Raw genomic sequence first — 115,343 nt, 5'->3', positions numbered from 1 at the left:
TTCATTATCATCATAAAATTCTAAAATTTGCTTTTTATCTTCATCATCAAGACTGGCAATAAACTTTGCCTGGTCATGAGGGTGTAATAAAATAAGCTTCAAATATGCTTCTTGGTATTTTTTATCACTAATTAATTGTTCTAACATAATATCACATCCTTCAATCTATTATAGCAAAATATATTTTAATTGCCTAAAAGAAAAAAAGATGAATCAAATTCATCTTATTCTCCAGCGATTGTTAATTCTTTAATTTTCACAGAACCAGTTCCAATTCCTGATAAACCAAACTTAAAGTCATTTGCAACATACTCTAAGTTATTTAATAATTCAAAGAAATTACCTGAAACAACAATTGAATCAACTGGTCTTTCTATTTTTCCATCTTTAATAACAAATCCAGATGCTTCTAAACTAAAGTTTCCAGAAACAGTTTCTGATATTGCATGTAGACCAACTAAATCTGTAATATAAATACCTTCATTAATTGTCTTAAATACTTCATCAAGACTTATATCTTCACTTTCAAGCACTAAATTTGCTGCAGATATTCCACCAAAACCATTACCGGTTGGTGCTGTACTAAAGATTGCTGCAGTTTTTAAGTTATGAACAAAACCTTTAAACACTCCATTTTCAATCCAATATCTCTTACTACATGCAACTCCTTCATCATCAAATGAAACTTTAAACAATGCCTTATCATGGAATGGGTTATCTACTAAGTTTACTTTACTTGATCCAATTTTTGTGTTTTCTTTACCAATTAACTTAGTAAGATTTCTAAATGCTGCTTCTCCGGTGAAAATACCTTCAAAAACACTTAAAATGTTACCAAATTCTTCATTTGAAAAGACAACTGGATATTTACCTGACTTAATTGATTTAGCACCTAATTGGCCTGTTCCTAGTTTAATGTTTTCATCAATTAAATCTTTTATATTTAAATCATTATTATCATTTAAAATCTTGTATGAAAGACCAGTTTTAACTTGACCGTCTTTTTCATAAACTGCACTTGCATAAATTTGTAAAAATTTACTTGATCTAAAAAGATTTAAGCCTTTTGAGTTAACAATTGTTGTTTCACTAGTATTTTCACCATAGTAAACAGTATCTACTTTTGTACAAAACTCATTAGCTTTTATTCCTTTTTCAATTTCTAATAACATTGAAACTTTTTCTTCTGGTTTAATTAATGAGAAGTCAAATTCTTTATTAACTACTTCTTCATATTTTTCTGAACCTTCAAAAATTAATGCTGGCTCATTTGCAGTAATATTTTTTGCATTATCAATTAATCTATCAATTACATGAGAAAAATTTTCCAAACTTAAATCTTCTAATTTTGCATTAACTGCCTTACCATTATAAATACCTTTAACTAAAGCGATAGTTTGATAACTAATTTCATTTTTTTCAACTTCACCTTCATATACTGATAAATTTAGGCTATTTGACTTAACTAATTTAATTTGTATATCAGACAAACCTTTATCAAGTCCAACTTTAATCCAATTTTTAAGATTGTTATTCATGGCTTAATCCTCCTACAGTAATTTTTTTAACTCTAATTGTTGGTTGACCAACGTCAACAGGAATTGATCCACTATCAGCTCCACACATTCCCTGACCAAACTCTAGGTTGTTTGCTACACGGTCAATTTCAAATAAAATGTCTTTACCATTTCCAATTAACATTGCACCTTTAACTGCATCTGTTAACTTACCATCTTCAATCATATAACCTTCTTGTACAACAAAGTTAAATTCACCTGTTGCTGGATTTACAGTACCACCACCAAGTTTTTTAGCAAATAGACCGTATTTTGTTTCTTTAATAATATCTTCATATTCCATTGTTCCGTTATCTATAAATGTTGAGTTCATTCTTGATGTTGGAGCATATTTATATGATTGTCTACGACTAGAACCTGTTGATTTTTCATTCATTGTTCTACCGTTTCGCTTATCAATTAAATAACCTCTTAAAATACCATTTTCAATTAATAAGTTATTTTGAGTTGGATTACCTTCATCATCAAAGTTTAATCTACCCCACGCATTTTCAATATTTCCATTATCATATGCAGTTACTACATCTGATGCAACTTTTTCCCCAATTTTGTTTGCAAATGGTGATAATCCTTTAGCAATTGAACTTGCTTCAAGTGGGTGACCACATGCCTCGTGGAAAATTACACCACCAAATCCATTGTGAATAACAACAGGCATTACTCCTGCTTTAATATCTTTTGCATCTAATTGTTTAATTGCAGCTTTTGCAACATCACTTGCATATGCTTTTAAATCTAACTTATCGAAAAGTTCAAAGCCCATAAATCTTCCTGGACCTTCAAAAGTTTGTTCCATCTTTTCACCATCTTTAGCAACTGATGCTAAGATAACTCTTGTATAAACTCTTTCATCATCTTGGTAAGTTCCATCTGTATTAGCAATTAGCACATCTTGTTTCTTTTCAATTAAATTAGTGATTGACTGAATAATTAATGGACTTTCGTCTTTCATTATTTTATTTAATTCAAGTAATCTTGAAACTTTTTCACTTGTTTCAACTAACTCAAATGGTCTTGTAATATTATTATTAAACGGTAATTTTTCACCAAGTTTTGTTACTTTATTTGGTTTATCATTAAAGCTTGCTTTTAAGTTTTCTAGTAATTCAAGTATTACATCTTCTTTTACTTCATTTGTATAACCATATACTTCTTTACTACCTTTTAATAATCTAACACCAACTCCATAAACTTCACCAGTTGAAATGTTTACAACTTCACCATTCATAATGTTAATTGAATTATTAATTGATTTTTCGAAAAATAGTTCACCAAAATCTGCACCAGTTTCTAATGACTTATTTAAAATATTTTGAATTTGATTTTTATTCATTATTTTTTCCCTCTTTATCTTCCTTAAACTGAATCATATATAAATTATAATACCATCCTTTTTTATTTAAGAGTTCATGATGATTCCCCATCTCCATAATTTCACCCTTATTTAAAACAACAATCTTATCACTATGTTGAATAGTTGATAGTCTATGAGCAACAATCAACATTGTTTGACTACTCATTATTTTGTTTAAAGATGCTTGAATAATTTCTTCACTTTCACTATCAATGTTTGCTGTTGCCTCATCTAAAATAAGCAGGCTTGGTTTATAGACGATTGCTCTAGCAAATGATATTAATTGTCTTTGTCCACTTGAGAAGTTATTACCCCGCTCTAATACTAAGTGATCATATCTATCGGGAAGTCTATCTATAAATGTATTAGCACCAGTATAATTTGCTGCCTCAATTACTTCATTTCTTGTTATTTCTTCATTTCCTAAACTAATGTTATAAAGAATTGACTCATTAAATAAAAATACATCTTGTAACATCTGACCGATATGTCTTCTCAAGGAATCTCTAGTTATTTTATTAATATTTATTCCATCAATTAAGATTTCACCTTTTTGAATCTCATAATTTCTTACAATTAAAGATAAAATAGTAGTTTTACCACTTCCTGTAGATCCAACAAAAGCAAATGTCTCACCTGGTTTAACTTCAAATGATACATCTTTTAATACCCATTCATCTTCTAAGTAATAAAACCATACATTTTTAAATTCAACATGACCGGAGAATTCTTTTAACTCAATTGCATCATCTAATTCTTTAATGGTTGGTTCTAAATCTAAGATGCCAAAGATTTTATCTGCACTTGAATAGGCATTTTGAAGATTATTAAATTCCTCAGCAATTTGTTGAATTGGATTAAAGAATCTATCAACTAAGTCATTAAATGCATAAAGAATTGCATAGCTTAAAATCATATCAATAACTTGTAAGCCTCCAAAATATAAAATAGCAATATTACCAGCCATGGTAATTAAATAAATAAGTGGTCTAAAAATTGCATATATTAAGATTTCTTTTTGAAAACCACGTTCAAGCTCATAACTTCTAATTCTAAATTCTTCTCTTTTAACATCTTCTTGATTAAAGATTTGTGTGATTTTCATTCCTGATAAATTCTCAGATAAAAATGCGTTTAGCGCTGAAATTTCGTTTCTAATTTTTTGATATGACTTTCTAGATATTTTTCTAAACACATATGAAACAATTAAAATAATTGGCATTATTATTAATGTAATCAATGTTAATTTAATACTAATAAAGAATAAAATGATTAATATAATTATCATCATAATAATACTTCTAATTAAATTTATAACAATAGAAGTAAACATCTCACTAATACTATCTGGATCATTCATTACTCTTGTTACAAGTTTACCAACAGGCTCTTTATTTAACTGATCTATAGATAGTTTTTCAATATGTTCAAAAACTTCAAGTCTTATTCTAAAGACTATTTTTTGACCAATCTCTTGGAGTAAAATTGTTTGTTTATAATGAATTATAATTGATACTACTAATGATAAAATAAATACGCCTAAATATAATAATATTTTATTCATTGTTCCAACAGCGTTAGAATTTTTAAGTAATTCTAAAACTTTAGCCATAAATAGTGGTGGAACTAACTCAACAATAACTACAAACGTCATTAAAATAATTGAAACAATAAATTCACTACGGTGAGGTTTTAAATAACCAAGTAATCTTTTAAATGATTTTATATCTTCTTGTTTTCTTTCTTTTCTTCTCATATTATTTAACCTCTTCTGCTAATTTTTCAAGCGTTTGACGTTTCACAATATCACGGTAAAACTCACTAGTTTCTAACAATTCATCATGTGAACCAATTGCAACAACCTTACCCTCATCAATAACAATTATCTTATCTAGATTTTGTACTGTTGAAATTCTATGAGCAATAAAAATTGTTGTTTTACCTTTTCTTAAATCATATAAGTTTTTAATAATTGTTTCTTCCGTTTTTGTATCAACAGCAGATACTGCATCATCTAGAATTAAGATTTCTGGATTTTTAGCAATTGCTCTTGCTATTGAAATTCTCTGTTTTTGTCCGCCAGAAACTGTAACTCCTCTTTCACCTAAAATAGTTTCAAATCCTAACTGGAATTCAGTAACGTTATCATAAATATCCGCTAACTTAGATGCATCAATTACTTCTTCCATAGTTAGACTTGAATTGGAAAAGGCTATATTATTTTTTATTGTATCTGAGAATAAAAAGTTATCTTGTGGTACATAACCAATTTTATCTCTAACTACTTTAAGAGGTAATTTCATAATATCAGTTTTACTAATTAATATTTTATCATGTTTAACATTATATACTCTAAGCATTAAATCAACTAGTGTTGTTTTACCACTTCCGGTTTTACCTAAAATACCAACCATTTCTCCTTGATTAATTTTAAAACTCATATTATCAATAGCATTAAAATTACTGTCTGGGTATCTAAAAGTTAAATTTTTAACTTCAATTTCAGGTATAAATAAATCTGGTTCAATTAAATTATCTTTATCATAAACTGATGGTTTTGTTTCTAGAAAATCTGTAATTCTTTGTGCACTTGCTCCTGCTTGTGAATAAATACTTAAAACACGAGTAAGAGCTCTTGTTGGCCAGCTTAACATAAAGAATAAAGCAATATACGCTGTAAAGTTACCTACATCAAATTTTTCAGCATCAGGTAGGTTTGCAGTTTTAACAACTGCATATGCACCAAAGCCTATAATAGTTATTACAATTAAGTTAATAATAATAGATGTTACAACTTCAACTAAAACTGATTTTTTATAAAACTTCATATTTGTATCATAAAGTTCTTTAGATTTTCTCTTAAATGTCATTATCTCAAATGCTTCTCGCACATATGCTTTAACAATTGAAATACCTGATAAGTTTTCTTGGGTATAATCACTTAAATCTCTAAACTTTTCTTGTCTTATTTTAAATTGTTTTCTCATTGATTTATTAATAATGACCATTGCTACTAAAAGTAATACAATTGGTACAATTAAAATTAAAGTTAATTCTTTATTTAACTTAAACATCTTATAAAAAACAAATCCACCTAAAAATGTACTATCAATTAGCATCATAATTCCAGGACCATAAGCCATTCTTACTGCAGCAAGATCATTAATAAAGTAAGTCATTAATCCGCCTACTTTTTGTTCATTGTAATAATCTTGTGATAAAGTAGTTGCATGAATGAACATTTCATTTCTTAAACCATACTCTATTTTTCTTGATGTCCCAAAAATAGCAAGTCGCCAAAATACCCTACCTATACCCGTAATAGCCACTACTGTTATAAGTGATACTGTTAAATTTAACAACTCATCCTTAGCGAATATTTCTGTTACTTCAGACTTATCAAATTTGTCTAAAATATTAATAATGTCACCAATAATGATTGGCACATTTGTTTGAACATAATCAATAAATACTAAAACCGCTATTCCAATTAATAGTGGTATTGAGTATTTAAAGATATATTTTCTAAAATGTTTATTAAACAATTATATCACCCTGCCTTTTGTTCTCTATAGTAGTTAATTATACTACAAAAACACTATAAATTACACTTTTATTATTAATAATGGTATAATAATTCACATAATTAAAGAAAAGAGGTTAAACATGACAAGTTTAATAGAAAGATTTTTAAGATACGTAAAGATTGATACCCAATCAGATCCAAACTCACTAACTATCCCTTCAACTATGAAGCAAAAAAACTTAAGCAATTTATTAGTAAATGAATTAATAGAAATGGGTTTAAATGCTTTTATTGATGAATTTGGCTATGTATATGTGAAGATTGAATCAAACTCTGGAAAAGACATAAGACCGATTGGTTTTGTAGCCCACGTTGATACATCACCAGATGCACCTGGAGCAAATGTTTCTCCTAGAATAATTAAAAATTATGATGGAAGTGGCATTAAATTAAACGATTATATTACAATGAATAAAGAAAATAGTGCTGCGCTTAAGAAAGTTATTGGTGATGATTTAATTGTTACTGATGGAAATACCTTACTTGGTGCTGATGATAAAGCTGGTGTTGCAATTATCATGGAATTAGCAAACACATTAACTAAAAATAAAGAAATCAAACACGGTGATATTTATATTTGTTTTACCCCAGATGAGGAAATTGGTCGTGGTGCTGATAAGTTTAATTATAAATGGTTTAATGCAGACTTTGCATATACATTAGATGGTAGCCAAGTTGGTGAAATTGAATTTGAAAACTTTAACGCTGCTTCTGCAGTAATCAATTTTGTTGGTAAGAGTATTCATCCTGGAAGTGCAAAACTAGAAATGATTAATGCAAGTCACTTAGCATTTGAATTTCATCAAATGTTACCTGTATTTTTAAATCCTGCTTATACTGAAAAATATGAAGGTTTTAATCACTTATCTGAAATAACCGGTTCAGTTGAAGATGCAAAAATGCATTATATAATTAGAAATCATGATAAAGAATTATTTAATAAACAAAAAGAAACATTTACTAATATTAAAGATTATCTAAATAATAAATACGGTTATGAAGCAGTTAAATTAGTCTTGAAAGATAGTTATTATAATATGTATGATATTTTGAAAGACAAAATGCATATTATTGAATTAGCTGAAAAAGCTATTACCAATTTAGGTTTAACCCCCATTAAAACACCAATTAGAGGTGGAACAGATGGAGCAAGACTTACATTTGAAGGTCTTCCATGTCCAAACTTAGGAACTGGATCATATAACTTCCACGGAAGAATGGAATTTGCTTCAATCAATCAAATGCATAAAGCATTAGAGATTGTATTAGAAATTATTAAACTAAATAGTAAGTAGGTAAAATAATAAAGGAGAGCTAGCTCTCCTTTTATTTTCGTTCATCTTTACTTAATAAACCTAAATCAATATGACAATATCCTTCTGGATTTTTCTTTAAATATTCTTGATGATATTCTTCTGCATTATAAAAGTTAGTTAACATTTCAACTTCCACGACTGTTTTTTTATTTTGATTTATCTTCTCATAATTAATAATAAATAACCTTGCATATTGTCTTTGTTCTAAAGTAAAACAATATATTCCAGTTCTATATTGTAATCCAACATCGTTTCCTTGTTTGTTTAAAAGATATGGATTAATTATTCTAAAATAATGTTCTAATAACTTATCAGCAGTTAAAACTTTATTATCATATTCTAAGTATATTGCTTCTGCAAAGCCATATAATCCACTACAAACTTCTTTATAAGTGGGATTTTCTTTTGTGCCATTGGCATATCCAACAATAGTTTTAGTAACACCTTTTAAATTGCTAAAATACGCTTCAACGCCCCAAAAACATCCACCTGCTAAGACTATCTTACTCATATTATCGGTTCTTAGCAATAAAGAACAATGCTAATACTCCCTGACCTGTATGGGCACCAACAACTGGACCAATTGTATTTATTGTAACTTTTGCCTCAGGGAATTTTGATAAGACTAAAGTCTTTAATTCATTAGCTGCTTCTAAGTCTGCCCCATGACCAATATAAACCATTTCTTGGTTTCCGTCATGTGTTTCAACCATCTTATCAAATAAAGCTTTAATTGCTCTATTTCTTGAAATTGCTTTATTTCTTGAAACTAATTCACCATCTACGCTACAATGAAGAATTGGTTTAATATTTAATGCTTTAGCAACAACGCTAGCAACACCACTAATTCTACCACCACGTCTTAAGTGACTAATATCATCAACTGTAAACCAGTGAGCAACTCTTGGAATAGTTTCATTAACAAAACTTACTAACTCATCAATAGTTTTACCTTTCTTCTTTTCATTTGCAGCAAGTGTGACTAAGAATCCTTCACCTAGTGATGCTGATTTACTATCAATAACTATAATTTTATTGTTAGGATATTTATCTTGTAATTCTATTGATGCAAGTCTTGCGCTATTAAATGTTCCACTTAGTTTACTTGAAAATGAAATAATTAAAACATCATTTCCTTGTTCTAAATATGGTGTTAGCGTACTAATATAATCTTCTGGAACTAACTGACTTGTTGTTGCTTGTTTGCCACCCTTTATTTCATTATAAAACTCGTTTATATCTTGCATTCTATAATCAAGATAGTTTGTATAATCTTTATTATCAATATGGTACTTTAGGGGTAAGACAACTAAATCAAGTTCTTTTGCTAAACTGTCTGGTAAGTCAGTAACTGAGTCTGTAACTAATATGTATTTTTTCATATTTTTCTCCTTTATTTTATTTGTAATTCTTTAACTTCTAAAGCTATTTTCTTACTAAAAACTTCATAACCAAGTTTAGTTAGATGTAATCCATCAGTTGTATAAGCTAATTTTAGATTATTATTTTCATCTTTCAACACTTCATTTACATCAATTAAAGTTGTGTTTTTTACTAATTCTTGGTTTATACTATCTATTATATCATTTGTTCGGTGCTTCATATATAAATTATTAGTTATTTCATGTTCTCTAAGTACTGGGCTAAGACTTAAAAGATATATTTTTGATGTTTCAAGACTACTTTCAAGTTCTTCTTTTATCTTAAGAATTCTTGAAACTATAACACTAAGACTATCTTTTGTTCTTACAATATCATTTGATCCTACTGATATTAAAACAACACTAGGCTTAATTTTTTTTATTTGTTCTAATCTATCTAAGACACCTTCTGATGTATCTCCGGCAATACCTCTATTTACAATATTTAAATTGTTAAAATATTCATTTGTCTTATAAAAGGCAATTATAGAATCACCTAAAAAGACAATACTTTGATCTTTTACTACTTCACTATCAAATAAGTCTACCTTATTTTTATAATCCGATTTCATTATTGCTTCTAACAAATCATTCACTCCTTAATTCCATTATGATATCTCTAATCTCTGCTGCTTTTTCGAAGTCTAGATTCTTAGCTGCTTCATTCATTTCTTTTTCTAATTCTTTAATTGTTTTTAGCTTAGCTTTCTTAGTTAATTTAACTTCACTATTACTATCTAATTCAATACCTTTAATCGATATATTATCTCTAATATCTTTTTTAATTGTTATTGGTTCTAAATTATTTACTCTATTATATTCAATTTGAATTTCTCTTCTTCTATTTGTTTCATTAATTGCATAAAGCATTGCTGGTGAGACTTTATCTGCATACATAATAACATGGCCATTTTGATTTCTCGCAGCACGACCAATTGTTTGAATTAAACTTCGTTCACTTCTTAAGAAACCTTGTTTATCAGCATCTAAAATAGCAACAAGCGAAACCTCAGGTAAATCAAGTCCTTCTCTAAGGAGATTAATTCCAATAATACAATCGTATTTACCAATTCTTAAATCTCTTAAAATAGCAATTCTTTCTAAGGATTTAATTTCACTATGAAGATAAGCAACTTTCAACCCTAATTGTTTAAAATAACTAGTTAATTCTTCACTCATTCTAATTGTAAGGGTAGTGACTAACACACGTTCATTATTTTCAATACGTTTTTTGATTTCAAAATATAAATCATCCATCTGATTAAGTGATGGTCTAATCTCAATTTCTGGGTCAAGTAAATAAGTAGGTCTAATAATTTGTTCAATTATTGGATAACCCTTTTCCATCTCATAGTTACCAGGTGTTGCTGATAAATAAATTACATCTTTTTTCTTAGCTTCAAACTCACTAAAATTAAGTGGGCGGTTATCAAGTGCTGAAGGAAGTCTAAAGCCATAGTTAACTAATGTTGTTTTTCTAGATCTATCTCCGGCATACATTCCACCAACTTGGGGAATTGTAACGTGAGATTCATCAATGATTAATAAAAAATCATCACCAAAGAAGTCAATTAGTGTTGCTGGAGTCTCTCCCTCCGCTCTAAGTGATAAATGTCTTGAGTAGTTTTCAACTCCACTACATGTTCCAATCTCTTCTAACATTTCAAGATCATATTTTGTTCGCATTTCAATACGTTGTGCTTCTAAGAGTTTTCCTTCTTTTTGAAAATAATCAATTCTCTCTTCTAATTCATCTTTAATTCGCTTTATTGTTTCATCAAGACGATCTTTATCAGTCAAGAAGTGACTTGCTGGATAAATTGAAATGAAATTAATCTTTTCGATTGTTTTACCTGTTAAAACATCAAATCTTGAAAGGGACTCAATTTCATCACCAAAGAAATCAATTCTAATTCCTTCACTTCTTTCATAGACAGGAATAATCTCAATAATATCCCCTCTGACTCTAAAAGTTCCCCTTTCAAAGTCAAAATCATTTCTCTTATAAATTAACTCAACAAGTTTATTAATTACATTAGCACGTCCTGGATTATCACCAGTTCTTAAAAAAAGCATTGAGTTTTTATAAATATCCGGATCCCCAATCCCATAAATACATGAAACTGAAGCAACTACAATCACATCTTCACGTTCTAAAAGTGATGAGGTTGCGCTATGTCTTAGTTCATCTATTTCATCATTAATTGAGGCATCTTTTTCAATAAAAGTATCACTTGATACTACATATGCTTCTGGTTGATAATAATCATAGTATGAAATAAAATACTCCACTCGGTTGTCCGGGAACAAGGCTTTAAGCTCTCCGTACAGTTGACCTGCAAGTGTTTTGTTAGGTGCAAGTACTAATGTTTTCTTACCCAAATTCTCTATAATATTAGCAATAGTAAAAGTCTTACCTGTTCCAGTAGCTCCTAACAATATCTGCTCAGTAAAGCCTTTATTAAAATTTTTAATTAGATTTTCTATAGCCTTTGGCTGATCGCCACTAGGCGTAAAATCTGTTACTAATTTAAACATTGAAACACTCCTAATCAATAGGTTTTTTATACTGTAATCTTTAAAATAAAGATGGATTTCCCTAACTGTTTTTGATTGAATTTAGTAGTTTTTTTGCTGTGAGACGAATTTTGGTCACATATATTTTGTAATAAAACTCTTAAACACTAGCTAAAACAGATTAAAAAACAAAGGAAAATTAAAGATAAAACGATACTATTTAACATTGTTTTATTATCAATTATTTTATCACTTTTACTCGTCAATCACAAGTGAATGACATAAGGTTTTAATAAATGAAAACAGGATATAAAATCCTGCTATCATTTCAAAAGATTTAATTCCATATTAACAATTGCATTTATTACATTTTTATCAACATGTATTTCTTCTATTTCTTTTTCATTATTATTCAATGTATATTTATCTACTATGAAATTAATATCTTTACCTACAGCTTTAATTAACTCTTTAGAATCTGTGTAATGATCAATGGATATTATTTCTGTTGCATGACCCAACATTTTAGATACTGCTTTGGGACTAAATTTGTTTTTTATTAATATCGTTGTATAACTTGCTCTCAAATCATGAAATCTAATATTAGGTAAATTACTAAGAACTAATAAATCTTTAAAATACTTATAGTGAAATGTTGAACTTCTAGGATTACCATATGTCGATGAACAAATAAAATCTCCATCATAAAAAGGATTGTGTTTATCATTAATTCTTCTGCTTCTATTTTTTTCATACTTTCTTCTTTCCTTAAGAATTTCTTCGAATAGAATGTCCGGAATTATTAATTCACGTTGACTTGAAAAAGTTTTTAATGGTATTTCTTGTTTAGTCACTTTCCCTACATTAATATTCTCGTCGTTCTTAATATCTCTACCTAATTGTCTTTGAATTTTTATTGTTCTGTTTTGATAATTTATATCTGAATATTTAAGGCCTCTTATTTCACTAATCCTTAAACCCATCAAACCAGAAAACATTATATAAAATTTAATTGGTGTTTCCATGCTGTTTTTAATCAATAATTTGATTTGATCTAATGTTAATGTTTTCGTTATATCTATATTTCTAGTTTTTACTTTTCCTTTGTTTTTATTTCCATTAGTTATAATTACATTTCTGGATATATTTATAGTTAATAGTTGATTAGAAACTGCATAATCTAAAGAAATATCTAATACTGTTTTTACCATTTTTGACATTGATTTATATTTGCCAGATGCATAATTAACAACCTTCACAATATGATTTCTTTCTATTTCTTGTAGCCTTATATTTCCAATTGTTGGACCTATATATTTTTGTACAATGTTTTTAAAGGTTATATATGTGTTGCTTGCAGTTCTTAATTTAATATCTTTTTCTAACCAATCATTTAAAAAGCTAATATATGTTAATGAATTATCTTCCAAAAAAAACCCATTATTTAAATCTGTTATAACTTTGTTTCTTGTTGCTTCAGCTTCTTTTATTGTTTTAAATCCAGACTTTTGCTTTGTTGATTGTTCGCCATTAGAATATATTAAAACAAATCTAAAACCATATTTGTTTTTAATTTTCATTATATTAAATACTTTAAAATCTATATATCTATCTTTATTGTATTCCATATAAACATTCCCCCTATATTTCGTGTAATTCATTGATAAAATCAGATATTTTTTCTTGTTCGTTAATCATATCGGTATAAATCATGAATGTTGTTCTAATTGACTCATGGCCAAGCATTGCTGAAATTGTTGAAAGATCAATTCCATTTTCTAATAGTAATGTTGCAAACATATGCCTAAGTCCATGGGGTGTTACTCTCCTAATACCATTTCTCCTGCAAGTTCTATTTAAATAACTATTAAAAGCTGAAGGAGTGCGAGGTTTACCATTTTCTTGAACTGATACATAATTATGATCAGTGAAGCTAGAACTCCTTTTAAACTCTTCTATTTCTTTCTTCCTATTTAACAATTCAGTAATAATTACATCAGGAACAAAAAGTTTCCTAATACCTTTATTAGATTTAGGGCTTCTTTCAATGTTTTTAATTTGTTTAGTTGCAAACTCACCAACAGCTAATACATGTTCATCTACTAGTTGCCTCTGGATATGTACTGTTTTTTCTTGAAAATTGAAATCTGAAAATTTCAAACCTCTAATTTCACCTTTTCTTAAACCTAAAAATAAAGCTAATAAAACTTCTAAGTACCAGTTATCTGTACTTGAAATTTTTAATAATCTTTTAGTCTCATCGTCAGTTAGTATTGTGATTGTATTTTTATCATAATGATATTTTTTAGAATTTTTAACTGGATTGTTTAATATAAACCCATCAACTTTAGCATCTTTAAAAACTTGAAATAAAATTTTTCTTGCTTCTGATGATGCTGATTTTGTTATTGGATTGATTTTATCTAATAAATTATTTATATAATTTTCTGATACTAATTTAATTTTTATGTCTGGTTGTATTGAAGGTATAATAATGTCATATATCAAATATGAAGCGACCATTGCTGTTGAAGATTTAACTCTAATTTTATAAATACTTTCAAACCAATATTTTAAATAAGATATTAAATATATTTCCGAATTAGTAGTGTGTAATATATAAGCTTTTTTATCTAATTCAAATTTTTCATTATTTTCTTCATAAGCTTTTAATGCATCTTCAAAAGACTCAAACCCACCAATTTTACCATATTTAGTTTTACCGTTAATTTGAAGTTCCTTTGTTCTGTGATACCAGGAACCTCTATATTGGAATACTCCTGTTTGTGTTTTTCTTTTATTCATTTTGACCTACTCCTTTAAATTATAGAGTGCTGATCCATTTATCAAATGATTCTTTAAATACTCTATATTGATTACCAATTTTTATAACCATGAAAGGTTTCTTATTCTTATAAACTTCTTCTAAGAATTCATAAGTTTTATTTTTTCCTAAACCAAGCATCTTCTGTATATCTTTGGCTTCATATATCTTCTTTTGTATCATTTTGTCCACCTCCGTACTTAAATAGTAACAAGTGGTCGCGACACTATTTGGCGTTCATGATTTAAAATTATAAACTAATGCTATATATTTTCTGTTTGATCCATAACTTATTGGAATAGGTGATAAGCCAATAGCGATATCATGACCATAGAAATTAAGTTTAAAGTTTTTACTTTTTATTTCATGTTCATTTCTTGTTCCAATAACAACTTCTTCGAAACCAAAAGCTATTAATTGTTTCTTAATATTTGCTGTTATAATTTTCTTTGTATCAATTAGTGTTTGCAGATACATAACAATTAATTCCTTCTTTTTAAAATTTTCAATTCTTTTCATTTCTTTTCCTCTTTTCCAGCAATATTTATATTGCTTTTTTTGTTCTCTACTTTATATTAGTAAGAAAAAGTCGATTTTACTTTTTTTATTTTTATTTTCTTTATAAAAAAAACAGGAACATGAGATTCCTGTTAAAAGCTAAGTTTGTTTCAAAGTACTTTTACTAATGCATAATTGTCGGTTTCTTTGCAATATTTCACATAGCTATTAGATTCAGTTATATATAAAGCACTTCTTATTGTAGCTATGACTCTATTAAATGTTCGCCTAGATGATTCAAAATAATCATAAAAAATATCATAATTAACTTTTTGTCCAGATTGTAACATTAAAAACACTGTCAAAGTTTTTTCATCTTTTAAAATTATTTCATCATAATGACGGCAATTTAAATCATCCATAATCAATCCCCGTTATTATATTTTTCAAAGATATCTTCAAAAGTATAATAAAATTCTTCATTTGAAAAATTTAAATTATTTGATATCTCTTTTAAGTTAATCTTTGTCTTGTGACCTTCTTCCATTTTGATATAATCTTCTATCGAGCATTTTATAAGTCTAGATGCAGATTCAAAAGACAACCTCTTTAATCTTCTGTTAGCAGCGATTACTAAGTTGGTTTTAGGTAGATCCGGATAACTTATTTGCAAAAAATACAAAAAAGATTTTTTTAATGTTGATTTATAAATAATAAAATTTCTTTCATCAAAACTAGTTAGATTATATTCGTCTATTTCAATATATCGAATTTGTTTATATCTTTTCTCAACAACGATGAAGACAGGATGTTGTTCATCTCGTTCAATCATTAAGCCAGCTAAAATACATCGTAAGTATTTTAATCGTTCATAATACTTTTTTCTTCTTATCATCTATACAAATCCCCTTAATTTTTATTTTAAAAAATTTGTACATCGAAATACATTAAATCTAAATCAATATCACTTAGGAATGATGAAGGTTTGTATCTTCGTCTTTTACCATACAACGTCCTTTGCTTAGAACTTAGCAAATAGAGTCTCTCTTTTGCTCTAGTTATAGCCACATAAAATATTCGTCTTTCTTCTTCTAAATCAATTCTGGAAGCTTTATACGATGGTAATACACCTTCATTACATCCAGCAATAATAACTACTTTAAACTCTAATCCTTTTGCTTGATGAATTGTCATCATTTTTACCGCGTCTTCTTTTTCTTCCTCCTTTTCATATAGATAAATTTGGTTTAAAAATTCAATAGTAGCATCTCTATAATCTATATTTGAATTGATGTTAGAAAACATGTTTTTAAATTCATAGACTCTTTGTAATTTCTCTTTAGCTTTCTCTTGTTTAGAAATAAAAGTTTCATATTCAATTATTTCTAATAATAAATCTACAAATTCACTTGGATCGTTTTGTGTAAATTTTAAATCTAATGATTCAATCAGATTTACAAATTTTTTCAAATCCTCATTTGAACTTTCTTCCATAACTTTATAAATCGACTTTTTTTGTTTCTCTGCCTCTAATGCAAGCCTGCTAAAAGTTATTTCTCCTATGTTTCTAGTAGGCTTATTAAATATTTCTGATAAAGATATGTCATCTTTATTTTTTAAAAAGAAATAATAATTAATTAAAGTTTTTATTTCACTATGATCAAAAAATTTATTCCTTCCTAATAAGTGATAAGGTATTTTGGCCTTTAAAAATTCTGTTTCAATTTTAGAAGATATATTATGCGATCTGAACAAGATGCAAATATCATTTTCTTTATAATCTTTTTCAAGTAACTTTAATATTAAAGTTGAAATATATTTGGCTTCATCGTAATCGCTAGCTAATTCAGAATATATAACTTGGTAGTCTCTAGCGTATTTAGTTGGATATAAATTCTTCTCAATTCTACCTACATTACTTTTAATTAAATCGTTAGCTAAATTTAGGATATGTTTGTTTGATCTGTAATTAGTTTCTAACGTAATGATTTTAGGATCTTTATTTTCAGTAAAATTATCAATATTACTTAGGTTACTTCCTCTAAATGTATAAATGCACTGATCTTGATCACCAACAAGAAATAAATTATTGTGTTTTTTTGATAAAATATCTAATATTTCATATTGAATAACATTAGTATCCTGGAACTCATCAACTAAAATATATTCTGATGTGTTTTGAATTGCTTCTGCTAATCCATCGTTTGTTTTTAATAATTTGAGAAAATAATATTGTAAATCATCTAAATCCATTTTTTGATTATTTATTAAAGTTTTTTGATATTCATAAAATATAAAATTAGTTATCATAGCTTCATTAATGTTTTCATAATTAATCTCAGTATGGTTTTTTATGTTAGAGATATATTTCATTGCCTCTCGATCTAAAATCTTAAGTTCATTATCTACTATAATTTTTTTTACTATTTTTAATTTTTCATTATCATCTATGATATTAAATCCTTTTTCATATCCAATGTATTCTGGTAATTCAACCAAATATGAGAAACAATAACTGTGAAAAGTTGAAATGGTTATTCCCTCAAAATTTTTGCCAGAATTTGATATACGATATTTCATTTCATTTGTTGCTTTATTTGTAAAGGTAAAAGCTAAAATATTATTAGGATTAACTCCCTGATTTAATAAGTGAATTATTCTATTTATTAGTACTCTTGTTTTTCCTGTTCCTGCACCAGCCAGAACTAAAGTATTTTTAGAATTGTCTGTGACTGCTACATATTGCTTATTGTTTAATTTATCCATCAAAAGCACCTCTTTTATCTGTATTATTTATTAAATCTAATATCAGATCTAAAACAGCTTTTTCAGTATATTCTATTGACCCATTAAATGAATTATACAAATGTTCTAGTATAAAGTCTATATTGTTTATATATTTCTTTATGCTTTCAACATATTCAGGGTTGTCTACTACATAACTCGTAATAATTTTGTGCAACTGAGGCACTTGATAGTTTTTTAAACTATCAAAACCTAACCTCGTATTTAAATGTTTTATCATTAAAATGGCAACTCCTTTATTTCTATAAATTTTTCTAATTCTTTTATTTTGTTGTTTAACTCAACTAAATTTGTTTTCTTCAGTGAAGATTCACTCAAAAATTGATTTATTTTTTTAAGCCTATTATTGTTCAAATCTTCCATTAATGATATGCCGTTTTCTACAATTTCAATTAATGTTGAATTTAGATCAAAATTGCTATGAGTATATATACTTAGGAAGAAAAAGGCGGCATGTGGACTAGCCCATTTATAATATGATTCATATGAGCTTTTTCTTATTTTATATTTAACTATTTTCGCCTTTTTCACTTCACCTAAAAACGATAACCATCGCTCATCTGTATCAGCTTTGTAAATATTAGATTTACTGAAATTGTTGTCTTCTTTTATATCTAACATTTCATACAGTAAACCTAATACATATTCTTTATATTTAGATGAACCACCTTTTAAAATATTCATACATACGTTATAAGACTTTTCTTTGTAATATCTCATCTCAAATCTTGTCCAATACGTTTCCGGAACAGCTATTCCTTGTGATAGTTGTTCTCTTTTTTTATCATAAATAACCAACATTTGAGTTGATATTCTACTTCCGAATTGCAGAGTCATTCCTTTTTTGGAATTGTAAAGAGTATAATCTTTATCTCTAAAATTAGTAGTATAGAACCCCTTATCTAATTTGGCCTTTATTTCATCAATAGTTAAATGACTTCCATCATAATCATCAATAGCTATATCAAATCTTGAGGGTGATGCATTTAATCTAACTAAAAAGAATTCAAAGAAATCAATCCATGTTTTATCGGGATTGTTATTTTCAAACTCTCTACATCCAGATCCTTTAAGTTCTATAGAGCAGGACTTATATCCAGATTTCAATCTTGGACCATTCATTCTTAATACAATATCTGATCCAATTAAGTATTGATACTCAAATCTATTTTGTGCATATTCTTCTTTTGTTATGTTAGATTTGTCGTATCCTAAAAATTTACTAATTATTTCTATTACATCCTCAATAACTTTAAGTTCATAATCATTTTCGTGTACTATTAGAGGAAATGTAGCTGAGAAATAATCAATCACAATATGTACACCTGTTTTAATATCTAAATTAGTCATTATACCTTCTACTTTCATTTTCAATTAAGTACTTAGATAATGATTAAACATTACGTTTGACGTCAGTTTAGTATGCGATAACGTGGCTATTAGTATAGCCACGTTCCGCAACGGATACTAAACTTTGGAAATCAAACTGGATATGTTTATAATTCATATTGTAATAAAGTCATCATCATCATTAGTACCTCTGTTATTTTTCTTTTCAGTTTCTTCATTCTTTATTCCATTAATTTTGTTATAAAATCTGGAATTACATTTTGTTAATTCTTCGATTGATGGGGTTATGCTAGTAAACTTATCTAAATCTTTAAACTTAGTATTTTTCTTTTGTTCATAAGCATGAGATAAAAATGTTGAATCATATAGCTGCTGATCATCTAACTTTAAATCACATAAGTTAATATTGATTGCAACACTTTTTCCTTTGCCGCCATCTTCCTCTGATAAAATACTGGTTATTCTAAAGTACCAGTATTTATCAAAGAAATTTTTAATCTTATTTAATTGAAACTGTAACGATCGTAGAATCCCATAGACTAATGTATAATCATTTCTTTTATATTTTGATAAGGATTTTCTTTTTGTGTTTTTATTAATCGTTTTTCTCTTTGTTTCATATTTGAATATTAATCTTGATACTAATTTATCCATCAAAATAAATGGATAATAATATAAATATAATAGAACTGGATATTTCTTTTTTCGTGATTTAACAGTTAAAAAGTATTCGGAGTTTCCTCTAATACGTAATGGTACCTGGTCTTTTAACTGATAATCACAAAAGATTTTGGCAGTTCTTTTTAAATCGTGTGATACCGTTGAGAAAAATGTTGCTGCACCATCTGCACCAACAATTTTCATATCATCATGAGAATTGTATTCTTTATCTAGTTCTGAAATCGAAATTATTGTATATTCTTCTAAAGCATAAATATCTGACTTTATATTTTTACGCATAAAATTAAAATCAAAAATTTTTGAGTACTCATCAAAGTAAGGACTATAGATTGCAAAGTTAGAAATTAAATAACTCGATCTGTTCAGTAAAAAATTGTAAATATCAATATATTCTTGATGCTCTTGATCAATATCTTTAGTTCTAATATTAGCAAAATTTAAATATGGATGTTTAGCTTGATATTCATGCATCATTAATTCCAATTCATCAATAAAATTCTCTTCACTAGCTAAGGATAAAGATACGTTAAGTAATGTTTTCCCCACACCAGGAGCACCATTTATAAATGTTGTTTGAGTAAGTCTATCTTTAGCAAATATTTTTAATCTTTCATGATTCTTTTTTAGTTTGTAATTAGCTCTGTTAAATGCTCTAATGAATATTATAAAAATTAGTATAACAATAATTGTTCCTTTAGACAGTGATTCGATATAAGGTAATAAGAATATTAAGATTGCCTTAGCTATATCCATTATTGCTATATATGTTTCAAATCTAAACACAGCAGAAATATATGTAACTAAAAATATTATTATTTCTACTAAAACTTGATATACGACACCTTTAGAAAACAGAACGATTAAAAAAATTAATAAAATCTTTCTTTTACGTTCATTAAGCCATTTAACTATTTTCTTATAAATGTTTTTTAAGATTGATTTTACTTTAGATAAAAACTTTTGAAACTTTATCCATAACAAAGAACTCTTAGAATACTTAATATTTAAATTAGTAGCATTAAAAGTTTCGTTAAAGAAGATCATTAATAAAAACAGAATATTAACACCTATATTTAAGAAGTAATTTAAAAAATTAAAGAATAGAGTAATGAAGTTTAATAGTAGCGTTAAAAGTGCTTCTTTTATCTGTTCTTTATCACTTAACACTTCTTGGATATTATCGATGCTATCTGAAATACTATCTGAAAAATCTTCGAATATTTTAGTGTTTTTATCCACATATAATTGGAAGAAATTTTTCAATTCTTTGAAATCAAAAATTTCTAAGAATCTATCGGTGGCTTCTTTAAATACATTGAGATTGAATATTAAAAGCATAGTACATAGCACTACGAATAGTGCTATGCCTAGCCTTTTAAATATTATTTTCTTATCCACTTAATAAATTTTCTAATGAATAAGTATACTAAATAAATTAATCCAATTCCTAATAATGATGATACTACTATTGATGACCATTTTAATGCATCATTTTCTGCAAATTTATCTTTTATTTGGTCTAATATACTACTTGATCCAAACTCATCTTTTTTTGTTTTAAAAGGATCTTCAAATCCTTCTGGATTTAAATCTTTATTTGTTACTACAACTTTAACTGTGAATTCTTCTTCTGTTTCTTCTAATTCGATTGTTTTTGTTAATTCACCTTTTCTTGTTAATGTAATTGGTAACTTGTACTGATCAATATAATCTTCAAGTTGTTTATTCTCGAAATAAGAATCTAATATTGATTGTGCATTTACATCTTCTTTTATCGTTCCGGCTTCTACATATAAAATAAATGTATTAGAGTTATTGTGTTTTGCTATTAGATACTCACCTATTTCAGATTCAATAACTGTATAAGGGATATCTAAATCAAATTCTTTCTCATTTGGAAATTCACCCTTTAGATTAATAACTGCTGATTTAACTGTGATTTCTAATATGTAAGCTTCATTTGATAGTAAATCATCTTTAAATAACATTTCTTTATGAAGTACTGTTATTGCTTTTTCAATATCAATGTTTTCAGTAAATACAAATGAGTCTGGTAATTCATAGTAGACTTGTTTTTCTCCAATGTTGTCATTGGTAACAAATAATCTTATAACATTAGAATCCCAATCATTTTCATAACTGCTTAATACTTTCTTTTCAATTTTAAGATCATGATTTTTATTGACTACTGCTTCTCCTCGTGGATCTTCAACATGTTCATTATAAATGTCAATCAAGTCTTCTAGTGTTTTAGTATCAGAAATATTCGTTAAAACAAACATTGATTCATAAAATTTAATAAATGATACAACTTCTTTGAAATCATAATATAAAATATCTACTCTTGAAATTTGAGATAATCTCTCATTTATTGTTACCTTTATTACTAAATCACCATCTTTATCTAGTTCAAAGTCTTCATCTTCAAATGTTATTTCTACTGTTTCATATTCTCCTGCAACCATATCTTCTACTATAGTTTCTAAAACAGTTCTTGGATCCATACCAATATTTAAATGTATTGTAGAAGGAATTATTGGATATGCTTCTACTGATCTTCCGCTGTTCTCAGCATAAATCGGAAAGTTATATAACTCTAATATTTGATTGACATAAAACTTTTCTAAATCTACACCTGTTAATGTTTCAAATTCTTCGATACTATTTAAAATAGTGTCTATGTCAATATAATCATCAGAACTCTTATATAATTTATCTCCTTCATCATTAGTAAATTCAAAGATATTATATGTTGGAATAAGGTTAGTATAATATTTGATTTTTGATGAAAAATCATCACTATCAATTATTGTTTGAAAAAGTTCTTTGTTATCATTAGGGATATGAACATTTTTAATATTAGGATAAGAGCCAAAAACATTACCAACTGGTGTCGCTAATTCATCTGCAACAAAATATAAGTCATCTACATATATTGTTTGATTGTTATTAAAAGTATCACCTTTATTAGACAAATATAAAGTTTCTGCTTTAATATTTTGAAGTTGAGTTAGACCTTCTAATCCTCTTAAATCCAATGTTTTAAATTCAATGTTTCTTAATGGTTCTATACCTCTAATAAGCTTAGCACCATGAAATGATTTAACTCTTTGATCAATTTTTATAATATTAGCTTTCATATCAAGATAACTTTTGTATAGCTTATGTTTTTCCATGTATGTGTCTACTTCATAATCAACACCGGCTTTTGAATATCTTAATTGAAAATCTTTACTTGGTAAAAAACTTTCTATTGTATACTTCAGTGTCGAGTTGCTTTTTAATATAAAATTATGTTTCTTATTTGATCTTGTGTTGTAATCAGCAAGACCTTTTTCAAAAACATCTTTGGTAAAATCATAATAATATCCATTAGAAAAATTCATTTCATCAATCTTTGCTTTACCATTTGATTTATCAAATTCTGTATAATAGTTAAAATACGGTGTTACAAAATGATAATTTGTAATATTTAAATTCTCAAACGATTCATCTAGATGATTACCATGACCTAAATATAAATTTTGTATTGTTCCCTCAAAATTATATAAACCTCCAAAATGACGTGGTTGCTCAAATATAATTACATCCTTTAAATTAGTATAACTACTTAAGTCAGTGATACTTGTGTACATAACAGGAAAATCCATAATATTGTTGTATACCACTATATATTCAATTTCTTCAGGATTTTCAGTAATTAAAGATGCCATTAAGGTATCACCACTAGTAGATAAAGTATATTGAAAACCATTATGATCATATTTTGCCAATTGTTGTGGAACATTAGGTAAATTGTGGTTTATATTAATTTGGTTGTTTGTATTAGCATATGTTGTTTGTGTTCCCAATAAAACAAACGCTAATAAAGTTAAAAATGAAAATATAGTTATTTTTTTCATATTTATTTCCTTTCTTTTGTTGAAAATATTATGTTTATAAATCTAATAATTTTATAAACAATATAGAAAAGTATTAATCCAACAATAACTGAAGCTATAATAATCAGGGTTTTTTTTGATGCCTCAAACTTTTCTTTAACCTGGTCAAAGAAATCATAAATTGTTTCTTTGGCCTTCCATCCTGTTGATTCAGTGTCTAATATTAGATCTCTATCTAAAATATGTAATGTTTCACTATCTACTGTATCCATTTTTACTGGTACATCATAGACAACATCATCGACTACATAATTCAACCTTAAAACTTTAAATTCTTTAAATCTCTTATAATTTCCTTCGGCTTCTGGATTTGGATGAAATATTTTCCAATTTTCATCATCATAGTTAAGAGTTAATCTATATTTATAATATTTAGATTCTTTTACGTTTGATTTATAATTACCTTCTTCAAATCCTTGATAATTAAATAATCCAAAATATCCACTCGACTTTCTTTCAGTTGTTAAAGATTTAGTAACATTATATTCATCTGTATCTAACCAAAATTCATACCAATTTTTATTATCGCTTGTTAGGGTGTAGTTAACGTCTACACGATAAATACGATCAATATCAATTGTTGTATTAAAATATACATTATGAACATATCCACCGAAAGCAACACTGTGATAACTTTGAGCTTCAACATCTTTTAAAATCTCATAAGCTTTAGTAACTAATTGGAATGCTCTTTTTCCATCTTGTTTTGGAACAAATCCTAAGTCAAATGTTACTGAATGACTGGACATTGTTTCGTATTTCTTTTCATCAGGAACACTTCCATAAAACTCTTCAACTTCTATTCCACCCTTAAATCCATCTATTTGGTATTTTTGAGTTAAGGGGACTCCAAATTGCTCACCTAAGACAAATCCTCCAATAGCAGTCCTATGAACAGAAATGTTCGAATTAGGAAAATGAAGACTATCTGTTGTATCCCAAGTTGGTGTATAATTCGTTATATCTTGTTGCGTTTCGAATTGTTTATACTGCTTGCCATTAATTTTAATTTCTCTTAGAGTATTAAATTCATTTGGAATATATTCACTAGTCCAGATAAAGTATAAATAAGAGGCATATTCATTAACATTGGTTTCCCAATAAAGTCCCACAATTTGTGCAGGAGCTAAATTAGTTAATTCTAAGTCTAAGTTTTCGATCATGTCTTCCCAAACTTCATCTATTTCAGATTTATATTGTTGAAGCAGTGAAATTAGATCTTCTTTTTCAAAGGAAGCCAAATAACTAACTCCATGGGTACTACTCATCAACCTTACCATTTTTGTATAAAATGTTTGATACTCAGGTATTAGCGCATAACTTTTATGCCAAGAGGGCAAATTACCATCTCTAACATGTTGACTTACTTCATCATATATTTCATCATGAAAGCTTGCAGCTGACACCAAAGGAACAAAGATAAATGCAAAAATTAAAAGTATAAATGATGTTAAAACTTTAATCTTTAATTTCATTATTTTCTCCTCTTCTAAATATTCTATTAAATGGGCTAGCGATGACCTTAAGTATCATCGCCAACCCCCAACCAATCGTTGATAATATAACCAATAAGATTCTAGTCAAAATCAAGAAAAAGGATTTTATCAATAGAAATATTGTTATCATATATTATTCAACGACTGGATCAATATCTTCTTCTTTAAATTTGTAACCTAAATCAACATATTTTAAGTTTCTAATTTGTGATTCACTTAAATAACATGTTCTGTATAAATCCTTGCAAAGTTCAACTCTTACAAAATAATACTTGTCACCAGTTTCTGCATAAGTACCAATCCCTACTTCTGCATCAGCATCGGTAATTCTAAATCCTTTGGAGTTTTGTTTAAGATCACCTAATCCTCTTTCATTTAAAATTAATTGATAATCTCCCATTTCTAAAGGTCTTGCTGGTTGTAACTCAATGTTTGAGTAATTTTTACCAAATGTTTTTTGGTCTGCATTAATGTCTTTTAAAATAACATTCAATTCATATCTAGGATTCATACCTCTTCTTTGTACTGCTCTTAGCGTAAAATCTACTTTAACTTGTTGCATTTAATTGCACCTCTTTCTTATTTTTTTATTACGTAGTTTTCTTTTGCTCTTTGGTTTAAAAGTTCTTGATTAGTTTTTGAATATAGCTCAATTGCTTTTTCTATTTTTCCTTTTGGAACATCTATCATTTCTAAAACTGTCGTAAACTTTCCAACCCATTTTAATTTCTTCAAGGTTACCACTCCTCCTTTTCATTATTTTGAGTCATTATTTCCCTTGACCCACATATATGATATAAGTTCATCGCGACACTATTTGGCGTTCATCTTTTTTAATGCATAAAAAAACAACTCGACATTGGAGTTGTTTCTTTTTTTATTTATGAACAATAATTAAATTATTATTTTTCTGTAATTAAAATATTATCTGTTGTTTTTTCTTGGACGTTATCAAATACATATTTTTTTATATTAGATGGGACAGAATATTTTTCAAATAAGTGATTATCAATTTCTTTTATTGATTTTGACCACCAACTTTCTTCAAAAGTTTGGATAGGCACTGCTTTAAATTTTTGTTTTGAATTATCCTGTGAATATTTGTTTAAATATAATAATCCTCTTGCAAATCGAGTCATTAAATATTTTGCCATATTGTTTGCCATCTCAATATTATCGAATGGACCTACTTCTAAAAAGTTTTCAGTACATATTTCACTTGGTCTTGCAACAATAATATCAGAGTATGCCCCTCCTAAATAATTCTTAGACCAATTACCCCAAGCTTTACCAATAAATACTTTATACTTATCAAACGAAATTGTCTTTCTTGGAACATCGTAATCTGTATCAATATATGCAATTGTTTGTCTTCTCTCGTATAATCCATATATTCTAATATCTGTAGAATTGTTTTCTAGGAAACTAACTGGTGGCAAATTATACTTGCTTGGATCATTTAAAAAGTCAGTTCTTAATCCATATGGCATTAATGACGATACCATATCAATCATATTTTTGCTTTCTATTTTATTTACTAGTTTTGAAAGTTCAACTAATTCTTTTGGTTTTTCTATATCTTCTTGATTAATTGGGAATAGTACCTCTTCTTCATTTAATCCATCAGTATAAAGAAGTTGTTGGCCATCAAGATTATTATCATAATTTTTAACCCATAAAATGAAATTAGTCCATTCTGCACCACTAATACCTGGAAACACATTAAATCTGTTATCTACGAATACTATTTGTTTGTCTCTTTTGATTTCTTCGTTATTCATTTTAGCAAGATTATTAGCATTTTTAGGTTCTTGCCAACCAGTAGGAAATATAAGACTTACTACATTTGCTAATTCTCTAGAAAGTAAATAAAAGTCAGTATATATTTGTTGTTTAGCATCTGTTTGATATGGGGGATTGCCCACAACTGCGTTAAATTTCACTTTGTTTTCCTCCTTTAGATTAAATCCATTATGTATTGTTTTGATTAAATCCTTATAATCATCTTTATATCCTTTATTCATTTCTTCATTTATATCTGGAATAGTTAGTATATTAATTTTGATATCGTTCGAGTTTTTATATCCAATTAGTGTTCTTTTTGTTATCAAAGCTGCCATTTCTGTTTTTGTAATTATAAAGATATTTTCACTCAAGATTTTCTCCCATAAATTTGAAGTGTCTTTCATAATTCCCTTATGTTTATATTCTAAGTAAATTGACGTTGCCACAAATAAAGGATACAATCCTGTTTTAGAGTTAACATCTAATACTCTAGAATCTCTATCATACATCACTTTAAACAGTTCTTTGTTTTTAATTTTTAGTTTAGGACCTGTATTTGTATCGATAAATATCTTAGTATAGTAATCATTTTCAAAAAATAAATGCCCACCAATTGTTTCTCCTAAGTGTTTGTTCACAACAGACCAAGGCGTAAGAACAGTTTCCCTATCTGGATTTTTAAATGTTGAAAAAAGTTCTGAAATAGAGTCTACTCTCTCCAAAACAGGTAAAGAATCAGATAGCTGAGTAATTTTTCTTATTCTCTTACCTGCTTCTACAAAAACTTCATTATCGAAAAATCTCTTAAAATCATTAAAAACATCCTTTGTAACTCCTCTAGGCATAAATTCAACCCATGAATTATCATCTACAAGTGAAGAAAATTTTTCAATATCAATCTCTTCATCAATAGGAACATCAGCACCGTAAATTAAAAGTGGAATTCTAATAGAAATTGCTCTTAATAACTTAATGGCATTCAGTCTGTCTTTTTGTTGTTTTCTATATAAAGCCAACGCTTCTTTTTCTTCTGGAGTTAATTCTTTTTTAGGCTTTTTATTAAGCTTCCTCAATTCTTTTTCATCATGTTTTTCATTATCTAAACCTTGTTTATTCAAAACGATTTCTCTTATAGACTTTGATCTGTCAGATGCTTTAATAATACTATTTAATCCATTAAACAACGAAATATCATCATTAGTTAGTGACAATAGCATACCATCATTATATAATCCCACATCATCAAAACCATTTCTTACAACACTATCAATTGTTGCTTGTTTAAGTTGAACTAATAAATTATTTACATCGTATTCTTTAACACTTGATCCTTGAATACCAATAACTGGACAGAAGTTTAAAAATTCCCTCATTACATCTCTTTTTTCAAACTCATCACGATTTCCAGCTTTAATTGATAATTGGCTTGCTTGAGCAATCATTTTGAGAGTTCTATCTGGTGCAAAATCAAATACATACGAATTGGTTTTAATCCTTCCATTGATATTAGCCGGGCTTTGAACTCTAAAAATTGTTTGCAAATATGAACTAGCAGAAGTATTAGATGAACCTGATAACATCAATGCTGCAGTCCATGGTTTTATTGTAACTCCAGTAGTTAGTTTTCCACAAGATAACGTAATTGTTCTAGTTAAGTCCGGATTAGGACCAATTGCTTTATCAACTTTTAACTTAGCGTCTTCATACTTTTCTTCCTCATCACCATCACCAGCAACATTAACAATTATGAACTCGTCTTGACCAAAAACTTTGTGTTCTTTTAATAATTTTGATAAAGCTCTTGCTTCTTTTACTCCTGGAAGCATCCATAATGTATGTCTAAAATTATCTCTGTATTCTCTAGTTGAAAATGGATAATTAGTACTTGGGTCAACTAATAAGTCTAAAAATCTTTTAACATCTTCTTTATATACAAATTCACCTGGTGTAACAACTTGAGTAGGCCTTGGATTATCTTTTTCATAAACACCAGTCCAAACTCTAAAAAACTCTCTGAAGTTAAAAGCACTGTCTAATAAATCCAAATAATTATTTCCCGTAAAAACATTAGTTAAATCGTAAGTAAATATATTTAATCTTGGTAATCCAGCATAAGGATTGTGATCACCAAAGTTATTTGCTTCCCAGTTTATTTTAGCATGTTGTTCGGCAATATAGTCCCAAGTAAAAACATCATCTTTTTCAAATTCATACTTACTTGATTCACTCAATAAATTAAATGGAGTTCCTGATAAAAATAATGTCTTTGTATCTTCTTTACTCGATCTTAATTCATTAATTACATTATCCCCTAAATTTGTTAATATTCCTTCATGTGCTTCATCGACGATTAGAAAATCCCAATCTATATCAAAAATATTGTTAGTTTTACTATTGTTCCCGCCAAACATTTCAGCATTCCTCAAAAATTGCATAGAAGCAAAATAAACAATGTTTTTCCCTTTTTTTGATAAGTTAACTAAATTATCAAAGCTTTCGCCGTATGTTTCAGATCCAAAAATATAATTTTTTTCATCATAAAATATTTTATTAAACTCCTCATACCATCCTGATGATACAACTGGCCTGTGAGTTGCAATTATAGTTTTAGTAAAACCTAATCTTTTTATAACTTCTAAAGAAGTTAATGTTTTACCAAATCTCATTTTGGCATTCCATAAATAGACATCATTACCTTTTTTTAGTTCTTTACTTTTTGTCGTAAATTTTCTGACTGTTTTTATAATAGCATCTTCTTGTTCTTCACGAAAAATTATTGGTGACATTCCTTGAGTGATTTCAGAAGATAATAATGATTTTCTATTTAATTTTCTAGCTTCTAGAGCATTTATGGCTGTAGATAAATCACATTTATACCATTCATCTGCTCCAGTATAACTTACTTTAGTAAATCCGGATCTGTCTAATATTCTCTGAACACTTTTATCATTGAAAATATTTCCTTTATTGTCGATTGCAACAGTTGTATATAGTAATTCATATTTTATATTTGCAGTTTGTGTGTACTGCTTAATTCTTTTGTTTGCAAAATTATTTAAAAGTTCAGTATTATCTTTCACATTTAAAACATTACCTTCGTAAGTAAAAGTTGTTTCTCCAATTTTAAGAATTCCTTTGTGAGTGGGAATGTTTATTCTAAAAATATAAATTAAATTATATTCAAAACTTTTAAGAATCATATTTCAGTCACCTCTACTTGATAATGTCTACAAACTTAACAGTAATATTTTTAGTCCAATCTTTTATCAAACTATAAATTCCATTATGTGAATTGATGTCAGGTGTTTTACATCCGTAACACTCAAACTCTTCAATCTCTCCAAATAAATTAGGTCCGATTGTTCTACTTATACAACTATTAGGAACAACTCCTTTAATTCCATCCATTTGAAATATATTCCAAACAATTATATCTGCAATGATCATTAGTTGTTCATAGCTTGGGTCGGACCCAAATCTTTCGTTATAATATTCAATAAATGTTAGAATTAAATTTATTCTTGCAACTATTAGATTATCTCCCTGCCATTCATATCCATAAGTTGATTTATAAGCTCTGATTACCCATTCAAACCATGATACGTCATCAGTTACGTTTTCATTAATAACTCTAATTTTTCTGTCTAGAATTCCAATTCTATTATTTAAATCTATATTCTCACCACTGCTTGCATCATATCTACTAACTAAATAAGGTCCCTCACCGCAAGTGATTTCAAGACGAATATCTTCTACATAATCTTCCCACTTCTTATTCAAATTATTAAAAGGAATTTTAGAAGGGTTAAGAACCCATTTTTCATTATCTTCAAAATTAAAAATATTTTCTTTTCCAAACCAAATATTATCAATTAAATTGTTTTGCTTATTACAAATCCACGAGGGAGTAAAAACTTCCCCCATAATCTTAGTTCTGTTTTCGTAAATAGCTTTTAATTTGTAAATACGTGGTTGTATAATAACCTCATTCTTCAAAAAAAGATCACTATAATTTATTTGATTTTTAAACACAAAAAAATTATTTAAATGCTCATAATCGTTAGAAGCCCAAATAATATTTTTTTCTGTTGTTTTATCTTTAAGTAATAATTTTATAATGTTTTGGTCAATTGTTGTTATGTCAAAAATATAGATCACCTATTCATTCAAAATACTTAATAACATTATATCATAATATTAAGTTACACTTTAGTATTATTTATTTCACATTTTCAAAAAGTTCATAATACTCTTTAATAACTGACAATGTATCATTGTTCTTGATGAAGATTGAATATAAATAATCAGAAAAATATTCAGCTTGTTGTTCTATCAAAAACGACTCCCATTTATCAACATTGTATACTTCATCTTGAAATTCATATTCTATCTTATCTAACTCTTCGTTCGTAAAATAAATACTTTCCAAACCAAGCTTTCTTTTAATAATTTCTTGATGTTGAAATGCATGAAAAACTTCATGAAACGCACATTTAATTGTTTTTTCTGAAGTCGAATTCTTTAACCATTCTTCATTGTATCTAATAAGAAAATGATTTTTGTCATACATTCCAGAATGATTATTAGATAGAAAGTGTTTGCCTTCACTTATAACTACCCAAAAATTTTCATCTAAATTCAGTTTTACCCTAGCATAATTTGTTGCAGATATTACTAATTTGTTGTTCGTATTCATTTATAAAAACCTCCTTTATAACAATTATACTAAAGTTAAATTTACAAAAGTAATTTTTTTTGAATTCTAAAAAAACAGCAATAATCATCGCTGTTAAAATTTATCTTAAAATTTAGTGAATTAAGAACAATGCATTAATAGAATCAATTGCATCTTCGTTAGACAATCCGATTAAATTCATCATAATGATATAAATTATTTTTTCAAAAGTTCTTAAATCTTTATAATGTATTAATGATTTTTCTATCTTTCCATGCATTAGTTTATTTCTATAGTTTGTCATTTTTTTAGTGTACTCTATTATATCTAAGTTTGTAAAATAGTTATACAGTTTAGTTACCATAATCATTTTTTCTCTGTAAGAACTTCTTATATCTAAAAGTTTGCCTTTAGTTCTTTCAATAATATCTATATCATAGTTGTCAAAACTCTCATCTTCATTTATTATTTCAACTATATGTTTTGCAATTTTACTAAGTTCTAATAATTTAGTATTATTTAAAACCATTTTTTCTGTTAAAACATCAAAGTTTGAAAACATAACAAATTGTTTCAAAACATTATATTCATTAGTTGTTTTATCGTAGTAATATGGAAAATTATTATCCAAGAAAAAATACTCTAAAATTTTTGGTATTGAATTATCAAGTTTATCAAAATTAACTACTTTAGTTAAATTTCCTACGTTACTATTATTAAATAAATTTAAAATTCCTTTGCTATTAATCGTTTTATCTCTTTCAATAAGATCTCCATTATATTCTATATATTCAAACCCATCAATTTCCAATCTAAATAAAAATTGAAAAATATTTTTTAAATAATTAGTTACTCTAATTATGTCTAAATAACTTACTGGTTTTTCATTAAATGTTAACATTATGTAGGAATTATATTTATCTAAATAGGTTTTATCATACCTATTAAAAACATTACTGCTAATTCCAAATTTCAGAGATAAAATATTGTTATTGTTCTTGAAATTATATATTCTTATATAGTCTTCTTCTTTTAAATCTTTATAAGTTCTTAAGGAATCAAAATTAGTTTTAACTTCTTCTTTTTCCACTTTAATTTTTCTCATCGGACTGAATAAGTAATTTATAATATCATCTCGAATAATTAATGTGTTTTTATTATATTTAAAATGACCCTCTTCATATTTAAATACACTAACGATGTTAAACGTCAAAACAGTTTTATTATATTTCGGAACTTGTCCAGTTATATCATTAGTTTGATCACGATTAACCCACATTCTATTAAACTCAAAAATATAATTGCTAATATTATCATGGCCATATAAGACAGAAAAATCTATTTGTTTATCACCGAAAACTATTTCCAAAATATCCGAATCATTATTATTAAATATGGTAACCGTTAATTCCTTACTATTCTCGCTATAAGAAAAATCTCTAACTTTACCAAACAATTCTAATTTTCCAACCATCAATAACACCACCTTATAAGTATTTTTAAGCAATATAAATGAACTATAACTCTTTAAGAAATTATAGCATTTTTACGTTGTTTTCACAATATTGATTTATGTAACTATATAAATAAAAAAAACACAACATATAGATTTTATATAATTATATTTTCTATATTATTGTGTTTTATATTATTACGTCTAACTGAGACGAATTTTTACCCCTTCTAGGTCACATAGACTATTGGTCACTAATAGTTTTTATAGTCATTATAGGCTTGAATAGTCCCTGTTTATCTTCGTTTGTTGGCGTTTTTGTCACATTAATCATAATAAGATATGAAGTATTCAACACGATTCATAGGAAAAAGAGCTTTTAGCTCACCGTATAACTGACCAGCAAGAGTTTTATTAGGTGCTAGCACCAATGTCTTCTTGCCCATATCTTTAATAATGTTAGCGATAGTAAAAGTTTTACCTGTACCAGTCGCACCAAGTAATATTTGCTCATTGATGCCATTATTAAAGTTTTCTATTAACTTTTTGATTGCTTGTGGTTGATCTCCACTTGGCGTAAAATCTGTTACTAATTTAAACATTTATTATACTCTTCCTAACTAACTTTAGCTTCTTTTTATAATTATTTTGGCCCGCTTTATCGAAAAATATATTATAATATTTTGACTGAGACGAATTTCAAGTGCCTCTAGGTCACATTTGTATTTTTCTAATATTTATTTTATCATTTAAGGTTAACTTTAACAAGTTAAAAGTTTTAGGTTTCAGAGTATTAAACTAATATATTTTAAACAGCTCCTTATCTGTTTACGTATATATTATAAAGGTTCATCGCGACACTATTTGGCGTTCATCTTTTTATATAAAGAAAAGTTCAGTTGTTTTAATAACCGAACTTATAATTATTCTTTTATTCTAAATTAATGTTGTTTAATGGGTTAATATTATCAATCTTTATTTTGTTATAAAGTTTTACTTCATAAGTTTTCTTTTTAAATAGTTTTTTATATACAACAATTTTAAATTCTACTTCTTTAAAATCGTTATTAATGATGTAACCCGTACTCTTAATTAGCTTCTTGTTAAGTGACTTCCATCTTACTATATATAGTTTATCTTTAATTAGTTTTGGGAAACTGATGTAATTTTTATTTTTAAATATTTCTCTAACATTAAAATTGTTTATTAAAATAATATTATCTTTGTATTTAAATCTTAAACCTAACACTTCACTTAACAAGTCTAACTGAGTAATTTCTCTTTCAATATTTAATTTCTTGTAAATATACTTACTATTAAATAAAAACATTATTGATATTTCTGCATTTGGATCCGACATTATTTTATTGTAGGCAATACTATAATCATACTCTTTCCTAATTTCTTCATTATTAATGTAGTATATTACTTCTTTTTCATAAGAGTCACTAATCACTAAATCGTTTAACATAATAATTTCGTTTTCTAAATCTAAAAAGTTCTCTTCTAAAGATTTAATATATTCAAATAACTTTAATTCATTAGCAAGCACTTCTATTTTTACATTATAAATATAGTTTTCAAAACCCACTATATAAAACTTTGCTTCAAAATTTATATTGTCTTCTGTTAATATCTTTCCTTCTTTATCTATATAGATAGATTCAATAAAGCTGTAATCATATTGTTTAGGAAGATAATTAGACAAGTAATCATTTGGATTAATTAGTATTTTTGCTTTAATAGCTTTATTTAAGTCCTTTATATTATTAAGACCTTTAATATTTACTATTTGTTCTAAAACAGTCGTATTATCTTTTTTAATTATTACTTTAATGTCAGTAAAAGTAAATCCGCTTCTTAAAGTAAAGACATTATCATTAATATCATCTCTCTTATAAACTTTATTATAAGAAACTATATAATCACCTTCTAATTTTGGTAATTCAAATTTATAGTACTTCTCCTTTTGTAATAATATTGTTATTTCATTTAATAGATTAAGTCCATTTGTAAATTCATCATTAACATAGTTTAGTGTTAATTCTTGAACTACTTCATTATTAATCAATATATTTATTTTTATCTTTTTCTCTTGACTATTTACAATATATAAATTATCAATTATTAGATTAGTATAATCCGTTAATAATTCAACTCTTAATATGTTTTTTCCAATCTTTATTGGTTTTGTGTATATGATTCCGTTTGTTGTAGTATTTAGGATAATTAAATCGTGTTTATTAATTTCATTATCTCTTCTAAATATTTTAAAAATTAAAAGAGGACTTAATAATATCGTTATAGTAGGTAATATAATAAGATTATAGATAAATCTGTTATTTATAATCTTTAAATTATTTATTAACTGTTTGACATTTGTTAGTTTAACATCCCCTATTTTAAGATCAATATAATAACTATAATTATTTAAATACATTGTCTTAATTGGATTATACCTATATTTAACAGAGAGTAATTCATGATCACTATATACTCTTCTTCCTATTATACCTTTAAATATAATATTAAAATATTTCGGAACTTCAGCAATCAAAACTATAATAGTTGATAGTATAAATATTGGTAGTAATAAAGGAATTAATATTATTACAACAAAATATTCATTAAAATCTCTGAAGATTAAATATAGTTTATAAAAGAATTTTTTAACATAAATATATATTAATTTAAAACCTTTAAATATCCAAGTAAAAAATTTTATAAACAAATTAGCTGCTACATTAAATAATTTATAAAACAATTTATATGGTATTTTAATAAATATAACAAATACAGTTTCAATTACTATAAAATGAATAATAAGATAAGTGTATATAAATAACAAATATACTAAATTATATAAGAAGTCAGGCGTTTTATAATAAATAAATTTTATGGTTAGATAAACTTTAACAAAAAAACTATTTATATATTTAAAAATGTTTTTTATACCTATACCAATTAAATTAAAAAGCTTTTTTATATATTTAAGTACATGTTTTAATCCTAAAAATATTTTATATATAAAATTAGAATATATAAATAAAGCAACTTTCTTTAAGATGCTATAAACTTTGACTGTACCTGCTTCTACCCCTTTATATGTTGGTTTAAGTATGTAGTTAAAAAGAATTGTTGAAGGTGTTTTGATTAAGTATTTAAATACAAATTTAAATATAATGTTAAAAAACATATAAATATAGAAAAGGAAATAATTCCAAACAATTTTGGACAACATCTTAAAAAAATTGCCTATATTTATAGTTGCATTAACTATTATTCTTTTTAAACTATTTAATATATTCTTCATATTTTATTTCCCTCATATAAAACACTTAAAGTGTATGCCTAAAACATTTTATTTACTTTAAATCTAATAGAATTAATTCTTATATAAATTAATATTATTATCATTGGAGTAAAATAAAAAAGATTCATTCCCTTTATTTTCTGAATCTCATTATCTGCAATTATTAATTCTGAACAAAAATAATTAATTATAAAAAGGAATACTTGATTAATAATTATTAACGTTGATTCGATTTTACTAATTCCTTTAATAACCTCTATGTTACTTCTATTTTTATAGAACCTTATTATAGATAATATTAGAAATATAACAACTAATGTATATATAAACAAAAAATAAATATTAACTCTTCCAGGAAAATTAAAGTGTATTCCAATAAAAGCTAAACCTATATTTAAACCAATATAAGTTGCTAGTGCATATCCTGAGTTAATGTAAAGTTTTCTTTCTTTATTCATAACTAATCACCTTGCTTGATGAATTGTATCATTTGAATTTATTATATCACAAATTGTTAAAATTACTAACAACAATCGGACTGGGATTATAACTATTACAAAAAATATTTATTGACTATAAACTTACAATAAAAGTGCAATTTTCTAATGTGTTATAGTTAATAATGTATTTGATATTTTACGATTTTTAAATGTAGTTATACACTGAGACGAATTTTTACCCCTTCTAGGTCACATGGACTATTGGTCACTAATAGTTTTTATAGTCATTATAAGCTTAAATATTCCCTGTTTGTCTTCGTTTGTTGGTGTTTTTAGCGTTTTAACCATAATAAGAAATGAAATATTCTACCCTGTTCTCAGGAAAAAGTGCCTTTAATTCACCATAAAGTTGTCCGGCAAGGGTTTTATTATGAGCAAGAACTAATGTCTTTTTACCCATCTTTTCAATAATGTTTGCAATCGTAAAAGTCTTACCGGTACCTGTTGCCCCAAGTAAGATTTGTTCATGTTTACCGTTATTAAAATTACTTACTAACTTTTCTATCGCTTCTGGTTGATCACCACTTGGTTTATACGGAGATACTAATTTAAACATTCTTCACCAACTTCCAAGTATTTAAATCAATACTTATTAATTATTATAGTATTTACTGTTTATAATTTTATCATTTTTATACTTTTTTAACAATTGATATGTTATTGTTTAAAAACTAAATTTAAATATAAAATATTAATCTATGAACAATTACTATTTTAATTATTGTATAATACTTATTAAAGAAAGGTGATTAATTTTGAAGACTTATATAAAAAAATTTAATGAACTAACAAATAACGAACTTTATGATATCTTAAAGCTTAGATCTGAAATCTTTGTTGTTAAGCAAAACTGTATCTATCTTGACATGGATGATATTGATAAACATTCATATCATGTTTATTTAAGAGATGATTTTAATCTCTACTCTTATTTAAGATTATTTAATGACTCTAGTGAACCTGATGTATTTAAGATAGGTCGGGTTGTTTCCAAAATTGAAAACAAAGGTTTTGTAAAGAAGTTATGACTAATGCTATAAATTATGCAAAAAATGAATTAAAGGCTAAGAAAATAAAACTAAATTCTCAAGTCTATGCACAAGGTTTTTATTCAAGTTTAGATTTTAAACTTACAAAAGAAGAATATTTATTAGATGATATTCCTCATATTGATATGGAACTATCACTATAACAAACAAAAAATCCCTCGTTAAGTTTTCTTAGCAAGGGATTTTTACTTCTTTTTTTAAATGAAGTACTCTTCGTTTATTGTTCCTTCATTTCTAAATACTCTAACTCTAGTTACCTTTACAGCAAGTATACAACAGTTAACATCTTCTTCATTATTTGCATGATCATACCATGGTTCAAATATTTTTCTTAATTTAAGTCTTAATTCAGCATTTTCTGGTTTCATAACCCAACCTAGATTTTTTGCTACTGCATTTCCTGATATACCTTCAAAGTGTACTGTGAATGATACATTTTCATTTTCTTCAATTTCTAATATTTTATTTGATTTAGCATGCGTTGTAACATAAAAGATTCCATCTTCATAATAAGCTGATACATCTCTTACAGCAGGGTTAACTAATCCGTTTTTTCCGTTTGTCAATCTAATTGTTGCAAGTGAAATTGCATTGTCTTTATTGCCACATACTTCTTCTAGTAATTCTAAAACCTTGTTTGATTCTTGCATTATGTTATCCTGTTTTATTATTTATTAAACTTAAAATTAATTAAGTATTAAATTACTCTTTAATTTTCTTGCCACAATCAAAACAATAATTATTAGTAATATCATTGATTGCTCCACAATGTTTACAAATTCTTTTTGGTGTATCATTGTTATTAACTGAACCAATAATTTCTTTTAAATTACCTTTAGTTTTATCTAACATATAATTAGTTGCCTCCGTATTTGTTTCTATTGTCTCAGAGACTGTTATTTGATGAGTTTTTCCCATAAAACCAAAATTCAAAAAAATAGTTGAAATAAATAATAAAACCATACCTAAAGCAGATGCAGCAAAACTAAGGTTTGTAAATCCACTTACTATTAGAATAATTCCAATTATAGCACCAATAATACCTATTACTCTAATTGTATTTCTAGTTTTATTTGACATTTTTTTCAAAGTAGTCACCCCTTTATATATTATCTAAATAAATTATAACATAATAATATCTACTTAAATAAAAAAAATAAGTGATATAATAAATTTAGGTGATAATATGGAACTTTTCATAAATTATTTTTTGATATTTATTATAGGTAGTATCTTAGGTTTTATTATTGAACTTTTTTATCGTAGATATTTTAGTGTAGGTAGTTGGATTAATCCTGGATTTTTAACAGGACCATGGCAACCTCTTTATGGTTTTGGTATTTTAATTTTATATTTAGTTTCATCACTTGAAATTAGTATTTACTATAAACTCTTATTAATCTTAGTTTTAATGACCTTAATTGAATACATCACAGGATTAATCTTTATTAAGTTTTTTAAAATAAAACTTTGGGATTATAGTAATAAAAAATTTAATATACAAGGAATAATAAGTCTAGAATTTAGCTTTTATTGGTTAATACTTGGAGTCATTTATATTTTTTTAATTAATCCAAGAATAGTTAGTCTAATAAACATCTTAGATTATTCAAATATTTTATTCATCTTTTTTATGGGAGGTTTATTTAGTTTGATTATTTTTGACTTTCTAAATAGTATGAACTTTGCTAGAGAAATTAAAAAATTATATCTTAAAACGAAAGAGTCAATTCATTTTGAACAGTTTAAATTATTTAATAAACTAAAACATAATAATTTATTCATTTTACCAATTAGAGCAAAAGATGCTTTAATTGAAAACGTTAATGATTTTTTAAATTAAATTAAAGAGAAAATAAAAAAATAATGGTTAGCAATGCTAACCATTTTTATGTTCTATCATTAATCCAATTGATAATATCTTTGATTATTATATCTTTATTATAATCATTTAATAATTCATGGTACTCACCTTCATAAAGTTTAATTGTTTTATCTTTAGTTTTAATACTATCATACATATTTTGACTAAATCTATAATCAACAATTTTATCTGATGTTCCGTGTACATATAAGATTGGAGTTTTGAAATTACCAATATTTTCTTTTAAATATTTTATTCCTTTAATAAACATTTCACCAAGTAAACTTAAATACATATATTTTAATTGAAGGGGATCGTTTTTGGTTGCTAAGTAAATATTTGGATTTTTTGCCAAATCATTTTTAAATATCTTTGTATTTATTCTAACCCATCTTAACAAATAAAACCCAGTATATTTAAAAATTTTCATATTGCTTGGAGTATCAGTTGCAGCAGCGACAGATACAATTAAATCACTATCATGGTACATCGCTTCATATAAATTAACGATTCCTCCACCCATACTATGACCAAGTAAAATAATTTTATTTGAAGTTCTTTCTCTCTCTTTTAAAACAATATTTCTAAGAGTTTCAATATGATCTTTAAATGACTTGATTTTACCTCTTTTACCACTACTTCTACCATGGCCTAAGTTATCATATGTAATAACATCAAAACCATGATCGTTTAATTTAAAAGCTAAATATTCATATCTTTTTGAATGTTCGCCTATCCCATGAGTAATAATTACTGTAGCTTTAGGGTTTTCTATAAGGTAATCTTTTTGATAAATCATTTCTATCCCTCCTAACAATTAAATTATATCATAAAATATCATAAAAACCATTTGACTTTAACTAGTATTTTAGTTAAAATCAAATGTATATAAGAATGGGAGTGAGTAAATGTTAGTTGTAGTTGGTGGAATGATAGGTTTAGGGAAAACAACGCTGGCAGAAATATTAGCAGATGAATTTAAGGGGAAGGTTTATTATGAACAAGTTGATGATAATCCAATATTACCACTATACTATACTGCTACTGCTGAAGAGATAAAAGCAAACAGATATCCTTTTTTATTGCAGCTTTTCTTTTTAAATAGTAGATTTGAAACATTAAAACAAGCTGCATTAAACGGTGTTACAAATGCAAGTATAATTGATCGCTCAATATATGAAGATTGGTATTTTGCTAAAATTAATTATGAATTAGGTAGAATGAGTGATTTAGAGTTTTCCATTTATAAAAAATTATTAGATAATATGATGGAAGAAATTGATTCATTACCTAAAAAAGCTCCAGACTTAATGGTCTATTTAGATGGTTCGTTTGATACAGTAATTGACAGAATTAAACGTCGCGGTAGAGAATATGAATTAGAGGAAGATTTAGTTGATTATTATAAACTATTACATAGTGGTTATGGTGATTGGTTAAAAAAATTTTACAATGCAAGTGAGGTCTTAGTAATTAATACTGACCTTTACAATATTGTAGATAATCCTTTAGATAAGCAAAAAGTTATCAACTTAATAAAAGAAAAATTAAATGAAATAAATAAAAAATAAAAGTGACTTTAGTCACTTTATTTGTTATATAGCAATATATTTTCGTTTGTCTTAAGATTTTTTAGTTGTTCTTTAGAAAGTAAGTCTTTCCTTAAGACTATTAATAAATTTAAAGGTTTTAAAATATCATTAGTTATTGTTAAAGTTCCACTTAAATCTATTTTAACAAATGATTCATCGTATTTAATTAGATATTTGTCACCTAGTTTTACTAAAGCAAATTCCGCTAATTTTAACTTTGTTCCAGACTTATAAAACTTATTAAAAGTTTTATAGCTCTTAGTAATACTAATTAATAGATAATACTTCTCCTTTAATTCCTTATAGTAGAAAGAATTTCTGTATGGAATTATTTCAAACGGAAATATTAATACATATCCTAAGAAAAACAACAATAAAAAACCAATTAAAAATGGTAGTGCTAATATATATAATATTACTATTGTTATTTTTTCTTGGATTTTTTTCATTTTTTAACCCCTATGAATTAGCAATCTTATCTTGTAAGTCTTTATCAAACTTACGTTCTTTAATCATTTCAATTTCAAATTTATATGGTGGTTTTTTTAACACATATGGTGTTTCTAGTATTTTTGGAATATTTACTAATCTTTCACTATAAATAATATCTGTCAAAACATCAAAACCAATTTCACCAAAACCTAAATTCTCGTGACGGTCTTTTCTTGCTCCCATCACATTTTTAGAGTCATTAACGTGGACTACACTAATTTTATCTAATCCAACAATTTTGTCAAATTCATCAAAAACTTGGTTAAAATTACCTTTTAAGTCATAGCCTGCATCATGAACATGACATGTGTCAAAACAAACGCTAACACGAGTTTTATCGTCAATAAGACTAATTATTTCAGCAATCTCTTCGAATGTTCTACCAACTTCATTGCCTTTTCCAGCCATAGTTTCAAGAGCAATTTTAACTTTTGATTCTTTTGTGTTATTAATTACTCGATTAACACCTTCAGCAATCCATTTGATTGCTTGCACGCGGTCTAACCCGACTGCACTTCCTGGATGAAGTACGATTTGGCCTGCACCAATTTTATCAGTTCTTTCAACTTCTTTAGTTAAAAAACTAACTGCAAAATCACGTTTTTCTTGATCTGGATTTGCAAGATTAATAATATAAGGAGCATGAACAACAACATTTTCTAATAAAAGATTATGTTCTTTCATTAACTCTTCTGCCTCTTTAATTCTTAAAGCATCAATGCTTTTTCTAATTGTATTTTGTGGTGCACCTGTATATATCATTAAACAGTTCGCATTATAACTAAGTGCTTCTTTGACTGAGCCTAGAAACATTTCTGTTCCACTCATTGAAACATGACTACCTATTTTTACCATATTTTTCATATCTTTCACTCCTTAGCGCTTTTTTAACTTTATCTTTATTTTTCTTTTTATAGTTTGGTTTTACCTTATTAGGTTTTGCAATTTTTTTAATTGCATCAACTTCATTTTTTGTAAGTTTATTAGTTTGTTCTTTTTTAACTTTGACAATTTCTGAACTTGTTATTCTATAATCAACAAAATCAAAGCCCATTTCTCTAAGTCTTGTTATTTTGTTTCTTTCATCATTAGTTGCAAAAGTAATTACAATACCTTCTTTTTCCATTCTACCAGTTCTACCACTACGGTGTTTGAAAAACTCTAGTTTATATGGAAGATCATAGTTAATAATATGACTTGCATCAAAATCTATACCTCTTGCTACTAAATCACTTGCTATAATATATTGATATTTTAGACTGTGAATATCTCTTAAAATGTTTTTTCTTTGGTGTTGTGTTAAGTTTCCTGAAAGTAAGACCACATTATAATTGTCTTTCAACATTTTTTGATAAATCTCAGCCTGATTTTCTTTCTTGCTAACAAAAATAATTGCTAAATAAGGATTTAATACTTTAACAAGTTTTTCTAAATTATCTAATCTATTTTCTGGCTGTATTTTTATTAGTCTATGACTAATATTTAATTCATGAAGTTTACTTGAATCAATTAAATCGTAGTTACCAAAATACTGCTTAATAAATGAATACATTGTTTCACTAATTGATGCTGAAAATAATAAATATTTAGTTTTAGTTAAATTTTTAATAATTTTATCGATTTCCCCTAAAAATAACTCATCAAACATCATATCAGCCTCATCTAAGACTAAATATTTTAAGTTATTTAAGTTAAGTCCAAGTGCTCTCATTTCAATTAGTTTACTTGGAGTTGCTATAACTAAATGTGGGGTATTATTTAAAAGCCATTCTTCTTCTTTTTTCTTATCGGTTTTATAGTTATAAATTCTAACCTTTAAATCATCTTCTAAGAGTGGTTCTAACATTTCTCTAACTTGATTAATAAGCTCATTTGTTGGTACTAAAATAACTGCTTGTAGTTCTTTTTTAGTACTATCTATGTTACTTACTAAAGGTAGTAAATAAGCATGAGTCTTACCAGTTCCAGTTGGTGCTACACCAACTAAATTATTGTTGTTATTGAAATTTTTAATAACCATTTCTTGAATTGGCGTTAGTTTTTTAAATTTTAATTTGTCTAATAATTCTTGTTTTACCATATTATTCCTCTTTCTTGCTATATTATTATATCATGATATTACTTTATTAGTTTTTGATATGTAAAAAGATTAAAATCTTCCCTATAATCCTCTTCTAAAATCATATTAGAAAAACCAACACCAACTAATCTTAGCTCTTCACTATTATAATTATCATAAAAGATTTCTTCCATTAATGTTTCTAATGTATGATAATCTTTTGTAAAATCTTCAATTGATTTAGATCTAGTAATTGTCTGAAAATCACTATATCTAATTTTAATAGTAACAGTTTTACAAATTACTTTTTCCTTAATTAATCTATTATATGATTCATCAAAAAGATTTTTCATTTCAAGCATAATTGCCTCAACGTTACTAACATCATAATTAAATGTCGTCTCACTACTAATTGACTTAGGAATATCATATTTACTAGGATTGACAATATCTGAGCTTAATCCTTTAATATTTTCTAAAAAATGATTATAAGAATCAATTGACATAACACTTAATATAGTTTCCTTATTTTCTTCCTTAATAAAATCACCAATTAAATTAATCCCTTTATTCATTAAGATAGGATAAGTCTTTATTCCTAAACCAAATAAATCTTTAATTGGCAGTGGTAAGATTTTTTTTACAATATCTTTCTTTCTAACAACCGTAATTCCTAATGGTTTTTTTAAATCAGATGCCATTTTAGCTAAAAATAGCGTTGGAGCAATACCAATTGAAACTGGTAGACTATATTCTTTGTTTAGGCGGTTCATTATATCTTTTGCTATTTGCAGTGGATGATACCTTTTTGATAACTCCGTCATATCAACATATGCTTCATCGATTGATCCTTTAAGAACTAAATCTGAATATTCTTTAAGCACATTAAAAAATATATCTGAATACTTTTTATTTTCACTATAATCAGTTGGAACTACTAAAAGCTTAGGATAAATCTTAGTTGCCTCAACAATTGACATTCCTGATTTAATTCCTTTTCTTCTTGCTTTATATGAAGCGGTTGTAATAACACCTCTTGTTGTTAAGTTAGTTCCCCCAACAACAAACACCTTATTTTTTAAATAAGGTTCATTAATGCTTGCAACAGATGCAAAAAAAGCATTTAAATCGATGTGAAATATTACTTTAGCCGCACTTTTCATTTTTTCTCCTTTTAATTATTAAAAATTTATGTTAATATATATAAAGATAATACTTGAGGTGAACAGAATGTCAAAAAACACTAAACCAGTTAAACAAACAAAGAAAGTAAATAACAAAGAAACAAAAACATATAAAAATCCAAGTGAAACTTTATGGGGTAAAATCATTATTTGGTTTTTACTGATTGGGATGGTTGGAACAGTTATTGTTGGTCTTATCATCGCTTTAATAGACGCACTTAAATAAAAGTTTAATACAGATAATATAAAAAGGCTATAAGCCTTTTTTTATTTTTTTAGTAACATCTTCGCCTGAGAAATAGCAAACTCACTTAATGACTCATCAGATAACATTGATGCTATCATTAATATTCTTTCGTCATAATTTAATTTATTAATAATTGTAATCATTCGATTATTTTCTAATCTTTTACTTATCCCAAAATGCGTGTTTGCCTTTGCAGCAACTTGTGGTAAGTGACTTATAACAATTAGTTGCAAGCTTTTACTTAGTTCTAGCATCTTATTCGCTACTTTTGCCGCTGTTTTACCACTTATACCAATATCAATCTCATCTAGAACTAAAAGCTTTAAATTGTGCTGTTTAGCGTGTAAGCTTTTAATTGCAAACATGAATCTTGCTTTCTCGCCCCCACTAGCAACCTTAGACAGTGGTCTTATTGGTTCACCTTCATTAAGCGATATTAAAAAATCAATTTGATCAATTCCATCTTCAAGTAACGTATTAGATTTGTTAAATGCAACTTCAAATTTTGCATTGGGTAAATCTAAGTCTTTTAGTTCATTAATAATTAATTCTATAAACTTAGTTGATAATTTCTTACGATAAATAGAGAGTTTTTCCGCTTCTTTAAATGATTCTTCATATAAGTTATTAACCTTTTTTTCATAGGTACTAATATAGTTATCATAATTATCAACTAGTTCAATTTTCTCTTCTAATTCCTTAGCATAATTAATAAGTTCATTTACTGTTTTTTTGTACTTTTCTTCTAACTTTACTAAACTATAGTGTCTTTCATTCATTTCATTAAATTCTATTTCATTAAAATCTAAATTATATATTTTGTCATCAATAAATGACTGAATATCATTAATTTCATAATATGCATTTAAAAGACTTGTATCCTTATCTTTAAAGTCGCTATCAAATCTAGCTAAGTCTTTTAGTATTTTACTGATATCATAAATATAATCAACACCAACTTTAGTATTAAAGCTATCTTTTATTTCAGCAAGACCGCTTGAGATTTTATCAAAGTTTTTTAACTTACTAATATTTTCTTCTAATTCTTCTTTTTCATCAATTACTAAATTGTAATTTTTTAATTCATTTAGTTGATATTCGTGGAACTCTTTTTGTTCTAACGTATCATTCTTTTTTAATTTTAGTGATTCTAAATGACGCTTAGCTTCTAAGTAGTCACTTCTTTTTAATAAGTAGTTATTTAATAAAGAACTTGATTTTTCTAAATCCATTTGATCAATAAAGGATAAATAATACTTTTCATCAATTAATTGAACCATATCATTTTGTTCAAATATGCTACCGATTTTATCAGTTAAATTTTTTAAATATGCTAAAGTAATAACTTTATCATTGAGCGTTATTTTATGTTTACCTTGAATATCTATTTCTCTTTTAATTTCAATTTGCTTAGGAAGCTCAAAAATCGTCATTAACTCATCCGATAAAATAAAATCCGCAGCAACTAAAGCTTTATCTTTCCCATGTCTAATCATCTGAGAATCAGATCTTTTAGCAAAGATTAAATAAAGTGCTTCAAGGATGATTGATTTACCCGCACCGGTTTCTCCTGTTAAAACTGTTAGTCCTTGATCAAAAGAAACAACAATATCTTCAATCAAAGCAAAGTCTTTAACTTTTAGTGTTGTTATCACTTATTCTTTTACTTCCTTTACAATTACTTCTTCGGCATCTTTTAACATTTGATGACAAACTTTGGTTAATTCTAAACCTTTTTGGTATTTTTTAACTGCATCGTCTAATGGTATATCTTTGTTTTCTAATTCTTTTACTAATTGTTCTAATTCAGCCATTAAAACTTCAAATGATTTATTTTCCATTATTTTTCCTCCTTATCAATTACTTTAGTTGTAACACTTCCATCATGAAACTTAAATTTTATTAAGTCATTAACACTAACTTCTTTAATACTTGTAATAATTTTAAAATCTTTATCAATAGCTAGAGAAAATCCCCGTTTCATAATATTAGTTGGATTTACTTTTTCTAAGATATCGGTAATATAGTTAAATTTTTGAATTTTTAAAACTATATTATTTTGATAGTTATTGTCTAACTTTTTAATATTATCAACTAGTCTCTTATTAACTGTTTCTAATCTATAATTATAAAATAGATCAAGATTTACTTTTAAATTATTTAAATCTTTAATACTTGACTCTAATTTATTCTTAGGAGATAGACTCTTTAGCTTAAGTTCTAATTTTGCTAAATTACTTTTACTTTCATTAAGCTTATAAGTATAATAAGTTTTTATAAATTTTTCATTTTTATCAAGTTTTTCACTTAAAACATTTAATTTTTTAACGGGACTTGATAAATCTAGACGTTCAATTATATTTAAAAGGTTTGCTTGATTTGTATTTAAAATATTTTGATACATATAACTAATTTTTCTGTATATATCAACTAAGTTATTACTTAAAACAAGACTACTTGGTGTTGCAAGTTCTGCAGCTGCAGTTGGTGTTGGTGCCCTTAGGTCACTTACTAAATCTGAGATTGTATCATCAGTCTCATGACCGATTGCAGTGATAACCGGTATCTTTGAATTATAGATTGCACTAATTGTTGCAAGTTCATTAAAACCCCAAAGATCTTCAATTGAACCACCACCGCGTCCAACAATTAAAACATCACAAATATTATCACTATTTGCTTTTTCAATTTGCGTACTAATACTTAAACTTGATTGGGCACCTTGTACTAGTGCGGGATATAAAATAATATCGACTAAACGGTATCTCCTATTAATCGTATTTTTTATATCTTCAATAACTGCACCAGTTGGTGATGTAACTACACCAATTGTTTTTGGATATTTAGGTAACTCTCTTTTAGGCTTATCAAACCAACCAAGATTTTTTAACTTATCTTTTAGTTCTAAATATTTTAAATATAATTCACCGGCACCAGATAATGACATTGAGTTTACTTGAATACTATATGAACCTTGTGGTGCATATAGTGTAATACTTCCTGTAACAATTACTTTGTCACCATCTTTTGGTTTAAACTTTAATTTTTGCGCACTTGATTGAAACATGATTGCCTTAATTTGTGCATTTTCATCTTTAAGTGCAAAATACAAATGACCTGAGCGGTGATTTGTTAAATTTGATATTTCACCCTTTAAAACAAATCCTTTAAATGAATTTTCGTTTTCGAGTAAATATTTAATTTTATACGTTAACTGACTAACTGTTAAAGCCGTATCTAACAAATAATCAACCCCTTATATCTTTTGCGATATTATCTAATAGTCTATTTGTAAATTTGTGTTGCTTTTCGTCATCTAAATCACTATACTTCTTTGTATAGTTTACAGCCTCATCAATTATTATCGCAACCGCTAAATCTTTGTATCTTAATTCGTATGTTGCTAGTCTAATAATTGCACGGTCAATAAATGATAATCGATTAATTGTATAATTTGTTAGGTTACTTACAATAATATCATCTATTTCATCAAGTTTTTCAATAATGTTTTTTAATTCTTCAATTTCGAAGTCTTCTTTTTTCATTAAATCATATTGATATAAAGCTATTATTAATTTTTCTCTATCTAGTTTCTCAAACTTATTCATATGATTACACCTCGTATTTTATTTTAACATAAATCAGTCATTTATAAAAGAATAACCTCTCAATTTAGAGAGGTTAATGTTACTTAAATTATTAAGATACTGATACTCTTTGCCATGCTTGGTCAATTAGTTCTTTTAATTTTTGATCATATCTAAAAATTTGGAACAAACTAACTTTTGTTTCATAAGCATATTTTAATCTTGGTTCGCTAAAATCTCCACCTTCTTTAGTCATTTCTGTATAAACATCATTTCTAACTGATGTATAGCCAATTTCAATTGTATTATCTAATGATGCTTCATAAGTTGACATAAATTCAATGAATTTTTTTGCTAATTCTTTGTTTTGAGCATTTTTAGGAATAACAAAACCATCAGCAAAAACATTAGTATTTTCAGGAATATAGAAACTATAATTTTCGTTTTCACTCATAATATATGCAGCATCACCACTATATGTAATTGCAGCATCATATTTAGTTCCTGATAACATATCTGTTAAGATTTCATCTGATAAAATACTTGTTTTTGGTCCTTTTGCACTTACTAACCATTCTTCAGCTTGTTTTAAATCAGCTTTTAATGTTGCTTCATCTCTATTTGCATCATGTAACATTTTACCATTTGCTAGTAAGCCAACCATTATTGCATCTCTTGATGAGTCATAAATAATTGTTTCTAATGATTGATCAGCAATCACTTTATAGCCATCTTTTTCCATTCTATCTAAAGTTATTTTATTATGGTTATATAAAACTCCAAGTGAACCCCAGAAATAAGGAACTGAATATTTTAAGAAATCAAATCCATCTTCATTTAATTGTTCGAAGAATGCTTCTAGACCTGGAGCAAATTCGAACCCTTCTTCAAAAAATTCTCTACCATTTAATTCTTCAAGTAATCCTTCTTTTGCTAATTCTTCAATTGCATAATCACTAGGAACAACAATATCGTATTTGTTTGCTCTAACTTGACCAAGTGCAACTTCATTTGAATTAAATGTAATAATTTTAACTCTAACATTATGCTCTTTTTCAAAAGCCTTTACTAAACTACTATCAATATATTCATTTGGAATATATAAATTTAATTTTTCTTTATTTCCACAAGCAGTTAACAATAATGTTACTGCAAAAATACCTATAAACATTAATATTTTTTTCATTATTCTTCATTTTCCTTCCCTGATTTAATATAATCAAATGCTACTTTAATTCCAACTCCTATCATAATTATTGCTGATAGTGCATTAACAGTTGGTTCAATTCCTCTTTTTAATGTATAAAGATAAATTGAGATGTTTTTAACCATTCCGCCTGAGGCAAAATAGGAAATAACAAAGTCATCAAAACTCATCGCAAAAGCAATTGCTGCACCAGCAAAAATTGCTACTTTAATTTGCGGTAAAATCACCTTGAATAATGCTTGTCTAGGCGTTGCACCTAAATCATAGGCTGCATTAACTAAGTCTTTATCTAAGCTTTTAACCTTAGGATAAACTGCAAGTATTACATATGGTGTACTAAATGCAATATGCGCTAAAATCATTGTTGTCATACCTTTTTGAATTGCAAACGCACCAAAGAATACGAAAAATGCAATAGCAGTTACAATTTCTGGACTTAATATTGGAATATTACTTAATCCTAGAATTGTCTCTTTAAATAATTTCTTATGTTTAGTTAGGGCAATTGAAACTAATGTCCCAATTATTGTTGCAACTAATGTTGAAATTACAGCAACTGTAATTGTATTTGTAATTGCCTCAATTATATCTCTATCTTGAAATAGTTTAACATACCACTCTAAACTAAATCCTGTCCATTTGGTAAGAGATTTACTCTTGTTAAAAGAAAATATGATCATTGATGCCATTGGGATGTAAGTAAACAATATTATTATTATAAAATAAATGTTTTCAATTAAACGATTAGTCTTCTTCATTTGAAAGCACCTCATCATATTTATCTACTTTTTTAAGTAATACGATAAAACCAATTAATATTACTCCTATTACAATTGATACAGCTGCTCCATAACCATAATTATGACTTTGTAAAACTGCATCTTCAATTAATTTACCAATTAAAATTCTTTTACCATCACCCAAATACTTAGGAACAATAAGGGTTGTCGCTGCTGGTAAAAATACCATCATAGATCCAGATACAACACCTGATAATGAAAGTGGTAAAACAACTCGTCTAAAAGTTTGGAGTGGTGTTGCACCTAAATCTGCTGCACCTTCTAATAAACTTTTATCAATTCTAGATAATATTGTATAAATTGGCAGTACCATAAATGGTAAGAACATATAAACATTACCTAAAATAATTATAAAATCTGTCCCTAATAATTTAGGAGCAAACATTTCTGTTACTTGTTTTAAAGCATTCGCTCTAATTAGCATATTAACCCACATTGTTGATGTTATTAATGCTATTAATAAAGCTTGTTTTCTTCTTGATTGTTTAGTTATAAAATATGCTAAAGGATAACCTACAAGAAGAGTAAAAACTGTTGAAAGAGCAGCTAAATAAAGTGATTCAAACATTGTTTTAACAAACAATTTTTCGTTAAAAAACATTGCAAAGTTTTTTAAAGTAAATTCAATTTGAAAAATACTGCCGCTTGTACTACTAAATGCATAAAGAACCATTATAAAAAATGGAAAAACAATTAAACCAAACAATAAAATATAATATGGAATTCCAAGAAGTGTACTATTGTTAGATAAGATTGTTTTTTTAATTTTTGATTCTTCATCTTTGTTTTTCTTAAACTTATCAATAATTAAAGGCATTACCATTCCTCCATGATATGAATATCTTCTGGATTAAATGTAATATCAACTTTTTCTCCTACCTTACTATAATCAGTTGTATGGATTGTATATGTTCTATCATTTGTTATAACGTCAATTTCATAGTGTACTCCTTTAAAAGCAACACTATCTACTACACCAGTTAATAAACCTTTACCTACTTTAACAATATCAATGTCTTCTGGTCTAATAACGATATCTACTTTTTCATTTCTAGCAAACCCTTTATCAACACATGTATAATCTTGTCCATCAAAGTTTACTAAATAATCATCTTTCATAATTCCTTCAATAATATTTGATTCACCAATAAACTTAGCAACAAATGTGTTGATTGGTTCATTATAAATATCTTCAGGGGTGCCAATTTGTTGAATTTCACCATTATTCATAACAACAATCTTATCACTCATTGTTAAAGCTTCTTCTTGATCATGTGTTACAAAAATAAAAGTAATTCCAGCACTTTTTTGTAATTCTTTTAATTCATATTGCATTTCTTGTCTTAGTTTTAAGTCAAGTGCTGCAAGTGGCTCATCTAATAAAAGTACCTTTGGTTCATTAATTAGCGCTCTTGCAATTGCAACTCTTTGTTGTTGTCCACCAGATAATTTGCTAATATCACGGTGTTCATAACCTTCTAAACCAACCATTTTTAAATATTTTGTTACTTTATTTTTAATTAAATGTTCAAAATCTTTTTTATTAATAAATGTATTTTCTAAATGGCTAATTTTATCATTTTTCTTCTCTGTTGCTTTTTCTACTTTTAAATCATATTTTTCATATAAGGCATCTTCTTTTACTTTATATTCATCATAGTCATAACCTTTAGCCTTTAATTCTAAAATATTTTGATTTAAAGCATTATCTAACTTTGTAATTTCTTTTTTAAAGTTCTTTTCAATACTATTAATTTGTCTTTTTTGTCCAACGTTTCTTCCCTTTACTCTAAGACCAAAAGCAACATTTTCATAAACATCTAAATGTGGGAATAAAGCATATCTTTGGAATACCGTATTAGTAGGTCTCCTATGAGCCGGAATATGTGCAATATCCTTACCATCAAATATAACTTGTCCTGAATTGGCCTCAGTGAACCCACCAATTATTTTAAGTGTAGTTGTTTTTCCACATCCTGAAGGACCGAGAAGAGTAACGAACTCATTTTGTTCAATAACTAAGTCAATTCCACGAAGTACGACTTGTCCATTAAATTCTTTAGTAACATCCTTTAATTCTATTAAGGCTGCCATCTTAATTCCCCCTTTGTTTAATATTTATAATATTTTAATTATTTTCTTATATTTTTGTTTAGTATTACTATACCAAAAGTTAACCTATAATAAACCGAACATAGATATTATATACTTTTTTTTTTAACTTGTCAACATTTTTAATTATTTTTAAAAATAAAATAGGAGAGCAAACTCTCCTATTAATTAATAATCTCCGTTGAAGATTGAATTTTTTAAAATAACGAAATCTACTTCTCTTAATGAACTTAAATCTTTACCACCCGAATAGGAAATTGAAGATTGTAAATCTTGTTGCATCTCATTTAAAGTATTAATAATACTTCCTTTATATGGCACTAAAATTTCTTTTCCTTCAATATTTTTCATTTCACCTTTTTGGTTATATGAGGCACTACCATAGTATGATTTAAATTTATTACCATCTATTTCAATTAGTTGTCCTGGTGATTCTTCATGTCCAGCAAATAATGATCCAATCATAATCATTGTTGCTCCAAACTTAATTGATTTTGCTAAGTCACCATGGTTTCTAATCCCACCATCAGCAATCAACGGTTTTTTAGCAACTTTACTAATTCTTTCTAAAGCAGCTAATTGCCATCCACCTGTACCAAATCCAGTTTTCAGTTTAGTAATACATACTTTACCTGGTCCAATTCCAACTTTTGTTGCATCTGCTCCAGCATTTTCTAAATCTATTACTGCTTCAGGAGTTCCAATATTTCCAGCAATAACAAATGAATCATTCAAATGCTTTTTAATATGTTTAATCATATTAATAACATTATCAGAATGACCATGTGCAATATCAATTGTAATATAATCAGGAACTAAATTTAGTTCTTTTAACTCAATTACAAAATCATATTCATAGTCTTTAACACCAATACTTATTGAAGAAAATAAGTTTTTTTCTTTCATTTTCTTAATAAATGGTATTCTTGATTCTTCATCAAAGCGGTGCATAATATAAAAATATCCATTTTCTGCTAAGTAAATTGCCAAATCCTCATTTATTACTGTTTCCATATTTGCTAAAACAGTTGGCATTTTAAAACTATGTTTACCAAACTTAACGCTTGTATCACATTCTTTTCTACTATTCACGATACATTTTCTTGGTAGTAACTGTATATCTTCATAATCAAATACTTTCAATTTATTGTCTCCTTAAAATAATATTTTAATACCTTATTTATTATATCATAAATAATAATTTAGGTTAGTATATTATAAATGTAAATGCTTATATAATTTTGTTATGAAACTTTCTGTTAAATCGATAAAATTGCTTGTATCACAACAAAAATCATTAAATCCTAAAATATAATCAAATAAATTTCTAAAGTGATCAATTGTTCCGACATAGTCATTAAAGGTTATACGATATTTATTTCCAACTGAATTATCAATAATAATTGCTTCTTTTCTAAATGTTAGTTTAAACTTTTTTTCAGTAAGCATCTCTTCTTTAATAATTTTTTCACCATATATTTTATTATATGCAAGTTTAACAACTTCACTTAATTCTACTAATTTCATAAATAACACCTCTATCTAAAATATATCATAGATAGAGGTGTTTAATATTTTTAATACTTCTTATTCGGTAATTTCTATATTATAATTTCATTTGCCCACTTAAATCCTTGTTTTGCTAGAATTACAGCAATAATTTCATTAATAATTGCAGGTTATGCGATTGTTTATTGAATAATTGATGCTGCCTAGTATCAACACCTTGAAGCATTGAAACCGCAATTTAAGTAAATACTAATGATGTTCCTTAGTGTGGTTTTAAAGTGAAACCTAAATATTTTCTAATGTTAGGTTCAGCTTTTGAGAGAGTACCAGCAATAAATGATTCACCTATTTTACCAATACTTCTTGCTACTATATATACTACTGTAAATAGTCTTTATTGTTTGAAATATATTGCTTCATATAATATCTTTAAAACAATGTTTAAGTCAATATTATCACTTAACTTACAAATCTTAAATATTAAGTCTCTATAGATTTTTTCATATAACTGAATTGTTATATTTTCTTTGTTAGTTAAATATTTATAGATTGTTATTTTTGAAATACTTAGATTACTAGAAAGATCATCTATAGTATACTTTAAGCCATCCTTTTTAAGGAGAAAGATTGCTTATCAATTATTTTATCTTGCAAATTATACCACCTTTGGAAACTTTAATATTTCTTTTAGTTTCCTTAAAGTATTAATACTAACTAGTAAACTTTTCAAGAAATGTGTTATATTTACATTATTTATATTATAAAACAAAAAAATAAGCAGTATATAACTGCTTACTTAGTTAAATTTTGATTGATCCTTGTGTAATTAATTTACCTGACTCTTTATCAAAGATTAAAAGTTGATTTGTATTAAATTTAAAGTTAACTTTCTCATCAATCTTGTAAGGTAGAACTCCAAATACTACACCTGTTAATAAAAAGTTATCATATCTAAGCTTAATTGTTGTTTCCATTCCAGCTGGCATTAAACTATATACAGTCCCACTAATTGTTTCTTTATCATCTTTTACAAATGAAATATGTTCAGGTCTTATTGCAACTACAAATTCTGTGTTTTCTTCTAATTCTATTTCATCATCAACACGTGATATATTATATTTAAATTTATAGTCTTTGTTTATTTTTTCAACTTTATAATTTGCTTCTTCTTTATGACGCATTTCTTTAAGTTTTTCTTCTAAATTTAGTTTTTCATTTGGAATAAACTTTATTTTTTCTTTACCAAAAATTTTCAACTCAAAAGTCCCATCTTTTGATAAAGATCCATTAGCTTCAATAAAATTGATTGAAGGATTACCGATAAAGTCTGCTACAAATAAATTATTAGGTTTACTATAAACTGTAAGCGGTGGTTCATATTGTTGAAGAAGTCCATTATCAATTAAACAAATATTATTAGCTAACGTCATCGCTTCTAGTTGGTCATGAGTTACATAAACAATTGTTGAATTGGTATCAATATGAAGTCTTTGTAGTTCAGAACGCATTTCTAATCTTAATTTTGCGTCTAAGTTTGAAAGTGGCTCATCCATTAATAAAACAAGTGGTTCTGGAGCTAGAGTTCTTGCAATTGCGACTCTTTGTTGTTGCCCACCTGATAACTCTGATGGATAACGATCCATATATTCACCAATTTTTACAATTCTACTTACTCTTCTAACTTTTAGATCAATTTCTTCTTTTGTTAATCTTCTAACAGTTTTTACTGGAACATTATTTTCAGTAAACTCAAAGTTTTCATTAATTTCTTTATTTGCTTCTTGATATTTATTTAATATTACTTTCTTTTCTTCTTGATATTTTTCCTTTAATGGAGTTAAGTCAACTAATTTATCATCAGCAAAAGGTTTTAATTGTAAAATTTCTTTTGCTGTATAAATTGTCAAATCAAACTTATCAATTAATTTATTGATTAATATTGTCTCATTTACTTCTTTGTTTTTATCAAGTGCATCTAAGTATACAGTTAATAGATCTTTATCATTTGCTAAAACATCAAGTATTTTTGATACTTTCATTAAATCAAAAGCATAGTTTTTCATTTCTTCTTTAATGTTTTTTAGTCCAAATGAAATATTATTATAAACTGTCATGTTTGGCCATAGGGCATAATTTTGGAATAAGAATCCAACTTTTCTCTTGTTAGCCGGAATGTTTATTCCTTTTTCACTATCAAAAACAGTTAATCCATCGATTTCAATTCTTCCAGTTGTAGGTGTTTCAAGCCCTGCAATCATTCTAAGAGTTGTTGTTTTACCGCAACCAGATGGACCAAGTAAAGTAACAAATGATTTATTTTCAATGGTTAAATTTAAATTGTCAACTGCATAGTAGTCACCATATCTTTTTGTTATATTAGTTAATACAATTTCTGGCATATTTTATCCTCCGATTCCTTTATCTAAACTTGCACCTGTTAAGGTTTCAATAACTTTGTTAATGATTAAAATAAAGACAATTAAGATTAAGTTAATTCCACTAGAGAAAGCATATAATCCCATCTCATCATAATAATCAAGTAAAGTTGTTACAATCATTGCTTGTGGTACTAATAGCATAAATAGGGTTAACTCTCTTAATGCCGTCATAAATGGCAAGAGATATCCGCTTAATATCGCTGTTTTTTGAATTGGTATAACAATCCTAAACATTCTTTTGTACCAAGGAATATTTTGAATATATGCCGCTTCTTCAATTTCAGAACTTAATTGCATCATTGCACCAAGTGAACTTCTACTTGCAAATGGAACATATTTAATTGTCCCAACAATAATTAAAATTGTATAAGTTCCCCAAAGTCCTATCATGTTACCAAATACAAAGTATGCAGCACCTACTGATAGTGAAGGTAATAAATATGGTAAAAACGAAATTGCATTTACATAACCTGCATATTTACTTCTTCGCTTCTTACTTACTGCATATCCAACTAATAGACCAATTGTCCCTGCAAAAAAGGCACTAAATAAAGCAACTCTAATTGATCCAATAAATCCTCCCCAGATTTCACGGTTATAAAGCATTCCCGCTTGACCATACATTCCTTGTTCGCCACCACCGGTTTTAGTAATCCACCACTTTAAGGTAAATTGACTATAATCTCCTGGGTTTTGCAAGAATGTTTCAACTGCAAAGGCAATAATTGGGTAAATACTTGTAAACAAAGTAAGTACAATTAATACACTAGGTATTGTATACATACTAATTTTACCTAGTCTAACTTTTGTTACTTGACCTGATTTACCGGTTACAGTTGTATATGATTTTCTACTACTTGTTGCTCTTTGGTTTACTGTTAAGATTGTAATACCAATTAAAATCATAATAACTGATAAAATACTTGCTGATCCTGGTCTTTGAGCCGCTATTTCAACATATCTTGTTGAAAGTGTTGATAATTTCAAGTAATGTGGTACTGGATAACTTCCCATTGAACTACTAAAAACTAATAAGATTGTTGATAATATTGCTGGTAAGACCATTGGTAATGTGACTCTAAAAAATATCTTATGTTTTGGTGTATTTAGAATTGTTGCTGCTTCTTCTAAGTTAGCATCCATATTTTTAAATACTCCACCAATTAATATATATGCAAAAGGTGCATAATGTAATCCAAGTACGATTGCACTTGGAAACAGTCCTGTCGTAACCCATAGAGGTGCTCTTATCCCAAATAAACTTGCTAATACCCCATCTGACCCACCTGTTACTAAATTACTATTAAATAAATTTCTCCAAACCATTGCCATTGTCCATTGTGGCATGATGTATGTGAAAATAAATACAGCACCAATAAACTTTTTAAACTTCATGTTAGTTCTTGTAATTAAGTATGCTACAATTCCCCCGTAAACTAATGCAATTATCGTTGATAAAATACTTAAATACATTGTGTTCATAAATGGTTCACGAAGGTTTCTTTTACTTAAATTACCAAATAAGAGATCTTTATAGTTGGATAATGAATATCCACCAGTCTTACCTGATATCACTGTTTCAACTGTCCCAACATGGATTTTAAAGGTATCAAATAATATTGTTACCAGTGGTGCTAATGTGAAAATAGATAATAAAATACCTAAAACCACTAAGATTGCATTTTCCGGTTTTGAGAAATATGTTTTTATTTTGTTTCTATATAGACTAAAATTTTTATTTTGTTCCATTTTCTCACCTTCACTATGATTAAGGGGCGAGTATTATACGCCCCTTAAATGTTTATATAATACTATTTATTATAATAAATCGATCCAGTCACCAACGATATGACTTACACTTGCTACATATGTAGGATCTTCAATTACTAATCTACCTTTACCTGCTGTATCACCTGACCACCATTCATATCCACGATCATTTAATGCTGGGAATAAGATTGGCTTATTTTTATCTCTATCTTCATGGCCATCATATAAGTGAACTTGATTTGCTTTATCATCTGAAGCATATCCACCAATATCTTTACCCCAAGGTGAGAAACCATCTTGTGTAGTTGTCATAAAATGAATAAATGCAACTGATGTCCATGGGAATGGTGAAGTTTTTAAAACTTGTAAGTAGTGTTTATACATAAATCCACCAATACCAACATAACCTTCTTGATATGCTGCAACTGTTACGTTATTCTTTGAAACTTCAGGTGTTTCATTAACACTTCTTAATTTTGAATACACGATTAAACCTGATTCACCAACTGATGATGATTTTGCTAATTCACCCATAATTGGACCATCATCTGTTTGTTGATTAAATTGTTTTACCCATAATTTAATCCAAGCTAATGAATATTTAGCATTTGCATGTGTTAAACCTAAATCTTTAGCATCTTGTTCAACTTCTTTGATTGTTTTATCAAAATAAGTTTTTTCTGTTGCTGTTAATGCATCATATGCTTCTTTCATAATATTTGAATTTTTTTCATTTGTTAACATGTATAAGAAGTTTTTACCAACTGGTTCACTATCTAATCCCATGAACATTGGTCTTTCCCCTTCAGCTACAAATTGCCAAACGTTTTTAATCGATTTCCCGCCTAAATTATTATACATAAATACTTTATTTAATGATTGTAAAGCAAATGGTTCACCATTAGTTGCTTTATCTCCACCCCATTCTTTTGGTATATAATTAAGGAGATAACCTGTATCAAGCATTTTACTCTTAATTTGATTACCATCTTGAATTAATGTCATAGAAATTAGAGGTTTTGATGAATTAACGTCTGAACTAATTTGTGCAAAAATACGATTGTTTTTTGGCTGTGTCCAGTCAATTTTTCCGTTAAAATCTTCCTTATATTGTGGAAACTCTTCTCTAATCTTTGCATCTGCTACATAAGTACCAGTTGCTGAATCAAACTTCTTTCCTTGTAAGTATGCAAGAAAATACTCTTGTGCAGTTTTACCACGACTTGAATTACCAACAGCCGTCATAGTTTTACCATCAAGTTCTTCTATTGCTTTTGCATACAATTCATTTCTGTCCATTTTTTGAGCTTGCTCAATAATTTTTTGGACTTCCCCTGTATCTTTTGGTTTACAGGATACTAAAGTAACTGTAACCATCACCATGATAAATAACAAAATAATTGATTTTATTTTTTTTATTCATATTTTTCCTCCTATGTTTTATTTATCTATTTTTAATATAACATAGAAACCGTTTACATTCAAGTGCAATATGTGAAATTGTGATATTTTTTAACTTAAAAGATTAGTAAAAGAATTAATTATAAATAGTATGATTAATTAGAGATTATATCCATTTATTGCAATTTTTATTAAATAATAAAAAAAGATGTATTTTACTTACTGTTTAATAAAATACATCTACTATTTAATTTTTTCAAAGTACAATTTTTAATGTAACTAATGCAAAAAATAATGTAACTAATGCAACAATACTTCCTCTTATAATAAATTCTTTAAACTTTAAATTTATTTCCTCCTTCTTTAGAGTCTCTAGCCACATTAATCCAGCTAAAGAACCAAGTGGAGTAAACAAAGCAGAGAGATTTGATCCTATGATACTTGCATATATTGCTTGTTTTTGAATAAGAATACTTGTATTACTAATAACACTTCCATAAAAAATACTCATTGGAATATTATTCATTAAATTACCCATAAGTGCACTAGAAAAACCATAAACAAATATTGGATTTTTAGTTCCTAACATTTTGCTGAAAATTGAGGTTATTCCATTATTGTCTAGACTAATTATTATAATAAACATACTAATCAAAAAGGGTATAAAGTTCCAAGGAGCTCTTTTAATACTTTTATTAAAACCAATTCTTGAATTTATATTTAAATTAGATAAAATAGATAAAACTATTAAAAAGAACAAAGTAATAACCCACATTTCTATTTTTAAGTAGTTACTAATAGTCAAAAATATTAAAGCACCAAACAATGTAACTAAACCAAGAATTAAACTATATCTTTCTACTTTTAATTCACTTGTTTCAATGTGTTCTATTTTTGTATTCAACTCTTTTCTAAACATAATTGATAATACTGTTAGCGATGATATTAAAGTTGCAATAGTTGGTAAAATCATTACTTTAAAGTATGAAATAAAGCTTATATTATTAATACTTGATAAATACATATTAGTTGGATTTCCTATTATTAATAAAATGCTTAGTGTATTTGCTGCTATAAATTCTGCAAATAAAAAAGGAATCGGATTGATCTTAGCATTTTTACTAAAATATATTATAAAAAAAGTTAAAGTTAAAATAATTACGTCATTGGAAGTAAATACAGTAAGAATAGCAACAATCGAATAAAGCCCGAAAAACAATTGCCATTTTGATCTGTTAAACTTTTTAATTACGATATTTGCCAAATATTTAAAAAAACCTATCTCATCTAAATATAGTGATAAGACTGCCATACAAATAAAAATTACTATTAATTTAGTTGGATTCATACTACTTTCATTAACTAAACTACTAAAAATTTGATTAAAAGTTATTTGTTTAAATATTAGTGAAAGTATGGCTCCGATTATAGCTATAATCCAATAAGAACTAAACTCATATTTACTTATTTTAATTTTAGGATAGAAGAAAAAACTTAAGATGATCAATAAACTTGTTATTAAAAAAATTATAAATGCAATCACATATACCACTCCATATTCTCTTAGTAATTATCTCATATTTATAAGATTTTTACTACAAAAAAAAGACTACAATTTTGTAGTCTCTTAACCTTTTAAATGGTGGGACTAGTAGGGATTGAACCTACGACTTCTTGCACGTCAAGCAAGCGCTCTCCCGCTGAGCTATAGTCCCTTATGAATATTATACATAAAATGTATGAATATTCAAATATATTTTATTCTTTTATTAACATTGATGAGTATAAGTTATTAGTTTTACGATCTGGATATAATTCATTAGTGATTGCTCCAATTGCAGTTCCTATTTCACCCATACCTGTTACTATCATTTTTAGTTTACCTGGATAGCTTACAGCATTACCTGCTGCATAAATACCTTCTAGGTTTGTTTGCATTAATGTATTAACGATAATCCCATTTTTATCAGTATTAATATTCCAAACATTAGCATTTGATTTAGTGTTATTTACACCATAAAAAACTAATAAATAATCTGTCTTAATACTTTTAATACTCTTGTCATTTACGTTTTCTAATACTACTTCACTTACTTTAGCATCACCAATAATATCTTTAACTACATAAGGCGTTAAAATATTAACACTACCTTCTATTTCATTAATAGTTGCTTGATGTGCTCTAAATTTATCTCTTCTGTGAACTAATGTAATATTTTTCGCAATATCTTTTAGATCTAAAGCCCAGTCAGCTGCACTATCACCGCCACCAAGAATTAAAACATCTTTATCCCTAAACATTTCTTTATTTGTTACTGAATATAAAATATTATCTTGAAGTAATTCATTATCTAATTCAAGTGGTTTTGGTTTAAACTTACCACCACCATCAGTAATTAGTATTTTCTTTGTTAAATAACTTCCAGAACTTGTATTTACAATATAATGATTTTCTTTTTTTATTATTTCATAAACTTCAGTGTTTAGATGCAATGGAAAATTATCTTCATATCTTTTATATTGTAGATATAAATTATTTATTAAATCTTTTCCTGTTAAAACTTGAAATCCTGGAACATCATAAATCTTTTTTTCACTATAAAGAGTTATTACTTGTCCGCCATATGTATAAGAAGACTCAAGTATTCTCCCATTTAAATCTCTAAGCCCTGCTGTATAACCTGCATATAAACCCATTGGTCCTGCACCAATGATTATTAATTCATCCATCAAATCATTCCTTTTTTGTAAAATTACCTATATTATTTTATCTTAAAAAGAGTATTTTTACAAGATTATCACTCAAGGTTTAATTTATTCTTAATTAAGTAATTAACCCCTAAATAATATAATAGAGTAAGTACTAAATAAAAACCTGAGATTATTAAAAAAATTATCGTATCTCCTGATACTGAAAAATCAATACTTCTTACACCAAAAAATAAGATAGCAACTAAAATTCCACCTAAAAATTGATTGATCGCATATAGGATAATTCCAGAAATAACTGTAGATGATATTTTATTGTTTCTACTAAAGCCGTAACTAAGAATTAATAAAGCAAAATAAGTAAAGGTTAGAGTAAGGCTTAAGAATAATAATAAATAGATTGGTATTTTACTAAAATCAAGAATTTGATTATCTATAAATACATTGCTGTAGAGAAGAAAAACTACTAAAATTACAAAAAAATCATAAACTAAATAAATAATAGCATTAAGTGTAATTGAATTTATAATACTACTTGGTTTAAGTGGCAAAGTATTTGTAAGATAGCCTTGATCACTTAATACTTTTTGATAAAAAAGTCTAATTGATAAAAAGACTGTAAATATTACAAGAATTATTATTGTAATGATAAAGATTGCTTGTAAGAATCCTGTTATAGTTCTAAAAACAAGACTATTACTGGATTTGGCAATTTCATTTAGTATCTTAAGCATAAACATATTAACAAATATTACTACAGTTAGTAAGATGTGAATTTTTATGAAGGATTTTAAGTGATATTTCAATAACTTAAACATGTCTAAACTCCCTTCTAAACCATTCATCAAGTGACTCATAGTCTTTTAAAAGATTTAATTTATCGCCATTATAGATTATGTTTCCTTCTTTAATTATTATAACTTCATTTAAATAACTCTCAATATCAGAGATTAAATGAGTGGAAATAATAAGGGTTGAATTTATACTTAAATTATTTAGGACAGTTTCTAGTATATAATCTCTTGTTGCTGGATCAACTCCTGCTATTGGTTCATCAAGGATATAATATCTTGCATCTCTACTAACTACTAAAATAAGTTGAACTTTTTCTTTATTACCTTTAGATAAGGTTTTAATTTTTTTATTTGGATCAATCTTTAGATCCTCTACTAATTTATAAGCTCTAACTTGGCTAAAGTCTTTATAAAAGTCTTTAAAAAAACTTATTGTTTCAGAAACTGTTAAATTATTATCTAAGTAAGTTCTCTCTGGTAAATAAGAAATTATCTCTTTACTAGAAACTCCAATCTCAAAACCATCGATTAAAACTATACCTGAGTCTTCTTTTAAAAGACCATTTAAAATTTTAATTAAAGTTGATTTTCCACTACCATTTGGTCCTAATAAACCAATAATTCTATTTTCCCCAATTTCTAAATTGATGTTATTTAAAGCTTTGACTGTGCCATAACTTTTTGATAAATTAGAAATTTTTATCATTTTTTTATCCTTTCTAAATAATTTGCAGCAATTTGCATAAAGATTTTCCCCTGAATTGTTGTCATGTCAAATAGGATTGTATTTTCTGTTATCGTAGTTAGTGGAATTTTACCTATAATATCTACTCCTATTTTTTCAGCAACTAACTCCGCTCCCCCAGTACCAAATATATATTCTTTTTCTTTACTACATGCATTATAGTAAAAACTCATGTTTTCTATTACACCTATTATATTGTGGCCAATTTCTTTTGAGCCAAGACCCGCTTTAACGGCAATATTACTTGCTGGTATATTAGGTGTTGTTACAATAATCATATCACTTTTAGGAAGTAATTCTCTAACATCAATTGCAATATCACCAGTTCCTGGTGGCATATCAATTAAAACTATTTCTGTATCTTCATGAAAAGCTACTGATTCAAAAAACATTTTTGTCATTTGACTAGCAATTGGTGCTCTCCACATTAAAGGTTTATCTCTTGGAACAAAAAATTCTGTTGATATAATTTGAATTCCTTCAAAATTTGCAGGAATTATTTTACCTTCATCATCTAAGTCAAGTGGCTTAATTTTCATATCTAAGACAAAAGGAATGCTAGCGCCATAAATATCAACATCAATAATACCTACTTTTTTTCCTAATCTCTTAAATGCATAAGCTAAATTTGCGGTAACACTTGATTTACCAACACCACCTTTGCCACTTGCAATTGCTAAATATTTAATTTTTGAAGAATCATTTGAAACAACTACTTCTTCTTTTATTGATAAATCCTTAGTAATATCAATCTTTACTCCTGGATATGCTAAATCTATTTTAATAATTGTTGCTACTTGGCGTTTAATATCTTCTAAATGATTAAGTGATGGTAATTTGATTACTACATCAACTACTTTATTAGTTAAAATATTTAAAGACTTAATAGCATCAAGTTCTTCTAGTGTTTTATTAGTATCAGGTTCAATTATCTTACCTAATAATTTTATTATTTCAATTTTAGTCATAAGACCACCTCTTTTATCTATTATATCAAAAAAAATGCATGAAAAACATGCATTCTTTCTTTAATTATTTAATTAATTCTTTTTCAATCATATTAACAAAGTCAATAAACTTAACTGTTGTTTGTTCTGTGCTTCCATATTTACGGTATGTAACTAATTCATTATCTCTTTCGTTATCACCTAAAACTAATTGATATGGAATCTTTTGAGTTTGAGCTTCTCTAATCTTATAACCTAATTTTTCTTCACGGTAATCCGCTTCTACTCTAAATCCTAGATTGATTAATTTATCAGTTAATTCCTTAGCATAATCTAAATGGTGATTATTATTAACTGGAATTACCTTAATTTGAACTGGTGATAACCAAAATGGAAATGCACCTTTATATACTTCAATTAAGTATGAAACAAATCTTTCCATTGTTGATACTACACCACGGTGGATAACAACTGGTCTTTTATCATTTTTACCATCTTCACCAACATAAGTTAATTCAAATCTCTCTGGTAATAAGAAGTCTAATTGTACGGTTGATAATGTTTCTTCTGTACCCATTGCTGTTTTAACTTGAACGTCAATTTTTGGTCCGTAAAATGCTGCTTCTCCAATTGCTTCTTCATAATTTAACTCTAATTCATCCATAACATGTTTTAATGTGCTTTCTGCTTTATTCCACATTTCATTATCATCAAAGTATTTGTCAGTATTATTTGGATCACGGTAACTTAGTCTAAAGTAATAATCACTTATACCAAAGACTTTATATGTTTCAACAATCATATTCATAGTACGACTAATTTCTTCTTTAATTTGATCTGGTCTTACAAAAATATGAGCATCATTTAATGTCATTTCTCTTACTCTTTGAAGTCCTGACAATGCGCCTGATTTTTCATAACGGTGCATCATTCCAAGTTCTGCGATTCTAATTGGTAAATCACGGTAACTTCTAACTTCATCTTTAAAAATAATCATATGATGTGGACAGTTCATTGGTCTTAAAACTAGTTTTTCACCATCTGGCATATCAATTGGTGGAAACATTGTATCTTGGTAATGACCCCAGTGTCCAGATGTTATATATAATTCATGTTTTGCTAGTATTGGAGTATAAACATGATTATACCCTGCTCTTATTTCAACGTCTGTAATATATCTTTCAATAGTGCGTCTAATTGTTGCTCCTTTAGGTAACCATATAGGTAGACCTTGACCAACTTCGTTACTAATCATAAATAAGTTTAATTCTTTACCTAGTTTACGGTGATCTCTTTGTTTTCTTTCTTCTAGTATTTCTAGGTGTTCCTTTAATTCTTTAGCGCTAAAGAAACTTGTTCCATAAATTCTAGTTAACTGTTTGTTTTTTGAATCACCACGCCAATAAGCACCAGCCATATTTAAAAGTTTAAAATGTTTAATTTCTTTTGTATTAACTAAATGACCACCACGGCATAAATCAGTAAAATTTCCTTGTGTATATACAGTTAATAAATCATCTTTATATTGTTCAATGATTTCTAATTTATATTTATCATTTTTAAATATTTCCTTTGCTTCTTTATATGTTACATCTCTTCTTACAATTTCTTCACCAAGGTTTGCAAGTCTTAACATTTCTTTTTCAATTAAAGGTAACATTTGATCTGTTACCTCAACATCTTTAAAATCAACGTCATAGTAAAAACCTTCTTTAATGTAAGGTCCAACCCCAAAATTAGCACCCGGATAAAGATTAGTGATAGCCTCAGCCATTAAATGACTTGTACTATGATTTAAAACATCTAGCGCTTCTTTATCATTTTTTGTTAGTAATCTAATTTTTCCATCAGCCTGTAACTTTCTATTAAGTTCAACATATTCATCATTGAAAATTGCAGCTTTAACCATTTTTGATAGACCTTCACTAATGCTTTTAGCAATCTCAAATGGTGTTATATTTAATTCATAATCTTTAATGCTTCCATCAGGTAATGTTATTTTAATCATATTTATTTCCTTCTTTCTTATAAATAAAAAAATCCCTAGATATATTAATATCTAAGGACGTAAATTTACGCGGTACCACCTTAGTTCTAGTTTCCTAGCACTCATTTGATCTTTAACGGAATTACCCGGGCAATGCCAACTCCAAGGTAGTAATTAATTTATGTTCGTAGCTTTCACTAACCTACGTCGCTAATTTCTAAATTAATCGTGTCCTCTTCTTCGTTATTAAATAAATTATATCACAATTTTAATTGTAGTCAATTATTTTATTTATATTGTTTGTCGTCTAATTTAATGTATGTTGTTAATTCTCTAATTCGCTGAATTACTCTTACTGCTTTAACAAAATCGTGTTCGGTTTTTGAACCTTGACTTAGACTCTGTGTTAAATTATTATAATCTAAATTGGATGAGAAAAATGTAGTAAGTTTTGCTGATAATCGGTACTGCAAGATTGGAAGTAAAATCTCATCTCTAAACCATGCAGTAATATTTTCCCCACCAATATCATCAATCATTAAAACTTCAGTTTGTTTTAATAAATTAATTTTACTCTCCATAGTACCATCACTAATTCCTTGTTTAATTGTTCTTACTAAATCAGGCATAAATACTAATAAAACTTGACAATCATTTTTAGCTAAGTGATTAGCAATTGCTGATAATATATATGTCTTACCTGTACGATATTTCCCGTAAATATATAATCCTTTTTGATAAACATTTTCATCATAGTTTTTAACAAAATCTAAGGCGATTTTTTTTATTTTTTCACGTTCATCATTAAAAATTTCAAAGTTTTCGATATCTGCATCTTGAAGATAAATATCACTTTCAAAAACTAATAAATTATTTTTAAGTTTCGAGAGTTTTTCTTCTTCTAATCGTTCTTTTGTTGGGATATAAACAATTTCAATATAAGGATCTGTTTTTAAAATTGGTTTATAGCCATCTTTAATTTGATTTCTAATATTTAAATATCTATCAACTATCATTAAATCATTATCATCTAAAATTAAATCTTTTGTCTCTAAATCATTTTTTACTCTATCTCTTATATCTTTTAAGCTCATTTTATCCCTCCATCTCTTGTATTTCTTTTAAGTACTCATCTAACCATTCAGGTTTATTAACCTTCGGTTCATTACTATATGATTTCTTGTTTTTCCATTTCTTTTCAATTTGTTCTTGATGACTAATAGCATCACTAATACTTGACACACCACTGTTTTGCCATGACTTCCAAACCTTTAATATGTAATTAACGTGTGGTAGTTCACCATTTTTATTTTTCAAGATAAACATTATTAATATGTTTAAAACTCCTAAATCAATTTCTGTTTGATTAATAAAATCATTAATAGTTGATAGTGCCATTGCTTTTTGCTGATGATCACCAAGTACAAACTTTTGTACAATTGTATCAAGTGGTAATGTAGCAATCTTTTCTTCATCAGTTAACTTATTTTCTTCAACATAAATATCTTTATTTTGATTTGCATAATAAAGTTTTGCTCTAAAATTAATTGCTTCAATGTTTAAATCACTACCATTTTTAGCCGACTCCTTAAAGATTTCTATTAGATCACTAATGCTAAACTGATAGACATATGCAAGTTGAATAATTTTTTGTTTAAAGTTTTCATTAAATAAACTAGGTGTTTTAAGTGCTCTTGGTAATTTTTCTATTAACATATTATAGTCAATACTATTTCTAATTAATTTAGTATTATTGCCATTTCTTTCTTCTAATTTAAAATCAACTTTAAGTAGTTTCTTTACTCTAAAGCTATATAAGTCATCAAAAGTTTTACTAATATTTTCATAGCCATAAAAATCTAGTTCCTTTACTTTGAAGATTTCAAGTAATATTTTTAAATTTTTATCGCCAATTTCACTTTCTAAATATGTCCCTAAGAAGGTATCAATTAAAAACTTTTTAGCTGAATATGGTGGCTTTAATACATAAATATAATCAGTTTCATCTCTAACAAAGGTCTCAACTAAGCCAATAGCCTCTAGTTTTTCTGTTATACTAATAAAATTATCTTTTGTTAAATTAAGGATATCAAACAATGCTTGATGTTTTAATTCACTAATTGATTTTGATAAGTGGGTTAAGGTTACATATAAACTAAAACCATCAATCCCTATTAAAGGTTGATATAGTAGTGATAAAACACGAAAATCACTAAAACTTAAATCGGTTTTAGTTTGTAGTCTAAATTTGCTCCCCACTCTCATCATTCATTCCCCCATATAGTAATTCTAACTTTTCTAAATATTTATCCATTGAACTATTGTTAACTATTACATAGTCTGCTAACTTTTTCTTATCTTTTAAACTCATTTGATTATTAATTCTATTAAGCGCTTCTTCTTTCGTTAAGTTATCACGCTTCATAATTCTTTTTATTTGATTTTTCTTACTTGTATAAATTAAGATTGTTTTAGAAACATTTTTTTCATAATTAATTTCAAATAATAATGGCATATCTATAACTAAGTATTTTTCATTACTATTTAAATTTATAAATTCTAAAATACCATTAAGGACTAGTGGATGAATTAATGAATTAATATATGCCTTATCACTTATACTACTAAATATAATATTAGATAATTCTTTTTTTCCAGATATAGTTGATATATCAATATTATATTTATCTTTGATAGTTTTTTTTAATTCTAAATTACTTTCCCAAATATGTTTAACAAACAGATCTGAATCAAATACTTTGATATCTTTTTCTAGGAAAAAGTTAGTTGCTGTTGTCTTCCCACTACCAATACCACCAGTTAACCCATAGATAAATGGTTTATTTTTGGCATGTTTCACAGACATAAGTTCCTCTTCCCCCAACTTTTATTTTAATAATTGTATTTCCACAAACAGGACATGCTTCATTAACTTTAGTATGTACATTTAAATGATTTTGGAATTTTCCATGAATGTCAGTTGCTGAGAATGACTTAATGGTTGTTCCACCTAGTTTTATCGCTTTGTCTAAAACAAGCTTTGCGCTATTAGTTAGCGAGTTTGCTTCATCTAGGGTAATTTCTTTCGTGTTTCTTCTTGGGTCAATTTTACTTAAAAACAAGGTTTCATCAACATAGATATTACCAAGACCTGAAATAACTGTTTGGTCAAGTAGCGCTTGTTTAATTGTTGTATTTTTATTTTTTAATTTTAAAAATAATTCATTATCACTCATATTACTTGGTTCACTTCCAAGTTTAGCAAGTGGGTTAACTTTTAAATAATTATCTTTAGTTCTTATTTCCATTCTTCCAAATTTTCTTGTGTCATCATATCTAAGACTAGTATTATCTTCAAAGTAAAATATTATATGCTCATGTTTACTTAAAGGATACTTACTATCTCTAATATGATATTTACCTTCCATGCGAAGATGTGAAATTAAAACATGACTATCATTTAGTATAAAAACTAAATACTTACCATATCTTTCAACATCAATAATTTTATTATTTGTCATGATTTGTAAGAATTCATTAATATCTCCGTCTACTATTTTTTCATAGACTGGTAAAACTTCAATTATTTTTTTATCTAAGACTAGATTACGTAACTGTTTTCTAACCGTCTCAACTTCTGGTAGTTCTGGCATCTAATCACCTCTCAATTTATCTTATCATATTTTATGCAAATACTTATCCACAATTTTTGTGGATAAAATAAGCCACATAAGCGGCTTATATTTCATACCAAGTTTTACCAACTGCAGTACTTGTTTCTAATTTTACTTTTAATTTATAAGCTTCTGACATAATTTTACCAATGATATTTTTCATTAATTCTACTTCTTGTTCTGGAACTTCTAAGATCAGTTCGTCATGTACTTGAAGAAGTATTTTTGATTTTAAGTTATTTTCTACAATATAATTATCTAAATTAATCATCGCAATCTTAATAATATCAGCTGCAGTTCCTTGAATTGGTGCATTTAATGCCGTTCTTTTACCAAACTCTCTTTGCATATACACACTTGATGAAAGTTCTGGAATATATCTTCTTCTCTTGCTTAGAGTTTCAACATATCCTTTATTTGTCGCAAACTCTACAATGTTAGTCATATAATCTTTTATTTCTGGATATACTTCTAAATATTTATCAATAAAATTTTGGGCCTCAGCCGGTGAGATATTTAAATCTTCACTTAAACTCCATGCTCCCATTCCATAAATAATTCCAAAGTTTACCGCCTTAGCTTGTCTTCTTTGTTCACTTGATGGTTCACTGTCTATGCTAAATACTTTCTTAGCTGTTTCACTATGAATATCACGGTAATCATTAAATGCTTTCTTTAATTCATTAACATCAGCCATATCTGCAAGGATTCTAAGTTCAATTTGCGAATAGTCAGAACTTACTAAATAGTTGTTTTTATCAGCAATAAAGATTTTTCTAATTTCTTTACCTTCTTTTGTTCTAGTTGGAATATTTTGTAAGTTAGGCTCAACTGAAGATAATCTACCTGTTGTTGTTACAGCTTGCATATAGATTGTATGAATTTTATTATCATCAAAAATTGCACTATCAAGACCTACTAAATATGTCGTATATAATTTGTTTAATTCCCTAAAATCTAAAATTAAAGGAATTATTGGATGAACATTAACTAACTTATTTAAAACATCAACATTTGTTGAATAACCAGTCTTATTTTTCTTACCATGTGGGAGGTTTAAGGTTTCAAATAAAACATCACCTAATTGTTTTGGTGATTGAACGTTGAAATCTACGCCTGCTAAATTAATAATTTCTTTAGTTAATTCTAATATTCTATTATTAGTTTCAATTGTTTGTTTTTTTAACTCTTCTTTATCAATCAATATTCCTTGATATTCCATTTTCGCTAAAACATTAGAAAGTGGTAACTCTATCTCGGTTAATAAATGATATTGTTCTTTTTCTTTTAATTGTTTAATTAGTAAATCTTTAAGTAGATAAATTGCACGAGCTTTACTTACAATATGCTTTTGGTATACTTCTTTTTCTGGTAAACCTTTTTTAGCACCTTTTCCATAAATTAAATCTTCATATTCAATTCCATCATAATTAAAGTTAGAAACAACATACTTAAATTCATCCTTACCATAATGTGAATCAATTAAGTATGCAGCAAGAAGTAAATCAAAAGTAATATTATTAAAGTCTATCCCTTTATATAATAAATTTACTTTAGCTGCCTTATAATTGTATGAATATTTATTTATTTTATTATTCTTTAAATAGCTTTTAAAAATATCTTCTTCTAATAACTTAGGATCAATAAAATAACTTGATTTACCATCAAAATAACCAATCCCCCAAAGGGTTGCTTTATGGTAATTTGAATCACTTAATTCAAAATAAATACTTGAATTGTTTTTAAGTATTTTATCTAACTTGCTAGCATTATCTACTATCTCATAATCAAATGAATAATCAATTTTTTCGGTATCAATTAATTTTACTAAATTATGTAACTCATATTTTTGTAGAAAAGAAACTAAGTTTGATAGATCAAAATTATCACGTTTTAACTCTTCTAAAGTGTAATCAAGACTTCCTTCTGTCATAATCGTTACTAATTTTTTACTTAATAAAGCTAATTCTTTATTTTCTTCTAATCTTTCTTTAACTTTACCTTTTAGAGCATCAATGTTTTCATAAATACCTTCTAAAGTATGATATTCCTTTAATAGATTAGTTGCTGTTTTAGGACCAACACCTGGAACTCCTGGAATATTATCACTTGGATCACCTTGTAGGGCTTTTAAATCAATTATTTGTTCATGAGTTAACTCAAACTCAGCAAACAAACTACTTGGAGTATAGGCGATAACTTCTTGCATTCCTTTTTTTAATAAGTTAACAGTAATATTTTCATCTACTAATTGCAGTAAGTCACGATCACTTGAAAAAATTTCTACTTTAATTCCTTTATTTGAAGCTTCTTTTGCATAGATACCTATAATATCATCCGCTTCATAACCAGCCTTAAAATATGCCTTAATTCCTAGTTTTTCAATATACTCATACACTCTTGGAATTTGTTCAGCGAGTTCTTCTGGCATTTTTGCTCTTCCAGCCTTGTATTCTTTATAGTCTATATGTCTAAAAGTTGGCTCTTTTGTATCAAATGCAACTAAGATATATGAATTGTGGTCTTCAATTATTTTACTAAACATATTAATAAAGGCAAATAATGCATTTGTATATTCACCCTTAGATGTTTTCATTAAAACAGCGCCTGGATAAGCTGTTGCATAATATGCACGAAATAGAATTGAATTACCATCCACTAAAATTAATTTTTCCATTATAATCCCTACTTTCTTTTCTATTTTAACATATAAAGGTGCTAGATAAAAAATCTAACACCTTTATTAATTTATCTTCTAAAGTTACCTTTGCCCTTACCTTTTCCGGTATTGCTTCTTTGAGGCATTTTATTCATTAATTTACTTGGATCTTTTTGTAAATCTTCTAGATCCTTTTCACTCATATTACTCATGGTTTTAACCATTTTCTTTTGAGTTTCTAATGCTTGACGCAAGTTATTAACATCACTTACGTTAACACCAGCACCTTTAGCAATCCTTTGTCTTCTCCCTGAACTTTTATCAATTAAAGTAGGATTTTTCTTTTCTTTATCAGTCATTGAGTTAATAATAACCGCCATTTTATCAAATTGTTTATCATCTATTTGACTTGCTGCTTTTTTAATATTACCCATACCTGGAATAAAGCCCATTAATTTAGAAATAGACCCCATTCTTTTAATCATTTTAAATTGTTTTAATAAGTCATAATAGTTAAAATTATCACTCATCATTTTTTCCATCATGTTTTTTGCTTCATCTTCATCGATTGCTTCAGTTGCTTTATCAATTAATGTTAAAACATCACCCATACCAAGAATTCTTGAAGCCATACGTTCAGGATGGAATGGTTCAAATGTATCCATTCCTTCACCACTTGAAGCAAATTTAATTGGAATACCTGAAACTTCTCTAATTGATAATGCTGCTCCACCTCTAGTATCACCATCAAGTTTGGTTAAGATTGCACCGGTTGCATTTAATTGGTCATGAAAACTCTTAGCAATTTGTGCTGCATCTTGACCGGTCATCGCATCAACAGTTAGTAATATTTCACTTGGATTGGCAATTTTTTTAACATCTACTAATTCTTGCATCATTGTTTCATCAATGTGAAGTCTTCCGGCAGTATCAATGATTGCTACATCATAGTTTTTCTCTTTAGCATACTTCAAACCATTTTTAACAATCTCTCTTGCATCTTTTAAGCCTTCATCGTAGACTTCAATTCCAATTTGTTTCCCAATTGTTATTAACTGATCAATCGCTGCTGGTCTATAAACGTCTGCAGCAATAAACATTACTTTTTTCTTTAAGTTTTTTCTTAAATAAACACCTAGTTTACCAATTGATGTTGTCTTACCAGATCCTTGTAACCCAATAGTCATAAAAGTAGTTAAACCATTATTTTCAAATGTTAAAGGAGCATTCTCATCGCCCATTACACGCTTTAATTCATCGTGAACAATTTTTACAACTTGTTGACCTGGATTTAAACCTTTTAATATCTTCTCACCAATAGCTTGTTCTTTAATGTTCGCTGTAAAAGTTTTAACAACTCTAAAGTTAACGTCTGCTTCAAGTAATGATAATCTAACTTCACGCATCATTTCATCAATATCTGCTTCTGTTAATTTACCACGACCTGTTATTCTTCTAATTGCCATTTGCATTCTTGAACTTAAACTATTTTCCATTATTCATCCATCCCTTTAAGTTTATCTAAATAGACCTTATCATTTGTCTTTAAGTAGCAATCTAGATATTCTTTTCTTAAATTTCTTTTTTCTACAATTTTAAGTTTTTCTTCATACATATAAAGACTATCTTCAACTTTCTTTAATGAGTCAAAAATAGCATTTCTAGAAACATTAAACATTTCTCCTATTTCTTGATAACTATAATCTAGTTCATAATAATATTTAAAATATTCAATTTGTTTTTCAGTAAATAAATCTTTATATGTTTCAAAAAGTTCATTTAAAAGTTCGGTTTTAACTAACTTCTCCATTAAAAAAACTCCTTAAATAACCCATAAATATATGATTCAATATCAAACATTACAAGATCATCAATCTTTTCACCAAGACCTACATATTTAATAGGTATGCCATAATTATGTCTAATTGCTAAGACAATACCACCTTTTGCGGTTCCATCTAATTTAGTTAGAATAATCCCACTAACACTAGTAGCTTCTTTAAATACTTCAGCTTGTCTCATTCCATTTTGACCAGTAGTTGCATCAATAACAAGTAATGTTTCATGTGGTGCACCTGGAATATTTTTTTCAATAACTCGCTTCATTTTAGCTAATTCATTCATTAAGTTAACTTTAGTCTGTAGTCTTCCTGCAGTATCTACTAAAACAACATCATACTTATCTTTTTTAGCTAAAACTAATGCATCATGAATTACACTTGAAGGATCACTTCCTTCTTCTTTTTTAAATAAAGTTGCACCACTTCTATTAGCCCAAACATCAAGTTGGTTAATAGCACCAGCTCTAAATGTATCTCCAGCAACAACCATTACTTTTTTACCTTGATCAACATAAGATTTAGCTATTTTACCAATTGTTGTGGTTTTGCCCACACCATTAACGCCAACAAATAAATAGACATTAATTCTAGAATCACTATAATCTAATTCAGTATCTAAAATTTCACCTTTTAAGTAAATCTCAAACATCTTATCAACAATTATTTCTGCTAAGAGATTTGGATCTTCAATCTTTTTATTATCTACTTCTTTTCTAAGTTCATTTATAAAATAAAGTACTGTATCAACACCCATATCTGCTTGAATGAAAATATCTTCTAATTCATCAAATAAAGTGTCATCAATCTTTTTTGAGTTTGCTAAAACTTGTTTTAAATTACCAAGTCTTTCTTTAGTTTTATGTAATCCCATTTCATACTTATCATTTTTAGGTTTACGGCCAAATAGTTTTTTAAAGAAACTCATAAAATCACTCCAATCTTAAAATATTATACCATAAAACTACTTTTAATAAAAAAATAAAAGTGCAATGCACCTTTATTTAGTTAATGTTAATATACCATTTTTTACCACGATATTTTAAGATTAGTACTTCTGTAATTAGAATTATTAAAATAGTACCAATTAAGCCTATTACAACTAAATTTATTAATTCAGTATAACTATATATTAATACACCTAAAGCAATTAAGATAATTGTAATTGCAAATGATGCAAGCATTGATACAAATACACTCATACTTTGTTTTATTGCTCTAATTGGTAAATCCCATTCCATCTTTGGAAATAATAAGTTAATTATTAGTCCTAATACACCATTGTGGATAGCAAGTAATACGGTTAAGATACTAATTAATAAAATTGTAATGATATTAATCTTAAATAAAATAAAACCTAAGATAACACCAATTAAACCAAATATAGTACCCATTAAAGCTTCTAATAAAATCTTACTCTTAAAAACTGAATTATGACTAATTGGTAGTGACTTAACATTCCAAAACTTCTTACCTTCTAGACTAATTGCTGATGATGTAGTGGAAGTTAAGGTTATTCCAAATGTTATTACCCCCATCAATAACATAACAGGAAGTTCGCTTGGAATATTAATACCTTCTACCTCTTTATTTATACTACTATAAAATATAATAATAAATATTATAATCATAATTTTCCCAATAATTGTATTTAAAACATAACTTGATAAACCAAAATATCTTTTTACTTCAATTTTAAATAATTCAATTGTATTGTTTGTTCTTTTAGAATCTTTTATTTCAGTATTTTTATGCTTTTTAACACTTACATTAATATTGTTAAGTTTAACGTAGTTTCTATTAAATGAATAAATAAATACTACAAATACTAAAAGATTTAATCCAATAAATATTATAAGACTCTTAAAATCACCAGTTAGTGCATTTACAGCAAAACTTCCAGGATAATAAATATATTTTAAGTTATTCATTATTGTATCAAGTAATTTATCCATATTTTCATTATCCATACCTATATTGAAAAACAACATATATAAGACAAAGAAAGTGATACTAGATAAAATTACAAGTAAGTTTTTATATCTAAAGTTTCTAAAGATCATTTTTATATAATAAAATAATATCCCAAGTATCCCTGTTATAAATAAAGGAAAGAAAATAACGATTAATAAATAGTTAAGATAAAAAATACTTGGCATTGCAATATTAAAAACAATTGCGCTAAAAGCTGGAGCGAAAACAAATAAGACAATTGAAAAATAGTTTGTAGCTAGAATAGTTAATATTTTAGCAATTATTATTTCTCTTGGCTTAACCGGTAAGCTCATCAATAAATCAAAGTCATTACTTCTTCCAAATATTTGAATCATTTGTGTAATACTTGTTATTAATGTTAGTGTTACTGCCATTAATATTGTAATAGTTAATACTGCTTCAATCATTGTTTCAGGGTTTGAAAATAATAAAATGCTATAGTACATTTGATACATTGAGAAAAATAAAAATGCAGAGATTATTAAAAATAAAACTAGTATTAAAATTTTTCGTGCTAGTTTATCTTTCTTAAAAATTTTATTAATATTAAAAGTATTAATTAAAAGTATTTTAGTAAGTGATAAGATATTATTCATTATCTAAAAGCTCCAAGAAAATATTTTCTAATGATTTATCTCCTCTTACTTCACTCATTGTACCTTTTTTAACTAATTTACTTTTTTTAATAATTCCAACTGTATTACAAAACTTTTCAGCAACCTCTAAAACGTGAGTCGAGAAGAAAATAATTGATCCCTTCTCTGCCATTTCAATCATTAACTCTTTCATCTTAAAACTTGCTTTTGGATCTAAGCCAACAAATGGTTCATCTAATATTAATAACTTGGGTTCCCTAATAAATGCAGATACTAATACTAACTTCTGTTTCATTCCATGTGAATATGTTTTAATTTGATCATTTAAGACATCTAATAGTTCGAACTCACTACTATATTTTTTTATTAACTCAATTCTTCTCTCTGAACTAATATCATAGATATTTGAAATAAAATTTAAATATTGAATTCCAGTTAAATTATCGTATATCTCTGGTGAATCAGGAATATAAGCAACCATCTTTTTAAATTCAATTGGATCACTCTTAATACTTACCCCATTTAGGGTCACATCACCTATAAAATCAATAATACCAACAATTGCTTTAATTGTTGTTGTTTTACCCGCACCATTATGGCCAATAAATCCAAATATTTCACCAGATTCAACTCTTAGTGATAAATTATCAACTGCAACTTTATTTTTATCATAAACTTTTGTTAAATTTTCAATAATTAACATCTAACCACCTCTTTAGTCTTATTATACATTATTTAAATAAGAAATGCATTGAAATTATTAATTAATATTATTAATTATTATTATTAATTATTAAATAAAAAAATCAGGAATTATTTCCCTGATAATGTGTTAATAAATTTGATTAATTTTTCATAATCTAAATGTTGAGTCATTTCATTAGTTTCAAGTTTGAAAATAATTTCACGCTTTGCATTTAAGACAAATAGCTCTCTAGCTAATAAATTTAACTCCTTAATTAATAAGCCGTACTTTGTACCAAAATCATGATATAAGTAATCACTTAAAGTCACAATTCCTTCAAATTCCTCATTGATAACCCATTTAGCTTGAGCAAATGGTAAATCATTACTTAATGTTAATACTTTTATATCGATGTTAGTAACACTTAATAACTCATTGTTAACAGTTTTTGTTTGAAGGTCACAAACAGGTGTATCTAGTGAAGGCACAACATTAATAACAATATATTCATTCTTGAAATCACTTAGGCTTACTTCTTCTAAATGATTATTCATTGCTTTAAAATTAGGGGCAATATCCCCAACTTGTAATTCTTTACCAACTAATGTAATTGGTTTATTTTTAAATGTTTTCATATTAATTCCTCCGTATATTCATAATAATCTAATTAGTACTTAAAGTCAATAAAAAAGACCCCTAAGAAAAGTCTCAGGAGTCAAATAAGGGGATTTATTGTGCACATTTTATGTACACAAAATAGGGGATAAGTGCATCCTTTTGGATGCATTTATATCTTACCACCTATTAACCTGTTTGTAAAGAAAATTGTTGACTTTAAAACTTAATTATGTGATTTTGTTGCATTTTCTTCGACATTGTCAATACTTTTTGTGAATTTACATTTAGGGAAGCTTAAACACCCATAAAATTCACTTTTTGGTCCTTTTCTAATAACTAAATGGTTACCACATAATGGACAAATCTCATCAGTTATTGTTGGCATTATTTTTTCCATATTAATATTTGCATAGTCAATCATAGGAATAAACTTATAGTAAAAGTCTGTTAGAACGTTTAAATCTTTAATATTACCTAAAGATACTTCGTCTAAGTTTTCCTCCATTTGTTTAGTGTAATTAACATTAATTATTTCACTGAAAAATTCATCTAATTTATCAATTGTTAAGATTCCTTGATCGGTTGGAATAAATCTTTTCTTATCAAGTGTAATATATCCTCTAGTTGGCGATTTTAATGTTTCCATTGTTTGAGCATAAGTTGATGGTCTACCAATACCTAGACTTTCCATTTCTTTAATTAGCGATGCTTCATTATATCTTGCTTTGGGTTGAGTTTCTTTTCTAATTTTTTCAACACTATTTGCATTAAACTTATCACCCACATTAATTAAAGGTAAGATAACATCTTTTGTTTGTTGTTCATCATAAAGTGCTAAGAACCCTTTGAATTTTTCTCTAACACCATTTAAGTCATATAAATTACCATTAGCATTTAAGATCACTTTTGTTCTTTCAAAAATAGCATCACTCATTAAGCTACTTACAGCTCTTTCATAAATTCTTTTATATAATTTAAATTGTTGATCATCTAAGAAATCTCGCATTTTGGCTGGAGTATTCTCTATTAAAGTTGGTCTGATTGCCTCATGAGCATCTTGACTTGCATCATTTTTAACATATTTATAACTTCCTAAATACTCATTACCAAACTCATTTTTAATAAAATTATTAGCATCTTTAATAAATACTTCAGATAATCTTGTTGAGTCAGTTCTCATATAAGTAATTAACCCTGTTAACTCTCCATTGATTTCAATACCTTCATATAATTGTTGAGCTATTCTCATTGTTCTAGAACTGCTCATACCTAAATAGATATTAGCATCTTGTTGTAATTGCGAAGTTGTAAAAGCTGGTTTTGGTTTTCTATTACTATCTTTTACTTCAATACTATCAACAATAAAAGGATTAGTTGAAGTTTCAACTATTTTATTTGCTTCTTCTAATTTAATTCTTTCTTTTCCTTTAATAATATAACTTGCTTTAAATTCATTAAAGATTGCATCTATTTCATAATATTCCTCTGGAATAAAGGCTTTAATCTCTTTTTCCAAATCAACAATCAACTTAAGAGCAACACTTTGAACTCTACCCGCTGATTTAGATTTAATCTTAGTAAATAGTAACTTTGATAGTTTGAAACCTATAATACGGTCAATAGCTCTTCTTACTTCTTGTGAGTCTACTAAATTACGGTCAATTTTTCTTGGGTTATTTATTGCCTCTAAAATTGCACCTTTTGTAATCTCTGTAAATATTATTCTATTATCTAAGTTAATGTCTAGACCTAAAACATCTGCTATATGCCAAGCAATAGCTTCTCCTTCACGGTCAGGGTCAGTTGCGATTAAAACTTCTTTTCCTTTAGCTGCTTTTTTCAAATCACTTACAACTTTAGTTTTACCTTTAATTGTAACGTAATTAGGTTTAAAATTATTTTCTATATCTAATCCTAGACCACCTGGACCAGTTGTTGCTAGATCCCTAATATGACCAACGGATGACATGACTTCATATTCACTACCTAAATATGTAGCAATCGTTTTAGCTTTTGATGGTGATTCCACAATTACTAATTTACTCTTCATACAAATTCCTCATTTCCCATACAATTATATAACGATAAATTACTTTGTCAAGTAATATTTTATCCTTGTTTTCTATATATTATATAATATATACAATTTCACAAAATTACTTTAAAGATTAATAAATTTTATCTATCCACAAAAAAAGAAATTATTGAAGAACCAATAATCTCTATTTATTTATTAAATTTTACAATTGATTTAATCGGCTCAAATGATTTTCTATGAATTTCACATGGACCATATAAATTAATCATTTCTTTATGCATCTTGGTTAAATATCCACTGTGTTTTTTAAATCCGTAATTAGGATATATTAAATCATATTTTTCCATTAAATTATCTCTTGTTACCTTAGCAATAATTGAAGCAGCTGCAATTGAGACAGATTTAAGATCTCCCTTAATAATACTTGTTTCACTATAATTACTGTTTAACTTAACAGCATCAATTAAAAGATGTTCAGGTTTGATATCCATATTATTTACTGCTTCCTTCATAGCAAGTTTAGTTGCTTCTAAAATATTTATCTGATCAATTATATCAATATCAATAATAGATACACCAATACTAATTGCTGTCTTAGAAATATAATCATATAATTCTTCTCTTTTTTTCTTACTTAATTTCTTAGAATCATTTACTAAACTATAATCCTTAGTTAAATCAAGAATGACTGATGCAGCAACAACCGGACCTGCAACTGGGCCTCTACCCGCCTCATCAATACCTGCAATTAAACTAACTCCTTTATTATTAAGATTAGTTTCAAACTCTTTCATATCTATCAAAAGTAAGTTCTCCTAAGCTCTTATTTCTAATATCAGTTAATATAATTGAATAGACTCGTTCATAATCTATTTCTTCTCTAGGTAGTAATGCTCCTCTAATTTTACCAATTATATCAAGTACTTCTACGTAAGAAGTGTCACTATTTATTTCTTTACTATATCTTTCCTGTAAATTTGTTAAATAATATTTTTGCATAAATGAAATTGCATATTTACAAATATCATCAAGTGGTAAAATGTTGTCTTTTATTGCTCCAGTTACTGCAAGATTATAGCCGACCATTTCTTCTTCAAACTTTGGCCATAAAACCCCTGGCATATCTAATAAATCAAAACCATTTTCCATTTTAACCCATTGTTTAGATTTAGTTAATCCTGGTGTATTACCTGTCTTTGTACTTTTTTTATTAACTAATTTATTAATTAGTGTTGATTTACCAACGTTTGGTATACCTAAAACAATCGTTTTAAAGTTTTTTACCTTTAACCCTTTATTAAGTATTCTTTCAATCTTTTCGCTTAAGATGTTTTCAACACTTTGATAAATTAAATTAACATTTCTGCCACTTTGGGCATCAATCATCAAACAAGTATGTCCCATTGCTTCATAATGTTTTATCCATTTAATAGTTTCTTTTTTGTCTGATAAATCAGCTTTATTAAAAAGAATAATAACTGGTTTGTTTTTTAATGTTTTAATAATCTTAGGATTCATACTAGAATAAGGAATTCTAGCATCAATCAAAACAAATGCTAAATCAATTTGCTTTAATTCTTCTTCTAATATCTTATAAGATTTAAACATATGTCCTGGATACCAATTTATTTGTTGGTATCTTGTATTTTTATTCATTTAAAATCACCTATTACTTTTCCAATCAAGTACTTATAACTTGATATCCCTATATGTCTACCATCTCTAGATAATTCTTCATTATCACCAAGTAAAAGAAATTCATCTTCTAATACTTTATAAGGTTCATCTTTGATAGCTAAATATAACTTACCTTTTAGGTCCATATAGTATCTTTCATCATATTTATTTCTATATTCTACATCATTTATTAAAATATATGGCTTATTTTCTTCATTATAAGCAACACTTATTATATCATCTTTGATGGCAACTACTCTCTTAACAATAAAAACATCAGAAAAAGTATCCTTATAAACAACTACATTATCTACTTTAACATCATTTCTTATTTTATATATGTATACTCTTTTGTGGTTTTTTAATGTTGGTTCCATTGATGAACCATCTACTTTAGAAGTAAAAACAACAAAGGTAACTATAATCATTAAAAATATTGAAAAATTTGTTAAGAATGTTAGTAAATCAAAAATCTCACCAAAAATTTTCTTCGAAAATATTGACAGTAGAAGAAGAAAATCTGTTATTAACATTAAAATTAAGATAAAAAGTAAGTTTTTAGAATCAACATAATTTGATAAATTAAAACCTAAAAAGATGATTAAAAGAATAACATTGAATAAGAAAAAGATAGATTTCTTTTTTATTTTAGAATTTAACATCATCTAATATCTCCTCTAATTCTGCTAGGGAGACTAAAACAGTTCCTGATCTTGTTCCTTCACCCTCAGAAATGATTCCACTTTGAACAAGTGACTTAACAATTGATTGAGCACGGTTAAAACCAATTTGAAACTCTTTAGAAACTACATTAATTGATGTTTTTTGTTCCATTACAACAAATCTTGCTACATCATTAAATAATTCATCTAACTCTTCAAAACTTGTTATTTTTTGATTTAATTCCTCATGCATGAATAAATACTTAGGCTCAGCCTGTTCTTTAATAAAATCTGTTAGTGCATAAATTTCATCATCTGATATATATGCTCCTTGAAGTCTATTTGGATGGTCAACAGTTTTAATTAACATATCACCTTTACCAAGTAGTTTTTCTGCACCAGAACCATCTAGAATTGTTTGTGAGTCAACGTTTGAAGCAACTTTAAAGGCAATTCTAGTTGGAATATTTGATTTAATTGTCCCTTTAATAACGTCAACAGAAGGTCTTTGGGTTGCTACAATTAAGTGAATACCTGCAGCACGAGCTTTTTGTGTAAGACGTTGGATTGAATCTTCAACGTCTTGTGATGCGACTTGCATTAAGTCTGCTAATTCATCAATTACAATTACTAAATAAGGCATTTTGTCATGGTTTATTCTACCATAAGCAATTCCCTCATTAAATGATTCAATATTTTTAGATTTGTTATTAGCAAACAAAATAAATCTTCTTTCCATCTCTTCAACAGACCATTTTAAAGTTTGTGAAGCAATTCTTGGATCGGTTACTACTGGAGTAATTAAGTGTGGTAAATCATTGTATGCTGTAAGTTCAACATATTTAGGATCAATTAAAATTAATTTTAAATCATCTGGAGTATTTTTAATTAGTAAACTTGCTAAAAGGGTATTAATTGCAACACTCTTACCACTATTAGTTGCACCTGCAATTAAACCATGTGGCATTTTTGCAATATCTTCATACATATAATCCCCATTAATATTTATACCTAAAGCAAATAATAACGGTTTATTGCTTGATAAAAACTCCTTATTGTTTACAACATTCCCAAACGGAACTATTTCACTCTTATTATTAGGAACTTCAATACCAACATAAGGTTTTCCAGGAATTGGTGCGAGTATTCTAATATCAATTGCACTTAAGGCAAGTTTAATATTATTTTCAATTGAAGAAATTCTATTAACATTAACACCTGGTTCTAATGATAATTCATATCTAGTAACAGTTGGTCCTTTAATGCTATCTGATACTTTAGCTGGTATTTTAAAGAAGTCTAATTGTTCATCAATTATTCTAATATTTTCTAATAACCATTCTGGTTTACTATCTTTATCTAAATCAACAGTTTTAAACATATTAACATTAGGTTTAATATACTTCTTAGGTTGTCTGTAAACTTTATTTGGTATATTAGGCTCTTTTTCTTTTCTTTCAATTTGTTTTGGTCTTTCAATAACTTCTTCTATAACTTCTTCAAAATTTGAAGTACTTACAAAATCATCAATATCAAATGAACCATTTTTAGGTTCTACTACCTCAACAATTGGTTCTAGTTTAATAGTTTCTTCAACTTTTTCAGTACTTATATTATTTACTTCTTCTTTTATTTCAACTTGAATTGCTTGTTTTTGACCAGGTAAAATAGGTTTTATTTTCTTTGGTAAATCTTCTTCCACCTTTACTTCTTCCTTAGGTTTAATAATCTTTCCACCTAAATACTCAGTACGATGTTTATTTGTTACAAAGTCAAATTCTGTATAAATAGTTCCTGTTTTTTTAATTTTTTCTTCATCAGATATTTTAGGTTTATCTCTAAAAGCATCTAGTCTTTGTCCATTATCTCCTAATACTGAATTATCTACTTCTGGTATTATTACTTCATCAGGTACGTTTGTTCCAAAGATCGGTGAAGAAAATCTGCCAAACTCTTGTCTAGTTTTCTTAGTTTTTATTCCTTCTAATTTTACGTATTGATGAATCTTAAAATCTTTACGATGAACTGAATGTTTTATAACTTTTCTTGGTTGATCACTCATTTTCTCCTGCCTCCTCTAAATCTTTCTTAATTGATTCGTATAAATCATTTGCATTTGTTTCAATTGTTTTATCCACATTAAATACTTTTTTAGAATATATTTTATATGTTTCTTCACCACTAATTGCAATCAAAGAAAGTCCAATTTTTACCATTATTATTTTTATTGCTTGATCGACTGTTGCTTTTTTAAACCAGTAAAATGGATTAGCAATATTAACAACTTTCAAAGTATTTGAAACAATCTTACCTAAACCAACTTTTTTCGATGCCTGAACAATTTTATTTTCCTCAATCTTTGTCTTTGTATTATTAAGCTCTGCAATTGTTCTAAGTGTCATTCCTCTAAATAATTTAAGTAGTCTATTATTCAATAACTCTTTCATTCTATCACTAATATAGTGTGTAAGTTCTAATGTCTCATCTATCGTTAACTCTAGATACGGATATGGTGAATCTGGATAAAACTTTTTAGATATATCATATGTTAGTGATTTAATTTCACTTAACAAAAGTGTTGAATACCCTTCTTCATTTCTTCTTTTTGTATCTTTGAAATTAGTTTGTGCTGATTCAATCATCCATTTGATTTCTTCTTCATCAATATCTTCTTCCATTACTTTATTTAATCTTAATTCTTTGTTTAATCCTTTTAAGACTGCATATAAATAAATTAATAAAAGTAATAAAAAACCTAATCCAATACCAATGAAAAAGGCTATAAAAACACTAAAGTTTATTTCGATATTTAATATTTTAAATAAAAACATTTTATCTACCCCATTACTATTTGTATTATAACATAAATCAAATTTATATATGTTATAATAATTAATATATCTAAGGAGGAATGACAATGAAATACATCTTTGTAACGGATATGGATGGTAGTTTACTTAATAATAAAAGTGAGTTAAATACATATACAATCGATAAAATAAACAAAATTTCAGAACTCGGACATTTAGTTGTTTTAGCAAGTGGTAGGAGTTTAATGGGCATGGTTAAATATTATCGTTTATTAAACTTAAAAACACCAATTATATCACTTAATGGGGCTTTTATTAAATATCCTGATGGAAATATTAAAGTTCATTATATTAAGCCTAATTTAGTTAAAGAATTATATGAAAAAAACTCTACTATTTTAAAAAGCATGATGTTAAATGAACCAAATAATATTATTTCATTTAAACATAATAAAGAATTAGAACGAATATTTAATGGTGATAATTATGATGAAGTGACTTTATATGACAATAACAAAACATATGATAAAGTCTTAAATGTTATTTGCTTAATTGATGATAAAGATAGATCTAAATTTGAATCCTTTTTTGAGGGTAAGGAAATTAGTCCCAGATATTGGGGATCATATAACGGTAATGCATTTTATGATATTTATCAAAACAACATATCAAAAGCTACAGCAATTAAAGAAGTGTTAGATTATTATAATACTTCTACTAATAATTTATTCACCTTTGGTGATGGCGTTAATGACGTTGAAATGCTTAAATTATCTTCCAATGGTGTTGCTATGAAAAATGGTCTGGATGCAGTAAAAAAAGCAGCTACACATATAACTGCCTTTGATAATAATAATGATGGAATTGCAAGATTTATTGCAAACTACTTAATGATTGATTAATTCAATCATTTTTTTATTCATAAGTAAAATAATTTGAATCAGTATCTTCTTGATAAAATTTTAATGCTGTTGAAATCATTAATACGTTAAACAAAATGCTAATTAACGATGGAAAGAAATTTACAAATCCACTTGAAAACTGCTGTGTTAAAACTATTAATGAAATGATTTCTAATGTACTTACTACAAAGATAAAGATTGATAAAATCAATGATTCTCTTGCATTTCCCTGTAAGATAATTGTAAGGAAAAATAGTAAGAAAACAGTTAATGTTTGAAAATATTTATCAAAATAAATTCTTGCAAGAGAAAGAAGTATTATAAATAAAATGCTTCTACTTGGTTTTCTTGCATACTGATTTAATTCATCAAAATGAGCATACATTTTAAGAATCAAATAAATACTTATTGCAATATTAATTAGTAAAATAAGGATATCTAGAATTTCCATATTTGAAGTAAAATTAATATTGTTTAATATATTTGGAACAAATAGGGCAAATGTAATAAAGTTAGCAACAAATGCCATTCTTTTTGTTTGGTAAAATAGTGGCAATGCACCTCTTAATAAAATAATAACAAGTGCTATTAAAGCAACTATAAAGTTTGTATTACTAAAATTTTTAAATACTGGAACTACATTTACAACAACTAAAAATAAAATAATACTAATTAGGATACTTTTAGAAAGTCCTCTACTTTCTTGTCTTTTTAAGGTTTCTTTTATATTCATATTTTTCTCCTTTAACTAAAATTTGGATATTTTTGATGAAACTCAATTTTTAAATTTAAAAATGACTCAATTTCATTTAATATAACAAAAAGTCTTGCTCTTGTTTCAAACTCTTCCCTCGTTTTAGGAAGACTAGAATTAATAAAATAACTTGATAACTCATTATATGTTATTAAGCATTTCTCTGCATTATTACTAAAACCAATATTGTTACTTATTTCTTTTAAATAATCTAAAATCATTTTTGTATATTCATGATTATGTTTAATTTTTCTAAGGTTATTATAAATATCAGATAACGTACTTATTTGTAAATTTCTCATATATAAATATGTCATATATCGGTGATCATTTTGAACAATAATATTTTTATCTACCATTTGTGCTTCATTCATAATCTTATTTAGCGTGTCTTTATAATTTTCTAGTTTATTTATAGAATTACTACTAAAGTCATTAACAATTGCTAAAATATATTCTTCAACCAAATCATCTACTTTATGCATATTTTCATACATTCTATTTTTTGATAATTCAGGATAAAACATATTTACTAAGAATGCAACACCAAGAGATAATAATAATACGAGTAATTCTTCTAAGTAAAAATTCAGTGTAATATTATCAATTACATAAAAGTGAGTAACAAAAACTACTCCTAACACAATTCCCTCTGGCATTTTAAATATCCATGAAAATAAAACAAAAATAATTAAAAATAGGGAAAAGTAAAGAAATGTTTGTCCTAAATACTTAAACATTACTGCACCAAGTGTAATTGCAAAAAAACTACTTATAAGCCTCTTAATGCCAATTTGAATAAAATCTCGTTTGGTTAATTGTATTGATAAAATTGCCCCAGCTGAAGCTGTTGTAAAAAATTGGAGGTCTAGTAGATAGCCTAAAATTAATGCAATAACCCCTGCCAAAACTTGTTTTAATGAAATATTTATTAATTGTCTACTCATTTATACTATCCTTGAATGCTTTTTTATAATCATTTTTTACATATTCATGTGAAAATGGAGGTTCCTTTTTTTCAATTTTCTTAATTAATTCTTGTAGCTCTTTTTCAACAATCTCTTTTATTTCTACCGGATAATCCATCTTTTTACTATGATATTTATATTCATTTTTATCTAACACAACATATTTACCATCTGGAAATACCTTAAAATCTAAATCATAATCAATATATTTTATTGATTCCCCATCAAACAAATAAGGGCTTGATAAATTACAATAGTAATAAATTCCTGTCTTTTTGAACATCACAATCACGTTATACCATAAGTCATCATAAAAATAACATATTGCTGGTTCTTTTGTATACCACGACTTACCTGTGTGTTCAAAAACCCGAGATTTTTGGTGTGCTGTAACTACATAATTATCTTGATAATCTACTATAACAGTATCTTTCCATACACGGTGAAGCTGTTCATTATGTTTATAGCTTTGAATATTTGTCTTAGTTCCTTTTGCTATTTTCATATTTTCACCCCTAAACTTGTTAATATTATAACATTTTAATTTGTAAAATGAAGATTATAAACAAAAAGACTATTTTTTTTATAAAATAGTCTAAATTAATTTAGTATTTGGTGCGAAACAAGGGACTTGAACCCTTACAGACTTACGTCCACTACCCCCTCAAGATAGCGTGTCTACCATTCCACCAGTTTCGCAATTACATATATCACTCTTTATCTAAGGTGTTTTATATTTAATTTTCTGTGATTAATTATACACTAAAAAACGAAAAAAAACAATAATGTTTTGATTCATTTAATAAAACCTGTAAAATTTATAATTAGAAAGAAAAAGTTGCGAGATCCATCAGAACTTAATCTAGCGCAAGTTATATCCCTTTGCAACTTTGTTAAATTATAATCTGTTTTAATCAAAAATGAAATTAAATTTTAATATTGAATCAGTATAACAAATCAAAGTGATTTATTTTTAAATATTTATAACATTAAAAGGCCTAGTTATTTAAACTAAGCCTATTAATTTAATGTAATTAATTATTCAACTGCAATTATAAATGAATAAATATCTTGTTTACCTTCAATGATTTCTACTTCAATATCAGGTGCTTTTGTATTAATATGAGAAATAACTTCATCTAATTCTTCATCTAATACGTCAAGGCCATAAAATACAGTAATTATTTCACTTTCATCACTTAATAAAAGATCAATTAAATTATTTGTTGTTTCAACTTTATTATTTGTTGAAACTTTAATTTCACTACTTGAAATACCAATGAAGTCACCTTCTTTAATCTTAACACCTTTCATTTCAGTGTCGCGGATTGCATATGTTACTTCGCCTGATTTCATGTTTGTAATTGATTCAGTCATTGCTTCAATATTTTCATCAATTTTCATTGTTGGATCAAAAGAAATTAATGAACTATATCCTTGAGCAATACTCTTTGTCTTAAGTACTCTAATATTGTATTCTGGACAAAGTTCAACTGTTTGTTCAGCTGTTAAAATAATATTTGAGTTATTTGGTAAAATAATAATATTTTCGGCATTTAACTCATTAATTGCTTTTACAAAGTCTTCAGTTGATGGATTCATTGTTTGTCCACCACTAATTACTCGGTCAACACCTAATTCTAAAAATACTTCTTTAATACCTTCGCCTGATGCTACTGAAATTAAAGCATATTTAGACTTTTGTTTTGGTGTTTCTATTTTGGTAACTTCTTTTTCACTATTCATAATATTACTATGTTGATTTCTCATGTTATCAACTTTAATTGTTTGTAACTCACCATATTTTTGAGCAAGTGTTAAAGCAACCCCTGGTTGATTTGTATGAACGTGTACTTTTAATAAGTCTTCATCAGTTACAACTACTAATGAATCACCCATTTGTGATAAAGGTTCTCTCATGAATTTTTCATCAAATTTTTCATAATCAAATAATTTAACAATAAATTCAGTACAGTAACCAAATTTAATATCAATTTCACCTAAGTTATGTGCCCCAATTTCGTTATGTTCATGTACAAAACTATTTTGTTCTACATATTGTTGTTCTTCTTGAATTTCTTGACCATTAAGTGCCATCATCCAACCTTCAACAATTTTAATAAATCCTGCTCCACCACTATCTACTACACCTGCTTCTTTTAAGACTGGTAATAAGTCTGGAGTTTTAATTAATGTTTCTTTTGCTTGTGTTAAATAAACTTTTAACACTTCATCTATTGATTTTAAGTTTTTTCTTTCTTGTAATACTTTTTCTGCAGATTCTCTAACAACAGTTAAAATAGTTCCTTCAACAGGATCCATTACGGCGCGATAAGACATTTGGTAACCACCAACTAAAGCTTGGATGAAATCATCAACACTGACTGAGTCGCTGTCGATTTTTGCAATTTCAGAATAAAGTCCGCGGAAAAACTGAGACAGAATAACTCCTGAGTTACCTCTAGCTCCCATTAATAGTCCACGTGATAATATTTTTGAAATATCTTGAATTGAATCAGTTTTATTATTTTTTACTTCTTTAATTCCAGCCATCATTGTCATTTGCATATTTGTTCCTGTATCACCATCTGGTACTGGAAAAACATTTAAGTTATCAATTTCTTTATGATTATTTTTTAAATTAACTGCACCGTTTGTAACCATTTTTTTAAATAGAGTTCCGCTTAATTTACTATTAGCCATTGAGACCCTCCTATAATATAGAACATTCTATTTGAAATGAGATGTTTAAGAGTTGCCATATTATAAAATATGGCGCGATAAATATAGGAACAAAGTTCCATCATTTCGTATATATATTATAACATATTCGATGTAAATGCTACTATTTTCTTAATTTTATGTTGATAAAATGTACTATTATGGCCATTTTATCACTTTGTCACTTAATATTTACTAGTTTTATTGCATTTTTACGTTTTTTGTGTTAAATTATTAAATGCAAGTAAGGAGTGAGAAATATATGGCTAAATGTTATGTAACAGGTAAATCTACGCTATCCGGAAATAGAAGAAGTCACGCGTTGAATGCCACAAGACGTAAATGGAAAAGTAATCTACAGACTGTCCGTGTTCAATTTGAGGATGGGTCAACTAAAAAGGTTAAAGTTTCCGCTCGCGCAATTAAAAAATTTAAATTAGAATTAAATTAATTTAAACAATAAAAATAAAAAGAACCTTCTGGTTCTTTTATTTTTTTGTCTCGATTAAAAAGCAAGATCCTTTATCAATTTCAATTAAACCAACACTTCCCGTTAACTCATTTGAAATACAAAGTGGATCATACTTAGATAAATTATATTTATCTAATGGATACTTAAAACCTTTTAAAGTTATCCTTGAATTACTATGAGCAAATAAGCTAATATATCCCTTTGATGTAATAATATTTTCGCCTTTATCTATTAAACTTATCTTTGAATCCTCATCAATTATTACTAGGCTCGGATACTTATCTAGTAAATATAAATTAGCAATGAAATGCTCGATTCTAGGTCCTTTTATCCCACCAATTAGAATTACTTCATCACTAATTTTAAATGCTTCTTTAATCGCAATATAAGTATCAGTTTCATCTTTTATTGGATCTAATTTTAGGGTTTTAAAATCCTTTAATAGCTCTTTATTTATTAAAGAATCAAAATCACCAACAACCAAATCTACTTTGATGTTATTGTCTAATAAGTAATCAAAAGCAAGATCAACAGCAATTACGTAATCACTATCTTTTAGAGTTATAATTTTATTTAGTTTAGCAGTTATTGTACCTGCAAAAACAACTACTCTCATTTTAAATTATCTATTACTTTATTTCTGTCTGTTTGATTAAATAAATATGAACCAACAACAGAAATATCAACGCCTGCTTCTTTTGCAAGCTTAATTGTCTCATTATTAATTCCACCATCAATTTCAATTTGATAGTTATAATTATTTTCTTCTCTTAGTCTTTTTAACTCTCTTACCTTATCTAACATTTCAGGCATAAATTTTTGACCACCAAAACCGGGTTCAACACTCATTACCAATACTAAATCAGCAAGCTTTAAAACATCTAATATCGAACTTACTTTAGTTTTAGGCTTAATTGTTATACCTACTAATTTCTTGTTTTCCTTTATTCTTTTAATTGATTCTAAGAAATTTTGTGATTCATAATGAACGGTTATATATTTAACATTTTCTAAGCTAAATTCATCAATCCACATTAATGGATTCGTTACCATTAAATGGACATCTAAATCAATATTACTAATTTTTGCAATTTGTTTATTAATTGCTGGACCAAATGAAATATTTGGCACAAAATTTCCATCCATTATATCAATATGGATTAAGTCTGCATTACTAATTGACTTTATTTCATTTTTTAAATCTGTAAAGTCTGCAGTTAAAATTGATGGGGCAATTTTCATTTTATTCTCCTTAAAATTTATTTTTCTTTTTTTCTATTTCTTCATAAAACAATAAGTAATTATCATATCTTTCCTTTGGAATATTACCCATTTCTACTTGATGTTTAATCTCACAGCTTGGCTCATTAACATGATTACATGAACTAAATTTACAATTTATTGCATGATCCATAAAATCTTTATAATAAAGCTTCAAATCTTCTTTTTCAGTTAAGCTAATTTCAATTTTAGAAAAACCTGGTGTATCACAAATATATCCTAAATTAAAATCATATAACTGTGAATGTCTTGTTGTATGTTTACCACGGCCAAGTGCATCAGATATTTCCTGTGTTTTTAAATTAAGCTCTGGAATTAATGCATTAAGTAGTGTCGATTTACCAACCCCAGTTTGACCAGCAAGTACAGTAATTTTATCTTTAAATATGTCTTCTAGCGTGTCAAAACCAATTTTTTGTTTACTGTTAACATAATGGATTTCAATCCCTAAACTTTCTTTATAATAATTTAAGTTTTCTTTAAGTTTTAGCAAATCATTATCTTCAATTAAATCAATCTTAGATACTACTAGTGTAATATTTAAATTTTGTTCATTTAAAATAACTAAAAACTTATCTAAGAGGTGAAAACTAAAATCGGGTCTAATAGCAGAAAAGACTAATAAAACCTGGTCAACATTTGCAACGTCAGGTCTTACTAGATCATTTATTCTTGGGGTAACTTCTTCGATAATTACTTTATCCATACTAAAGTTAACCATTACTCTATCCCCTACTTTAGGGCTTATTTTAATAGTTTGTAAGTCTTTTTTAAGTCTTCTGCCATACGCTTCGTTAAAACTGCTTTTCTCATCTATTCTTACATATCTTAACTTACCACTAGCAATTGCATCATACTCAGTATTATTTTCTAAATCAATAACAACATATTGATTAGAAATTTGTTTTTTTACCAAACATTTTTTAAAATCCATTAAATCTCCTTTTCTAAGTGTTGACTACGTAATTGACCACATGCTGCATCAATATCATGTCCTTGTTCTTTTCTTAAAGTTGAATTAATTCCACGTTTCTTAAGTGTATCATAAAATGCTAACTGATTTGCTTTGGTACTTCTTCTATATCCTGCTTCTTTTACTTCATTGTAAGGTATTAAGTTTACATATAAATTTAATCCTCTAAGTAAATTTGATAGTTCTACTGCATGCTCAACTTTATCATTTAGACCATCAATTAAAATATATTCAATTGTAACTCTTCTATTCGTTTTTTCAATATAGTATCTAACTGCTTCAATTACTTTTTCAATTGGGAATGATTTGTTAATTTTCATTAACTCACTTCTAATTTCATTATTTGGTGCATGAAGACTAATTGCTAAGTTTACTTGTGTGTTTAAATCTGCAAAATCTCTAATTTTAGGTACTAATCCCGATGTACTTACTGTAATATGTCTAGCACCAATTTCTAATCCTTTTGGATCATTTATAACATTTAAAAATTTAAGTAAATTTTTATAGTTATCAAATGGCTCACCAATTCCCATAACAACAATATGGCTAACTCTATCATTTAAAAGTCTGCTCATTGCGATAACTTGGGCAATAATTTCCCCACTTGTTAAATCTCTTTTCTTTTTAAGTTGTCCTGATGCACAAAAACTACAACCTATATTACAGCCAACCTGTGTTGTAACACAAACACTCTTACCATAATAATGTTGCATTAAAACAGTTTCAATTAAATGCCCATCATGTAGTGCAAATAAAGCTTTGATTGTTCCGTCAGAGCTCTTTGTATCTACAACTAATTCTAATGCATTTAAACTAAAATTTTCTTTTAATAAATTTAAAATATCTTTAGGTATATTAACCATCTGATCAAAATCACTTACTTTTTGTTTATATAACCAGTGCCAAATTTGATCAGCACGATATTTTTTAAAACCTTTTTCTTCTAAATATTTAATTAATTCTACATATGTCAAGTCATATATTAACATCATTTTATCACCATAATGATTATATCATTAATTTGATTGATGTTAAAGAAAATAAAAAATTAAGTTTTATTATAAAAAAAGTACTTTAGGTTATTTACAATCTAAAGTACTTTTAGTAAGTTATTCTCTTATTTCTGCATTAAATTCAAACATTAAGCGGTTTGTTACTTTTTTCATTAGTTTATCAACTTCTTCTTTTTCTAATGTCTTAGAATCATCATTAAAGACAATATTAAATGCTAGTGATTTAAAACCTTCTTTAATTCCTTTTCCATCATAGATATCAAATAGTTCAACTTTAACTAAGTTTTTTCTTAAAGTTTGTTCAATTACTTTAATAATATTATTTGCTTTTAAGTCTTTTTCAACAACAATCGCAATATCTCTTTCAACATTTGGATATTTTGAAATCATTTTATATTTGAATTTATTATTATTAATTAATAATCCTAAATCTAACTCTAAAACAAATGTATCTGTTGCTTCATGTTTTGGATGAAGTTTACCAATAATTCCAACCACTTTTTTATCAACAATTATATTTGCTTGTTGATGAGGGTGAAACATTGGATTGTTTGATTCTTCTAGTTCATATAAAACATTTGTTAATGTCATAATATTTGCTAAAATTCCACTTAAATAATAAAAATCTATTTTTGTGCTTGTCTTTTTCCATGGATTTTCTCTAACATCTCCTGTTAGTAAAATAGCAAGTTTTCTTTTTTCTAAATCTTTTGCATAAACATTACCAATTTCAAATAAATTAACATTGTTGTTCATTCTATTTTGATTATAGTGCATTGCATCAACTAATCCATTAATTAAACTTTGTCTTATAACTCTTCTATCATTGGAGATCGGTTTTATCACTTTTACAACATCACCAATAGTATTATATTTATTAACATTTTCTTCTTTTAAAAGACTATAAGTTATTACTTCATTTAATCCAAAATCACTTAAATAATGTCTTAGTTTTCTAACCATTTTTTGACTATCTGTTAAGCCTTTTGAACTAGTTGTTATTAAAGATTCCATCTTAACATTGTCTAGTCCATAAATTCTTAAAACTTCTTCTAAAACATCTGCAAATATTAAAATATCACTTCTATATGAAGGTGCTTTTACTTCAAGAGTTTTTTTGTTAACTTCAAAGTTTAAGCGGTCTAGAATATCATAAATCATCTTATCTTCGATATTAGTTCCAATCATTTCATTAATCTTATTTAGATCAATTTTAATGAATGGATTTTCGTTTTGTTTTAATACTTCACTACTAATTCCTTGATGAGTTTTAGCACTTGCTAAGGTTTCAAAAAGATATGTTGCATGATTTAATGCTTGAAGCATAATTGCTTCATCAATACCACGTTCAAATCTTAATTGTGAATCACTAGTTAAGTTAGTCTTTTTACTTGTTGCTCTTGTTGTTTCTCTTGAAAAACTTGCAACTTCTAAAATAATTTCACTTGTGTTTTCTGAAATTTTTGAATTATCAAGTCCCATTATGCCACCAAGTGCCATAATATCTTTACCATTTGTAATTAATATTTCACCACTTGTTATTTCAATATCATTACCATCTAAGGTTTTAACAGTTTGTTTTTTGTCATTGTCTTTAACAACAATAGTTTTACTATTAAACTTATTTGCATCAAAAGCATGCATTGGAATTCCGTATGTGTATAAAATATAATTTGTAATATCTACAATATTATTAACCGGGTTAACTCCCATTTCTTTTAAATACACTTTTAGCCAAAGTGGCGATTCTTGTATTTTAACATCACTAAAATATCTTGCATAATAACTATTTGTATTTTTGGATTCTATCTTAACGCTAAGTTCATTTTTCTTTGTAATTTCATTAATTTTATATTCTTTTAATTCAATTTTTTTATTTAAAACAGCTGCTAGATCTCTTGCATAGCCATAATGAGATAATAAATCATTTCTATTTGGTGTAAGGGATAATTCTAAAATAAAACCATCTAACATTAATTCGCTCAAAGGATTAGTTCCAACCTTTTTTTCTGTGTCAAAGTAATATATTCCACTTGAATATTTTTCTGGTATTAAGTCTTTTTCAATTCCTAGTTCACTTAAAGAGCAAATCATCCCAAATGATTCAACACCACGAATTTTAGATTTCTTGATTTTAAAATCTCCAGGTAATACTGCACCCTCAAGTGCCACTATTACATACTGTCCCTTTGCAACATTTGGTGCCCCGCAAACAATTTGTTTAACTTCATGACCAACATTTACTTTTGTAACACTTAGTGTATCAGCATCAGGATGTTTAACTAATTCTGAAACATAACCTATAACTAGATTGTTAATATCAAATAGTTTTTTAAAGTCTTCAACTTCTGTTATATAACTATTAGTTAATTCATAAATATCTTTTGGAACATCAATAAATTGTTTTAATATGTTTTCGTATAATTTCATGATAAATCTCCCTTAAATTGTTGTAAGAAACGTAAATCATTTAAATAAAAGTTTCTAATATCTTCAACATTATATTTAAGCATTGCGATACGCTCAACACCAATACCAAATGCAAATCCACTAAATTCCTTTGGATCATAACCACCCATTCTTAATACTTCTGGATGAATTAGTCCTGCCCCAAGTACTTCAATATATCTTTTTGTCCCATCGTTGTTATTAACAACAACATCAACTTCTACCCCTGGTTCAACAAATGGAAAATAAGATGGTCTTACTCTTATTTCTCTTTTTTCACCAAATAAATGTCTAACCATTCTAAGTAGAGTATCTTTTAAATTAGCAAATGAAATATTTTTATCAATTACTAATCCTTCAATTTGCATAAATTGATGGGAGTGAGTTAAATCATCTTCATCTCTTCTATATGTTTTACCTGGGCAGATAATCTTTACTGGATTATTTTTACTCTCTAACATTGTTCTTGCTTGAACTGGTGAAGTATGGGTTCTTAGTAAAACTTTATCTTCAACATAAAATGTATCTTGCATATCTCTTGCTGGATGGCCTTCACTAAAGTTCATCATCTCAAAATTATATAAATCAAGTTCTACTTCAGGTCCTTCTTTTACTTCATATCCCATCGCGATAAAAAAGTCTTCTAAGTCTTCGATCACTTGGTTTAATGGATGAATTGTTCCAAGACTAAATTTATCACCTTTTACAGTTATATCTATTTTTTCATTATTTAGTTTTTCTTCTAATAACTTATCTTTGATAATTGATAATTTATCTAAAAGAATTAATTCAATTAAAGTTTTTGCTTCATTAACAAGTTTACCAAATGCCGGTTTTTCCTCATTTGGTAAATCTTTCATACTTGCCATTAATTTAGCAAACTCACCTTTTTTGCTAAGATAATTATTTCTAATTATTTCTAATTCTTCTTTCGTTAAAGCTTCTTCAACTTTAAGCCTAATTTCTTCTTTTAATTTTTCTATATTATTACTCATTTTTCTCTTATACTAAAACTAGTAATCCTTTCTGATATTTTAAAAATAAAAACATACGTCCTTATATCTAAGGACGTATGTTATACGCGGTACCACCTTAGTTCTAGATTACTCTAGCACTCTTATATTTTTAACGGAATTACCCGGGTATGATTAGTACCACTCAAAGTTGAATTCGTATCACATTTATTATGTATCTTTCACTATCATACACTCGCTTAAATAAACTAATTGATATTACTATGACTTCTCAAAGTTTTATATTTAATTGTTAATCTCTATTTGCTGCAAGAATAATCAATAATCTGATTACTTCAATGTAAATCCAGAAAATTGTTATCATTAAACCTAATGAAACACTCCATTCATACATCTTATCTGCACCAGCATCTACTATATATTCAGCTTGATCAAAGTTTAAAATTAACATGAATGCACCATAAATAATTAAAAACGCTGATAAACCGATTGCTAATCCAAAATTATTTGCAAATAATGCACTAATTTGTGGAATAAGCGCTCCTAATATTGAAAATATTAAGATAGCAATGATTGTTGAAAACATAAATTTTCTAAATTTGCTTGTTGCTCTTATAGTTCTTGAAGAGTATAAAGCAAGCATAACTCCAAATATCACTACTGTAATAATAACTGCTGTCATTCCAATTCCTGGAGCAAATAATTCTGCAACAACTGTTATTGCTCCTAAAATGAATCCTTCTGCAAGTGTGTATAAGATTGAAAAAGGCATTGCCATTCTTGGAATAAAGCTTGCTAGTAAAACTGAGATTAATGCAGTGATTCCACTAACACTTAAAATTGTTACTGCTGATTCTGGTTTTGTACTAATTAAGAACCAAGCAAATAACCCACTAATAATTGTTGTAAGTAATAAAATACCTGTTTTAATACTAATTCCTAAGTAACTAGCAGAATTACTTCTATCCATTACATCTGCATTTGATACTTGATTTAGTATTGGGTTTTTTGTTCTTTGCATGATTGCACTTCCCTTCTTTTGCTAATATTATAATCTAATATATTGTGTTATGCAATTAAATTTGCTAGTTTACACTTTTTACCAAATTCATCTAAAGTGAGTTTCATTTAAGAATCCTTCATTAATATGAAAACTTTCATCTTTTAAATCACCGTATGCTCCATACTCAATTAATAAATCATGAACTGTTTTATTAATTTTTGTTCTTTCTCTAACATCTTTAATTGAATCAAAAGCTTTTTCAGTTCTTGCTTCTACAATTCCATAAGCTACTTGTTCACCTAAACCACCTACACTAATAAATGGCATTCTAATTTTATCACCTTCAATTAAAAACTTTGTTGCTTCTGATTTATTTATATCAACAGGTAAAAACTTAATTCCTCTAAGTGACATCTCAAGAGCAACCCCAAGAGTTACGATTAAATCATTATCTTTGACTTTTCTTTCAAACATTGGAATTTTTTCTAATTGGTTTAATTTATTTCTAATAGCGTTAGTTCCAAGAATCATTGACTCATAGTCAAATTGACTTGCTCTTTTCGAGAAAAATCCACTATAAAATAAGACTGGTTTGTAAAATTTAAACCATGCTATTCTCATTGCCATTAAAACATATGCTGTAGCGTGAGCTTTAGGAAACATATACTTAATTTGACTTGCTGACCAAATATACCATTCAGGTACTTCATGTTTTTCCATCTCTTCAACATATGTATTCCAAGTTTTTGTATCTTTACTTGGTTTACCTTTTCTCACAAACTCCATTATTTCAAAAGCCTTAAAGGGATCTAGTCCCATTTCTGATAATTGCACCATAATATCATCACGGCAAGCAATAATATCATCAAAACTTACTTTATCAAATTTTGTATCACCCGCAATTAAATCTTTAGAGTTTTTTAACCAAACATCAGTCCCATGAGAAAGACCAGATATTTTTACTAATCCTGCAAACGTACTTGGCTTTGTATCTCTTAACATTTCACGAGTAAATGGTGTCCCAAACTCTGGAATACCAAAAGATGCTACTTCACTTAATATATCTTCTTCTTTTATTCCTAGTGCCTTTGTTCCACTAAACATTTTATAAACATTGTGGTCATCTAATGGAATATCGGTTGCTTTATCAAAAGGAAAATCACTAGGATTTTTATATACTTCATCCATTAAATACTTAATAAGTGTTGGATCATCATGTCCTAAGATATCAAGTTTTAATAAGTTATCTTCAAATGAGTGATAATCAAAATGAGTAGTATACCAATTGCTTGAAGTATCATTGGCTGGATACTGGATTGGTGTTACATCATAAATTGTTTTGTTTTTTGGCACAACAACAATTCCACCTGGATGTTGTCCGGTTGTTCTTTTAACTCCAACCATTTTATTAGCCATTCTTTTAATCTGAGCTTTTCGTACATTTAAATTATTTTCTTCTAAATATCCAAGTACATAACCATATGCAGTCTTATCAGCAACTGTACCGATAGTTCCTGCTCTAAATGAATAATCTTCACCTAATAATTCTCTAATATACTCATGAGCTTTTGACTGATAGTCTCCTGAGAAGTTTAAGTCAATATCAGGAACTTTATCACCTGCAAAACCTAGGAAAGTTTCAAACGGAATATCATGTCCATCTTTAACTAATCGCTCATTACAAATAGGGCAGTTTAAGTCTTCTAAGTCAAAGCCTGATTGAACCTTATCAAAATAACTCTGTACTTCCTTTTCTTGCTCACTTATTCCGTATTCATATATTTCGTTTTGATCTAGTTTAAATGCCGTAAAATGGCCTTTTTTACATCTGTAGTGAGGCTTTAATGGGTTTACTTCTGTAATGCCCATTAGAGTTGCTACAAAACTTGATCCAACAGAACCTCTAGATCCTACTAGATATCCATCTTCTAATGATTTTTTAACTAGTAAGTGAGAAATATAATAAATTGGAGCAAACTTGTTACCAATAATACTTTTTAATTCTTTATCAATTCGCTCAGTTACTATTGGATGGGGATTAGAGCCATAAAGTCTTGTTGCTTCATCTAAAACAAGTTTCCTTGTTTCTTCTTCAATACTAGTTATTCCAATATTTTGGAATGCATCATCTGGAAGTGAGTATAATTCTTTAGGAAATGCTCTAACACTTTCAATCATATTATTTAAAAGATTAGTATTAGTTACTACTATTTCTTTTGCTAAATCATGACCTAGAAAATCAAATTCATCTAACATTTCATTAGTTGTTCTAAAATATTGTTTTGGTAATTCTTTAGCGTGATAAAGTGGATGTAACCCTCCACCGACAATTTTTGATTTAACATTTATTTTTCTATATAACTCATCTGCATTATCAACATAATGTGCATTGCTAGAAGCAATCACAATTTTATCTTGTTGTTTTGCATATTTAATAATTTTAGCAATTGTACCGGTTACTACTTCATATCCGTTAAAGTCAATTTTATCGATTACATGTTTATATGCACTTGGCGGTTGAACTTCAATATAATCATAAAATTTAATTGCCTCAATTAAATCTTCTTCTCTTCCGTTTAGTGCTGCTTCAAAAACATCACCTGAATCACAAGCACTTCCGATTAAAAGATTTTTTCTTAAGCCAATTAATTCTTCTTTAATTGTTCTTGCACCATTATAATAATTCTTAGTTAGTGCATAACTAATTACTTTAAAAAGGTCCTTATATCCGTCTTGATTTTTGGCAAGAACTGTTACATGGCTTGGCATTAAATGTTTAAATGATTCGTTTTTATCAATACTATTATATAAATCAGCTGGGGTTTTAATTCCTTTTTCTCTTAATTCATAAAGCATTTTAATCCATACTTTACTTGTTGCTTCAGCATCTTCATCAGCTCTATGGTGATTTTCAAGTTCAACTTTAAAATACTTAGATAAACTTTTTAAATTAAATCGCTTTATTTCTTGATTATAAAAGTATCTTGCAAGGTGTAGGGTATCTATATAAGGATTCTTAAATTCTTTTCCTAATTTTTTAGAGTTTTCAAGAATAAATTTCATATCAAAAGATGCATTATGAGCAACCATTGTTGAATCACCAACAAACTCTAAAAACTCTGTTAATACTTCATCAATGTTTCTTGCATTTACTAAATCTTCGTCAGTAATTTTAGTTAATCCTTTAATAAAGTCTGATAACTCACGGTGGGGGTTAACAAAACTTTGGTATCTAGCAATAACTTCAGCACCTTTAACTTTCACTGCACCAATTTCAATAATATTATCATTTGTTGCTGAAAGTCCGGTTGTTTCCAAGTCAAAGACCACATATGTGTCATCGATTAAATCAACTTCTTTTGATGCGCTTGAAATTACGATAAATTTATCTGGATCAACAAAATCTAACTCTGCGCCATAAATTATTTTAATATCTTTGCCTTTAGCAGCCTTATATATATCTGGAAACGCATAAACTCCATTATGGTCAGTAAATGCAATTGCACTATGACCATACTGAATTGCTCTTTCAATATATTCTTTAGCTTCTGATACGCCATCCATATCACTCATCTTCGTATGAACATGGAATTCCACTCTTTTTTCTTTTGCTTTATCTTTTTTATTATCTTTCTTTAAACCTTCAATTAATGATATTTTATTAGTTGTAATCGTAACTTCTCCTGAGAATGTATCAAATTTAGCTTTATCCTCAACATTAACAAAATTACCAGGCTTTAAACTTTTAACAAAAAATAAGTCCTCTTCTTTTCTAATAAAACTCTTAATGGTAATAGCATCACTATCATCACCAATTATCATTTCTAATAATTTGAAATTAGCTTTTTCTAAAACTTCAATTTCTAAAATTTCACCTTCAACAATAAAAAAGTCATTACCGAACTCATTTATATATTTATCTAATCCAAATTGATCAACTGGTATTTTAGATAGTTCGATTGTGCTTGCTTTAGTTTTACTATAAATCTTTTTAGTTTCAACAATCTCTCTTTTTACAGGTTCAATCTCTTTAAGTCTTTCAACTCTAGTTTCAATTCTATCTTTTATTTTTTGATTAATTGTTTTTAATTCTTCGTTGACTTCTAACTTTAATTTAGGTTTTATACCGAGATCTGAGAAAACATTTGCAATTTCATTAAAATATTCCCTTACCCATAAAGACTCATTATCAACATGAATTGTATATGTGTTATTACTATATGTAACTTTAAATTGTTTTAAAGCATCAAATGATGACTTTAATTCCTGTAAGTAATAAAGAGTATTATCATAATAATTTAGAGCTTCTTTGTCAAAATTATTAGTATTTAAATGATGATATTTTATATCAATCTCTAAAATATCTTGATGCTTAAAATAATCTTTTAATGTTTTAGTAAATGTAAATAAGAGATCTGCTTCAATGAAATCATTTAGTTCAATATGAAAAATCCAGATACTTTTAATATCATCAACAACCACTTTTACTAGTCTGGAATCTTTAAGAATTGGATTTTGATATTTACTCTGTGCTAAAAATATTTGGTACTTATTCATTTACCTAATCCCTTCCTTTTTAATTATTCGAATTGAACGATATGCAATATTATTATATAAAATTACTGCAATCCAAGCAATAATAGTTCCAAATCCAAGCCCAAACAATCCTGAAATTAAAATAATTAGTGCATATATTGTTGTTAGATGTGCATTAATATTAAAATGATTACTATATGTAAATGGTAGTGGTCTACTAACTTTGCTTAATAAACTTAAAATTAAAACAATAATTATCATATCAATGAAGAATGAAAAAAATACTTGAATAAATGTGTAAGTAATAATTGTATTGTTATTAGCTAAAACATTACTTAATTTATATGATAAATCATTACGGTTAGAGTTATTAAACAAATAATTCTCCATTCCGAGTGATTGATAAGTATAAGTTCCTACTTCAGTATTCGTATATTTATTTACTAAGAATGATATTGAAATATGTTCTTCCTTAAAACTAATAACGACACCCGGATTAATAATATTATAATCCCCCATTACAAAATAATAACCAGATACAAAAAATGCCTTATTATTTTTTTCATTTAAAAGTTTGCCATCAACAATCTTTATTTCATCAGACAAAAATAAACCAACTTCACTTCTAATTTCTTCAGGTGAAACAGTTAGCTTAGTTCTATCGGTAAATATATAAATAAATAGAGGTAACATCATCAGTAGTGTTAGAATTAATAAATAAGAAATTGATTTAATTATCTTATCATTTATATGCTTAAAGGCATTTTTAGGGCTATTAATATTATCTTTTATGTCTCTTAACATTTTTCCAACTCCTTATTTTTTATTATATCATAAAAAGAATAAGATGGTTATAAACCATCTTAATTTGCTACAATATTTACTAATTTGTTTGGTACAACTAAAACTCTTCTAATTGTTAAGTTTTCTAAATGTTTAATAACATTTTGATCACTTAAAGCCATTTTTTCATATTCTTCATTAGTTAAATTAGGCTTTGTCATGATACGTGCTCTTAATTTACCATTTACTTGAATTACAAGTTCAATTTCACTAACTTCTAAATATTTTTCATCATAGCTTGGCCATGTTGAATAAATTAGATCTTCTTTAACATTTAAAACAACTTTATTTATTTCTTCTGTGATATGTGGAGCAAATGGATTTAATAGTTTAATAAATCCTCTTGCCTGTTCGTGGCTAATTTTTTTAACTTTATATGCATCGTTAACAAAAATCATTAACTGACTTATTGCTGTGTTAAAGTTTAAATTTTCAATATCTTCAGTAACTTTTTTTATTGTTTGATGATAAACATTATTTAATTCTTCTACTTCATCTACTATTTCAAATTGATACATTCTAAATACTCGGTCTAAGAAACGTTTAATTCCTGAAACTGATTCATTTGACCATGATTTTTCTGCTGTAAGAGGACCCATAAACATTTCATATACTCTTAAAGTGTCAGCACCAAATTCATCAATGATATCATCGGGATTAATAACATTCCCACGTGATTTACTCATTTTTTGATTATCTGGTCCAAGGACCATCCCTTGATTAATTAGTTTTAAAAATGGTTCTTTTGTTTCAACAATTCCTAAATCATATAAGAATTTATGCCAGAATCTTGAATATAGTAAGTGTCCCACTGCATGTTCAGTCCCGCCTAAATAAATATCAACAGGTAACCATTTTTTTAGTTCTTCTTTTGCTTCTTCACTATTTAAAGGAATCATGCCTAAAATTTCTTTTAGAATAAAGCCAATATAATACCATGAACTACCTGCGAGTTGAGGCATAGTATTAGTTTCTCTTCTTACATTTTTCCCTTTATATTCAACATTTAACCATGAATGTGCATTAGCAAGAGGTGATTCACCTGTTCCACTTGGAGCTATGTTTTTCATTTTTGGTAATAATAATGGTAGATCTTCTTCATCTAAAATAATAATATTATCATCACTATCATAAACTACAGGGAATGGTTCGCCCCAGTATCTTTGACGTGAGAAAACCCAGTCTCTAAGTCTATAAGTTGCATGACCATATCCTGTTTTTGTTTGTGTTAAATAATCAATAATTTTCTTAGTTGCTTGTTCATTATTTAAGCCATCAATTATTCCACTATTATAATGAATCCCATCTCCAGTGTATGAGTCATCTGAATCATTTTTAATTACTTCAATCATATCTAACCCAAAATTTTGAGCAAATTCAAAATCTCTCTCATCATGAGCTGGAACAGCCATAACTGCTCCTGTTCCATATTCTGGAAGTACGTAGTCTGCAATCCAAATTGGTACTTTTTTATTGTTTAAAGGATTAATAGCGTATGAACCACTAAAAATACCAGTTTTTTCTTTATTAGTTTGTCTTTCTAAATCTGATTTATGTTTTGTCTCTTCAATATAATTTAAAACAGACTCTTTTTCACTATCAGTAGTAATACTTGAAACTAATTCATGTTCAGGTGCTAAAACTACATATGTCACACCATAAATAGTATCTGGTCTTGTTGTAAATACTTGAATTTTATGGTTACTTTCAAATACCTTAAAATCAATAATTGCTCCTTGACTCTTACCAATCCAGTTTTTTTGCATTTCTTTAAGTGAATGTGTCCAATTAATTAATTCTAAATCATCAAGTAAACGGTCAGCATATTTAGTGATTTTTAATACCCACTGTCTCATTGCTTTTTTAACAACTGGATAATTACCTCTCTCAGATACCATTTTTCCATCAACATTAATGATTTCATCATTAGCCAAAACTGTTCCTAAATCTTTACACCAGTTAACTTCTACATCTTTTATTTCTGCAAGATCATGTTCGTATAATTTTTTAAAAATCCACTGTGTCCATTTAAAGTAGTAAGGTTCAGCAGTTGAAATTTCACGGTCCCAATCAATTCCCTTACCTGATCTTATTATTTGTTTTTTAAAGTTTGAAATGTTTTCTTTAGTAAAACCTTCTGGATCTTTCCCAGTTTTTAATGCAAACTGTTCTGCTGGTAAGCCAAATGCATCCCAACCAAAAGGATGTAAGACATTAAATCCTTTCATACGATAATATCTAGATAGAATATCAGTTGCTGTATAGCCGCTAATATGTCCTACGTGTAATCCTTGTGCACTAGGATATGGAAACATATCTAAAATATATTTTTTTGGTTTATTTGGATCATTACTTGCTTTGAACATTTTATTTTCAAACCAGTAATTTTGCCATTTAATTTCTATGTCTTTAAAATTATAATTCATATATTACACCTACTTTTACTAACAATTATTATATCATAAAAAATAAAATAAACTAAGTCTATTTCAACTTAGTTTATAGATATTTTTTTACTTATTCAAATAAGATTATTTTGTTAACTTTTCAATTACTTCAACTAAGTTGCCAATAGTTTTAATATTCATAGCTTCATCATCACTAATTTCAATATCAAACTCTTCTTCAACACCCATAATTAATTCAATCGCATCGATTGAGTCTGCTCCTAAATCTTCAGCTATTCTTGACTCTAAAGAGATATTTTCAGCTGGAATATTCATTTCTTGTTCAACTAAAGCTTTAATTCTATCAAAAATCATTTTTCTTCCCTCCTTACATAACTACCTAGTATTTTATGATATTCAAAGTAATTTGTCAACTAAAATATGAATATTGACTATTCGCTAACTTTGTATTATATTATTCATTAAGAAGGATTTGATAAGATGAAAGAGACTAATTTTTTAAAAGATTTTAAATATGCACATCGTGGCTTGTTTAATAATAATGATAATATCCCAGAAAACTCTACTATAGCTTACATAAATGCTATTAAAGAAGGATACGCGATTGAGCTTGATGTAACTGCAACCAAAGACAATAAATACGTATGTTTTCATGATAGTAATTTATTAAGAATGACTAATAATAATATTGATATAGAGAGTATAACTTATGAGGAGTTATTAGAGTTTAAGCTTTTAGATTCTAAGGAACAAGTTCCTTTATTTAGTGACATCTTAAAAATTGTTGGCGGAAAAGTTCCACTTTTAATTGAGATTAAGTCACATAAAAATTATAAGAAGAAATTAAAAATTCTCACTTCTTTACTAGATAACTACAATTATCCCTTTGCAGTTTTTAGCTTTGATTTTAGAATAGTTTATTGGTTTAAGAAAAATAAACCAAATTATATTAGAGGACAAATTAGTTCGTTTTTTGCTGATTCTAAATTACCTAAAATACCTAAATGGTTTTTAAAATCAATGTGGTTTAATAAATTTACTAAACCTGATTTTATCTCATATAATATTTTAAATGTTCCTAATAAATATATTAAACGCGAAAAAAATAAAAATAGAATTATCTTTGGTTATACTGCTAAAAGTATTAATGAGTATAATGATAAAATAAAATATCTTGATAATATCGTTTTTGAAGGATTTAAGTTATAAAAAAAAGTATTAAATAAATTAATACTTTTGCTTTCTAATTGATCCATCTAATTTATGAATAACAATTTGGGTGCCTGCTTTTGCTGCTAAATCTTCAGCATAAACAATCGCCTCTTTTTGTGTATCAAAATATTTAATTACTTTTTGTGATCCTTGTTTTCTAACACGCCACTTTTTATAAAACTGGCTATTTTCATCTTTGTTTTGAGAAACATGATACTTAACCGGTTTTACTTCTTTTGCAGGTTCTGTCTTTGTTTCAGTTTCTGCTTTTTTTACAGTAGCTTCTTTTTTTGTCTCTTCTTCTTTTTTAGGCTCAACTACTTTTTTTTGCTCAATAACTTCTTCAGTTGGTTTTGGTGTTGGTGATTGTTTTTCTTCAGGTTTTACATTAGTTGGTTTTTCATCAACCCTATTAATCAAGTCTTTATTTTGTTGCTCTTTCAATTGTTTTTTAGCTGCTTTCTTTGCACGCCATTTTTTAAATAAACCCATTTTACTACACCTCCATATTATTTACTTATATTATATCTTATATTTATAAATATGACAAGTAGTTGCTTTTAGAGGCACTTTAATCTGCTAAATAAAATAAAAAAGCCCAAGTGGACTTTTAATTATTATATAAATTATTTACTTAGTAAAGAAGCTGCTTCTTTATCTAAATATATTACAACATCATTATGTGTTTGCAGTGCTGATGCTGGAACATCTTTTGTAATATATCCTTCAATAGTATTTTTAATTGCTTCTGCTTTGTTTGCTCCAGTTGCAACTAAAATAATTTTATCTGCTTTTAGGATTGAGCCAATTCCCATTGTAATAGATACTGTTGGAACTTCGCTCATATCGTTAAAGAATCTAACATTTGCATCTCTTGTTTCTTGAGTAAGTGGAGCAATTATTGTTCCACTATTTAAGTTTGAACCTGGTTCATTAAAACCAATATGAGCATTTGTACCAATACCAAGTAATTGAATATTAATACCGTGTTCATCTAATAATTTATCATATTTTTTTGCTTCTAACTCTAAATCACTAGCCATTCCACTTGGAACTTTTGTATTATTTAAATTAATATCTATATGATTAAATAATGTTTCATTCATAAATGTACGGTAGCTTTGAGGATGAGTTTCTTCAATTCCCACATACTCATCTAAGTTAAATGTCTTAACATTTTTATATGATGTTTTATTTAATTTGTGATCTTCGATTAATTTTTCATAAAGTGGAACTGGTGTTCCTCCCGTTGCTAAACCTAAATGAATATTTGGATTAGCTTTAATCTCATTAATATAATAGTGAGATAAACTTTCAAATAATGTTTCTTTTGTGTCAAATATTAATACTTTCATTTCTTCAATTCCTTTTCATAAACTATTTTTCCATTAACTATTGTCATTACTACTTCTAAGTCTTTATTTAAAACCGTTAAATCGGCATCAAAACCACTTTTTATTGATCCTTTAGTATCTAGTCCTAAATTCTTTGCAGGGTTTGTAGAAGCCATATAAACAGCATCCACTAAACTAACATTAGCAAATTCAATCATGTTTCTTACGCCATCATTCATTTTTAATATACTTCCAGCTAAAGTACCATCAGCAAGTCTTGCTTCATTATTTTTAACAAATACTTCTTGACCACCTAGTTCTGATTTACCATCTGGTAAATATTTAGCTCTCATACTATCGGTGATTAAAATAATATTTTCTCTACCCTTATTTTTATAAAGTAATCTAACAGCATCTTTGCTTACATGAATACCATCACAAATTAATTCAGCATATGCATCATTATTTAATAACATATTACCAACTACACCAATATCTCTATGATGTAATTTGCTCATTGCGTTATATGCATGTGTAAATCCTTTTGCTCCATTATCAATTGCTTTTCTTGAAATATCATATGTTGCATTAGTATGTGCTTGTGAAACAATGATATTATTTTTGCTACAATGTTTTATTAATTTGAAAGCTTCATCAACTTCTGCTGCCATTGAGATTATCTTGATATTTTTATACTTATTCCATTTGTCAAACATTTTAACATCTGTTGGAATTATATATTGTTCGGGTTGAGCACCTTTAAATACTTTATTTAGGAAAGGTCCTTCTAAGTGAACACCAACCAAGTTTGCTCCACTTACTTTAGCATCAGCCATTAAGTGAACAGTCTTTTCAATATTATCAAAACTTTGAGTAATTGTTGTACCTAAAAAAGATGTAGTACCTTCTTTAAGTAATGATTTTGACATCTCATCAAACGCTTCTAATGTTCCATCCATAATATCAAATCCAGCTGAACCATGAATGTGTTGATCGATAAAGCCTGGGACCAAATAATAGTCACTAAAATCAAATCCTTGTTCATCACTAGAACTACCAATTGATTCAATTTTTCCGTTTGTTACTTTCAAGCTTGAAGTAACAATTTCATTTTCTAAAACAATATTTATTTTCTTAAAATTAATCATATTTCTCACCTTCTAAATTATTATAACATAATTAACACTAAGTTTTCATACTTCTTTCAATATACGGAATTTTTACATTAAAGATGAAAATACAGATAATAAAACATCAATAAAATATAAAAAAAATAGAGGTACACTCTAAAATGTATCTCTATGTTATTTCTAATGGAGCGGGTGATGAGAATCGAACTCACGTCTTTAGCTTGGAAGGCTAAGGTAATAGCCATTATACGACACCCGCATTTATTAAATTATAGATGGTCGGGAAGACAGGATTTGAACCTGCGACCTCCTGGTCCCAAACCAGGCGCTCTACCAAGCTAAGCTACTTCCCGAATTAGATGGCGCACCCAAGAGGAGTTGAACCCCTAACCTTTTGATCCGTAGTCAAACGCTCTATCCAATTGAGCTATGGGTGCCTCTAGGTGTATAAATAAATGGTGACCCGTACGGGATTCGAACCCGTGAGTGCATGCGTGAAAGGCATGTGAGTTAACCGTTTCTCCAACGGGCCACTTTATAAGCACATTATTTATTATATCAAAATATATAACTAAGTCAATACTTTTAATTAACTTTTTATCTTTTTTTTACTTTTTATTAATAAAAAGCAATTTTTTCTTTTAAAGTTACTAAAGCATCATCACCAAGCAGTGTTTTTACAATTAAAAAAGCAAAATCATAGACTGTACCAGCACCTCTACTTGTAATAATATTATCCACTTTTATGACTCTAAGGTCAACAAAATTACCATTAATTTTTCGCACAACTGATGGAAAGGCCGTAAATTCTTTATTTTCTAATAGATTAAATTTATTTAAAAATAGTGGTGCCGCACAAATTGCCGCAATCAACATTTTTTTATTATTAAAATACTCAATTATTTTATCAAGTTTAGTATCTAAATCAACCCATTTAGCTACATGAGGACCACCTGGGAGAACTAAAAAATCATAATTTTCTAATGTTACTTCATCTGCTAAATAATTAACGTCAACAAATGTGTTATATGATGTTTCAATTTTTTTAGTTTTTTCGAGTGTAAAAAAATCAATAGCTAAACCAGCTCTTACTAATAAAGCTTTTGTAGCTAGTGCCTCAACATCTTCAACGCCATTGTTTAATAACATTAGACCCTTAATCATTTTAACAACTCCTCTATTTTATTATATAATTCAAAAATATTTTTGCTACCTACTTCTTCAAAATTCTTATACTCTTCTAAATTAGAATTTAAACCTATCACATCTGAAACAGTTTTAATTGATACAATCTTAAGACCTAATAAGAAACATACATGAAATAGTGCAGTAGCTTCCATATCAACTATAAAATTATCATCAATTTTAGATTCTTGAAATGAATCACCTGTGTATAGTTTAGATCCTCTAAAGTAATTCTTAAGTTTATTGTAGTAATTAAAATCAGGTTTTAAATCCTCTTTAATATTAGGTACTTCTCCATGTTTATAACCAAATACGGTTAAATTAAAATCATGATATACTGCTTCTTCTACAAAGATATTATCTCCAATCTGATAATTTCCAAATGCACCTACAAACCCTAAATTAACCACTTCTGTTATGTCAAAGTGCTGTGTTACATATGTTAATACAAACGCGCTATTAACCTTACCAATACCTGTTATAGCAAGTAAATTATAATCATTTTTATATAACTGAAATGGCTTATCCTGTACTAATTTATACGAATTAATTATATCTTTTGCTTCTGATTCCATTGCTAGTAAATAAAGTCTCATAATATTGCACATGCCTCGTTAACTTCTATATCTTTATTTAATACATCAGATTTTTCCGGATGACGTTTAAACCACGCAACTGCGTATGGGCATGAATTTACTACTGTATATCCTTTTTCTTTTGCATAATTATATACTTCATCCATTAAGGTAGATGCAACGCCTTGACCTCTCAAGGATGGATCTACATATGTATGATTAACATTTATTACATTCTTTTCAACAAATGGAAAAGTAGCTCTAACTATTTTTTTATTATCTTCATTTAAAACATATATCTTATTTTTTTCTCTTATAAAATTCATTATATATACCAATTAAAATTAATTAATTTATCCTTTCGCTTAAAATAACTAATAAATCTATAATAATATTATAACATTTATTATTGATCAATTGTATTTATATAAAAATAAAACGCAATCAAGCGTTTTATAATTATCTCATTGATTCATCAATAACAACAGTTTTAGCCCATTTTAAAAATTTATCATAATGTTTATCTAAATCTTCACGTTTAGTAAAATAATTAGTTGTATAGTAATATTTATCAGTCATATATGTTACTAAGAAATAACCAAAATCTGTACCGTCTACACTTGCATAGTATTTAGAGTAGTAGAAAGTCACATTATCATCACTGTACTCTTTTATTTCTTCTACTGCCCCACTTTGGGTATTTGCTAAAACTAACTCTGTATAACGTTCTAATGTATGGTTACCTACCATACTTTTAGATTCGGAATTACTGATAAAACCATACTTAGTTGCTTGAAGGTACATATCACCAATCATTGAATCTTGTTCATGAAATTCACTTGTAAGTTCAATTGTTAATCCCCTTGCAGTAAATGTTTTTTTAGATCCTAAAATACCACAACTAACTAAACTAACAGTTACTAATAACATTAAAAAAATACTAAAAATTTTCTTTTTCATTTTATCCCCCTTAAATTACTAATAGTTTAGCATATAAAAAATACATAATCAATGATTAATTACATGTTTTATAAACAAATCATCGCAAAAGCATAAAAAAAACAACCGTTTGGTTGTTTAAATTTATATAGTGGCGCCCACTCTAGGACTCGAACCTAGGACCCCTTGATTAACAGTCAAGTGCTCTAACCGACTGAGCTAAGTAGGCAACATAAATATTATAGTAAATAATTATTTAAATGTCAATATAAATTGGTTTTTTGATAAAAAAATAAGTAAGAAAATGCCTGGCAACGTTCTATCTTCGCCCCTTAGGACTATTTTCGACGCTGAAGTGCTTAACTTCTGTGTTCGAGATGGGAACAGGTGGATCCACTTCGCCATCGTCACCAGACAATCTCTCAAAACTAGATAAATTTTCGTAACAAATATGTATAAATAAAAGGTTAAGTCCTCGACCTATTAGTACTGGTCAGCTCCATGTGTCACCACACTTCCACACCCAGCCTATCAACCTCATAGTCTATAAGGGGTCTTACTAATTGGGAAATCTCATCTTAAAGGAGGCTTCACGCTTAGATGCTTTTAGCGTTTATCCTTTCCATACGTAGCTACCCAGCTGTGGCCCTGGCAGGCCAACTGGTACACCAGTGGTATGTCCACTCCGGTCTTCTCATACTAGGAGCAGCTCTCTTCAAATTTCCAACGCCCACGACGGATAGAGACCGAACTGTCTCACGACGTTCTGAACCCAGCTCGCGTACCACTTTAATGGACGAACAGTCCAACCCTTGGAAGCTTCTCCACCTCCAGG

104 protein-coding genes, 7 tRNA genes, 2 rRNA genes, 2 pseudogenes and 1 other annotated feature (1 of these 116 running past the window's edge) are annotated in these 115,343 nt (G+C 27.2%); of the genes and pseudogenes, 10 read left to right on the top strand and 105 right to left on the bottom strand.

The genetic code is table 11. The annotated features are described in order from the left end of the window. From mgtE to T352_RS0100550, 5 genes are all read right to left on the bottom strand, one after another. Window positions 1-147, bottom strand: the 5' end (the start) of a protein-coding gene (gene mgtE, locus T352_RS0100570; RefSeq protein ID WP_026391302.1) for a magnesium transporter. Its footprint begins 1,164 nt before the window's first position; the window shows 147 of its 1,311 coding nt (coding positions 1-147); its start codon is at window positions 145-147; its stop codon lies off the left edge, out of view. A gap of 77 nt (window positions 148-224) precedes the next feature. Next, entirely contained in the window at window positions 225-1,538 is a 1,314-nt protein-coding gene (locus T352_RS0100565; RefSeq protein ID WP_026391301.1) for a TldD/PmbA family protein, read from the bottom strand. After that, window positions 1,531-2,913, bottom strand: coding sequence for a TldD/PmbA family protein (locus T352_RS0100560; RefSeq protein ID WP_026391300.1), 1,383 nt, complete (start codon window positions 2,911-2,913; stop codon window positions 1,531-1,533). Before T352_RS0100560 ends, T352_RS0100565 begins: the two co-directional genes overlap by 8 nt. Further along, complete coding sequence (locus T352_RS0100555) at window positions 2,903-4,687, bottom strand: ABC transporter ATP-binding protein (RefSeq protein ID WP_026391299.1); 1,785 nt, start codon at window positions 4,685-4,687, stop codon at window positions 2,903-2,905. Before T352_RS0100555 ends, T352_RS0100560 begins: the two co-directional genes overlap by 11 nt. A 1-nt stretch (window position 4,688) precedes the next feature. Then, window positions 4,689-6,476, bottom strand: a complete 1,788-nt coding sequence (locus T352_RS0100550) for an ABC transporter ATP-binding protein (protein WP_026391298.1) — start codon at window positions 6,474-6,476, stop codon at window positions 4,689-4,691. A gap of 121 nt (window positions 6,477-6,597) precedes the next feature. On the opposite strand from T352_RS0100550, the gene pepT reads away from it, so the two are divergent. Then, window positions 6,598-7,812, top strand: coding sequence for a peptidase T (gene pepT / locus T352_RS0100545; RefSeq protein ID WP_026391297.1), 1,215 nt, complete (start codon window positions 6,598-6,600; stop codon window positions 7,810-7,812). Window positions 7,813-7,843: 31 nt separating this feature from the next. On the opposite strand, the gene msrA is transcribed toward pepT, so the two are convergent. The 26 genes and pseudogenes from msrA to T352_RS0100420 form a co-directional block, all read right to left on the bottom strand. Further along, a complete protein-coding gene (gene msrA / locus T352_RS0100540; protein ID WP_026391296.1) occupies window positions 7,844-8,344 on the bottom strand; it encodes a peptide-methionine (S)-S-oxide reductase MsrA in 501 nt (166 codons plus the stop codon). A gap of 1 nt (window position 8,345) precedes the next feature. Further along, window positions 8,346-9,215 carry a DegV family protein gene (locus tag T352_RS0100535; protein WP_026391295.1) on the bottom strand — a complete coding sequence of 290 codons (870 nt, stop codon included), beginning with the start codon at window positions 9,213-9,215 and terminating at the stop codon, window positions 8,346-8,348. Between the two features lie 11 nt (window positions 9,216-9,226). Next, a complete protein-coding gene (locus T352_RS0100530) occupies window positions 9,227-9,841 on the bottom strand; it encodes a GDSL-type esterase/lipase family protein (protein WP_026391294.1) in 615 nt (204 codons plus the stop codon). 1 nt (window position 9,842) lies between these two features. Continuing rightward, window positions 9,843-11,792, bottom strand: coding sequence for an excinuclease ABC subunit UvrB (uvrB, locus tag T352_RS0100525; protein ID WP_162151055.1), 1,950 nt, complete (start codon window positions 11,790-11,792; stop codon window positions 9,843-9,845). Between the two features lie 302 nt (window positions 11,793-12,094). Next, window positions 12,095-13,399 carry a site-specific integrase gene (locus T352_RS0100520; RefSeq protein WP_162151054.1) on the bottom strand — a complete coding sequence of 435 codons (1,305 nt, stop codon included), beginning with the start codon at window positions 13,397-13,399 and terminating at the stop codon, window positions 12,095-12,097. Between the two features lie 13 nt (window positions 13,400-13,412). Continuing rightward, window positions 13,413-14,576, bottom strand: a complete 1,164-nt coding sequence (locus tag T352_RS0100515) for a tyrosine-type recombinase/integrase (protein WP_026391291.1) — start codon at window positions 14,574-14,576, stop codon at window positions 13,413-13,415. Between the two features lie 19 nt (window positions 14,577-14,595). Continuing rightward, complete coding sequence (locus T352_RS0100510; RefSeq protein ID WP_035344857.1) at window positions 14,596-14,778, bottom strand: MerR family transcriptional regulator; 183 nt, start codon at window positions 14,776-14,778, stop codon at window positions 14,596-14,598. A 54-nt stretch (window positions 14,779-14,832) separates the two neighbouring features. Continuing rightward, window positions 14,833-15,114 carry a hypothetical protein gene (locus T352_RS07155; RefSeq protein ID WP_162151053.1) on the bottom strand — a complete coding sequence of 94 codons (282 nt, stop codon included), beginning with the start codon at window positions 15,112-15,114 and terminating at the stop codon, window positions 14,833-14,835. 149 nt (window positions 15,115-15,263) lie between these two features. After that, a complete protein-coding gene (locus tag T352_RS0100505; protein ID WP_162151052.1) occupies window positions 15,264-15,515 on the bottom strand; it encodes a hypothetical protein in 252 nt (83 codons plus the stop codon). A gap of 2 nt (window positions 15,516-15,517) precedes the next feature. Then, on the bottom strand, window positions 15,518-15,988 hold the full coding sequence (locus T352_RS0100500; protein ID WP_162151051.1) for a hypothetical protein: 471 nt from the start codon (window positions 15,986-15,988) through the stop codon (window positions 15,518-15,520). A gap of 26 nt (window positions 15,989-16,014) precedes the next feature. Beyond that, entirely contained in the window at window positions 16,015-17,859 is a 1,845-nt protein-coding gene (locus T352_RS0100495; protein ID WP_026391287.1) for an ATP-dependent helicase, read from the bottom strand. After that, entirely contained in the window at window positions 17,852-18,118 is a 267-nt protein-coding gene (locus T352_RS0100490) for a hypothetical protein (protein WP_026391286.1), read from the bottom strand. The genes T352_RS0100495 and T352_RS0100490 overlap by 8 nt, the downstream gene beginning before the upstream one ends. Continuing rightward, window positions 18,118-19,248, bottom strand: a complete 1,131-nt coding sequence (locus T352_RS0100485) for a replication initiation factor domain-containing protein (RefSeq protein ID WP_026391285.1) — start codon at window positions 19,246-19,248, stop codon at window positions 18,118-18,120. Before T352_RS0100485 ends, T352_RS0100490 begins: the two co-directional genes overlap by 1 nt. A 153-nt stretch (window positions 19,249-19,401) precedes the next feature. Further along, on the bottom strand, window positions 19,402-21,267 hold the full coding sequence (locus T352_RS0100480) for a hypothetical protein (RefSeq protein WP_162151050.1): 1,866 nt from the start codon (window positions 21,265-21,267) through the stop codon (window positions 19,402-19,404). 44 nt (window positions 21,268-21,311) lie between these two features. Then, complete coding sequence (locus T352_RS0100475) at window positions 21,312-23,831, bottom strand: hypothetical protein (protein WP_026391283.1); 2,520 nt, start codon at window positions 23,829-23,831, stop codon at window positions 21,312-21,314. A 2-nt stretch (window positions 23,832-23,833) separates the two neighbouring features. Continuing rightward, complete coding sequence (locus tag T352_RS0100470) at window positions 23,834-25,345, bottom strand: hypothetical protein (protein WP_026391282.1); 1,512 nt, start codon at window positions 25,343-25,345, stop codon at window positions 23,834-23,836. Window positions 25,346-25,499: 154 nt separating this feature from the next. Beyond that, window positions 25,500-25,928 carry a hypothetical protein gene (locus T352_RS0100465; RefSeq protein ID WP_026391281.1) on the bottom strand — a complete coding sequence of 143 codons (429 nt, stop codon included), beginning with the start codon at window positions 25,926-25,928 and terminating at the stop codon, window positions 25,500-25,502. A gap of 17 nt (window positions 25,929-25,945) precedes the next feature. Beyond that, on the bottom strand, window positions 25,946-26,101 hold the full coding sequence (locus T352_RS07080; protein ID WP_156951165.1) for a hypothetical protein: 156 nt from the start codon (window positions 26,099-26,101) through the stop codon (window positions 25,946-25,948). 167 nt (window positions 26,102-26,268) lie between these two features. Beyond that, on the bottom strand, window positions 26,269-30,351 hold the full coding sequence (locus T352_RS05935; protein WP_035344689.1) for an Eco57I restriction-modification methylase domain-containing protein: 4,083 nt from the start codon (window positions 30,349-30,351) through the stop codon (window positions 26,269-26,271). A 13-nt stretch (window positions 30,352-30,364) separates the two neighbouring features. Then, entirely contained in the window at window positions 30,365-31,309 is a 945-nt protein-coding gene (locus T352_RS0100450) for a hypothetical protein (protein WP_051615624.1), read from the bottom strand. A gap of 61 nt (window positions 31,310-31,370) precedes the next feature. Continuing rightward, window positions 31,371-31,847 (bottom strand): hypothetical protein, encoded by a 477-nt coding sequence (locus T352_RS0100445; RefSeq protein ID WP_026391279.1) that lies wholly within the window; start codon window positions 31,845-31,847, stop codon window positions 31,371-31,373. A 112-nt stretch (window positions 31,848-31,959) separates the two neighbouring features. Continuing rightward, window positions 31,960-33,300 (bottom strand): hypothetical protein, encoded by a 1,341-nt coding sequence (locus T352_RS0100440; protein WP_026391278.1) that lies wholly within the window; start codon window positions 33,298-33,300, stop codon window positions 31,960-31,962. Window positions 33,301-33,608: 308 nt separating this feature from the next. Next, a pseudogene (locus T352_RS0100435) lies at window positions 33,609-33,881 on the bottom strand (DEAD/DEAH box helicase family protein); the annotation flags it as partial. 329 nt (window positions 33,882-34,210) lie between these two features. Beyond that, entirely contained in the window at window positions 34,211-36,592 is a 2,382-nt protein-coding gene (locus T352_RS0100430) for a hypothetical protein (RefSeq protein WP_026391276.1), read from the bottom strand. Between the two features lie 38 nt (window positions 36,593-36,630). Continuing rightward, entirely contained in the window at window positions 36,631-37,050 is a 420-nt protein-coding gene (locus T352_RS0100425) for a hypothetical protein (protein WP_026391275.1), read from the bottom strand. A gap of 328 nt (window positions 37,051-37,378) precedes the next feature. After that, window positions 37,379-37,648 (bottom strand): annotated as a pseudogene (locus T352_RS0100420) (DEAD/DEAH box helicase family protein); the annotation flags it as partial. Window positions 37,649-37,847: 199 nt separating this feature from the next. On the opposite strand from T352_RS0100420, the gene T352_RS05930 reads away from it, so the two are divergent. Further along, window positions 37,848-38,120: a GNAT family N-acetyltransferase gene (locus tag T352_RS05930; protein WP_162151049.1), complete on the top strand. Its 273-nt coding sequence runs from the start codon at window positions 37,848-37,850 to the stop codon at window positions 38,118-38,120. Beyond that, window positions 38,117-38,284, top strand: coding sequence for a GNAT family N-acetyltransferase (locus T352_RS06980; protein ID WP_084301329.1), 168 nt, complete (start codon window positions 38,117-38,119; stop codon window positions 38,282-38,284). The genes T352_RS05930 and T352_RS06980 overlap by 4 nt, the downstream gene beginning before the upstream one ends. Before the next feature lie 54 nt (window positions 38,285-38,338). Here T352_RS06980 and T352_RS0100410 read toward each other — a convergent pair whose 3' ends face one another. Beyond that, window positions 38,339-38,791: a pyridoxamine 5'-phosphate oxidase family protein gene (locus tag T352_RS0100410; RefSeq protein ID WP_026391273.1), complete on the bottom strand. Its 453-nt coding sequence runs from the start codon at window positions 38,789-38,791 to the stop codon at window positions 38,339-38,341. Between the two features lie 52 nt (window positions 38,792-38,843). Next, window positions 38,844-39,230, bottom strand: a complete 387-nt coding sequence (locus tag T352_RS0100405) for a zinc ribbon domain-containing protein (RefSeq protein WP_026391272.1) — start codon at window positions 39,228-39,230, stop codon at window positions 38,844-38,846. Between the two features lie 97 nt (window positions 39,231-39,327). On the opposite strand from T352_RS0100405, the gene T352_RS05925 reads away from it, so the two are divergent. Beyond that, window positions 39,328-39,984: a putative ABC transporter permease gene (locus tag T352_RS05925; RefSeq protein WP_051615618.1), complete on the top strand. Its 657-nt coding sequence runs from the start codon at window positions 39,328-39,330 to the stop codon at window positions 39,982-39,984. Window positions 39,985-40,030: 46 nt separating this feature from the next. On the opposite strand, the gene T352_RS0100395 is transcribed toward T352_RS05925, so the two are convergent. Next, complete coding sequence (locus tag T352_RS0100395) at window positions 40,031-40,804, bottom strand: alpha/beta hydrolase (RefSeq protein ID WP_026391271.1); 774 nt, start codon at window positions 40,802-40,804, stop codon at window positions 40,031-40,033. A gap of 109 nt (window positions 40,805-40,913) precedes the next feature. On the opposite strand from T352_RS0100395, the gene T352_RS0100390 reads away from it, so the two are divergent. Then, the gene (locus T352_RS0100390; protein WP_026391270.1) at window positions 40,914-41,576 is read left to right on the top strand and encodes a deoxynucleoside kinase; all 663 of its coding nucleotides are present in this window, start codon (window positions 40,914-40,916) and stop codon (window positions 41,574-41,576) included. Window positions 41,577-41,593: 17 nt separating this feature from the next. Here T352_RS0100390 and T352_RS0100385 read toward each other — a convergent pair whose 3' ends face one another. The 4 genes from T352_RS0100385 to T352_RS0100370 are packed head-to-tail and all read right to left on the bottom strand — an operon-like array spanning window position 41,594 to window position 45,311. Continuing rightward, entirely contained in the window at window positions 41,594-42,046 is a 453-nt protein-coding gene (locus tag T352_RS0100385; RefSeq protein ID WP_026391269.1) for a hypothetical protein, read from the bottom strand. A gap of 10 nt (window positions 42,047-42,056) precedes the next feature. Next, window positions 42,057-42,944 carry a deoxyribonuclease IV gene (locus T352_RS0100380; RefSeq protein ID WP_026391268.1) on the bottom strand — a complete coding sequence of 296 codons (888 nt, stop codon included), beginning with the start codon at window positions 42,942-42,944 and terminating at the stop codon, window positions 42,057-42,059. Then, the gene (locus T352_RS0100375) at window positions 42,928-44,169 is read right to left on the bottom strand and encodes a DEAD/DEAH box helicase (protein ID WP_035344685.1); all 1,242 of its coding nucleotides are present in this window, start codon (window positions 44,167-44,169) and stop codon (window positions 42,928-42,930) included. The genes T352_RS0100380 and T352_RS0100375 overlap by 17 nt, the downstream gene beginning before the upstream one ends. Before the next feature lie 38 nt (window positions 44,170-44,207). Then, entirely contained in the window at window positions 44,208-45,311 is a 1,104-nt protein-coding gene (locus T352_RS0100370; protein ID WP_026391266.1) for a Y-family DNA polymerase, read from the bottom strand. Between the two features lie 67 nt (window positions 45,312-45,378). Between T352_RS0100370 and T352_RS0100365 the strand changes: the two genes are divergently transcribed. After that, on the top strand, window positions 45,379-45,558 hold the full coding sequence (locus T352_RS0100365) for a hypothetical protein (RefSeq protein ID WP_026391265.1): 180 nt from the start codon (window positions 45,379-45,381) through the stop codon (window positions 45,556-45,558). Between the two features lie 41 nt (window positions 45,559-45,599). Here the strand turns inward: T352_RS0100365 and T352_RS0100360 are convergent, their stop codons facing one another. The 10 genes from T352_RS0100360 to T352_RS0100315 form a co-directional block, all read right to left on the bottom strand. After that, window positions 45,600-47,234, bottom strand: coding sequence for a DNA repair protein RecN (locus T352_RS0100360; protein ID WP_026391264.1), 1,635 nt, complete (start codon window positions 47,232-47,234; stop codon window positions 45,600-45,602). Then, the gene (gene xseB, locus T352_RS0100355; RefSeq protein WP_026391263.1) at window positions 47,235-47,420 is read right to left on the bottom strand and encodes an exodeoxyribonuclease VII small subunit; all 186 of its coding nucleotides are present in this window, start codon (window positions 47,418-47,420) and stop codon (window positions 47,235-47,237) included. Beyond that, window positions 47,420-48,823, bottom strand: a complete 1,404-nt coding sequence (xseA, locus tag T352_RS0100350) for an exodeoxyribonuclease VII large subunit (protein ID WP_026391262.1) — start codon at window positions 48,821-48,823, stop codon at window positions 47,420-47,422. The genes xseB and xseA overlap by 1 nt, the downstream gene beginning before the upstream one ends. A gap of 4 nt (window positions 48,824-48,827) precedes the next feature. After that, window positions 48,828-49,187 carry a transcription antitermination factor NusB gene (locus T352_RS05920; RefSeq protein WP_162151048.1) on the bottom strand — a complete coding sequence of 120 codons (360 nt, stop codon included), beginning with the start codon at window positions 49,185-49,187 and terminating at the stop codon, window positions 48,828-48,830. A gap of 91 nt (window positions 49,188-49,278) precedes the next feature. After that, window positions 49,279-50,352 carry an extracellular solute-binding protein gene (locus T352_RS0100340; protein ID WP_026391261.1) on the bottom strand — a complete coding sequence of 358 codons (1,074 nt, stop codon included), beginning with the start codon at window positions 50,350-50,352 and terminating at the stop codon, window positions 49,279-49,281. After that, window positions 50,352-51,131 carry an ABC transporter permease gene (locus T352_RS0100335; protein WP_026391260.1) on the bottom strand — a complete coding sequence of 260 codons (780 nt, stop codon included), beginning with the start codon at window positions 51,129-51,131 and terminating at the stop codon, window positions 50,352-50,354. The genes T352_RS0100340 and T352_RS0100335 overlap by 1 nt, the downstream gene beginning before the upstream one ends. Continuing rightward, the gene (locus T352_RS0100330; protein WP_051615616.1) at window positions 51,118-51,990 is read right to left on the bottom strand and encodes an ABC transporter permease; all 873 of its coding nucleotides are present in this window, start codon (window positions 51,988-51,990) and stop codon (window positions 51,118-51,120) included. The genes T352_RS0100335 and T352_RS0100330 overlap by 14 nt, the downstream gene beginning before the upstream one ends. Continuing rightward, window positions 51,990-53,267: an ABC transporter ATP-binding protein gene (locus T352_RS0100325; protein WP_026391258.1), complete on the bottom strand. Its 1,278-nt coding sequence runs from the start codon at window positions 53,265-53,267 to the stop codon at window positions 51,990-51,992. Before T352_RS0100325 ends, T352_RS0100330 begins: the two co-directional genes overlap by 1 nt. A 186-nt stretch (window positions 53,268-53,453) precedes the next feature. After that, a complete protein-coding gene (locus T352_RS0100320; RefSeq protein WP_026391257.1) occupies window positions 53,454-54,428 on the bottom strand; it encodes a GMP reductase in 975 nt (324 codons plus the stop codon). Window positions 54,429-54,500: 72 nt separating this feature from the next. Then, the gene (locus T352_RS0100315) at window positions 54,501-54,812 is read right to left on the bottom strand and encodes a hypothetical protein (RefSeq protein WP_026391256.1); all 312 of its coding nucleotides are present in this window, start codon (window positions 54,810-54,812) and stop codon (window positions 54,501-54,503) included. 260 nt (window positions 54,813-55,072) lie between these two features. Here T352_RS0100315 and T352_RS0100310 point away from each other — a divergent pair, with 260 nt between their 5' ends. Next, window positions 55,073-55,288, top strand: coding sequence for a hypothetical protein (locus tag T352_RS0100310; RefSeq protein ID WP_026391255.1), 216 nt, complete (start codon window positions 55,073-55,075; stop codon window positions 55,286-55,288). Between the two features lie 306 nt (window positions 55,289-55,594). Here the strand turns inward: T352_RS0100310 and T352_RS0100305 are convergent, their stop codons facing one another. The 27 genes from T352_RS0100305 to T352_RS0100175 form a co-directional block, all read right to left on the bottom strand. After that, entirely contained in the window at window positions 55,595-57,193 is a 1,599-nt protein-coding gene (locus T352_RS0100305; protein ID WP_026391254.1) for an ABC transporter ATP-binding protein, read from the bottom strand. 3 nt (window positions 57,194-57,196) lie between these two features. Further along, on the bottom strand, window positions 57,197-58,981 hold the full coding sequence (locus tag T352_RS0100300) for an ABC transporter permease (protein ID WP_026391253.1): 1,785 nt from the start codon (window positions 58,979-58,981) through the stop codon (window positions 57,197-57,199). Window positions 58,982-59,050: 69 nt separating this feature from the next. Beyond that, the gene (locus T352_RS0100295; RefSeq protein WP_026391252.1) at window positions 59,051-60,412 is read right to left on the bottom strand and encodes an outer membrane protein assembly factor BamD; all 1,362 of its coding nucleotides are present in this window, start codon (window positions 60,410-60,412) and stop codon (window positions 59,051-59,053) included. A gap of 247 nt (window positions 60,413-60,659) precedes the next feature. After that, window positions 60,660-61,946, bottom strand: coding sequence for an ArsB/NhaD family transporter (locus T352_RS0100290; RefSeq protein WP_162151047.1), 1,287 nt, complete (start codon window positions 61,944-61,946; stop codon window positions 60,660-60,662). Between the two features lie 97 nt (window positions 61,947-62,043). Beyond that, window positions 62,044-62,118: transfer RNA gene (locus tag T352_RS0100285), tRNA-Val, on the bottom strand. Window positions 62,119-62,161: 43 nt separating this feature from the next. Next, window positions 62,162-63,133 (bottom strand): NAD(P)/FAD-dependent oxidoreductase, encoded by a 972-nt coding sequence (locus T352_RS0100280; RefSeq protein WP_035344677.1) that lies wholly within the window; start codon window positions 63,131-63,133, stop codon window positions 62,162-62,164. A gap of 68 nt (window positions 63,134-63,201) precedes the next feature. Further along, on the bottom strand, window positions 63,202-63,930 hold the full coding sequence (locus T352_RS0100275; RefSeq protein ID WP_162151046.1) for a hypothetical protein: 729 nt from the start codon (window positions 63,928-63,930) through the stop codon (window positions 63,202-63,204). Then, on the bottom strand, window positions 63,923-64,612 hold the full coding sequence (locus T352_RS0100270) for an ABC transporter ATP-binding protein (RefSeq protein WP_026391248.1): 690 nt from the start codon (window positions 64,610-64,612) through the stop codon (window positions 63,923-63,925). Before T352_RS0100270 ends, T352_RS0100275 begins: the two co-directional genes overlap by 8 nt. Continuing rightward, the gene (locus tag T352_RS05915; protein ID WP_162151045.1) at window positions 64,609-65,619 is read right to left on the bottom strand and encodes a P-loop NTPase; all 1,011 of its coding nucleotides are present in this window, start codon (window positions 65,617-65,619) and stop codon (window positions 64,609-64,611) included. Before T352_RS05915 ends, T352_RS0100270 begins: the two co-directional genes overlap by 4 nt. A gap of 64 nt (window positions 65,620-65,683) precedes the next feature. Then, window positions 65,684-67,606, bottom strand: a complete 1,923-nt coding sequence (thrS, locus tag T352_RS0100260; protein WP_026391247.1) for a threonine--tRNA ligase — start codon at window positions 67,604-67,606, stop codon at window positions 65,684-65,686. A 266-nt stretch (window positions 67,607-67,872) separates the two neighbouring features. Then, window positions 67,873-68,679 (bottom strand): primosomal protein DnaI, encoded by an 807-nt coding sequence (gene dnaI / locus T352_RS0100255; protein WP_026391246.1) that lies wholly within the window; start codon window positions 68,677-68,679, stop codon window positions 67,873-67,875. A 1-nt stretch (window position 68,680) separates the two neighbouring features. Beyond that, window positions 68,681-69,853: a DnaD domain protein gene (locus T352_RS0100250; RefSeq protein ID WP_162151044.1), complete on the bottom strand. Its 1,173-nt coding sequence runs from the start codon at window positions 69,851-69,853 to the stop codon at window positions 68,681-68,683. Beyond that, the gene (gene coaE / locus T352_RS05910) at window positions 69,828-70,451 is read right to left on the bottom strand and encodes a dephospho-CoA kinase (RefSeq protein ID WP_051615612.1); all 624 of its coding nucleotides are present in this window, start codon (window positions 70,449-70,451) and stop codon (window positions 69,828-69,830) included. The genes T352_RS0100250 and coaE overlap by 26 nt, the downstream gene beginning before the upstream one ends. Further along, window positions 70,426-71,238, bottom strand: coding sequence for a DNA-formamidopyrimidine glycosylase (gene mutM / locus T352_RS0100240; protein WP_026391244.1), 813 nt, complete (start codon window positions 71,236-71,238; stop codon window positions 70,426-70,428). Before mutM ends, coaE begins: the two co-directional genes overlap by 26 nt. Window positions 71,239-71,323: 85 nt before the next feature. Continuing rightward, the gene (polA, locus tag T352_RS0100235; RefSeq protein ID WP_035344672.1) at window positions 71,324-73,936 is read right to left on the bottom strand and encodes a DNA polymerase I; all 2,613 of its coding nucleotides are present in this window, start codon (window positions 73,934-73,936) and stop codon (window positions 71,324-71,326) included. Window positions 73,937-74,007: 71 nt separating this feature from the next. Then, the gene (gene ffh, locus T352_RS0100230) at window positions 74,008-75,417 is read right to left on the bottom strand and encodes a signal recognition particle protein (protein WP_407918972.1); all 1,410 of its coding nucleotides are present in this window, start codon (window positions 75,415-75,417) and stop codon (window positions 74,008-74,010) included. After that, entirely contained in the window at window positions 75,414-75,728 is a 315-nt protein-coding gene (gene ylxM, locus T352_RS0100225) for a YlxM family DNA-binding protein (protein ID WP_035344670.1), read from the bottom strand. Before ylxM ends, ffh begins: the two co-directional genes overlap by 4 nt. Continuing rightward, window positions 75,728-76,684: a signal recognition particle-docking protein FtsY gene (gene ftsY, locus T352_RS0100220; RefSeq protein ID WP_026391240.1), complete on the bottom strand. Its 957-nt coding sequence runs from the start codon at window positions 76,682-76,684 to the stop codon at window positions 75,728-75,730. Before ftsY ends, ylxM begins: the two co-directional genes overlap by 1 nt. 76 nt (window positions 76,685-76,760) lie before the next feature. Beyond that, a complete protein-coding gene (locus T352_RS0100215; protein WP_026391239.1) occupies window positions 76,761-78,347 on the bottom strand; it encodes an ABC transporter permease in 1,587 nt (528 codons plus the stop codon). After that, on the bottom strand, window positions 78,340-79,050 hold the full coding sequence (locus T352_RS0100210; protein WP_026391238.1) for an ABC transporter ATP-binding protein: 711 nt from the start codon (window positions 79,048-79,050) through the stop codon (window positions 78,340-78,342). Before T352_RS0100210 ends, T352_RS0100215 begins: the two co-directional genes overlap by 8 nt. 110 nt (window positions 79,051-79,160) lie before the next feature. After that, on the bottom strand, window positions 79,161-79,667 hold the full coding sequence (gene tpx, locus T352_RS0100205; protein WP_026391237.1) for a thiol peroxidase: 507 nt from the start codon (window positions 79,665-79,667) through the stop codon (window positions 79,161-79,163). Window positions 79,668-79,873: 206 nt separating this feature from the next. Further along, complete coding sequence (gene topA / locus T352_RS05905; RefSeq protein ID WP_035344662.1) at window positions 79,874-81,700, bottom strand: type I DNA topoisomerase; 1,827 nt, start codon at window positions 81,698-81,700, stop codon at window positions 79,874-79,876. A 176-nt stretch (window positions 81,701-81,876) separates the two neighbouring features. Beyond that, a complete protein-coding gene (locus tag T352_RS05900; RefSeq protein WP_210994344.1) occupies window positions 81,877-82,482 on the bottom strand; it encodes a ribonuclease HII in 606 nt (201 codons plus the stop codon). Continuing rightward, entirely contained in the window at window positions 82,469-83,344 is an 876-nt protein-coding gene (gene ylqF, locus T352_RS06975) for a ribosome biogenesis GTPase YlqF (RefSeq protein WP_162151043.1), read from the bottom strand. The genes T352_RS05900 and ylqF overlap by 14 nt, the downstream gene beginning before the upstream one ends. Continuing rightward, the gene (lepB, locus tag T352_RS0100185; RefSeq protein WP_162151042.1) at window positions 83,341-84,027 is read right to left on the bottom strand and encodes a signal peptidase I; all 687 of its coding nucleotides are present in this window, start codon (window positions 84,025-84,027) and stop codon (window positions 83,341-83,343) included. Before lepB ends, ylqF begins: the two co-directional genes overlap by 4 nt. Next, window positions 84,014-86,089: a DNA translocase FtsK gene (locus T352_RS05895; protein ID WP_051615609.1), complete on the bottom strand. Its 2,076-nt coding sequence runs from the start codon at window positions 86,087-86,089 to the stop codon at window positions 84,014-84,016. The genes lepB and T352_RS05895 overlap by 14 nt, the downstream gene beginning before the upstream one ends. Continuing rightward, window positions 86,082-86,858, bottom strand: coding sequence for a hypothetical protein (locus tag T352_RS0100175; protein WP_162151041.1), 777 nt, complete (start codon window positions 86,856-86,858; stop codon window positions 86,082-86,084). The genes T352_RS05895 and T352_RS0100175 overlap by 8 nt, the downstream gene beginning before the upstream one ends. Before the next feature lie 86 nt (window positions 86,859-86,944). On the opposite strand from T352_RS0100175, the gene T352_RS0100170 reads away from it, so the two are divergent. Then, window positions 86,945-87,739, top strand: coding sequence for a Cof-type HAD-IIB family hydrolase (locus tag T352_RS0100170; protein ID WP_026391233.1), 795 nt, complete (start codon window positions 86,945-86,947; stop codon window positions 87,737-87,739). Window positions 87,740-87,752: 13 nt separating this feature from the next. Here T352_RS0100170 and T352_RS0100165 read toward each other — a convergent pair whose 3' ends face one another. The 5 genes from T352_RS0100165 to T352_RS0100145 form a co-directional block, all read right to left on the bottom strand. Further along, window positions 87,753-88,472 carry a hypothetical protein gene (locus T352_RS0100165; protein WP_026391232.1) on the bottom strand — a complete coding sequence of 240 codons (720 nt, stop codon included), beginning with the start codon at window positions 88,470-88,472 and terminating at the stop codon, window positions 87,753-87,755. 11 nt (window positions 88,473-88,483) lie between these two features. After that, the gene (locus T352_RS0100160) at window positions 88,484-89,440 is read right to left on the bottom strand and encodes an aromatic acid exporter family protein (RefSeq protein ID WP_026391231.1); all 957 of its coding nucleotides are present in this window, start codon (window positions 89,438-89,440) and stop codon (window positions 88,484-88,486) included. Next, the gene (locus T352_RS0100155; RefSeq protein WP_026391230.1) at window positions 89,433-89,966 is read right to left on the bottom strand and encodes a DUF402 domain-containing protein; all 534 of its coding nucleotides are present in this window, start codon (window positions 89,964-89,966) and stop codon (window positions 89,433-89,435) included. The genes T352_RS0100160 and T352_RS0100155 overlap by 8 nt, the downstream gene beginning before the upstream one ends. A 108-nt stretch (window positions 89,967-90,074) precedes the next feature. Further along, a tRNA-Leu gene (locus T352_RS0100150) sits at window positions 90,075-90,160 on the bottom strand. Window positions 90,161-90,499: 339 nt separating this feature from the next. Then, window positions 90,500-92,164: a DAK2 domain-containing protein gene (locus tag T352_RS0100145; protein ID WP_026391229.1), complete on the bottom strand. Its 1,665-nt coding sequence runs from the start codon at window positions 92,162-92,164 to the stop codon at window positions 90,500-90,502. 280 nt (window positions 92,165-92,444) lie between these two features. Here T352_RS0100145 and rpmB point away from each other — a divergent pair, with 280 nt between their 5' ends. Further along, on the top strand, window positions 92,445-92,633 hold the full coding sequence (gene rpmB / locus T352_RS0100140; protein ID WP_026391228.1) for a 50S ribosomal protein L28: 189 nt from the start codon (window positions 92,445-92,447) through the stop codon (window positions 92,631-92,633). 37 nt (window positions 92,634-92,670) lie between these two features. Here the strand turns inward: rpmB and T352_RS0100135 are convergent, their stop codons facing one another. The 11 genes from T352_RS0100135 to acpP form a co-directional block, all read right to left on the bottom strand. After that, window positions 92,671-93,270, bottom strand: coding sequence for a thiamine diphosphokinase (locus T352_RS0100135; protein WP_026391227.1), 600 nt, complete (start codon window positions 93,268-93,270; stop codon window positions 92,671-92,673). Beyond that, window positions 93,267-93,896 (bottom strand): ribulose-phosphate 3-epimerase, encoded by a 630-nt coding sequence (rpe, locus tag T352_RS0100130; RefSeq protein WP_162151040.1) that lies wholly within the window; start codon window positions 93,894-93,896, stop codon window positions 93,267-93,269. Before rpe ends, T352_RS0100135 begins: the two co-directional genes overlap by 4 nt. Window positions 93,897-93,906: 10 nt before the next feature. Further along, a complete protein-coding gene (rsgA, locus tag T352_RS0100125; RefSeq protein ID WP_035344657.1) occupies window positions 93,907-94,869 on the bottom strand; it encodes a ribosome small subunit-dependent GTPase A in 963 nt (320 codons plus the stop codon). Further along, a complete protein-coding gene (gene rlmN / locus T352_RS0100120; RefSeq protein ID WP_026391224.1) occupies window positions 94,869-95,897 on the bottom strand; it encodes a 23S rRNA (adenine(2503)-C(2))-methyltransferase RlmN in 1,029 nt (342 codons plus the stop codon). Before rlmN ends, rsgA begins: the two co-directional genes overlap by 1 nt. 120 nt (window positions 95,898-96,017) lie before the next feature. Continuing rightward, window positions 96,018-98,351, bottom strand: a complete 2,334-nt coding sequence (gene pheT / locus T352_RS05890; protein ID WP_026391223.1) for a phenylalanine--tRNA ligase subunit beta — start codon at window positions 98,349-98,351, stop codon at window positions 96,018-96,020. Further along, the gene (locus tag T352_RS0100110) at window positions 98,348-99,364 is read right to left on the bottom strand and encodes a phenylalanine--tRNA ligase subunit alpha (protein ID WP_162151039.1); all 1,017 of its coding nucleotides are present in this window, start codon (window positions 99,362-99,364) and stop codon (window positions 98,348-98,350) included. Before T352_RS0100110 ends, pheT begins: the two co-directional genes overlap by 4 nt. Before the next feature lie 66 nt (window positions 99,365-99,430). Beyond that, window positions 99,431-99,627 (bottom strand) — a binding site (T-box leader). Between the two features lie 8 nt (window positions 99,628-99,635). Beyond that, window positions 99,636-100,364 carry a Bax inhibitor-1/YccA family protein gene (locus T352_RS0100105; protein WP_026391221.1) on the bottom strand — a complete coding sequence of 243 codons (729 nt, stop codon included), beginning with the start codon at window positions 100,362-100,364 and terminating at the stop codon, window positions 99,636-99,638. 87 nt (window positions 100,365-100,451) lie between these two features. Next, the gene (locus T352_RS05885; protein ID WP_162151038.1) at window positions 100,452-104,903 is read right to left on the bottom strand and encodes a PolC-type DNA polymerase III; all 4,452 of its coding nucleotides are present in this window, start codon (window positions 104,901-104,903) and stop codon (window positions 100,452-100,454) included. Next, the gene (locus T352_RS0100095; RefSeq protein WP_026391220.1) at window positions 104,904-105,686 is read right to left on the bottom strand and encodes a DUF1189 family protein; all 783 of its coding nucleotides are present in this window, start codon (window positions 105,684-105,686) and stop codon (window positions 104,904-104,906) included. It abuts the gene before it with no gap. Window positions 105,687-105,745: 59 nt separating this feature from the next. After that, window positions 105,746-108,151, bottom strand: coding sequence for a leucine--tRNA ligase (gene leuS, locus T352_RS0100090; protein ID WP_026391219.1), 2,406 nt, complete (start codon window positions 108,149-108,151; stop codon window positions 105,746-105,748). 105 nt (window positions 108,152-108,256) lie between these two features. Continuing rightward, on the bottom strand, window positions 108,257-108,487 hold the full coding sequence (gene acpP / locus T352_RS0100085; protein WP_026391218.1) for an acyl carrier protein: 231 nt from the start codon (window positions 108,485-108,487) through the stop codon (window positions 108,257-108,259). A 126-nt stretch (window positions 108,488-108,613) separates the two neighbouring features. Between acpP and T352_RS0100080 the strand changes: the two genes are divergently transcribed. Continuing rightward, complete coding sequence (locus T352_RS0100080) at window positions 108,614-109,342, top strand: glycerophosphodiester phosphodiesterase family protein (protein WP_026391217.1); 729 nt, start codon at window positions 108,614-108,616, stop codon at window positions 109,340-109,342. Between the two features lie 18 nt (window positions 109,343-109,360). Here the strand turns inward: T352_RS0100080 and T352_RS06735 are convergent, their stop codons facing one another. The 14 genes from T352_RS06735 to T352_RS0100010 all read right to left on the bottom strand — a co-directional run. After that, window positions 109,361-109,837, bottom strand: a complete 477-nt coding sequence (locus T352_RS06735; RefSeq protein ID WP_051615606.1) for a DUF2188 domain-containing protein — start codon at window positions 109,835-109,837, stop codon at window positions 109,361-109,363. A 134-nt stretch (window positions 109,838-109,971) separates the two neighbouring features. Further along, window positions 109,972-110,700, bottom strand: coding sequence for a glucosamine-6-phosphate deaminase (gene nagB / locus T352_RS0100070; protein ID WP_026391216.1), 729 nt, complete (start codon window positions 110,698-110,700; stop codon window positions 109,972-109,974). Next, on the bottom strand, window positions 110,697-111,827 hold the full coding sequence (gene nagA / locus T352_RS0100065; RefSeq protein ID WP_162151037.1) for an N-acetylglucosamine-6-phosphate deacetylase: 1,131 nt from the start codon (window positions 111,825-111,827) through the stop codon (window positions 110,697-110,699). The genes nagB and nagA overlap by 4 nt, the downstream gene beginning before the upstream one ends. Before the next feature lie 166 nt (window positions 111,828-111,993). Next, a tRNA-Gly gene (locus T352_RS0100060) sits at window positions 111,994-112,068 on the bottom strand. 17 nt (window positions 112,069-112,085) lie between these two features. Then, window positions 112,086-112,162 (bottom strand) — tRNA-Pro (locus tag T352_RS0100055). Between the two features lie 7 nt (window positions 112,163-112,169). After that, window positions 112,170-112,246: transfer RNA gene (locus T352_RS0100050), tRNA-Arg, on the bottom strand. Between the two features lie 19 nt (window positions 112,247-112,265). Beyond that, a tRNA-Glu gene (locus T352_RS0100045) sits at window positions 112,266-112,341 on the bottom strand. Window positions 112,342-112,427: 86 nt separating this feature from the next. Then, on the bottom strand, window positions 112,428-112,973 hold the full coding sequence (locus T352_RS05875) for a DJ-1/PfpI family protein (protein WP_051615603.1): 546 nt from the start codon (window positions 112,971-112,973) through the stop codon (window positions 112,428-112,430). Continuing rightward, window positions 112,970-113,590 carry a 5'-methylthioadenosine/S-adenosylhomocysteine nucleosidase family protein gene (locus T352_RS06730; RefSeq protein ID WP_162151036.1) on the bottom strand — a complete coding sequence of 207 codons (621 nt, stop codon included), beginning with the start codon at window positions 113,588-113,590 and terminating at the stop codon, window positions 112,970-112,972. Before T352_RS06730 ends, T352_RS05875 begins: the two co-directional genes overlap by 4 nt. Continuing rightward, complete coding sequence (locus tag T352_RS0100030; protein WP_162151035.1) at window positions 113,587-113,895, bottom strand: GNAT family N-acetyltransferase; 309 nt, start codon at window positions 113,893-113,895, stop codon at window positions 113,587-113,589. Before T352_RS0100030 ends, T352_RS06730 begins: the two co-directional genes overlap by 4 nt. A gap of 133 nt (window positions 113,896-114,028) precedes the next feature. Then, window positions 114,029-114,529, bottom strand: coding sequence for a hypothetical protein (locus tag T352_RS0100025; protein WP_026391212.1), 501 nt, complete (start codon window positions 114,527-114,529; stop codon window positions 114,029-114,031). Between the two features lie 131 nt (window positions 114,530-114,660). Further along, a tRNA-Asn gene (locus T352_RS0100020) sits at window positions 114,661-114,737 on the bottom strand. A 77-nt stretch (window positions 114,738-114,814) separates the two neighbouring features. Further along, window positions 114,815-114,923 (bottom strand): 5S ribosomal RNA (gene rrf / locus T352_RS0100015). A gap of 48 nt (window positions 114,924-114,971) precedes the next feature. After that, window positions 114,972-115,343: ribosomal RNA gene (locus tag T352_RS0100010) — 23S ribosomal RNA — on the bottom strand; the annotation flags it as partial.

The sequence above is a fragment of the Haploplasma modicum ATCC 29102 genome (assembly GCF_000687835.1).
Lineage (GTDB): Bacteria > Bacillota_I > Bacilli_A > Acholeplasmatales > Acholeplasmataceae > Haploplasma > Haploplasma modicum.
Note: the sequence above shows the minus strand (reverse complement) of the source record. Positions and strands in the feature narration are given on the sequence as shown.

Excerpts from the sequence above, each read along its gene's own strand:
- T352_RS0100565 (WP_026391301.1), bottom strand. The coding sequence starts at position 1,538 with ATGAATAACAATCTTAAAAATTGGATTAAAGTTGGACTTGATAAAGGT.
- T352_RS0100555 (WP_026391299.1), bottom strand. The coding sequence starts at position 4,687 with ATGAGAAGAAAAGAAAGAAAACAAGAAGATATAAAATCATTTAAAAGA.
- pepT (WP_026391297.1), top strand. The coding sequence starts at position 6,598 with ATGACAAGTTTAATAGAAAGATTTTTAAGATACGTAAAGATTGATACC.
- msrA (WP_026391296.1), bottom strand. The coding sequence starts at position 8,344 with ATGAGTAAGATAGTCTTAGCAGGTGGATGTTTTTGGGGCGTTGAAGCG.
- T352_RS0100535 (WP_026391295.1), bottom strand. The coding sequence starts at position 9,215 with ATGAAAAAATACATATTAGTTACAGACTCAGTTACTGACTTACCAGAC.
- uvrB (WP_162151055.1), bottom strand. The coding sequence starts at position 11,792 with ATGTTTAAATTAGTAACAGATTTTACGCCTAGTGGCGATCAGCCAAAG.
- T352_RS0100520 (WP_162151054.1), bottom strand. The coding sequence starts at position 13,399 with ATGGAATACAATAAAGATAGATATATAGATTTTAAAGTATTTAATATA.
- T352_RS0100515 (WP_026391291.1), bottom strand. The coding sequence starts at position 14,576 with ATGAATAAAAGAAAAACACAAACAGGAGTATTCCAATATAGAGGTTCC.
- T352_RS0100510 (WP_035344857.1), bottom strand. The coding sequence starts at position 14,778 with ATGATACAAAAGAAGATATATGAAGCCAAAGATATACAGAAGATGCTT.
- T352_RS07155 (WP_162151053.1), bottom strand. The coding sequence starts at position 15,114 with ATGAAAAGAATTGAAAATTTTAAAAAGAAGGAATTAATTGTTATGTAT.
- T352_RS0100505 (WP_162151052.1), bottom strand. The coding sequence starts at position 15,515 with ATGGATGATTTAAATTGCCGTCATTATGATGAAATAATTTTAAAAGAT.
- T352_RS0100500 (WP_162151051.1), bottom strand. The coding sequence starts at position 15,988 with ATGATAAGAAGAAAAAAGTATTATGAACGATTAAAATACTTACGATGT.
- T352_RS0100495 (WP_026391287.1), bottom strand. The coding sequence starts at position 17,859 with ATGGATAAATTAAACAATAAGCAATATGTAGCAGTCACAGACAATTCT.
- T352_RS0100490 (WP_026391286.1), bottom strand. The coding sequence starts at position 18,118 with ATGATAAAACATTTAAATACGAGGTTAGGTTTTGATAGTTTAAAAAAC.
- T352_RS0100485 (WP_026391285.1), bottom strand. The coding sequence starts at position 19,248 with ATGACTAATTTAGATATTAAAACAGGTGTACATATTGTGATTGATTAT.
- T352_RS0100480 (WP_162151050.1), bottom strand. The coding sequence starts at position 21,267 with ATGCTTTTAATATTCAATCTCAATGTATTTAAAGAAGCCACCGATAGA.
- T352_RS0100475 (WP_026391283.1), bottom strand. The coding sequence starts at position 23,831 with ATGAAAAAAATAACTATATTTTCATTTTTAACTTTATTAGCGTTTGTT.
- T352_RS0100470 (WP_026391282.1), bottom strand. The coding sequence starts at position 25,345 with ATGAAATTAAAGATTAAAGTTTTAACATCATTTATACTTTTAATTTTT.
- T352_RS0100465 (WP_026391281.1), bottom strand. The coding sequence starts at position 25,928 with ATGCAACAAGTTAAAGTAGATTTTACGCTAAGAGCAGTACAAAGAAGA.
- T352_RS05935 (WP_035344689.1), bottom strand. The coding sequence starts at position 30,351 with ATGATTCTTAAAAGTTTTGAATATAATTTAATTTATATTTTTAGAATA.
- T352_RS0100445 (WP_026391279.1), bottom strand. The coding sequence starts at position 31,847 with ATGAATACGAACAACAAATTAGTAATATCTGCAACAAATTATGCTAGG.
- T352_RS0100440 (WP_026391278.1), bottom strand. The coding sequence starts at position 33,300 with ATGGTTGGAAAATTAGAATTGTTTGGTAAAGTTAGAGATTTTTCTTAT.
- T352_RS0100430 (WP_026391276.1), bottom strand. The coding sequence starts at position 36,592 with ATGAAGAATATATTAAATAGTTTAAAAAGAATAATAGTTAATGCAACT.
- T352_RS0100425 (WP_026391275.1), bottom strand. The coding sequence starts at position 37,050 with ATGAATAAAGAAAGAAAACTTTACATTAACTCAGGATATGCACTAGCA.
- T352_RS06980 (WP_084301329.1), top strand. The coding sequence starts at position 38,117 with ATGACTAATGCTATAAATTATGCAAAAAATGAATTAAAGGCTAAGAAA.
- T352_RS0100410 (WP_026391273.1), bottom strand. The coding sequence starts at position 38,791 with ATGCAAGAATCAAACAAGGTTTTAGAATTACTAGAAGAAGTATGTGGC.
- T352_RS05925 (WP_051615618.1), top strand. The coding sequence starts at position 39,328 with ATGGAACTTTTCATAAATTATTTTTTGATATTTATTATAGGTAGTATC.
- T352_RS0100395 (WP_026391271.1), bottom strand. The coding sequence starts at position 40,804 with ATGATTTATCAAAAAGATTACCTTATAGAAAACCCTAAAGCTACAGTA.
- T352_RS0100390 (WP_026391270.1), top strand. The coding sequence starts at position 40,914 with ATGTTAGTTGTAGTTGGTGGAATGATAGGTTTAGGGAAAACAACGCTG.
- T352_RS0100385 (WP_026391269.1), bottom strand. The coding sequence starts at position 42,046 with ATGAAAAAAATCCAAGAAAAAATAACAATAGTAATATTATATATATTA.
- T352_RS0100380 (WP_026391268.1), bottom strand. The coding sequence starts at position 42,944 with ATGGTAAAAATAGGTAGTCATGTTTCAATGAGTGGAACAGAAATGTTT.
- T352_RS0100375 (WP_035344685.1), bottom strand. The coding sequence starts at position 44,169 with ATGGTAAAACAAGAATTATTAGACAAATTAAAATTTAAAAAACTAACG.
- T352_RS0100370 (WP_026391266.1), bottom strand. The coding sequence starts at position 45,311 with ATGAAAAGTGCGGCTAAAGTAATATTTCACATCGATTTAAATGCTTTT.
- T352_RS0100365 (WP_026391265.1), top strand. The coding sequence starts at position 45,379 with ATGTCAAAAAACACTAAACCAGTTAAACAAACAAAGAAAGTAAATAAC.
- xseB (WP_026391263.1), bottom strand. The coding sequence starts at position 47,420 with ATGGAAAATAAATCATTTGAAGTTTTAATGGCTGAATTAGAACAATTA.
- T352_RS05920 (WP_162151048.1), bottom strand. The coding sequence starts at position 49,187 with ATGAATAAGTTTGAGAAACTAGATAGAGAAAAATTAATAATAGCTTTA.
- T352_RS0100340 (WP_026391261.1), bottom strand. The coding sequence starts at position 50,352 with ATGAAAAAAATATTAATGTTTATAGGTATTTTTGCAGTAACATTATTG.
- T352_RS0100335 (WP_026391260.1), bottom strand. The coding sequence starts at position 51,131 with ATGAAGAAGACTAATCGTTTAATTGAAAACATTTATTTTATAATAATA.
- T352_RS0100330 (WP_051615616.1), bottom strand. The coding sequence starts at position 51,990 with ATGCCTTTAATTATTGATAAGTTTAAGAAAAACAAAGATGAAGAATCA.
- T352_RS0100325 (WP_026391258.1), bottom strand. The coding sequence starts at position 53,267 with ATGGCAGCCTTAATAGAATTAAAGGATGTTACTAAAGAATTTAATGGA.
- T352_RS0100315 (WP_026391256.1), bottom strand. The coding sequence starts at position 54,812 with ATGAAATTAGTAGAATTAAGTGAAGTTGTTAAACTTGCATATAATAAA.
- T352_RS0100305 (WP_026391254.1), bottom strand. The coding sequence starts at position 57,193 with ATGCCAGAAATTGTATTAACTAATATAACAAAAAGATATGGTGACTAC.
- T352_RS0100300 (WP_026391253.1), bottom strand. The coding sequence starts at position 58,981 with ATGGAACAAAATAAAAATTTTAGTCTATATAGAAACAAAATAAAAACA.
- T352_RS0100280 (WP_035344677.1), bottom strand. The coding sequence starts at position 63,133 with ATGGATGAATTAATAATCATTGGTGCAGGACCAATGGGTTTATATGCA.
- T352_RS0100275 (WP_162151046.1), bottom strand. The coding sequence starts at position 63,930 with ATGTTTAAGTTATTGAAATATCACTTAAAATCCTTCATAAAAATTCAC.
- T352_RS0100270 (WP_026391248.1), bottom strand. The coding sequence starts at position 64,612 with ATGATAAAAATTTCTAATTTATCAAAAAGTTATGGCACAGTCAAAGCT.
- T352_RS05915 (WP_162151045.1), bottom strand. The coding sequence starts at position 65,619 with ATGACTAAAATTGAAATAATAAAATTATTAGGTAAGATAATTGAACCT.
- thrS (WP_026391247.1), bottom strand. The coding sequence starts at position 67,606 with ATGATTAAAATAACATTACCTGATGGAAGCATTAAAGATTATGAATTA.
- dnaI (WP_026391246.1), bottom strand. The coding sequence starts at position 68,679 with ATGAGCTTAAAAGATATAAGAGATAGAGTAAAAAATGATTTAGAGACA.
- T352_RS0100250 (WP_162151044.1), bottom strand. The coding sequence starts at position 69,853 with ATGATGAGAGTGGGGAGCAAATTTAGACTACAAACTAAAACCGATTTA.
- coaE (WP_051615612.1), bottom strand. The coding sequence starts at position 70,451 with ATGTCTGTGAAACATGCCAAAAATAAACCATTTATCTATGGGTTAACT.
- mutM (WP_026391244.1), bottom strand. The coding sequence starts at position 71,238 with ATGCCAGAACTACCAGAAGTTGAGACGGTTAGAAAACAGTTACGTAAT.
- polA (WP_035344672.1), bottom strand. The coding sequence starts at position 73,936 with ATGGAAAAATTAATTTTAGTGGATGGTAATTCAATTCTATTTCGTGCA.
- ylxM (WP_035344670.1), bottom strand. The coding sequence starts at position 75,728 with ATGGAGAAGTTAGTTAAAACCGAACTTTTAAATGAACTTTTTGAAACA.
- ftsY (WP_026391240.1), bottom strand. The coding sequence starts at position 76,684 with ATGAGTTTCTTTAAAAAACTATTTGGCCGTAAACCTAAAAATGATAAG.
- T352_RS0100215 (WP_026391239.1), bottom strand. The coding sequence starts at position 78,347 with ATGAATAATATCTTATCACTTACTAAAATACTTTTAATTAATACTTTT.
- T352_RS0100210 (WP_026391238.1), bottom strand. The coding sequence starts at position 79,050 with ATGTTAATTATTGAAAATTTAACAAAAGTTTATGATAAAAATAAAGTT.
- tpx (WP_026391237.1), bottom strand. The coding sequence starts at position 79,667 with ATGAAAACATTTAAAAATAAACCAATTACATTAGTTGGTAAAGAATTA.
- topA (WP_035344662.1), bottom strand. The coding sequence starts at position 81,700 with ATGAAGAGTAAATTAGTAATTGTGGAATCACCATCAAAAGCTAAAACG.
- T352_RS05900 (WP_210994344.1), bottom strand. The coding sequence starts at position 82,482 with ATGAAAGAGTTTGAAACTAATCTTAATAATAAAGGAGTTAGTTTAATT.
- ylqF (WP_162151043.1), bottom strand. The coding sequence starts at position 83,344 with ATGAATAAAAATACAAGATACCAACAAATAAATTGGTATCCAGGACAT.
- lepB (WP_162151042.1), bottom strand. The coding sequence starts at position 84,027 with ATGTTAAATTCTAAAATAAAAAAGAAATCTATCTTTTTCTTATTCAAT.
- T352_RS05895 (WP_051615609.1), bottom strand. The coding sequence starts at position 86,089 with ATGAGTGATCAACCAAGAAAAGTTATAAAACATTCAGTTCATCGTAAA.
- T352_RS0100175 (WP_162151041.1), bottom strand. The coding sequence starts at position 86,858 with ATGTTTTTATTTAAAATATTAAATATCGAAATAAACTTTAGTGTTTTT.
- T352_RS0100170 (WP_026391233.1), top strand. The coding sequence starts at position 86,945 with ATGAAATACATCTTTGTAACGGATATGGATGGTAGTTTACTTAATAAT.
- T352_RS0100165 (WP_026391232.1), bottom strand. The coding sequence starts at position 88,472 with ATGAATATAAAAGAAACCTTAAAAAGACAAGAAAGTAGAGGACTTTCT.
- T352_RS0100160 (WP_026391231.1), bottom strand. The coding sequence starts at position 89,440 with ATGAGTAGACAATTAATAAATATTTCATTAAAACAAGTTTTGGCAGGG.
- T352_RS0100155 (WP_026391230.1), bottom strand. The coding sequence starts at position 89,966 with ATGAAAATAGCAAAAGGAACTAAGACAAATATTCAAAGCTATAAACAT.
- T352_RS0100145 (WP_026391229.1), bottom strand. The coding sequence starts at position 92,164 with ATGGCTAATAGTAAATTAAGCGGAACTCTATTTAAAAAAATGGTTACA.
- rpmB (WP_026391228.1), top strand. The coding sequence starts at position 92,445 with ATGGCTAAATGTTATGTAACAGGTAAATCTACGCTATCCGGAAATAGA.
- T352_RS0100135 (WP_026391227.1), bottom strand. The coding sequence starts at position 93,270 with ATGAGAGTAGTTGTTTTTGCAGGTACAATAACTGCTAAACTAAATAAA.
- rpe (WP_162151040.1), bottom strand. The coding sequence starts at position 93,896 with ATGAAAATTGCCCCATCAATTTTAACTGCAGACTTTACAGATTTAAAA.
- rsgA (WP_035344657.1), bottom strand. The coding sequence starts at position 94,869 with ATGGATTTTAAAAAATGTTTGGTAAAAAAACAAATTTCTAATCAATAT.
- rlmN (WP_026391224.1), bottom strand. The coding sequence starts at position 95,897 with ATGTTAATATATGACTTGACATATGTAGAATTAATTAAATATTTAGAA.
- pheT (WP_026391223.1), bottom strand. The coding sequence starts at position 98,351 with ATGAAATTATACGAAAACATATTAAAACAATTTATTGATGTTCCAAAA.
- T352_RS0100110 (WP_162151039.1), bottom strand. The coding sequence starts at position 99,364 with ATGAGTAATAATATAGAAAAATTAAAAGAAGAAATTAGGCTTAAAGTT.
- T352_RS0100105 (WP_026391221.1), bottom strand. The coding sequence starts at position 100,364 with ATGCAAAGAACAAAAAACCCAATACTAAATCAAGTATCAAATGCAGAT.
- T352_RS05885 (WP_162151038.1), bottom strand. The coding sequence starts at position 104,903 with ATGAATAAGTACCAAATATTTTTAGCACAGAGTAAATATCAAAATCCA.
- T352_RS0100095 (WP_026391220.1), bottom strand. The coding sequence starts at position 105,686 with ATGTTAAGAGACATAAAAGATAATATTAATAGCCCTAAAAATGCCTTT.
- leuS (WP_026391219.1), bottom strand. The coding sequence starts at position 108,151 with ATGAATTATAATTTTAAAGACATAGAAATTAAATGGCAAAATTACTGG.
- acpP (WP_026391218.1), bottom strand. The coding sequence starts at position 108,487 with ATGATTTTTGATAGAATTAAAGCTTTAGTTGAACAAGAAATGAATATT.
- T352_RS0100080 (WP_026391217.1), top strand. The coding sequence starts at position 108,614 with ATGAAAGAGACTAATTTTTTAAAAGATTTTAAATATGCACATCGTGGC.
- T352_RS06735 (WP_051615606.1), bottom strand. The coding sequence starts at position 109,837 with ATGGGTTTATTTAAAAAATGGCGTGCAAAGAAAGCAGCTAAAAAACAA.
- nagB (WP_026391216.1), bottom strand. The coding sequence starts at position 110,700 with ATGAAAGTATTAATATTTGACACAAAAGAAACATTATTTGAAAGTTTA.
- nagA (WP_162151037.1), bottom strand. The coding sequence starts at position 111,827 with ATGATTAATTTTAAGAAAATAAATATTGTTTTAGAAAATGAAATTGTT.
- T352_RS05875 (WP_051615603.1), bottom strand. The coding sequence starts at position 112,973 with ATGATTAAGGGTCTAATGTTATTAAACAATGGCGTTGAAGATGTTGAG.
- T352_RS06730 (WP_162151036.1), bottom strand. The coding sequence starts at position 113,590 with ATGAGACTTTATTTACTAGCAATGGAATCAGAAGCAAAAGATATAATT.
- T352_RS0100030 (WP_162151035.1), bottom strand. The coding sequence starts at position 113,895 with ATGAATTTTATAAGAGAAAAAAATAAGATATATGTTTTAAATGAAGAT.
- T352_RS0100025 (WP_026391212.1), bottom strand. The coding sequence starts at position 114,529 with ATGAAAAAGAAAATTTTTAGTATTTTTTTAATGTTATTAGTAACTGTT.